This window comes from Pseudomonas triclosanedens (assembly GCF_026686735.1).
In the GTDB taxonomy this organism is placed as follows: domain Bacteria; phylum Pseudomonadota; class Gammaproteobacteria; order Pseudomonadales; family Pseudomonadaceae; genus Pseudomonas; species Pseudomonas triclosanedens.
This window is the reverse complement of the sequence record NZ_CP113432.1, coordinates 2,572,300-2,686,120: the sequence shown is the minus strand read 5'-3', so window position 1 is coordinate 2,686,120 and position 113,821 is coordinate 2,572,300. Positions and strand designations below refer to the sequence as shown.

Annotated in this window: 106 protein-coding genes (2 of these 106 running past the window's edge); 50 read left to right on the top strand and 56 right to left on the bottom strand. The window is 65.3% G+C overall.

Going from position 1 to position 113,821, the window contains the following annotated elements; genetic code table 11:
• The 4 genes from OU419_RS12640 to OU419_RS12625 form a co-directional block, all read right to left on the bottom strand.
• Positions 1-820 carry the 5' portion of a CoA transferase subunit A gene (locus OU419_RS12640; protein ID WP_254472779.1) on the bottom strand. The gene continues 29 nt to the left of window position 1, outside the view, so only the first 820 of its 849 coding nucleotides appear in the window; the start codon lies at positions 818-820; its stop codon lies beyond the left edge, outside the window.
• A gap of 490 nt (positions 821-1,310) precedes the next feature.
• Complete coding sequence (catA, locus tag OU419_RS12635; RefSeq protein WP_254472781.1) at positions 1,311-2,243, bottom strand: catechol 1,2-dioxygenase; 933 nt, start codon at positions 2,241-2,243, stop codon at positions 1,311-1,313.
• Positions 2,244-2,302: 59 nt separating this feature from the next.
• Entirely contained in the window at positions 2,303-2,593 is a 291-nt protein-coding gene (catC, locus tag OU419_RS12630; RefSeq protein ID WP_254472783.1) for a muconolactone Delta-isomerase, read from the bottom strand.
• A 41-nt stretch (positions 2,594-2,634) separates the two neighbouring features.
• The gene (locus tag OU419_RS12625; protein WP_254472785.1) at positions 2,635-3,756 is read right to left on the bottom strand and encodes a muconate cycloisomerase family protein; all 1,122 of its coding nucleotides are present in this window, start codon (positions 3,754-3,756) and stop codon (positions 2,635-2,637) included.
• Positions 3,757-3,896: 140 nt separating this feature from the next.
• Between OU419_RS12625 and OU419_RS12620 the strand changes: the two genes are divergently transcribed.
• Positions 3,897-4,769 carry a LysR family transcriptional regulator gene (locus OU419_RS12620; RefSeq protein ID WP_254472787.1) on the top strand — a complete coding sequence of 291 codons (873 nt, stop codon included), beginning with the start codon at positions 3,897-3,899 and terminating at the stop codon, positions 4,767-4,769.
• 18 nt (positions 4,770-4,787) lie between these two features.
• On the opposite strand, the gene OU419_RS12615 is transcribed toward OU419_RS12620, so the two are convergent.
• From OU419_RS12615 to OU419_RS12555, 13 genes are all read right to left on the bottom strand, one after another.
• The gene (locus OU419_RS12615) at positions 4,788-5,561 is read right to left on the bottom strand and encodes a 1,6-dihydroxycyclohexa-2,4-diene-1-carboxylate dehydrogenase (protein WP_254472789.1); all 774 of its coding nucleotides are present in this window, start codon (positions 5,559-5,561) and stop codon (positions 4,788-4,790) included.
• A 20-nt stretch (positions 5,562-5,581) separates the two neighbouring features.
• The gene (benC, locus tag OU419_RS12610) at positions 5,582-6,595 is read right to left on the bottom strand and encodes a benzoate 1,2-dioxygenase electron transfer component BenC (RefSeq protein WP_254472791.1); all 1,014 of its coding nucleotides are present in this window, start codon (positions 6,593-6,595) and stop codon (positions 5,582-5,584) included.
• Positions 6,596-6,672: 77 nt separating this feature from the next.
• A complete protein-coding gene (benB, locus tag OU419_RS12605) occupies positions 6,673-7,158 on the bottom strand; it encodes a benzoate 1,2-dioxygenase small subunit (RefSeq protein ID WP_302329006.1) in 486 nt (161 codons plus the stop codon).
• Positions 7,158-8,525: a benzoate 1,2-dioxygenase large subunit gene (gene benA, locus OU419_RS12600; protein ID WP_254472801.1), complete on the bottom strand. Its 1,368-nt coding sequence runs from the start codon at positions 8,523-8,525 to the stop codon at positions 7,158-7,160. Before benA ends, benB begins: the two co-directional genes overlap by 1 nt.
• A gap of 373 nt (positions 8,526-8,898) precedes the next feature.
• A complete protein-coding gene (locus tag OU419_RS12595; RefSeq protein ID WP_254472803.1) occupies positions 8,899-9,852 on the bottom strand; it encodes an AraC family transcriptional regulator in 954 nt (317 codons plus the stop codon).
• Between the two features lie 348 nt (positions 9,853-10,200).
• Positions 10,201-11,550 (bottom strand): MFS transporter, encoded by a 1,350-nt coding sequence (locus OU419_RS12590; RefSeq protein WP_254472805.1) that lies wholly within the window; start codon positions 11,548-11,550, stop codon positions 10,201-10,203.
• Positions 11,551-11,817: 267 nt separating this feature from the next.
• Positions 11,818-12,936, bottom strand: coding sequence for a sigma-54 interaction domain-containing protein (locus OU419_RS12585; protein WP_254472807.1), 1,119 nt, complete (start codon positions 12,934-12,936; stop codon positions 11,818-11,820).
• Positions 12,933-14,117 carry an acyl-CoA dehydrogenase family protein gene (locus OU419_RS12580; protein ID WP_254472809.1) on the bottom strand — a complete coding sequence of 395 codons (1,185 nt, stop codon included), beginning with the start codon at positions 14,115-14,117 and terminating at the stop codon, positions 12,933-12,935. The genes OU419_RS12585 and OU419_RS12580 overlap by 4 nt, the downstream gene beginning before the upstream one ends.
• Positions 14,118-14,189: 72 nt before the next feature.
• Positions 14,190-15,335 (bottom strand): FMNH2-dependent alkanesulfonate monooxygenase, encoded by a 1,146-nt coding sequence (gene ssuD, locus OU419_RS12575; protein ID WP_254472811.1) that lies wholly within the window; start codon positions 15,333-15,335, stop codon positions 14,190-14,192.
• A gap of 10 nt (positions 15,336-15,345) precedes the next feature.
• Positions 15,346-15,906, bottom strand: coding sequence for an FMN reductase (msuE, locus tag OU419_RS12570; RefSeq protein WP_254472813.1), 561 nt, complete (start codon positions 15,904-15,906; stop codon positions 15,346-15,348).
• Between the two features lie 166 nt (positions 15,907-16,072).
• Positions 16,073-17,200 (bottom strand): saccharopine dehydrogenase family protein, encoded by a 1,128-nt coding sequence (locus tag OU419_RS12565; RefSeq protein ID WP_254472815.1) that lies wholly within the window; start codon positions 17,198-17,200, stop codon positions 16,073-16,075.
• Between the two features lie 39 nt (positions 17,201-17,239).
• Positions 17,240-17,641 carry a GFA family protein gene (locus OU419_RS12560; protein ID WP_254472816.1) on the bottom strand — a complete coding sequence of 134 codons (402 nt, stop codon included), beginning with the start codon at positions 17,639-17,641 and terminating at the stop codon, positions 17,240-17,242.
• A gap of 84 nt (positions 17,642-17,725) precedes the next feature.
• Complete coding sequence (locus OU419_RS12555; RefSeq protein WP_254472818.1) at positions 17,726-18,853, bottom strand: ATP-NAD kinase family protein; 1,128 nt, start codon at positions 18,851-18,853, stop codon at positions 17,726-17,728.
• A 225-nt stretch (positions 18,854-19,078) separates the two neighbouring features.
• Between OU419_RS12555 and OU419_RS12550 the strand changes: the two genes are divergently transcribed.
• Entirely contained in the window at positions 19,079-19,252 is a 174-nt protein-coding gene (locus tag OU419_RS12550; RefSeq protein WP_254472820.1) for a PA1571 family protein, read from the top strand.
• 10 nt (positions 19,253-19,262) lie between these two features.
• Here OU419_RS12550 and pdxB read toward each other — a convergent pair whose 3' ends face one another.
• Positions 19,263-20,411, bottom strand: coding sequence for a 4-phosphoerythronate dehydrogenase PdxB (pdxB, locus tag OU419_RS12545; protein ID WP_254472822.1), 1,149 nt, complete (start codon positions 20,409-20,411; stop codon positions 19,263-19,265).
• Positions 20,412-20,579: 168 nt separating this feature from the next.
• Between pdxB and OU419_RS12540 the strand changes: the two genes are divergently transcribed.
• On the top strand, positions 20,580-21,998 hold the full coding sequence (locus tag OU419_RS12540; protein ID WP_254472824.1) for an MATE family efflux transporter: 1,419 nt from the start codon (positions 20,580-20,582) through the stop codon (positions 21,996-21,998).
• Between the two features lie 3 nt (positions 21,999-22,001).
• On the opposite strand, the gene rhtA is transcribed toward OU419_RS12540, so the two are convergent.
• A complete protein-coding gene (rhtA, locus tag OU419_RS12535; RefSeq protein WP_254472826.1) occupies positions 22,002-22,886 on the bottom strand; it encodes a threonine/homoserine exporter RhtA in 885 nt (294 codons plus the stop codon).
• Between the two features lie 52 nt (positions 22,887-22,938).
• Here rhtA and OU419_RS12530 point away from each other — a divergent pair, with 52 nt between their 5' ends.
• Positions 22,939-23,541 carry a helix-turn-helix domain-containing protein gene (locus OU419_RS12530; RefSeq protein ID WP_254472828.1) on the top strand — a complete coding sequence of 201 codons (603 nt, stop codon included), beginning with the start codon at positions 22,939-22,941 and terminating at the stop codon, positions 23,539-23,541.
• A 105-nt stretch (positions 23,542-23,646) separates the two neighbouring features.
• Here the strand turns inward: OU419_RS12530 and phnX are convergent, their stop codons facing one another.
• A complete protein-coding gene (phnX, locus tag OU419_RS12525) occupies positions 23,647-24,474 on the bottom strand; it encodes a phosphonoacetaldehyde hydrolase (protein WP_254472830.1) in 828 nt (275 codons plus the stop codon).
• Positions 24,475-24,504: 30 nt separating this feature from the next.
• Positions 24,505-25,620, bottom strand: a complete 1,116-nt coding sequence (locus OU419_RS12520) for a 2-aminoethylphosphonate--pyruvate transaminase (protein ID WP_254472838.1) — start codon at positions 25,618-25,620, stop codon at positions 24,505-24,507.
• A 148-nt stretch (positions 25,621-25,768) separates the two neighbouring features.
• Here OU419_RS12520 and OU419_RS12515 point away from each other — a divergent pair, with 148 nt between their 5' ends.
• Entirely contained in the window at positions 25,769-26,629 is an 861-nt protein-coding gene (locus OU419_RS12515) for a LysR substrate-binding domain-containing protein (protein WP_254472841.1), read from the top strand.
• 14 nt (positions 26,630-26,643) lie between these two features.
• Here the strand turns inward: OU419_RS12515 and OU419_RS12510 are convergent, their stop codons facing one another.
• Complete coding sequence (locus OU419_RS12510; protein WP_254472843.1) at positions 26,644-27,543, bottom strand: LysR substrate-binding domain-containing protein; 900 nt, start codon at positions 27,541-27,543, stop codon at positions 26,644-26,646.
• Positions 27,544-27,865: 322 nt separating this feature from the next.
• Here OU419_RS12510 and OU419_RS12505 point away from each other — a divergent pair, with 322 nt between their 5' ends.
• The 7 genes from OU419_RS12505 (at position 27,866) to OU419_RS12475 (ending at position 35,300) form a co-directional block, all read left to right on the top strand.
• A complete protein-coding gene (locus OU419_RS12505; RefSeq protein WP_254472845.1) occupies positions 27,866-29,230 on the top strand; it encodes an MFS transporter in 1,365 nt (454 codons plus the stop codon).
• 167 nt (positions 29,231-29,397) lie between these two features.
• A complete protein-coding gene (locus OU419_RS12500) occupies positions 29,398-29,919 on the top strand; it encodes an RNA polymerase sigma factor (protein ID WP_254472847.1) in 522 nt (173 codons plus the stop codon).
• A complete protein-coding gene (locus OU419_RS12495; protein WP_254472849.1) occupies positions 29,916-30,932 on the top strand; it encodes a FecR family protein in 1,017 nt (338 codons plus the stop codon). Before OU419_RS12500 ends, OU419_RS12495 begins: the two co-directional genes overlap by 4 nt.
• A 108-nt stretch (positions 30,933-31,040) precedes the next feature.
• Positions 31,041-33,635 carry a TonB-dependent receptor gene (locus OU419_RS12490; protein ID WP_254472851.1) on the top strand — a complete coding sequence of 865 codons (2,595 nt, stop codon included), beginning with the start codon at positions 31,041-31,043 and terminating at the stop codon, positions 33,633-33,635.
• A 208-nt stretch (positions 33,636-33,843) separates the two neighbouring features.
• A complete protein-coding gene (locus OU419_RS12485; RefSeq protein ID WP_254472853.1) occupies positions 33,844-34,443 on the top strand; it encodes a biliverdin-producing heme oxygenase in 600 nt (199 codons plus the stop codon).
• Positions 34,418-34,873 (top strand): YbaN family protein, encoded by a 456-nt coding sequence (locus tag OU419_RS12480; protein ID WP_302329007.1) that lies wholly within the window; start codon positions 34,418-34,420, stop codon positions 34,871-34,873. The genes OU419_RS12485 and OU419_RS12480 overlap by 26 nt, the downstream gene beginning before the upstream one ends.
• Before the next feature lie 58 nt (positions 34,874-34,931).
• Complete coding sequence (locus tag OU419_RS12475) at positions 34,932-35,300, top strand: YajD family HNH nuclease (protein WP_254472855.1); 369 nt, start codon at positions 34,932-34,934, stop codon at positions 35,298-35,300.
• A gap of 206 nt (positions 35,301-35,506) precedes the next feature.
• Here OU419_RS12475 and OU419_RS12470 read toward each other — a convergent pair whose 3' ends face one another.
• The 3 genes from OU419_RS12470 to OU419_RS12460 form a co-directional block, all read right to left on the bottom strand.
• Positions 35,507-36,502 carry an LLM class flavin-dependent oxidoreductase gene (locus tag OU419_RS12470; protein WP_254472857.1) on the bottom strand — a complete coding sequence of 332 codons (996 nt, stop codon included), beginning with the start codon at positions 36,500-36,502 and terminating at the stop codon, positions 35,507-35,509.
• 279 nt (positions 36,503-36,781) lie between these two features.
• Positions 36,782-37,195, bottom strand: a complete 414-nt coding sequence (locus OU419_RS12465) for an arsenate reductase ArsC (RefSeq protein WP_254472859.1) — start codon at positions 37,193-37,195, stop codon at positions 36,782-36,784.
• 84 nt (positions 37,196-37,279) lie between these two features.
• Positions 37,280-37,774 (bottom strand): DUF1543 domain-containing protein, encoded by a 495-nt coding sequence (locus tag OU419_RS12460; RefSeq protein WP_254472861.1) that lies wholly within the window; start codon positions 37,772-37,774, stop codon positions 37,280-37,282.
• A 138-nt stretch (positions 37,775-37,912) separates the two neighbouring features.
• Between OU419_RS12460 and OU419_RS12455 the strand changes: the two genes are divergently transcribed.
• Together OU419_RS12455 and OU419_RS12450 are read left to right on the top strand one after the other, a co-directional pair.
• Positions 37,913-38,611, top strand: coding sequence for a TetR/AcrR family transcriptional regulator (locus OU419_RS12455; protein ID WP_254472863.1), 699 nt, complete (start codon positions 37,913-37,915; stop codon positions 38,609-38,611).
• 89 nt (positions 38,612-38,700) lie between these two features.
• On the top strand, positions 38,701-39,003 hold the full coding sequence (locus tag OU419_RS12450) for a hypothetical protein (RefSeq protein WP_254472865.1): 303 nt from the start codon (positions 38,701-38,703) through the stop codon (positions 39,001-39,003).
• A 13-nt stretch (positions 39,004-39,016) separates the two neighbouring features.
• Here OU419_RS12450 and OU419_RS12445 read toward each other — a convergent pair whose 3' ends face one another.
• Together OU419_RS12445 and OU419_RS12440 are read right to left on the bottom strand one after the other, a co-directional pair.
• Positions 39,017-40,162 (bottom strand): DUF1615 domain-containing protein, encoded by a 1,146-nt coding sequence (locus OU419_RS12445; protein ID WP_408004939.1) that lies wholly within the window; start codon positions 40,160-40,162, stop codon positions 39,017-39,019.
• An 83-nt stretch (positions 40,163-40,245) separates the two neighbouring features.
• On the bottom strand, positions 40,246-41,139 hold the full coding sequence (locus tag OU419_RS12440) for a DMT family transporter (RefSeq protein ID WP_254472867.1): 894 nt from the start codon (positions 41,137-41,139) through the stop codon (positions 40,246-40,248).
• Positions 41,140-41,269: 130 nt separating this feature from the next.
• Here OU419_RS12440 and OU419_RS12435 point away from each other — a divergent pair, with 130 nt between their 5' ends.
• Complete coding sequence (locus tag OU419_RS12435) at positions 41,270-41,707, top strand: Lrp/AsnC family transcriptional regulator (protein WP_254472869.1); 438 nt, start codon at positions 41,270-41,272, stop codon at positions 41,705-41,707.
• Between the two features lie 414 nt (positions 41,708-42,121).
• Here OU419_RS12435 and OU419_RS12430 read toward each other — a convergent pair whose 3' ends face one another.
• Positions 42,122-44,482 (bottom strand): DNA polymerase II, encoded by a 2,361-nt coding sequence (locus tag OU419_RS12430; RefSeq protein ID WP_254472871.1) that lies wholly within the window; start codon positions 44,480-44,482, stop codon positions 42,122-42,124.
• 204 nt (positions 44,483-44,686) lie between these two features.
• Between OU419_RS12430 and mltA the strand changes: the two genes are divergently transcribed.
• Complete coding sequence (gene mltA / locus OU419_RS12425; RefSeq protein ID WP_254472873.1) at positions 44,687-45,841, top strand: murein transglycosylase A; 1,155 nt, start codon at positions 44,687-44,689, stop codon at positions 45,839-45,841.
• 7 nt (positions 45,842-45,848) lie between these two features.
• On the opposite strand, the gene OU419_RS12420 is transcribed toward mltA, so the two are convergent.
• Positions 45,849-46,814, bottom strand: coding sequence for an AraC family transcriptional regulator (locus tag OU419_RS12420; protein ID WP_254472875.1), 966 nt, complete (start codon positions 46,812-46,814; stop codon positions 45,849-45,851).
• Positions 46,815-47,121: 307 nt separating this feature from the next.
• Here OU419_RS12420 and OU419_RS12415 point away from each other — a divergent pair, with 307 nt between their 5' ends.
• The 5 genes from OU419_RS12415 to OU419_RS12395 all read left to right on the top strand — a co-directional run bounded on the left by OU419_RS12415 (position 47,122) and on the right by OU419_RS12395 (position 52,251).
• Positions 47,122-48,048: a bile acid:sodium symporter family protein gene (locus tag OU419_RS12415; RefSeq protein ID WP_254472877.1), complete on the top strand. Its 927-nt coding sequence runs from the start codon at positions 47,122-47,124 to the stop codon at positions 48,046-48,048.
• On the top strand, positions 48,045-48,788 hold the full coding sequence (locus tag OU419_RS12410) for a sulfite exporter TauE/SafE family protein (RefSeq protein WP_254472879.1): 744 nt from the start codon (positions 48,045-48,047) through the stop codon (positions 48,786-48,788). The genes OU419_RS12415 and OU419_RS12410 overlap by 4 nt, the downstream gene beginning before the upstream one ends.
• Complete coding sequence (locus OU419_RS12405) at positions 48,785-50,578, top strand: N-acyl-D-amino-acid deacylase family protein (protein ID WP_254472881.1); 1,794 nt, start codon at positions 48,785-48,787, stop codon at positions 50,576-50,578. The genes OU419_RS12410 and OU419_RS12405 overlap by 4 nt, the downstream gene beginning before the upstream one ends.
• A 240-nt stretch (positions 50,579-50,818) precedes the next feature.
• Positions 50,819-50,959 (top strand): hypothetical protein, encoded by a 141-nt coding sequence (locus OU419_RS12400; protein ID WP_254472883.1) that lies wholly within the window; start codon positions 50,819-50,821, stop codon positions 50,957-50,959.
• A gap of 140 nt (positions 50,960-51,099) precedes the next feature.
• Entirely contained in the window at positions 51,100-52,251 is a 1,152-nt protein-coding gene (locus OU419_RS12395; RefSeq protein WP_254473494.1) for an MFS transporter, read from the top strand.
• 457 nt (positions 52,252-52,708) lie between these two features.
• Here the strand turns inward: OU419_RS12395 and putA are convergent, their stop codons facing one another.
• Together putA and OU419_RS12385 are read right to left on the bottom strand one after the other, a co-directional pair.
• Positions 52,709-56,647: a trifunctional transcriptional regulator/proline dehydrogenase/L-glutamate gamma-semialdehyde dehydrogenase gene (gene putA / locus OU419_RS12390; protein WP_254472885.1), complete on the bottom strand. Its 3,939-nt coding sequence runs from the start codon at positions 56,645-56,647 to the stop codon at positions 52,709-52,711.
• 389 nt (positions 56,648-57,036) lie between these two features.
• A complete protein-coding gene (locus OU419_RS12385; protein WP_254472886.1) occupies positions 57,037-57,357 on the bottom strand; it encodes a DUF2025 family protein in 321 nt (106 codons plus the stop codon).
• A gap of 297 nt (positions 57,358-57,654) precedes the next feature.
• On the opposite strand from OU419_RS12385, the gene sfnG reads away from it, so the two are divergent.
• Complete coding sequence (gene sfnG, locus OU419_RS12380) at positions 57,655-58,749, top strand: dimethylsulfone monooxygenase SfnG (protein ID WP_254472889.1); 1,095 nt, start codon at positions 57,655-57,657, stop codon at positions 58,747-58,749.
• A gap of 121 nt (positions 58,750-58,870) precedes the next feature.
• Here sfnG and ubiM read toward each other — a convergent pair whose 3' ends face one another.
• Positions 58,871-60,043: a 5-demethoxyubiquinol-8 5-hydroxylase UbiM gene (gene ubiM / locus OU419_RS12375; RefSeq protein ID WP_254472892.1), complete on the bottom strand. Its 1,173-nt coding sequence runs from the start codon at positions 60,041-60,043 to the stop codon at positions 58,871-58,873.
• 69 nt (positions 60,044-60,112) lie between these two features.
• Between ubiM and OU419_RS12370 the strand changes: the two genes are divergently transcribed.
• Positions 60,113-60,631, top strand: coding sequence for an RNA 2'-phosphotransferase (locus OU419_RS12370; protein ID WP_254472902.1), 519 nt, complete (start codon positions 60,113-60,115; stop codon positions 60,629-60,631).
• Between the two features lie 136 nt (positions 60,632-60,767).
• Here the strand turns inward: OU419_RS12370 and OU419_RS12365 are convergent, their stop codons facing one another.
• The 6 genes from OU419_RS12365 to OU419_RS12340 form a co-directional block, all read right to left on the bottom strand.
• A complete protein-coding gene (locus tag OU419_RS12365) occupies positions 60,768-61,610 on the bottom strand; it encodes an IclR family transcriptional regulator (RefSeq protein WP_254472904.1) in 843 nt (280 codons plus the stop codon).
• Between the two features lie 96 nt (positions 61,611-61,706).
• Positions 61,707-62,786 carry a cell division protein ZapE gene (gene zapE / locus OU419_RS12360; RefSeq protein ID WP_254472906.1) on the bottom strand — a complete coding sequence of 360 codons (1,080 nt, stop codon included), beginning with the start codon at positions 62,784-62,786 and terminating at the stop codon, positions 61,707-61,709.
• Positions 62,776-63,381 (bottom strand): protocatechuate 3,4-dioxygenase subunit alpha, encoded by a 606-nt coding sequence (gene pcaG / locus OU419_RS12355; RefSeq protein WP_254472908.1) that lies wholly within the window; start codon positions 63,379-63,381, stop codon positions 62,776-62,778. Before pcaG ends, zapE begins: the two co-directional genes overlap by 11 nt.
• Positions 63,382-63,393: 12 nt before the next feature.
• Complete coding sequence (gene pcaH, locus OU419_RS12350) at positions 63,394-64,113, bottom strand: protocatechuate 3,4-dioxygenase subunit beta (protein WP_254472910.1); 720 nt, start codon at positions 64,111-64,113, stop codon at positions 63,394-63,396.
• 117 nt (positions 64,114-64,230) lie between these two features.
• A complete protein-coding gene (pcaQ, locus tag OU419_RS12345; RefSeq protein WP_254472913.1) occupies positions 64,231-65,160 on the bottom strand; it encodes a pca operon transcription factor PcaQ in 930 nt (309 codons plus the stop codon).
• A 6-nt stretch (positions 65,161-65,166) separates the two neighbouring features.
• The gene (locus tag OU419_RS12340) at positions 65,167-66,048 is read right to left on the bottom strand and encodes a helix-turn-helix domain-containing protein (RefSeq protein ID WP_254472914.1); all 882 of its coding nucleotides are present in this window, start codon (positions 66,046-66,048) and stop codon (positions 65,167-65,169) included.
• Positions 66,049-66,167: 119 nt separating this feature from the next.
• Between OU419_RS12340 and pobA the strand changes: the two genes are divergently transcribed.
• From pobA to OU419_RS12310, 6 genes are all read left to right on the top strand, one after another.
• The gene (gene pobA, locus OU419_RS12335; RefSeq protein WP_254472916.1) at positions 66,168-67,352 is read left to right on the top strand and encodes a 4-hydroxybenzoate 3-monooxygenase; all 1,185 of its coding nucleotides are present in this window, start codon (positions 66,168-66,170) and stop codon (positions 67,350-67,352) included.
• A 257-nt stretch (positions 67,353-67,609) separates the two neighbouring features.
• The gene (locus OU419_RS12330) at positions 67,610-67,918 is read left to right on the top strand and encodes a hypothetical protein (protein ID WP_254472918.1); all 309 of its coding nucleotides are present in this window, start codon (positions 67,610-67,612) and stop codon (positions 67,916-67,918) included.
• A gap of 227 nt (positions 67,919-68,145) precedes the next feature.
• Complete coding sequence (locus tag OU419_RS12325; protein ID WP_254472920.1) at positions 68,146-70,053, top strand: di-heme-cytochrome C peroxidase; 1,908 nt, start codon at positions 68,146-68,148, stop codon at positions 70,051-70,053.
• 160 nt (positions 70,054-70,213) lie between these two features.
• Entirely contained in the window at positions 70,214-71,368 is a 1,155-nt protein-coding gene (locus tag OU419_RS12320) for a catalase family protein (RefSeq protein ID WP_254472922.1), read from the top strand.
• A gap of 525 nt (positions 71,369-71,893) precedes the next feature.
• The gene (locus tag OU419_RS12315; protein WP_254472931.1) at positions 71,894-72,409 is read left to right on the top strand and encodes a BRO-N domain-containing protein; all 516 of its coding nucleotides are present in this window, start codon (positions 71,894-71,896) and stop codon (positions 72,407-72,409) included.
• A 178-nt stretch (positions 72,410-72,587) separates the two neighbouring features.
• Positions 72,588-73,049, top strand: a complete 462-nt coding sequence (locus OU419_RS12310) for a hypothetical protein (protein WP_254472933.1) — start codon at positions 72,588-72,590, stop codon at positions 73,047-73,049.
• A gap of 96 nt (positions 73,050-73,145) precedes the next feature.
• On the opposite strand, the gene ppk2 is transcribed toward OU419_RS12310, so the two are convergent.
• From ppk2 to OU419_RS12285, 5 genes are all read right to left on the bottom strand, one after another.
• Positions 73,146-74,063, bottom strand: a complete 918-nt coding sequence (gene ppk2 / locus OU419_RS12305) for a polyphosphate kinase 2 (RefSeq protein ID WP_254472935.1) — start codon at positions 74,061-74,063, stop codon at positions 73,146-73,148.
• Positions 74,064-74,317: 254 nt separating this feature from the next.
• Positions 74,318-74,770, bottom strand: a complete 453-nt coding sequence (locus tag OU419_RS12300; protein WP_254472938.1) for a PaaI family thioesterase — start codon at positions 74,768-74,770, stop codon at positions 74,318-74,320.
• A 113-nt stretch (positions 74,771-74,883) separates the two neighbouring features.
• The gene (locus OU419_RS12295; RefSeq protein WP_254472940.1) at positions 74,884-75,273 is read right to left on the bottom strand and encodes a hypothetical protein; all 390 of its coding nucleotides are present in this window, start codon (positions 75,271-75,273) and stop codon (positions 74,884-74,886) included.
• A 379-nt stretch (positions 75,274-75,652) separates the two neighbouring features.
• A complete protein-coding gene (locus OU419_RS12290) occupies positions 75,653-75,808 on the bottom strand; it encodes a hypothetical protein (RefSeq protein ID WP_254472942.1) in 156 nt (51 codons plus the stop codon).
• Between the two features lie 180 nt (positions 75,809-75,988).
• Positions 75,989-77,110, bottom strand: coding sequence for a M14 family metallopeptidase (locus OU419_RS12285; RefSeq protein WP_254473496.1), 1,122 nt, complete (start codon positions 77,108-77,110; stop codon positions 75,989-75,991).
• Positions 77,111-77,329: 219 nt separating this feature from the next.
• On the opposite strand from OU419_RS12285, the gene lpdA reads away from it, so the two are divergent.
• From lpdA to OU419_RS12265, 4 genes are all read left to right on the top strand, one after another.
• The gene (gene lpdA, locus OU419_RS12280) at positions 77,330-78,730 is read left to right on the top strand and encodes a dihydrolipoyl dehydrogenase (protein ID WP_254472944.1); all 1,401 of its coding nucleotides are present in this window, start codon (positions 77,330-77,332) and stop codon (positions 78,728-78,730) included.
• A gap of 244 nt (positions 78,731-78,974) precedes the next feature.
• Positions 78,975-79,244, top strand: coding sequence for a hypothetical protein (locus OU419_RS12275; protein ID WP_254472946.1), 270 nt, complete (start codon positions 78,975-78,977; stop codon positions 79,242-79,244).
• Between the two features lie 169 nt (positions 79,245-79,413).
• The gene (locus OU419_RS12270) at positions 79,414-80,418 is read left to right on the top strand and encodes a GlxA family transcriptional regulator (RefSeq protein ID WP_254472948.1); all 1,005 of its coding nucleotides are present in this window, start codon (positions 79,414-79,416) and stop codon (positions 80,416-80,418) included.
• Positions 80,419-80,439: 21 nt separating this feature from the next.
• Positions 80,440-80,682, top strand: a complete 243-nt coding sequence (locus tag OU419_RS12265; RefSeq protein ID WP_254472950.1) for a DUF1272 domain-containing protein — start codon at positions 80,440-80,442, stop codon at positions 80,680-80,682.
• A gap of 274 nt (positions 80,683-80,956) precedes the next feature.
• Here OU419_RS12265 and nfuA read toward each other — a convergent pair whose 3' ends face one another.
• From nfuA to OU419_RS12250, 3 genes are all read right to left on the bottom strand, one after another.
• The gene (nfuA, locus tag OU419_RS12260) at positions 80,957-81,541 is read right to left on the bottom strand and encodes a Fe-S biogenesis protein NfuA (RefSeq protein WP_254472959.1); all 585 of its coding nucleotides are present in this window, start codon (positions 81,539-81,541) and stop codon (positions 80,957-80,959) included.
• 144 nt (positions 81,542-81,685) lie between these two features.
• Positions 81,686-83,968 carry a fatty acid cis/trans isomerase gene (locus OU419_RS12255; RefSeq protein WP_254472961.1) on the bottom strand — a complete coding sequence of 761 codons (2,283 nt, stop codon included), beginning with the start codon at positions 83,966-83,968 and terminating at the stop codon, positions 81,686-81,688.
• A 304-nt stretch (positions 83,969-84,272) separates the two neighbouring features.
• The gene (locus OU419_RS12250; RefSeq protein ID WP_268173357.1) at positions 84,273-84,401 is read right to left on the bottom strand and encodes a hypothetical protein; all 129 of its coding nucleotides are present in this window, start codon (positions 84,399-84,401) and stop codon (positions 84,273-84,275) included.
• 372 nt (positions 84,402-84,773) lie between these two features.
• Between OU419_RS12250 and metH the strand changes: the two genes are divergently transcribed.
• From metH to OU419_RS12200, 10 genes are all read left to right on the top strand, one after another.
• Positions 84,774-88,466 (top strand): methionine synthase, encoded by a 3,693-nt coding sequence (gene metH / locus OU419_RS12245; protein ID WP_254472963.1) that lies wholly within the window; start codon positions 84,774-84,776, stop codon positions 88,464-88,466.
• 315 nt (positions 88,467-88,781) lie between these two features.
• Complete coding sequence (locus OU419_RS12240) at positions 88,782-88,976, top strand: hypothetical protein (protein WP_254472965.1); 195 nt, start codon at positions 88,782-88,784, stop codon at positions 88,974-88,976.
• A 41-nt stretch (positions 88,977-89,017) separates the two neighbouring features.
• The gene (locus tag OU419_RS12235; protein ID WP_254472968.1) at positions 89,018-89,368 is read left to right on the top strand and encodes a YggL 50S ribosome-binding family protein; all 351 of its coding nucleotides are present in this window, start codon (positions 89,018-89,020) and stop codon (positions 89,366-89,368) included.
• A gap of 17 nt (positions 89,369-89,385) precedes the next feature.
• Positions 89,386-89,805 (top strand): hypothetical protein, encoded by a 420-nt coding sequence (locus OU419_RS12230; RefSeq protein ID WP_254472970.1) that lies wholly within the window; start codon positions 89,386-89,388, stop codon positions 89,803-89,805.
• Positions 89,806-89,913: 108 nt separating this feature from the next.
• The gene (locus OU419_RS12225) at positions 89,914-91,275 is read left to right on the top strand and encodes an FAD/NAD(P)-binding protein (protein WP_254472972.1); all 1,362 of its coding nucleotides are present in this window, start codon (positions 89,914-89,916) and stop codon (positions 91,273-91,275) included.
• Positions 91,276-91,548: 273 nt separating this feature from the next.
• Positions 91,549-92,871, top strand: a complete 1,323-nt coding sequence (locus tag OU419_RS12220; protein WP_254472981.1) for an MATE family efflux transporter — start codon at positions 91,549-91,551, stop codon at positions 92,869-92,871.
• Between the two features lie 30 nt (positions 92,872-92,901).
• Positions 92,902-93,120 carry a DUF2970 domain-containing protein gene (locus OU419_RS12215; RefSeq protein WP_254472983.1) on the top strand — a complete coding sequence of 73 codons (219 nt, stop codon included), beginning with the start codon at positions 92,902-92,904 and terminating at the stop codon, positions 93,118-93,120.
• A gap of 290 nt (positions 93,121-93,410) precedes the next feature.
• The gene (locus tag OU419_RS12210) at positions 93,411-93,905 is read left to right on the top strand and encodes a PaaI family thioesterase (protein WP_254472985.1); all 495 of its coding nucleotides are present in this window, start codon (positions 93,411-93,413) and stop codon (positions 93,903-93,905) included.
• 249 nt (positions 93,906-94,154) lie between these two features.
• Entirely contained in the window at positions 94,155-95,813 is a 1,659-nt protein-coding gene (locus OU419_RS12205; RefSeq protein ID WP_254472986.1) for a nitrite/sulfite reductase, read from the top strand.
• On the top strand, positions 95,797-96,300 hold the full coding sequence (locus tag OU419_RS12200; RefSeq protein ID WP_254472989.1) for a DUF934 domain-containing protein: 504 nt from the start codon (positions 95,797-95,799) through the stop codon (positions 96,298-96,300). The genes OU419_RS12205 and OU419_RS12200 overlap by 17 nt, the downstream gene beginning before the upstream one ends.
• A 90-nt stretch (positions 96,301-96,390) precedes the next feature.
• Here OU419_RS12200 and OU419_RS12195 read toward each other — a convergent pair whose 3' ends face one another.
• Positions 96,391-96,969: a TetR/AcrR family transcriptional regulator gene (locus tag OU419_RS12195; protein WP_254472991.1), complete on the bottom strand. Its 579-nt coding sequence runs from the start codon at positions 96,967-96,969 to the stop codon at positions 96,391-96,393.
• A gap of 123 nt (positions 96,970-97,092) precedes the next feature.
• Here OU419_RS12195 and OU419_RS12190 point away from each other — a divergent pair, with 123 nt between their 5' ends.
• Positions 97,093-97,530, top strand: a complete 438-nt coding sequence (locus OU419_RS12190; RefSeq protein ID WP_254472999.1) for a hotdog fold domain-containing protein — start codon at positions 97,093-97,095, stop codon at positions 97,528-97,530.
• A 22-nt stretch (positions 97,531-97,552) separates the two neighbouring features.
• A complete protein-coding gene (locus OU419_RS12185) occupies positions 97,553-98,407 on the top strand; it encodes an alpha/beta hydrolase family protein (RefSeq protein ID WP_254473001.1) in 855 nt (284 codons plus the stop codon).
• A 20-nt stretch (positions 98,408-98,427) separates the two neighbouring features.
• On the opposite strand, the gene OU419_RS12180 is transcribed toward OU419_RS12185, so the two are convergent.
• On the bottom strand, positions 98,428-99,420 hold the full coding sequence (locus tag OU419_RS12180; protein WP_254473003.1) for a YhdH/YhfP family quinone oxidoreductase: 993 nt from the start codon (positions 99,418-99,420) through the stop codon (positions 98,428-98,430).
• A 52-nt stretch (positions 99,421-99,472) separates the two neighbouring features.
• Entirely contained in the window at positions 99,473-100,507 is a 1,035-nt protein-coding gene (gene sohB, locus OU419_RS12175) for a protease SohB (protein ID WP_254473005.1), read from the bottom strand.
• A 209-nt stretch (positions 100,508-100,716) separates the two neighbouring features.
• On the opposite strand from sohB, the gene OU419_RS12170 reads away from it, so the two are divergent.
• The 4 genes from OU419_RS12170 (at position 100,717) to OU419_RS12155 (ending at position 103,953) form a co-directional block, all read left to right on the top strand.
• Positions 100,717-101,427, top strand: coding sequence for a histidine phosphatase family protein (locus OU419_RS12170; protein WP_254473007.1), 711 nt, complete (start codon positions 100,717-100,719; stop codon positions 101,425-101,427).
• Between the two features lie 59 nt (positions 101,428-101,486).
• Positions 101,487-101,798, top strand: coding sequence for an SCP2 sterol-binding domain-containing protein (locus OU419_RS12165; protein ID WP_254473009.1), 312 nt, complete (start codon positions 101,487-101,489; stop codon positions 101,796-101,798).
• A 291-nt stretch (positions 101,799-102,089) separates the two neighbouring features.
• Positions 102,090-103,157, top strand: coding sequence for a phosphotransferase family protein (locus tag OU419_RS12160; RefSeq protein WP_254473011.1), 1,068 nt, complete (start codon positions 102,090-102,092; stop codon positions 103,155-103,157).
• A 28-nt stretch (positions 103,158-103,185) separates the two neighbouring features.
• A complete protein-coding gene (locus OU419_RS12155) occupies positions 103,186-103,953 on the top strand; it encodes an SDR family oxidoreductase (RefSeq protein WP_254473013.1) in 768 nt (255 codons plus the stop codon).
• A 62-nt stretch (positions 103,954-104,015) separates the two neighbouring features.
• Here the strand turns inward: OU419_RS12155 and OU419_RS12150 are convergent, their stop codons facing one another.
• Positions 104,016-104,660, bottom strand: coding sequence for a hypothetical protein (locus OU419_RS12150; RefSeq protein WP_254473015.1), 645 nt, complete (start codon positions 104,658-104,660; stop codon positions 104,016-104,018).
• A gap of 157 nt (positions 104,661-104,817) precedes the next feature.
• On the opposite strand from OU419_RS12150, the gene OU419_RS12145 reads away from it, so the two are divergent.
• Positions 104,818-105,597: a TSUP family transporter gene (locus OU419_RS12145; RefSeq protein ID WP_254473024.1), complete on the top strand. Its 780-nt coding sequence runs from the start codon at positions 104,818-104,820 to the stop codon at positions 105,595-105,597.
• Positions 105,598-105,604: 7 nt separating this feature from the next.
• On the opposite strand, the gene nudC is transcribed toward OU419_RS12145, so the two are convergent.
• From nudC to OU419_RS12115, 6 genes are all read right to left on the bottom strand, one after another.
• Entirely contained in the window at positions 105,605-106,444 is an 840-nt protein-coding gene (gene nudC, locus OU419_RS12140) for an NAD(+) diphosphatase (RefSeq protein WP_254473026.1), read from the bottom strand.
• Complete coding sequence (locus tag OU419_RS12135; protein ID WP_254473028.1) at positions 106,444-108,117, bottom strand: ferrous iron transporter B; 1,674 nt, start codon at positions 108,115-108,117, stop codon at positions 106,444-106,446. The genes nudC and OU419_RS12135 overlap by 1 nt, the downstream gene beginning before the upstream one ends.
• A gap of 42 nt (positions 108,118-108,159) precedes the next feature.
• Positions 108,160-108,972 (bottom strand): crotonase/enoyl-CoA hydratase family protein, encoded by an 813-nt coding sequence (locus tag OU419_RS12130; RefSeq protein ID WP_254473030.1) that lies wholly within the window; start codon positions 108,970-108,972, stop codon positions 108,160-108,162.
• A 228-nt stretch (positions 108,973-109,200) separates the two neighbouring features.
• The gene (locus OU419_RS12125; RefSeq protein ID WP_254473032.1) at positions 109,201-110,544 is read right to left on the bottom strand and encodes an amino acid permease; all 1,344 of its coding nucleotides are present in this window, start codon (positions 110,542-110,544) and stop codon (positions 109,201-109,203) included.
• A gap of 228 nt (positions 110,545-110,772) precedes the next feature.
• Positions 110,773-112,959 carry a putative bifunctional diguanylate cyclase/phosphodiesterase gene (locus OU419_RS12120; RefSeq protein ID WP_254473034.1) on the bottom strand — a complete coding sequence of 729 codons (2,187 nt, stop codon included), beginning with the start codon at positions 112,957-112,959 and terminating at the stop codon, positions 110,773-110,775.
• Between the two features lie 94 nt (positions 112,960-113,053).
• Positions 113,054-113,821, bottom strand: partial view of an arginine/lysine/ornithine decarboxylase gene (locus tag OU419_RS12115; RefSeq protein ID WP_254473036.1) — the end only. It continues 1,485 nt past the right edge of the window; only the last 768 of its 2,253 coding nucleotides appear in the window; the start codon falls outside the window, past its right edge; it ends in the stop codon at positions 113,054-113,056.

Sequence of the window (113,821 nt, the reverse complement as noted above, 5' to 3'; positions counted from 1 at the left end):
ACTCGGAAAAATCCTTGGTGCCGCGGATGTAGGTGTCGATCCAGGCGTTGAAGGTGTCACGGTCGCGGGCGATCGGGTCCCAGGCCTGGTAGAAGCGGTTGTCGCGCTCGGAGTAGCCGTGGGCGTAGGACGGGTGCGCACCACCAGGCACATGGCAGACAGCGGTGAGCGCCCAGCTCGGCAGCACGCAGGAGTTCATCGGGGCGTTCAGGTCGTCGACGATCTCCTCGACCGTGACGATGCAGCGCTTGGCGGCCAGGGCGGCTTCCTTCTGCACGCCGAGGATGCCCCACAGCAGCACGTTGCCCTTGCGGTCGGCCTTCTGCGCGTGGATCACAGTGACATCGGGGCGCACCGACGGCACGGCGGCCAGTTGCTCGCCAGTGAACGGGCACTCGATGAACTTGATGTTCGGGTTGACCTTCGGCAGGTCGGAACCGGCATAAGCGCGCAGCACGGCGAACGGCAACCCGGAGGCACCGGCGACGTAGGCGTTGGCGAGGTCGGCGTGGCTGTGTTCGTCGATCTCCAGGGCGCGCGGCCAGCCCTTCTCCACGGCATCGCGCAGACGGTGCAGCGAACCGACACCGGGGTTGCCGCCCCAGGAGAAGGTCAGCTTGCGCACGCAACCGGCGCCGATCAGCAGGTCGTAGACCAGGTCCGGAGTCATGCGCACCAGGTGCAGGTCTTTCTTGCCCTGGCGGATCAGCTCATGGGAGGCGGCGGTCGGGATCAGGTGGGTGAAGCCTTCGAGAGCGACGGTGTCGCCATCGTGGACAAAGCGTTCGACCGCTTCGCGGAGAGAGAGGATTTCAGCCATTTTCAGTCTCGTTCGCAGGGTGTGTGGCGATGGGAAAACAGTACCGTCGGGGGCATGGGCGAACAATGCGATAATCGACCTTTGGTGCGATTATCGAACGCTCTCTTAGGAGACTAACGGCTGGATTCCTGGCATTGATGGGCACGGCGAGCGCGAGAAAGTCCGAGCGCAGGTTTCAGCGCGCCCCGGGCAGGATGGGTGGAGCTCAGCGATACCCATGCGGATGGTGCACGGGATCGATGGGTATCGCTGCGCTCCACGCCATCCTACGTCGAGGTCAATGGCAGGCTCTGGTGCTTGCCCTGGCCATGTCTGTGAAAAACCGAGCGCAGGAACAGCAGAACGCTCTGAGTAGGATGGGTGGAGCGCAGCGGTACCCATGCGGATGGTGCACGGATCGAGGGGTATCGCTGCGCTCCACACCATCCTGCGTCGGGGCCAATGGCAGACTCTGGATGCTTGTCCTGGTCATGCGCGTGCCGTGTAGCGATCAGGCTTCCTGCAAGGCACGGGGACGGTTGCTGCGGTCCTCGGCATCGGCGTTCACCGCCTGCTGCAACTGGAAGTCGAACTCGATCTCGGCGAAGCGCCCTTCCACACCGCGGGCCTTGGCGGCTGCGGCGTCTTCGACGAAACGTACCTCGCCGATCAGCCCGTCGCGGGTGGCGTAGGCGAAGTCGTCCCACAGGTACTGGTCGCCCGCCAGGTTGATCTGCGTGGTCAGGTGGCGATGGCCCGGCGCGGAGATGAAGAAGTGGATATGCGCCGGGCGCTGGCCGTGGCGGCCGAGCTGATTGAGCAGTTCCTGGGTCGGGCCGTCCGGCGGGCAGCCGTAGCCGCTGGGTACGATGCTGCGGGCTTTGTAGCGGCCTTCGGCGTCGGTGACGATGCGCCGGCGCAGGTTGAACTCGGACTGGGTGCTGTCGAAGTACGAGTACGTGCCCTGGGTGTTGGCGTGCCAGAGGTCGACCACGGCGCCGGCCAGGGGCTTGCCCTGCGGGTCGAACACGCGGCCGGAAAGGAACATCACGGTACCCGGGTCCTTGCCGTCGTCCATCCGCGCTTCGCCTTCGGACAGCGGGGCGCCGGCCACGTACAGCGGGCCCTCGATAGTGCGCGGGGTGCCGCCGCCGATGCCGGCCGCCGCGTCCTGGGCGTCCAGCAGCAGGTCGAGGTAGTGCTCGATGCCCAGGCCGGCGACCACCAGCCCGGCCTCCTGGCGCGCGCCGAGGCGGTTCAGGTAGTCCACCGCCTTCCAGAACTCATCGGGGGTGACGCTCATGTCTTCGATCAGCCGCGCGGTGTCCTGCAGGATCCGCAGGATCAATTGCTTCACGCGCGGGTTGCCCGCATCGTTGAGCGCGCCGCTGGCTTCTTCGAAGAACTTCTGGATGTCGGCAGTCTGGGAAATCTTCACGGTCATGGTGCGATCCTCAAGTCTTGTTCTTGTTCAGCGTTGTTGTGAGTGAGCGGGACGGGAAATCAGCGGTCGTCGGCATGGATCGAGGACGGATGGCGGCAAAGCCCGTCGATCTCGATGTCCATGTAGGGGAACAGCGGCAACTGCATCAGGGTGTCGTGCAGTTCCTCGACGCTGGCGAGGTCGAACACGCTGTAGTTGGCGTAGTGCCCGGCGATGCGCCACAGATGGCGCCACTTGCCCTCGCGCTGCAGGCGCTGGGCCAGTTCCTTTTCGTCGGCCTTGAGCTGGGCGGCTTTCGCCGGATCCATGTCGACCGGAAGCTTCACGGTCATCTTCACGTGGAACAGCATCGGGTTTTCTCCTCTATCGGGCAGTCGGGCAAGGGGTCAAGTCAGGTGCGGCGGAAGCGCGCCAGGCGCTCTTCGTCGAGCGTCAGGCCCAGGCCGGGCGTGCGCGGCACATGCAATTGGAAATCGCGGTATACCGGCGGCTCGGTGACGATTTCCTCGGTGAGCAGCAGCGGGCCGAACAGCTCGGTGGCCCAGGTCAGCTTCTCCAGGGTGATGAAAGCGTGGGCCGAAGCCAGGGTGCCGACGGCGCCTTCGAGCATGGTCCCGCCATACAGCGCGATGCCGGCTGCCTCGGCGATCTGCGCGGTGCGCAGCACGGCGCGCGGGCCGCCGTTCTTGGCGATCTTCAGGGCGAAGATGCTGGCCGCGCCGTCGGAGGCGAGGCTGAAGGCGTCGGCCACGCTCTCGATGGATTCGTCAGCCATGATCGGCGCCGGGCTGCGCTGGTTCAGGCGCACCTGGCCGCTGCGGTTGATGCGCGAGATGGGCTGTTCGATGAGGTCGATGCCGTTCTCGCCGAGCACCTGGCAACCGCGGATGGCCTGAGATTCGTCCCAGCCCTGGTTGACGTCCACGCGCACGCTGGCGCGCTCGCCCAGGGCCTGCTTGATCGCCACCACGTGCCTGAGGTCCTGCTCCAGCGGGTTGGCGCCGATCTTCAGCTTGAAGATGCGGTGCCGGCGGATTTCCAGCATCTGCTCGGCTTCGGCGATATCACGGGCGGTGTCGCCGGAGGCGAGTGTCCAGGCCACTTCCAGGCTGTCGCGCACACGGCCGCCGAGCAGCTCGCTGACCGGCAGGCCGAGGCGCTTGCCCTGGGCGTCCAGCAGCGCGCTTTCGATGCCGGAGCGGGCGAAGGTGTTGCCCTTGATCGCCTTGTCCAGGCGCTGCATGCAGGCGTTGATGTTGCTGGCGTCCTGGCCCTTGAGCAGCGGCGCGAAGTGCGCGTCGAGGTTGGCCTTGATGCTTTCCGGGCTCTCGTTGCCATAAGCCAGGCCACCGATGGTGGTCGCTTCGCCAATGCCTTCGATGCCGTCGGCGCAGCGCAGGCGGATGATCACCAGCGTCTGCTGCTGCATGGTGTGCATGGCCAGCTTGTGCGGGCGGATGGTCGGCAGGTCGACGATGATCGACTCGATGCGTTCGATGACGGGGCTACTCATGGACGGCGTTCCGGTCTGGGATTCATGGGGCGGGTTTCTTTCGATACCCGGCAGGTCTTTTCACGGTTGAAGAAGGATTGCGCTGCGGCCTGCGGGCAGTCCAATATCGATGCCGTCTTGTTGCATACCCTGGAGGTATCATGGAGCTGAGACACTTGCGCTACTTCCGCGAAGTGGCCGGCACCCTCAACTTCACCCGCGCCGCCGAGCGCCTGCACATCGCCCAGCCGCCATTGAGCCGGCAGATCCAGCAACTGGAGGAGCTGATCGGCGTGCCCTTGCTGGAGCGTGGCCGGCCACTGCGCCTGACCGACGCCGGGCGCTACTTCCACGAGCAGACCGGCACCCTGCTGGCGCAACTGGAAAGCATCTGCCAGAGCACCCGGCGCATTGGCCTGGGCGAGCGCCAGTGGTTCGGCATCGGCTTCGCTCCCTCGACGCTGTATGACGGCCTGCCCGAGTTGATCCGCGAGCTGCGCGGCGACACCGGGCTGGAACTGGGCCTGCAGGAAATGACCACGGTGCAGCAGGTGGAGGCGTTGAAAAGCGGGCGTATCGACATCGGCTTCGGGCGCATCCGCATCGACGATCCGGCCATTACCCAGCAGGTATTGCGCGAGGAGCCGATGGTCGCCGTACTGCCCGCCGGCCACCGTCTGCTCGGCGCGCCGGTGAGCCTGGAACAGTTGGCCGCCGAGGACTTCGTGCTCTACCCCGCCAATCCGCGCCCCAGTTACGCCGACCATGTGCTGGCTTTGTTCGCCAATCACGGCCTGGGCATTCGCGTGGCGCAGTGGACCAACGAGTTGCAGACCGCCATCGGCCTGGTCGCCGCCGGGCTGGGTGTGGCGCTGGTGCCCGCTTCGGTGCAACAGCAGCACCGTGCCGACATCGGCTATGTCACCCTGAGCGACGCCGAGGCGGTCTCGCCGATCATCCTCAGCCAGCGCCGCGGCGATGTCAGCGCGCCTCTGCAACGCTGCCTTCAACTGATCGGCGCGAGCCTGCCGTAAGCGCATCATCGCGGCGCCTCAGCCCTGGTCGCCGCCACCCACCGGCAGGGTCACACCGGTGATGTAGCTGGCCTCGTCGGAGGCGAGGAAGAGGATCGCGCCAACCTGCTCGTCGATGCTGCCGTAGCGCTTCATCAGGCTGCTGTCGATGGTCTGGTCGACGATCTGCTGGTACCAGACCTTCTCCTGCTCGCTCTGCTGCGCCGCGTTGCGCGGAATGCGCCGGGGCGGCGCCTCGGTGCCGCCCGGCGCGGTGGCGTTGACCCGCACACCGCGCTCGGCGGTCTCGAAGGCCAGGCAGGCAGTGAGCGCGTTCACTCCGCCCTTCGCAGCGCCGTAGGGCACACGGTTCACCCCGCGGGTGGCGATGGACGAGACATTGACGATGGCTCCCGCCCCCTGCTCCAGCATCGGCACCAGCGCGGCGCGGCAACACCACAGCGTAGGGAACAGCGAGCGGCGAACCTCGGCCTCGATCTCCTCCTCGGCATAGTGCTCGAAGGGCTTCGCCCAGATGGTGCCGCCGACGTTGTTGACCAGGATGTCGAGGCGGCCGAAGCGCGCGAGCGCCTGGACGACCACGCGCTGGCACTCGGCGAAGCGCTCCAGGTCGGCGGTCAGGGTGAGCACCTCGCCGCGCTGGCCGAGGTCGTCCTGCAACTCGTGGACGATCTCGGAGCGATCCACGGCGATGACCGCTGCGCCCTCCTCCACCAGCCGCTCGGCGACGCGCCGGCCGATACCCTGGGCGGCGCCGGTGACGAGGGCGATCTTTTCGTTGAATCGGTTCATGGTGACCTCGTGGAGTCCGATCAAGCCGCGCTGGCGGCGAACTTCTCGTAATAGAAATTCGCCGGGGTGATGCCCTGCTCGCGGATGTACTGGCTCACCGCCTCGACCATCGGCGGCGGGCCGCACAGGTAGATGTCCACCTCGCCATCGTTGAGATGCGCGGGCTCGATGTGCTGGGTGACGTAGCCCTTGCGCGGGTAGCTGCTGTCCGGGCTGGCCACGCAGGCGCTCCAGGTAAAGTTGGGAATGCGCGCGGCGAAGGCTTCCAGGCGGTCCACTTCCACCAGGTCGAAGTCGTGGGTGACGCCGTAGATCAGGTGCAGCGGATGCTCGCAGCCGTGCTCGGCGATCTGTTCGAGCATCGCCGTGAACGGTGCCAACCCGGTGCCGCCGGCCAGCAACAGCAGCGGCCGCCGGATCTCGCGCAGGTAGAAGCTGCCCAGCGGGCCGGCCAGGCTCATGGCGTCGCCGGCTTTCGCCAGGCCGGTGAGGAAGCTGCTCATCAACCCACCTGGCACGTTGCGAATCAGGAAACTCACCTCACCGCCCTTCTGCAGCGAGCTGAATGAATAGGCGCGGCTCTGCTCGCTGCCCGGCACCCGCAGGTTGACGTACTGGCCGGGCAGGAAGGCCAGGGCGTTCAGAGCCTCGCCCTTGAGCGACAGAGAGATGGTGCTGTCGGAAAGCTGCCGCACCGCGCTGATGCTGGCCTCGAAACTGGCCCGGGCGGTCTTGCACACTTGCGAAGAGGCCGGCACCCGTACCACACAGTCGCTCTGCGCACGCATCTGGCAGGTGAGCACATAGCCCTGCGCTGCCTCATCCTCGCTCAGGGCGTCCTCAATGTAGTCCTGGCCCAGGTCGTAGCGACCGGCTTCGGCGAAGCACTTGCAGGTGCCGCAGGCGCCGTCGCGGCAGTCCAGCGGGATGTTGATGCCCTGGCGGTAGGCCGCGTCGGCCACGGTCTCGCTGGGGCTGGCGTCGATGAAACGGGTAACGCCGTCTTCGAAATTGAGGGCGATCTTGTGGTTCATGGCGTGCACCTCGGCGCCGCGCAGGCAGCGTCGCACGCGGCGGATTCACGCGCGCGACGCACAGCCCTGACGGCGAATCAGATGTGGTAGATGTCGATGACCTGGCGGACGTAGTCGTTCTTCAGGACCACCTTCTTCGCCTTGACCAGCGGCTGGTCGCCGCGCACGTCCAGGGTGTAGAAGCTGGTGCCGAAGTAACTGTCGACGGTCTTGTAGCGGAAGCTCAGGGTGTGCCAGTTGAAGCGCACCTGGCACAGGCCGCCGGCTTCGCCGAGCACCTCGATGTTGCTGAGGTTGTGCGAGGTGCGGGTGTCCGGCAGAGTCGCGCTTGAGCGCTCGGTCTTGATGCGGAACACGCGGTCTTCCAGGCCGCCACGGTTGCCGTACCAGATCAGCGAAATCTCCCGCTGCGGGTCTTCGGTGAGCTGGTCGCGGTCGTCCCAGGAGGGCATCCAGAAGGTGGCGTCGGCGGCGTAGAGTTCCAGCCAGGCGTCCCATTCCTTGTCGTCGAGGTAGCGCGCTTCGCGGTAGAGGAAGTCGCGCACGGTCTCGTAGCGGCTCATCACACGGCCTCCTCTTTCAGCGCGATGCGGTTGGCCTCTTCGGCGGCCAGTGCGTCGATCATCGTCTTCTGCCAGTACTGGTGCTGCAGCACGAACAGGCCCTCATCCTCGGTGCGCACGCCGGACAGCAACGGCGCCAGATCGATTTCCCGCGCCGCGTCATCGGCGCCTTCGACCCAGTGCTTCGCCCCGCGCGACATATCGTTCCAGCCGCCGGCGCTGCCCTGGTAGGCCTGCTGGCACGAGCGGAACTCCTCCAGGTCGTCCGGGGTGGCCATGCCGCTGACGTTGAAGAAGTCTTCGTACTGGCGAATGCGCTGGGCGCGCGCCTCGCTGCTTTCACCCTTGGGCGCGATGCAGTAGATGGTGATCTCGGTGCGGTTGACGTCGATGGGCCGGGCGATGCGGATCTGCGAGCTGAACTGGTCCATGAGGTAGACGTTGGGGTACAGGCACAGGTTGCGCGAGTTCTCGATCATCCAGTCGGCGCGGGCCGAGCCGAAATCGCGGGCCAGCTCGTCGCGGCGCTCGAAGGCCGGGCGCGCCTCGGGGTTGGCCCAGCGGGTCCAGAGCAGCAGGTGGCCGTGGTCGAAGGAATAGAAGCCACCGCCCTGCTTGGCCCAGCCGCCGGCACTCATGGTCTTCACCTCGCCACCGGCCTCGCGCTGCTGGCGCTGGCTCTGGGTGGCGGCATAGTTCCAGTGCACGGAACTGACGTGGTAGCCGTCAGCTCCATTCTCGGCGGTAAGCTTCCAGTTGCCTTCGTAGATGTAACTGCTCGATCCGCGCAGCACTTCCAACCCTTCGGGGGACTGGTCGACGATCATGTCGATGATCTTCGCCGACTCGCCCAGGTGTTCCACCAGCGGCTTGACGTCGGCCTTCAGGCTGCCGAACAGGAAGCCGCGATAGGACTCGAAACGCGCCACTTTCGTCAGGTCATGGGAGCCTTCGCAGTTGAAGCCCTCCGGGTAGCCTGCCTCGGCCGGATCCTTGACCTTGAGCAGCTTGCCGGAGTTGTTGAAGGTCCAGCCGTGGAACGGGCAGGTGTAGCTCGCGCGGTTGCCGGACTTGTGCCGGCAGAGCATGGCGCCCTTGTGGCTGCAGGCGTTGAGGAAGGCGTTGAGCACGCCGTCCTTGTTGCGCGCGATGAAGATCGACTGGCGACCGATCATGGTCGTCAGGAAGTCGTTCTTCTCGGGAATCTGGCTTTCGTGGGCGAGGTAGACCCAGTTGCCTTCGAAGATGTGCTTCATCTCCAGGTCGAACAGGCGTGGGTCGGTGAACATCTCCCGACGGCAGCGGTAGACGCCTTTGGCGGGGTCTTCTTCAAGCAGCGAACGCAAGTAGTCGATACCCAGGGACATGGCCGGGGCCTCCGTTGTTTTTGTTCAGGCAGGCTCAGGTTATGGCTGGGGGTGCGCAGGCAATATCCGCTTTGTGCAGAGTGCTATCCGTTTTCTGCACGGTTGCCGTGAAGTCGGAGTGGGGCCTGCGCGGGCGGGCCGTCCAGACCGTAGGGTGCATAACCCGGAACGGGTTATCCGCCGATGCCACAACGGCGGATAAAGCTGGCGCGCTATCCGCCGTACGAATCAGCTTTCGCAGCTTTGGCCTGGCGTCGACCGGTTCGCGCTCGCCGGCGAACGCTTGAGCAGGATGGCGTGCTTCGCCGTGGTTTCGATGTGGATGGGAACTCCGGTCGCGGGCATCGCCCGCTCCTACAGGGGAGCGCGGAGCCTAGCTCCGGCGCCTGAGCGTCTCCGACGGCAGCTCGCCGAACTGCTGCCGGTAGCTTTCGGCAAAGCGCCCAAGGTGCAGGAATCCATAGTCCAGCGCCAGTTCGGTGACGCTGCGCACAGGCCGCGCCGGGTCGCTCAGGCAGGCGTGGATGCGTGCCAGCTTGAGACGGCGGATGTACTGGCGCGGTGTGGTGCCGGCGTAGCGTTCGAACAGCGCGTAGAGCGAGCGCAAACTCATCGCCGACTGGCGCGCCAGCATTTCGATGTCGATGTCCTCGCGCAGGTGCCCTTCGATATACGCCTCGATCCGTTCGAAGGAAGCGCTCGCACCAACCACCACCTCACGGCTGACGTTGGTTTTCAGCAGCGTCAGCAGCTTGCTGGCAACGATCTGCTGGTAGTGTTCGTCGATCCGCGGCAGGCGTTCGCCGGCCTCGGACTCCTGGCAAACCATCGACAGCAGGTTGACGAAGCCTTCCAGCTCGCCAAGCCGATATCGGTTCTCGGTGAAGCGCACGCCCTGGCGCGGGTGGCTCCAGCGCTGCTCGGCACAGATCGCTTCGAGCAGGTTCACCGGTACCTTCAGGATGAATTTCTCGCAGTCATCCGAGTAGGTGAGGTCCACCGGATCGTCGGGGTTGATCAGCAGCAGCTCGCCGGGGGTCAGGTAGTGCTCCTGGCGATGGCCGCGCCACAGGCAATGGCCGCTGAGCAGGATCTGCAGATGAAAGATGCTTTCCAGCGCCGGGGTGGTGACTCGTACTGCGCCGCCGTAGCTGATGCGGCACAGGTCGAGGCTGGCGAAGCGGCGATGGTTGAGGCTCGCCTGCGGGTGCCCGTGGGCCGGCAGACGCAGATCGTGGGTGCCGACGTGCTGGTTGACATAGCCGGACACCGCGTAGGGGTCGGCGCGGTCGAAAATGCGGCTACGGTCGCTCAGCAGGCTTTGCATACGAGGCACTCACGGTTGTTGTCAAAGGCCGCGATCTGCGCCGCGGTCCGCTCAGTCTATGCGAGCGGCGACCGAACGGTACGCGGCAGAGATGAATGGCAACACAATCGCCCTGCCCTGCGCGCCCTCAGAACCTGCAAGGGCTGGAGCAGAACAAGGCGCAGCGACCGGCAGGCTGGTCCGAAGACCGAGCGCCAGCGAATCGAACAGGAGAGGACGCGCAGGTAGATGGGCAGTGCTCGCTACGTCCGTCCCATCTGGCCGCCCTGAAGGGCGTTGGCCGCAAGCGGCTTCCAAGCCTGTTTTTAACGCAGATATGCCCACGCGCAGCAGATCGTGGAGAGGTTCTCAGGTTGCGTCGGCGTGGCTGACCATGCCCTTGATCACCACGGCGGCGGTGGCGATGGCCGCCGGGACGATCAAGGCGGTCAGTACCTGCTCGAAGTTCCAGCCCAGCCCCAGCAGCGTCGCACCGATCCAGGCGCCGAGAATCGCACCGAAGCGGCCGATGCCGAGCATCCACGACACGCCGGTGGCGCGCCCCTGAGTCGGGTAGAAGCGTGCCGCCAGCGACGGCATGGCCGACTGCGCACCGTTCACACACATGCCGGCGGCCAGTACCAGGGTCGCCAGCAGGGTCACGGTTCCCAGGCTCTGGCCCACGCAGTAGGCAAACACACCGGCGAGGCAATAGAAGATGCCGATGACCTTGTGTGGATTGAAGCGGTCCATCGCCCAGCCCACGGCCACCGAACTGAGCACCCCGCCGAGCTGGAACAGCGCGCCGATGAACGCAGCCTGTTCCATGCTCGCACCCGCATCGCGCATCAGCGTCGGCAGCCAACTGGTGAGCAGGTAGACGATCACCAGCCCCATGAAGTAGGTCAGCCACAGCAGCAGGGTACCGGCGCTGTAGGTGCCGGAGAATATGACCCGGAACACGTTGCGGCTCTGTACCGTCTTCAGCTCGGGCACGCTGAAGGCGCGAGCCGTGACTACCTGCGCGGGGGCGATGGGCGCGAGCACCCGCTTGACCTTCTCCGCCCCACGGTTGCGTACCACCAGGAAGCGCGCCGACTCCGGCAGCCACACCAGCAGTACCGCCGCCAGCGCCAGCGGCAGCAAGCCGCCCAACAACAGCAGGCTGTGCCAGCCGTAGGCCGGGATCAGCTTGGCGGAGACGAAGCCGCCCGAGGCCATGCCCAGGTTGAAGCCACAGAACATGCTGGTCACCAGCAGCGACTTGAGGCGCTCGGGGGTGTATTCGGAGAGCAGCGTGGTGGCGTTGGGCATTGCCGCGCCAAGACCCAGGCCAGTGAGCAAGCGCAGCGCCAGCAACTGGTCGAGGCTGGTGCTGTAGGCTGAGAGCAGGCTGAACAGGCCGAACAGGAACACCGCCACCACCAGCACGCCCTTGCGCCCGAAGCGGTCGGCCAGCGGGCCGGAACCGAGGGCGCCGAACACCATGCCGATCAGCGCGGCGCTCATCACCGGGCCGAGGCTGGCGCGGTCGATACCCCAGTCCTGGGTCAGCGCCGGGGCGATGAAGCCCATCGCGGCGGTATCGAGGCCATCGAGGAAGACGATGAGGAAGCACAGCAGCACGATACGGCACTGGTACAGCGACAGCGGCTGGGAGTTGATGAACGACTGGACATCGAACGTGCCGGCAGCAGGCACATGGGCGGAACTGGTCATGCAGAGGCTTCCTGCGAAGGATTCGTCGCAGGAGCGCAGACCGCCTCGAAACCGTCGGCCAACGCCCCGTAGGACTGGACAGGAATGAGCCGCGAGCCGGAGCACGCATGGACCGGCGATAAGGCGGACGATGAACGGCCCGGGCTGACGCTCATTGTTGTTATTGCCCCTCCGGCTTGGCGGGGTTGGGCAAACAGTACGGAGAGTCGGCGGGCGGTTCAATTCGATAACCGCCTAAGCGTTCGGTTAACGAACGGCTTCGGCGGATCAGATCGACAGGCGCACCGGCCGCTGCGGATCGATCTCCGCGCCGCCGCGCCGCTTGTTCACCACCAGCTCGCCGATGTCGATCAGGCGGGTGCGGGTAACGTTGCGACTTAGGCCCAGCAGGTTCGCGGTGTGCACCTGGTTGCAATGGCAGAAGCGGTAGGCCGCGCGCAGCAGAGCGTCTTCCACGCGCGCGTGCAGGTTGCCGCCCTGCTCTTCGAACAGACGCTGGAACGCCTGCTGGAGAATCTGCTCGGCGCCCAGCGATTCCAGCCGTGGCTCGTCGCTGCGGTCGATGCGCAGGTTGGACAGGTGCAGGTCTTCCGCGCGCACCACTCCATCGCGGCAGATGAGCAGGGTGTGGTGGATGACGTTTTCCAACTCGCGGATGTTGCCCGGCCAGGAGTAGCTGCGCAGCTTCTGCGCGGCCTCGGCGCTCAACTGGCTCTGGCCGTAACCCAGGCGCCGGCTGTACTCAGCGATGAAATGGCGGGTCAGCGGCAGGATATCGCCCGGTCGCTCGCGCAGCGGCGAAAGCTCCAGGCTGACCACGTTGAGCCGGTAGTACAGGTCCTCGCGGAAGTGCCCGGCGTTGATCGCCTTCTCCAGTTGTACGTTGGTGGCAGCGAGTACGCGGACGTTGATCGGGATGCTCTTGCGCGAGCCCAGGCGCACCACTTCGCGCTCCTGCAGCACGCGCAGCAGCTTGACCTGGATGGGCATCGGCAGGTCGCCGATCTCGTCGAGGAACAGCGTGCCGCCGTCGGCCTCTTCGAACCACCCGGCCTTCGCCGCCAGCGCGCCGGTGAAGGCGCCCTTCTCGTGGCCGAACAGTTCCGCCTCCACCAATGATTCGGAGAAGGCGCCGCAGTTGACCGCGACGAAGGGCCCCCCACGGCGCGCGCTGAGGTTGTGGATGTGCCGCGCCACCAGCTCCTTGCCGGTACCGGTTTCACCGATGATCAGCACGCTCGCCTCGCTGGGCGCGACCTGCTGCAGATGGTCGAGCAGCGCCTGGGATTTCGGATCCTCGAACACCTGGGCGGTAGCGCGGATGGAGGTGGCCAGGGCTGGCGACTGGGGCAGCGTCAGCAGGCCGTCGGGTGTGGTCGCGTTCATGAGTAGAAGGTCGGCTGCGGCAGTTGCTGGTTGAGTGCCCACTCGCCCAGTTCGCGGACCTTGTAGTCCACCGGGTCGTGCAGGGTCTGAGTGCGCAGGTTGCGCCAGTAGCGGTCCATGCGCAGCGCGGCGTGGGTGGAGCGCGCGCCGGTCACTTCGAATATCCGGCTGCACAACGCCAGCCCGTTGCGCGTGGCGGCGACCTTGGCCGTGGCGATGGCCACCGCCAGCCGGCCGCGTTCCTCGGCGTCGAGGGTGGCGCCCTTGCTCCAGGCTTCGTCCAGCATCTGGGCGGCGCGGCGCACCAGCAACCGGGTGCTTTCCAGGCCGACCCAGAACTCGCCATAGTGGGCCAGCACGTAGGGGTCTTCTCCGACCTCCGGTGCCGGGGAGCGGAACCACGGCCGGCTTTCCTTGCGGGTGTACTGGCGGGCCTCCTCGAACGCACCTTCGGCGATGCCGAGGAACACGTGGGTGAAGATCAGTTGCGCAATCAGCGGGCGCAGGCAGGCGAACGGTGTGCTCAGCGGGCCGGGGTCGAGCAGCAGCTCACTCTCCTCCACCCGCACCCGCTCAAAGGTGGCGCTGCCGCTGTCGGTCTGGCGCTGGCCCATATTGTCCCAGTCGTGGGCCAGGCTGATGCCGCTGCGCGCGGTGGGAATGGCGGCGATCAGCAGCTTGCCGCCCTCGCCGTCGAGGGCCGAGGCGATGAGCATTTCCGAATCCAGCGCACCGGAACAGAAGCTCTTGCGCCCGGAGAATTCGCGCCAGCTATCGAAGGTGCGCGAGATGGTGCGGGTGTCCAGCGGGTTCAGCGCATTGCCCCAGAACCAGCGGTTGCGCGCGGTGAGTTCGAACCACGGCTGCCATTGTTCGGGCCGGGAGAACAGCCGCACGGTAGCCAGCATCAGGTGCTGGAAGCCGAACACATGGGCGATGGAGCTGTCCGCCACGGCGAACTGGCGCACGATGTCCAGCGTCTCGCTCCAACTGGCGCCGAGCCCGCCGTATTCGGTGGGAATGATCAGCGACAGCAGGCCGCTCTGGCGCAATGCGTCGCGCTCGGCCTTCGGAGTGCCGCCACGGATGTCGCGCTCGGCGGCGGTTTCGGCGAAACCGGCGGCCAGGCGTTGGGCTATCTGCCCGGGAGTCTGTGCGTCGAGACGCGTAGTGGCGTTCACGCTCGCTACCTCTTCATGAATGGGAATGCGCGCCGGGCGACGACCCGGCGCGACGGTTCGCACGGTGCCGGTTCAGCCGGCCTTGCGCCCGGGCAGCACGTCGTTGGCGATCATTTCGCCGAACGGCCCGGTAAGATTGGTGACACCGTGCCCGGCCAGGCTGGCGTAGGGCTCGGGCAGCAACGGGAAGACCAGCTCGGCGAAGCGATAGGCCTCTTCCAGGTGCGGGTAGCCGGAAAAGATGAAGCTGTCGATCCCCAGGTCCGCATACTCCCTGATGCGCTCGGCGACCTGCTGCGGATCGCCGACCAGCGCGGTGCCGGCACCGCCTCGCACCAGGCCGACACCGGCCCACAGGTTCGGGTAGATCTCCAACTGGTCACGACGCCCGCCATGCAGAGCAGCCATGCGCCGCTGGCCTTCGGAGTCGAAGCGGGCGAAGGATTTCTGCGCGTTGGCGATGGTCTCGTCGGAGATGTTGGCGATCAGTCTGTCGGCGGCCTGCCAGGCTTGCTCGGCGGTCTCGCGGACGATCACGTGCAGGCGGATGCCGAACTTGACGGTACGCCCCTGCCTGGCCGCCTTCTCGCGCACGTCGGCGATCTTCTGCGCAACCGCGTGTGGCGGCTCGCCCCAGGTCAGGTAGACGTCCACCTGTTCGGCGGCAAGGTCGTGGGCCTCGGCCGAGGAGCCGCCGAAATACAGTGGCGGATAGGGTTTCTGGATCGGCGGATAGAGCGCCTTGGCGTTCTCCACCTGCAGGTGCTTGCCGGCGAAATCCACTGCCTCGCCCTGCAGCACGCGGCGCCAGATGCGCAGGAATTCGTCGGTGACTTCATAGCGTTCGGCATGACTGAGGTGAATGCCATCGCCACGATTCTCGTCCGGGTCGCCACCGGTGACCACATTGATCAGCAGGCGCCCGCCGGACAGTCGGTCCAGGGTCGCGGCCATGCGTGCGGACACGGTCGGCGAGATGATCCCCGGCCGGATCGCCACCAGGTAACGCAGACGCTCGGTGAGCGGCGCCAGGGCCGAGGCGACCACCCAGGAGTCCTCGCAGGAACGGCCGGTGGGAATCAGCACGCCGTAGTAGCCGAGGGAGTCGGCGGCCTGGGCGATCTGCCGGAGGTAAGGCAGCGAGACCGGGCGCGCGCCTTCGCTGGTACCGAGGAAATGGCCGTCGCCGTGGGTGGGGAGGAACCAGAACACGTTCATCGATGAGTCCTTACGCGGTTTTCAGCAATTGCGGATGGGCGGCGAACAGCGGCGCAGCACGTTCGGCGGCCAACTGGATTCGCGCACGCAGCGTCTCGCTGGAAATCTGGTAGTTGGCGAAGTCGGCCTCGCTGGCGTAAACGCCGATGGGCAGGGTGATCGACTGGAAGAAGCTGAACAGCGGCCGCAACTGGTGATCGAGGACCAGCGCATGGCGCTCGCTGCCGCCGGTGGCGGCGAGCAGTACCGGGGTATCGATCAGGGCGTTCATGTCCACCAGGTCGAACAGGTGCTTTAGCAGCCCCGGATAGGAACCACGGTAGACCGGCGAAGCGACGACCAGCAGGTCGGCGCTCTCGATCTCCTGGAGGGTCTGCTCCAGTTCGGCGGGCAATTCCTGGCGCGACAGCGCAGCGCCAAGCGGCCGGGCGATATCGGCGAGTTCGATCAGGCGTGTCTGTACCGGCAGGCGCTCTCCGAGTTCGGCGAGCACGGCCTGGGTGAGCACGAGGGTGCGCGAGGGGCGATAGGTGCCGCCGGATACGGCGACCACTTTGATGGAGCTGGTCATGGGGCTTTCCCTGTTGGCTGTTGCGCTGGATACAGTCCTCCTGAGCAAGGCCCGTACCAACAGGGAAATGTATGATTTCAGGGCAGTTCAGCCGGGCTGCGGGGGCATTTCCTGTCAGCCTGGCAACAGTGCTGCTGATCCACTGTTGCCAGGGAAACACCCCGCACTAGTGCCCGGCGACGTCCCGCACGCCGTGGGACACCTTCAGGCCATCGAGCTCGGCGAGGTAGTCATCGACGCTGACCAGGCCGACGCAAGGCATCGCGCCGCGCTGGCGAAGCTGCCCCGAAGCCAGCTTGCGAGCGAGGGCCACCGCCGCCATGCAGGGGATGTTCGGGCCGTGATCGTCAAGGGCGATCAGCTCCCAGCACAATGCCAGCGATCTGCCCGTCTCATCCACGCCCCGCAGTTGCACGAACATGCCGCTGCGCCCATCGCCAAACGGCTGCAGCGCCACACCCAGGCGATGCAGGCCGTTGCTCAGCAACGCGGCATTCTTCAGCAGGCGACCGCGAACCAGCCATGACAGCCCCCAGGTGCCAAGCTGGGTAAGACGCAAGCCCAGGCCGGCAGAGAACCGTACCTCGCGCACGCCGGGATAGCGCTGTGCGAACAGCTCCAGGTCCGGCACGTCGCAGTGGGCAACCCAGCGCCGGCCCAGCGGCCTGGGAAAGTCGTGCACGCTCAGGCCCTGCCAGCCATGGACGACCTGCCACTGGCCATCGCGCCACTGCCGCACGGGCTTGCCGCAATAGCCCAGCACTGCCGCGAGCGTCGCTACGCCAGGAATCTTCGCCGACGAGCTGATGCCGTGGTGGATGCTGTCCAGCCGCTGGAAACGCGGCAGCAACTGGTCGATCACCGCCGCACTGAGCGCCGGTACCGAACTCGCGCCACTGCACACCAGCACGCCGGCGCTGCGCGCCGCGCGATCGAGCTCGGTGACGCCGCAGACGAACGCACGGGCGTCGGCCAGATCGATGTAGTGCGCACGGGCTCCGATGGCGGCGCGGGCGACGCGGTAGTCCTGGCCCTGGAACGGCCCCGCGGTGGAGATGACCAGGTTGACCTTCAACTCAACGAGACGGCCGGAGAGCGTTGGCTGGTTCATGTCCAGGCACACCGCTTCGCCACCTACCTCACGCGCCAGTTCGCTGGCGCGCTTCTGGTCGCGGCCGCCGACCAGTACGCGAATCCCGTCGATCCCACTCAGTCGGCGAACGATCAGACTGCCAAAGTTCCCATATCCGCCCAACACCAGAACGCGAAACGTCGGTTCAACAGACACAGACATCGATACTCCCTAACTTCCGCCGGCCTCATGCCAGCTCCCTCATCCCGGCTTCGCGCCGATGTGTCTCGGCAATGCGTCGTCCAGTGGCCACCATCCGGCTCTGGACTCAATGTAGTAGTGCCCTTCGGGCTTTGTCCGCAATGGCTCGTCCAGGGTTCCCGCACGCAAGCGCAAAACCTCCGGGCGCGAGTCACGCGCACTGTAGATCGGCGAACCGCAGCGCCCGCAGAACACGCGGCGCTTATCTTGCGAAGAACGGAAATGCACCAGCGCATCCGCGCCGGACAGCAACCTGAAATCAGCGGCGGCGACAGGAATGTTGGTGGCGAAGGGGCCGCCCTGCGCCTTGCGGCACTGGCTGCAGTGGCAGACCTGGATCGGCGCCAGCTCGCCGCTGACCTCGTAGCGCACCGCGCCGCACAGACAACCACCAGCATTCATCGCCCCACTCCTTTGCCGCGTTCGCGAAGTTGCTGGAGTCTAGAACAACGCAATGACGTTCCACCACCCAACCCCGGAGTGGTGTCAGCTCTCCGCTCCCCAGCCCAGCGGATAGAGCAGTTCTTCCTTGTAGCCTGCCCACACCCGCACCGCCGCCGGGAAGCTGGCGTCCAGCGCGGCGTCGCCACTGTCCACCAGCAGCGGACGCCCCTCCAGCGTACCCAGCTTGCGCTTGGTGGCGATCACCCGCAGGCGGTCGATACCGATGGCGCGCAGTACGCGCGGGCTGATCTGCTGGTTGCCACGCCCGAGGATATGGCCCTGGCCACCGATGGCGGTGACCAGCAGGAAGGCCGGATGGCCGTGTACCAGGGCGAACAGCTCCGCCTCGGTGACGTCGCGGGCGATCACTTCGCCGTTCTCGATCACGTCCACGCCCAGCAGGGTGGTCTGCAGGCTCAGGTCGGCAGCCAGGCCGTGCAGCGTGGAGCCAGGGCCGAAGACGTAGCGCACGCCCTGCTCCCAACTGTCTTCCAGCCAGGCGGCGAGGTCGGCCAGCACCAGTTCCTCGGTTTCCATGCCCGCTTGTTTGACGTGCTGCATGAAGTGCCCCTCTTCGGGCACCGTCAGCTCGGCGTACCAGCGCGCCGCGACGCGACCGTCACGCAGGGCAGCCTCGTCGAGATCGCGCACCTCGCCCTGGGTCAGGCGCACCAGGCCGCCGTCCACCAGACGCCGCGCCAGCGCTCCAGCGGCGCGCGGGCTGATGGCGTAGACGCCGGAGTGGATCTTCACCCCGGCCGGAATACCCAGCACGGGCTGGCCTTCGCGTGCCACCTCGGCGACATCCCGCGCGGTGCCGTCGCCGCCGGCGAAGAGGATCAGCGCGACACCGGCTTCCTGCAGCGCCTGCACCGCGTGACGGGTATCCGTCGCGGAGCTGCGCTCGCCTTCCAGCGCGCCAACCAGGCGATGGCTGAAGCCCATCTCGGCCAGCAGGTCGGCACCCATCGGGCCGGGAAACGTCAGGAACTCCAGGCGCTCGCGCACCGGCAACAACTGTTCCAGAGCCACCCGTGTGCGCTCCGCCGCGCGAGGCTGCGCACCGCGCGCCAGGGCCAGGTCGGCGACGCCGTCGCTACCCTTGAGCGCCGTCGGCCCGCCGATACCGGCGAGCGGATTGATGATCAGACCTACTCGAAAGCCGTCCATACTCACCTCGAAGGGCATCCTGATCGAACTACCGGCGCAACGCCGGGTCGACCTTCACTATAACGACAAGCGGACCAGGGGCCTCGCGGTTGGCATGCAACCTGCGAGAGCGAACTCGTCTGCCGCTGTTGGTGACGATTCACCGGCGCCGTCGCGACGGCCCTTGTCACCGAGGCTTCATGTGATCTGCCTAGACTGCACTCAACGTTGTAGAGGAGACTGGCCATGAGCTTGCAACACCATCGCGAACCCGACCGCAGCCCCCTTCCCCGTGATCCGCAGCAGCCAGTGGGCGGCTCGATCATCGATGCCCAGGGCCGTGAAATCCCCATCACTGAAGATATGATCCAGCGCGCCTGCCGTGAACTGGACAAGAGCTGCGAGCCGCTGCGCCGCTGAAGCGTCGGCGTCACTCGCCGACGCGGTTCGCCCCCAGTGCTCCGAGCAGACGCTCCAGGGCCAGCGCATCGCCCTGGATGTCCACCCACAACCCAGTAATCTCGCGGCGCGGCGGATAGTGCTTGCGCAGCACGTCGAACGCCTTGCGCCGCGCCTGCTCGTCGCCCACCAGGCTCCGCCGGAATGCCGCATCGTCGCTGCGCGGGTCGTATACCGCGCGGCACAGCATGGCCAGCGCCCACTGCGGGTCGCACTCTTCGGTAAGGCTCAGCTCGGCGAGCCATTGCGCAGGTAGCAGGTCGTCCAGCACCACCTCCGGCCGGCAGCCACGCCAGGCGCAGAAGGCGTCATAGATCTGCGCCGTTCCGCGCAGCTTGCCATCCAGGCTGTAGCCGGCGATGTGCGGCGTGGCGATGCGGCAGCGTGCGGCCAGGTCGACGTCCACCTGTGGCTCTCCCTCCCAGACATCCAGTGCTACGTCCAGCTCGGCGCCGCTCGCCAGATGCTCACGTAGCGCGGTGTTGTCGACCACGCCGCCACGGCTGGCGTTGAGCAGCCAAGTGCCAGGGCGCAGTGCCGCAAGACGCCCGGCATCGAGCAGATGACGGGTCGGATGCGTGCCGTCGCGGGTCAGCGGCGTGTGCAGGCTGATCACGTCGCACTCACGCAGGATCTCGTCCAGCTCGCAGAAATCGCCACCTTCGGCACGCTGGCGCGGCGGGTCGCAAACTCGTACGTCCCAGCCCAGGCCACGCAATACATCCACCAGGCGACCACCCACCTGCCCCGCGCCGACCACCCCGTAGCGACGTTCGGCCAGGTTCGCTCCGTGCACTTCGGCCAGCGCCAGCAGGCTGCCCAGCACCCAGTCCACAACGCCACGAGCGTTACAGCCCGGCGCGCTGGACCAGGCGATGCCAGCCTCGGCGAAATAGGCCAGGTCCAGGTGATCGGTACCGATGGTGCAAGTGCCGACGAACTTCACCTGGCTGCCCTGCAGCAGCTCGCGGCTGACATCGGTAACCGAACGCACCAGCAGTACTTCGGCATCGCCAAGGGCGGCGCGATCGATACCGCGCCCCGGCAGGCGGCGGATGTCGCCGTGGCTGCCGAAGAAGGCTTCGACCAGGGGAATGTTCTCATCGGCAAGGATACGCATGGGCTGACTCCAGAAATCGGCACCGGCTACTGTACCAGCGTGCCCGCGCGCGGTCCCGCCCGGCGCACAAGGGGCAACCCGGGCTTTCCTGACTGAGCCGACAGCCCTTAAACTGGCCGGCTTCCCGAAATCTTCTCGCCGCTACTCTGGCAAAGGAAAAGGATCGCCGTGACCAGCATCACCCAGCCCGTCTCCCGTGGACGGCGCACCAGCCTCGAACTCAAGGAACTGTTGACCCTCGCCGCGCCGATCATGGTCGGCCAGTTGGCGACCGCCGCAATGGGCTTCGTCGATGCGGTGATGGCCGGCAGTGTCAGTCCGCGAGACCTCGCGGCAGTGGCGCTGGGCAACTCGATCTGGATTCCGGTGTTCCTGCTGATGACTGGCACCCTCCTCGCCACCACCGCCAAGGTGGCACAGCGCTTCGGCGCGGGCGACCAGCCCTCCACCGGCCCGCTGGTACGCCAGGCGCTGTGGCTGGCGCTGTTGGTCGGCCCGCTGGCGGCGGCAACCCTGTGGCTGCTCTCCGAACCGATGCTGCGCGCGATGAAGGTCGAGGAGGCGCTGATCGAACCGAGCCGTTTCTACCTGCGCGGCATCGCCTGCGGCATGCCCGCAGTGGCGCTGTATCACGTGCTGCGCTGCTACAGCGACGGCCTCGGCCGCACCCGGCCGAGCATGGTGCTGGGCATCTGCGGTCTGCTGCTGAACATCCCGATCAACTACGTTCTGATCTACGGCCACCTCGGCTTCCCAGCCCTGGGCGGCCCTGGCTGCGGCTGGGCCACTGGCGCGGTGATGTGGTTCATGCTGCTGGGCATGCTGTTCTGGGTGAACTGGGCGAAGGCGTACAAGCCCAGCCAGTTGTTCGCCCACTGGGAGTTGCCCAGCGCCAAGGTCATCGGCAGCCTGCTGGCGGTCGGTCTGCCCATCGGCATCGCGGTATTTGCCGAGTCGAGCATTTTTTCGGTGATCGCCCTGCTGATCGGCGAACTGGGTGAGAAGGTCGTCGCAGGTCACCAGATCGCGCTGAACTTCAGCGCTCTGGTGTTCATGATTCCCTACTCGCTGGCGATGGCGGTCACGGTGCGCGTCGGCCAGTCCCTCGGTGCCGGCGCCCCGCGCGATGCGCGCTTCGCAGCCGGAGTGGGCATGGGCGCGGCGCTCGCCTACGCCTGTCTTTCCGCCGGCGGCATGCTGCTGATGCGCGACCATATCGCTGCGCTCTACACCCAGGACCCGGAGGTACTGGCACTGGCCGCCACGCTGCTGGTGTTCTCCGCGCTATTCCAGTTCTCCGACGCCGTGCAGGTCACCGCCGCCGGCGCGCTGCGCGGCTACCAGGACACCCGCGCGACCATGATCATGACCCTGTTCGCCTACTGGGGTATCGGCCTGCCGGTGGGCTACATCCTCGGCCTGACCCACTGGGTACAGGATCCGACCGGCCCGCGCGGCCTGTGGGAAGGGCTGATCGTCGGCCTGACCTGCGCCGCAGTGATGCTCTGCATCCGCCTTGCGCGCAGTGCGAAGCGCCAGATCGTGCTGAACGAGAAACGGCTGGGCGACGCGCGCCAGCCCGGTTGATCGTCAGTCGGCCGCCGGCGCTGCCAGCGGCGCCTTGGGCCGGCTGCTGAGCGTGGTGCCCACCGAGGCGGCGATGATCGCGCCGATGGCCAGCCACTGGTGCGTCGTCAGTTGCTCGCCCAGGAACACCAGCCCGGAGATCGCACCGAACGCTGGCTCGATGCTCATCAGCGTGCCGAAGGTGCGCGCCGGCAGGCGCGTCAGGGCGATCATTTCCAGCGTGTACGGCAGCGCGCTGGAAAGCACCGCCACGCCCAGCAGGGCCGGAAGGATGCCGATATCCAGCAGCGAGCTGCCGGCATGGGCGATACCGATGGGCGCCACGCAGATCGCCGCGATCGTCACCCCCAGCGCCGCGCCCTGGGCGCCCAGGTCGTTGCCGGCACGCTGACCGAAGATGATGTACAGCCCCCAGCAGACGCCGGCCGCCAGCGCCAGCGCGGCACCTTTCGGGTCCACACCGTGCCCCAGATCGCCGATCGGCAGCAGCAGCCAGAGGCCGAACACCGCCAGCCCGATCCACAGGAAATCGATCGGCTTGCGCGAGAAATACAGCGCCACCGCCAGCGGCCCGGTGAACTCCAGCGCCACCGCGATCCCCAGCGGCACGGTCTGCAGAGCCATGTAGAACATCAGGTTCATCCCGCCCAGCGTCACGCCGTAGGCAATCAGCGGCGCCAGCGACTTGCCCTTCAGCGAGGAGCGCCAGGGACGCAGGATGGCCAACAGTATGATGGCGGCAAAGATCAGGCGCATGGCCGTCACGCCTTCGGCGCCGACCAGCGGGAACAGGCTCTTGGCCAACGAGGCGCCGGACTGGATGGAGGCCATCGAGACGATCAGCAGGAGAACCGGCAGGACGGTGGAAATGAAACGGGAGCGAGGCATGATGCGGACCTGAACAGGCGTTGCAACGGTTGGAAATTCTTGGTTGACTGTTATGCGCAACATAATGCGCAAAAAGGCCAAAATGAGCAATATATTGCCCAACACCGCTGAGCGTCCCAGCGTCCTGGTGCATGTCGCCGACAACGTAAAGGCCCTGCGGCGCAACGCCGGTTTCAGCCAGGACGCACTGGCCAAGGCCTCGGGGGTCAGCCGGCGAATGCTGGTGGGCATAGAGGGCGGCGACAACAACGTCAGCCTGGCGACACTGGACCGTATCGCCGCCGCGCTCGGCGTGACCTTCGCCGACCTGGTGCGCCCGCCCTCCACCGGCGACCTGTCCCGCGTGGATGCCGTGGCCTGGGGCGGCCAGCAAGCCGACAGCCGCGGCACCCTCCTTGCCAGCACCCCCGCCACGCGCCAGGCCGAGCTCTGGCACTGGTCACTGGCTCCCGGCGACCGCTACAACGCCGAACCCGACTCCGAGGGCTGGTACGACATGGTCTACGTAATCGAAGGGCAGCTCACCATTGTCCTCGCCGAAGAAACCATCGAAGTCGTCGCCGGGGGCTTCCATGTGTTCAAGAGCAACCAGCCGTTTTCCTACCAGAATCATGGGGATGTGCTGGTGCGGTTCGTGCGCAACGTGGTGAACTGAGCCGTGAAAGGGGCCGTCCGGAGCAAGCGGACGTCTCTCTGGAAATCCTCGAGAGCCAAAGAAAAAGGCCCGCATCAAGCGGGCCTTCATCATTGACACCGAGGATCAGTTGCCCTGCGGCATCTCCCCGCGCGCCAGGCGGGCATTGATGTCGGCAATCACCGCCGGCAGCTCCGCAATGGTGTCGATCAGGTAGTGCGGCCGCGAGCCTTCGAACATCTGGCCGATACGGCGGCGCTCCTGATCCAGCTTCTCCTGCGGCAGCGCCTTGTACTGCTCGTAGGTCAGGCCCAGGGCGTTGCCCGAGCAGGTCAGCGCCACGGTCCACATGCCGGCGCTGCGGCCTTCGAGAATGCCCGGCCAGGTGTCGTCGACCTTCACGCAGGCCGCCACGTCGCTGATGCCCAAGGCGATCACGTTGGCCAGCGCCTGGGCCGGGTGCGGGCGGCCATTGGGCACTTCGTCGGTGGCGACCACATGGTCGGCGACGTAGCCGTTGGTCCTGGCCAGGGCCACCACTTTCTCCATTACCACCGCCGGGTAACCGGAGCAGGAACCGATCTTCAGCCCGCCCTTGCGCAGAGTGGCAATCGCATCCAGCGCGCCGGGGATCAGCGCCGAATGTTCGGCGATCTTCTCGATCTGCAGCGGCATGAAGCGCTCGTAGATGGCGGTGACGTCGTCATCGCTGGGCATGCGGCCGAACCTGGCCTTGTAGCGCTCGGCGATGGCGGGGATGTCGCACAGAGTGCGGATGTGATCCCACTTGCCCATGCCCATCGGGCCGCGGGCTTCTTCCAGGCTGACCTGCACGCCGAACTCGGCGAAGGCTTCGACGAAGATCTGGGTCGGCGCGAAGGAGCCGAAATCGACCACGGTGCCAGCCCAGTCGAGGATGGCGGCTTGCAGTTGCTTGGGTTGTTCGTAGTTCATGAGATTCGATCCTGTGGCAATCGGCAGGGGTCAGATTTCGAAGACTTCCATCTCTTTCAGGGTCTCGGCGATGGCCGCTACCGCTGCGCGCATGCCGCTGGCATCGACCTGGCCGATGCAGCCGACACGGAAGGTTTCCACCTGGGTCAGCTTGCCCGGGTAGAGGATGTAGCCCTTCTCGCGTACGCGGCCATAGAACTCGGCGAAGGAGTAACGGGCGTCACGCGGCGCATGGAAGGTGACGATGATCGGCGCCTGGATTTCCGCCGGCAGGAAGCTGCGCAAACCCAGCTTTGCCATCTCGCTCAGCAGAGTCTGACAGTTGTTTGCGTAACGCTGATGACGGGCCGCGAGACCACCCTCTTCTTCGTACTGGGTCAGCGCTTCATGCAGCGCGGCTACCACGTGGGTCGGCGGAGTGAAGCGCCACTGGCCGGTCTTGGCCATGTACGCCTGCTGGTCCTGCAGGTCCATCGACAGCGAGTGGCAGTTGCCCGCACTGGCGCTCAGAGCGGCGCTGCGGGCAAACACGAAGCCCATCCCCGGCACGCCCTCCAGGCACTTGCCGGACGCGGCGATCAGCGCGTCGAACGGCACCTTGCGGGCATCGATGTCGAGGGCGCCGAAAGAGCTCATGGCATCGATGATGAGGCGCTTGCCGTGGGCTTCGACGACCTTGGCGATGGCCTCCAGCGGGTTGAGGATGCCGGTGCTGGTCTCGCAGTGGATCAGCGCGACGTGGGTGACATCGCGGTTTTCGCTGAGCAGGCGGTCGACGTCGGCGGCGGTGGTCGGTACGTCCTCCTCGGTTTCGAAGGTCGTGTACTCGCGGCCAATCACCTGGCAGATCTTCGCCAGGCGCTTGCCGTAGGCGCCATTGATCAGCACCAGAACCTTGCCATCACGCGGTACCAGGGTGCCCACTGCCGCTTCCACGGAAAAGGTGCCGCTGCCCTGCAGCGGCACGCAGGTGTGGCTCGCCTCGCCGTGAATGATCGCCAGCAGGCGCTTGCAGACATCAGCGGTCAGCTCGTTGAAGTCGCTATCCCAGGAGCCCCAGTCGACCATCATGGCGCGGCGGGTACGGGGAGATGTGGTCAGCGGACCGGGAGTCAGCAGAATGGGGGCTCGCTCGGCAGTGCTCATGCTCGATTCCTCTTTTTTGGGAACGTCGTCAGGGCTGAATTCGGTTGGGCCAGGCGGGAGCGCCGTGGCCTGGGCATAACTTGCCGGCCAGGCTGATATCGTTCAAATTGTTTATCACGATGCACCACATAAGCCGGACATATACCTCATGAACCTCTTCCAGCTTCGAGCCTTCGACGCGGTCGCCCGCGAACGCAGCTTCACCCGCGCCGCCGAGCGCCTGTTCATCAGCCAGCCGGCCGTCACCGGGCACGTAAAGGCGCTGGAAGAGCACTATCAGGTCAACCTGTTCCGCCGTACCGCGCGCGGCGTGGAACTGACCGAGGACGGCATGCGCCTGTCGGCCATCAGCCGCACGCTGTTCGCTCTGGAAGAAGAAGCCGAGGCCATGCTCGACGCCAGCCGCGAGTTGGTGACCGGCCGCATTGAGGTGGCCGCCGACGGGCCGCATCTGGTGATGCCGATGCTCGCTCGTCTGCGCGCACGCTATCCCGGCATCACCGTCAATCTGCGCCTGGGCAACGCTCAGGAAACCCTCGCCGCGCTGCTCGACGAACACGTGGACATCGCTGTGCTGACCGAAGTGGAGCCGCGCCCCGGGTTGTTCCTGCGCGACCTGGTGGAGTCACGTATCTGCGCCCTGGTGCCTGCCAGCCATGCCTGGAATTCGCGCGCCGGAGATCTGCCGCTGGGTGAGCTGGACCAGCAGATCATGGTGTTGCGCGAACCCGACTCGATCACCCGCCGCACCTTCGACTCGGCCTGTTCGCTTCAGTCGGTCAAGCCACGCGTGCTGCTGGAGCTGGATAGCCGCGAAGCCGTCACCGAGGCGGTGGCAGCGGAGCTGGGAGTCGGTATCGTGTCATCGCTGGAGGTCAGCCCGGACCCGCGGGTGAAGGCGATCCCGCTGGTGGGCGACGCGCTGGTCAACCGGCACGCCATCGGCTGCCTGGAACGGCGCCGGGGGTTGCGGGTGGTGAGCGCATTCATGGAGCTGGCCGAAGGCTGAGCCGCGCTCCCCGGCTACGGAGCCGGGACTTCGCCCTGCTCCACCGGCAAGTCCTCGCGCACCAGGTCGAGGAATGTCGCCACAATCCGCCGTGTGCTCTGCTCCCGCAGGCACACCAATGTCTCGCTCATGCGCCAGTGGCAATCGAGGATCGGCAGCGCGTGTACCCGTGCATCCGCACCCAGTTCGGCGGCGGACACCACGCCTACACCGATCCCTACCGCCACCGCCTCCAGCGATGCCTCGCGGCCTTCGACCTCGATAGCGGGACGGATGCGCAGGCCGGCGCGGGCCATTTCCTGCTCCAGCATCTGCCGGGTGACCGAGCCCTGCTCGCGCAGCACCAATGGCATGTCGTCCAGATCGGCCAGACAGATCGACTCGCGCCCGGCCCACGGATGGCCACGACCGACAAAGGCAACGATGGGGTCGCTGCGCAGGGTGAAGGTCTGCAGCCGCTCGTCCTGCACCTCACGGCCCAGCAACGCCAGGTCTGCCTGGTAGTCGAACAGGCGCTGCAGGGATTCGTCGGTGTTGCCCGTTTCCAGCTTTACGCGGATACCCGGATGGCGCTGGCAGAAACGCGCGATCTGCGGCAGCACGTGGACCGGCGCGTCCACCGCGAGGGTCAGGCTGCCGGTCTGCAGCGCGCTGGACTCCTGCAGCAGTTCCTGCGCCTCCGCCTCGATCACGAAGAGCCGCTGGGTCACCGCCAGCAGGCGCTCGCCGAGTTCGGTCAGGCGCACCGAGCGCTTGTTGCGGTGGAACAGCAACACACCGTAGCGCTCCTCCAGCTTGCGCACCTGGTCGGAGACCGCCGGCTGGGTGAGGAACAGGCGCTCGGCGGCGCGGGTGAAACTGCCGTGTACGGCGACGGCATGGAAAGCCTTGAGCTGGGCATGAGAAACGGACATGGACGAGCCTCTGGCACGGGGTTCCGACCGCTTTTCCGGCGACGGGCGGAAAGCGACCGCAAGGTCAGTAGCGAAAAACACTAGCGTCATGGCCCCTTGTCATACAAGCCAAACTTATTTTTGAAATCTGATAAATCGATTTCAGTTATTTATTCGAAATTGTTTCCATCCCTCCACCGCCGCTCCCCGGCGACGGTACCAAGACAGCCACAGCGCTTCTGACCCGCATCGCGAAGACGATGCGACGTGCTCTCAAAACAAGAACAAGAAAGGCGTTACCCCACTGACTGCCGGCACAGCACAACAACAACGAGGTCAGACCATGCTCAACCCTCACGGCACTGCTACGCCGCGCTCGTCCCTTGCATCGATGCAACGCTGGCGATGGCAGATCTTCGCCATCACCTGGCTGGCCTACGCGGCCTTCTACTTCACCCGCAAAGCGTTTTCGGTCGCCAAACTCGGCATCGCCGAAGATCCCACCTTCCCCCTCGACAAGGTCGCGATGGCCAACCTCGACGCCATCTACCTTGCGGCATACGCGGTCGGCCAGTTCACCTGGGGCATCTTCGCCGACCGCTTCGGCCCGCGTGTGGTCGTCTTCGGCGGCCTGGCGATTTCCGCGCTTGCCGCGCTGGTCATGGGTTCGTTTGCCACGCTGCCGATCTTCGCCACCTGCATGGTCGTGCAGGGTCTGGCGCAGTCCACCGGCTGGTCGGGCCTGTGCAAGAACATCGGCAGCTTCTTTGCCACCCACGAGCGTGGCCGGGTGCTAGGCCTGTGGAGCACCTGCTACGCCTTTGGCGGCCTGGTGGCCTCGCCGTTCGCCGGCTGGTGGGCCTATGAGGTATTCGGCACCTGGCACGCGGCGTTCTACTCCAGCGCGGCCGTGGTCGGCGGCGTGGCGATACTGTTCCTGCTGCTGCAGCGCAACCGCCCCCAGGATGTCGGCCTGCAGCCAGTGGAGCCGGAAATCCAGCAGCCCGAAGCGGTGCGCTACGCCGGCTTCAAGCCCGAAGGCCAGAATGGCAAGACCCTGCGCATCCTCGGCAAGGTACTGCGCAACCGCACCGTGTTGACGCTAGGGCTCGCCTACTTCCTGCTCAAACCGGCGCGCTACGCGATACTGCTGTGGGGGCCGGTGATCGTCTATGAACGCATGCCGGCGCTGGGCAAGGTCGGCGCGGCAATCCTGCCGTCGGCCTTCGAAGTCGCCGGTCTGCTCGGTCCGATCCTGATCGGCTACGCCTCCGACCGTCTGTTCGGTGCGCGCCGGATGCCCGCCTGCGTCATCAGCCTGATCGGCCTTACCGCCTGCCTGGCACTGTTCGTCCCGGCGATGCACACCGGCAGCAGCATGCTGGTGCTCGGCCTGCTGTTCATGATGGGCCTGACGCTGTACGGCCCGGACTCGATGATCAGCGGCGCCGCCGCGGTGGACTTCGGCACCGGCGAAGCGGCCGGCACGGCAGCCGGTTTCGTCAACGGCTGCAGCTCGATCGGCGCGATTCTCGGCGGCCTGCTGCCGGGCTATTTCGACACCTACACCGTGTTCATCGGCTTCACCGTCGCCGCGCTGGTCGCTTCGGCCGTACTGCTTCCACACTGGAACAGCCGACCGGAACACATCCGCCACAATGAGGTTCAGCCCGACCCGCAACTGAGCGCGCGCCCCGCGCGTTCCTGATGTCCCTGCTTGCCCCTCACAAGCCGGCTGAGGGGGCGGGCGAGGCCGCGTGGCGCGTGCCTCGCCCTTTTTTCTGCGATACGCGCGGCAAGGGATGGTCTTGTGCCATTGGCTTTCCACGAATAATACTAATTATCATTTGAAAATTATTCCTGCTGGACGCCTTTGTGAGCACTTCCAACCTCGACTCGGTCTTCCTGGCCCAGCGCTTGCCCTTGCTGCGCACCCTGGTCCGGATGGTGAAGAACCCGAGCATCGCCGAAGACCTGGTACAGGAGACCTACCTTCGCGTCGCCCGCACCCTGCTGGAGCGGCGTATCGATCACCTGGAGCCGTTCCTCTTCCAGACCGGCCGCAACCTCGCGCTCGACCACCTGCGCCACCTGCGCATGCAGTCGCGGACCATGCTCGACGACGTGCCGGTGGAAGTCGTGCAGGCAGTACCGGCCCCCGGTTCGAGCGCCGAAGACAGCCTGCACGCGGAAAAACTTCTGGAACGCCTGGGCACCACGCTCAGCCAGCTCAGCGAGCGCCAGCAGCGCATCTTCATCCTCAGCCGCCTGCACGGCTGCGGCTACGCAGAAATCGCCGAGCAGCTCGGCGTCTCGCTGAGCACGGTGCAGAAGGAGCTGAAGCTGATCATGGCGATCTGCATCGGACTGGTCAGTCGGCTGGAGGAATCGCCATGACGGACTACCGCTGGCCGCCCGCATCGACAAAAATACCCGGCCCCAACGCCGAGGACCGCCCCGTGACCGATTCCGCGCCGCCCGAAGACCAGCAGATGGCCGAAGCCCTCGACTGGCTGATGCACGAGGACGACATGGACGCCGCTGCCCGCGAGCGCTTCGACGCCTGGCTCAACGCCAGCGAGGGCAATGCCCGAGCCTATCGGCGCGTGCGCAGCGCATGGCAGTCGCCGCTGCTGACCAGTGCGGCGGCGCGCCTGGAGCGGGAACTGATCCAGAAGACTGCGCCGCGGCGCTCGCGGCATCCGTGGCGGCCGGCAGTGGCTGCGGCCGCCATCGTCCTCGCGGTCGGTGTCGTGGTACAGAGCGACCTGCTGCTGCGTCTGCGCGCCGACCATCTCACCGCCGTGGGCGAACGGCAGAGCCTGAACCTGGCTGATGGCTCGAAAGTCCTGCTCAACACCGACACCGCCCTCTCCAGCAGCATCAACGACCAGCAGCGCGTCGCCCGCCTCTACCGCGGCGAAGCGTACTTCGACGTCGCTCACGACCGCAGCCGCCCATTCGAAGTGGAAGCCGGGCCGGTGCAGGTCACTGTGCGCGGCACGGCGTTCGCGGTGCGCTATCTGGGCAACGAAGCGGAAGTCAGCGTGCAGCGCGGCGAAGTGGACCTGCGCACACGGCTGGACGACGCTCGTGTCAGCCTCGGCGCCGGCGACAGCATCCGCGTCGGCCCGCAGGGCTTCGGTGAGCGCCAGCACGGCGGCGACAGCCAGTCGCAACTGGCCTGGGTGCAGGGGCGGATGGTGTTCGAGAACTGCCCGGTGAGCCAGGTGCTGGCCGAACTGCGTCGCTACTACCCCGGCTGGATCGTCAACACCAACGAACGCCTGGACAACGTCAGCGTGACCGGTAACTGGCGCCTCGACGACCCTCTGGGCGTGGCACGTTCGCTGGCACAGATCACCTCCGCGCAGCTCCGCGAGTACCCGAAACTGCTGATTCTCAACTGATCGAAAGATTTTTTACGCGATCGCGACGGCTCATTCGTTTAGTCAGAAGCCAATGCAATAGATTCGCATTTACGAATGCGAACTAAAACTGACTAAGAGAGCCCCACGATGACCACCGCTTCTTCGCGTGCCCCTCTGCGCCACCCCGCCCGCATCTCCCTGCTGGCCTTGTCCATCGGGCTGGCCAGCCTGCCGGCAACCTCCGCCCTCGCCGAGCAGGCCAGCCAGACCCAGGCCGGCTACCACTTCGACATCCCGCGCCAGCCGCTGGCCAGGGCGTTGAACGACTTCAGCGCAGTCACCGGCTGGCAGGTCGGCGTTGCCGGCGAACTGGCCGATGGCATCGAGTCGCCCGGCGTCAGCGGTCGCCTGCCGGCAGAACGGGCGCTCAAGACCCTGCTCGGCGGCACCGGCCTGAGCGTGCGCCAGCTCGGCCCGCGCAACGTCGTACTGGAACGCAACCTGTCCCAGGTCGCCGAGATGCAGCCGGTCACCATCACCGCGACACGCCAGGCGCAGAGCGTGACCCTTGTACCGAGCACAGTGAATGTGGTCGACCGCGCACAACTGGACCGCCAGAACGTCAACACCATCAAGGAACTGGTGCGCGACATGCCCGGCGTCTCCGTCGGCGGCACCGGCAACCGTGCCGGCATCACCGGCTACAACATCCGCGGCATCGACGGCGACCGTGTGCTGACGCAGATCGATGGTGTCGAGATTCCCAACAGCTTCTTCAACGGTCCCTACGCGCAAACCGAGCGCAACTACGTCGACCCGGAAATCATCAAGCGCGTGGAAGTCCTGCGCGGCCCGGCATCGGCGCTCTATGGCAGCAACGCCATCGGCGGCGCGGTGAGCTACTTCACCCTCGACCCGGACGACATCATCAAGGAAGGCCGTGACGTCGGTGCGCGCCTGAAGACCGGCTACAGCTCCGCCGACGATAGCTGGCTGACCTCCGCCACTGTCGCCGGCCGCCTCGACGCCTTCGACGGCCTGCTGCACCTGAGCCAGCGCAACGGCCACGAGACCGAGTCCTACGGCAGCACCGGCGGCACCGGTCTGTCGCGCACCGAAGCCAACCCGCAGGACGTGCGCACCACCAACGTCCTGGCCAAGCTCGGCTGGAACTACGCCGAAGGCGAACGCTTCGGGCTGGTCTACGAGAAGTACAAGGACGACCGCGACAGCGACCAGAAGAGCGCCTACGGCGGTCCGTACTTCGGCGGCAAGCCAACCATCCCGGACAGCATGCTGCCAGGCGGCATGTACCAGTGGCGTACCGGCAACGACACCATCACCCGCGAACGCTTCGGCCTGGAACACCAGTTACTGCTCGACAGCACGATTGCCGACCACGCCAGGTGGACCTTCAACTACCAGATCGCCAAGACCGACCAGAGCACCGACGAGTTCTACTACCCGATGACACGCAAGGTGCTGCGCACCCGCGACACCCTGTACAAGGAACGCCAGTGGATGTTCGACCTGCAGTTGGACAAGGCCTTCGCCATCGGCGAGACCGACCACCTGCTGACCTACGGCACCACCCTGAAACGCCAGAAGGTCACTGGCTACCGCGAAGGCGGCGCCACCTGCCTGGCGATCAGCCGGACCTGCCCCACCATCGGCGGCCCCAGCACAGTGGCCAGCGACAGCCTCGCACGCAGCAGTGATTTCCCCGACCCGACCATCGATACCTACGGCCTGTTCGCCCAGGACGAAATCCGCTGGAACGCCTGGACCTTCCTGCCCGGCCTGCGCTATGACCACACCCGCCTCAAGCCCCATGTCACTGAAGAATTCCTCAACACCGTGGACCAGAGCGGCGAAGGCGAAATCAGCAGCGAGGACAAATCCTGGCACCAGCTCTCGCCCAAGCTCGGCGTGACCTACGCCTTCAACGACAACTACCTGTGGTACGGCCAGTACGCTCAGGGCTTCCGCACCCCGACCGCAAAGGCGCTGTATGGCCGTTTCGACAACCCGGGCGCCGGCTACCGCGTCGAACCCAACCCGGACCTCGACCCGGAACGCAGCCAGGGCATCGAGACCGGCCTGCGCGGCACCTTCGAACAGGGCTCGTTCGATGTCTCGGTGTTCTACAACAAGTACCGCGACTTCATTAACGAAGACGCCATCGTCGCCGGTTACGACGAGCCGACCTTCCAGAGCAACAACATCGAGAAAGCCATCATCAAGGGTGTGGAAGTGAAGGGCCGCCTGGAACTTGGCGCCTTCGGCGCGCCGCAGGGCCTGTACACCAAGGGTTCGGTGGCCTACGCCTATGGCCGCAACAAGGACACCGGCGAGCCGCTCAACAGCGTCAACCCGCTGACCGGCGTATTCGGCCTGGGCTACGACGAACAGGCCGGCCGCTATGGCGCCCTGCTCGACTGGACGCTGGTCAAGCGCAAGGACCGCGTCGACGACACCAGCTTCAACGCCCCCGACGGCACCAGCAGCCAGTTCAAGACCCCGGGCTTCGGCATTCTCGACCTGACCGGCTACTACAAGCTGACCGACGACCTGACCGTCAACGCCGGCATCTACAACCTCACCGACAAGAAATACTGGCTGTGGGACGACGTGCGCGGCTACGACAGCGTCGGCGAAGCCTCGGTGCTGGCACCCGCCAACCTCGACCGCCTGACCCAGCCGGGCCGCAACTTCTCGGTCAACCTGGTGTGGGATATCTGATGCGCAAGTGCCGCGGCTAACCGCAGGGCGGATGACGCCGATACGTTATGCGCCCTGCAGAGCCGAGAGGACGCGGGGCTCATGGTGAATCCCGTGCTCGCGAACCCGCTTCGCTCCGGCATTCCCCATCGAACACCCGACAATCTTTACGCTTTCCTCAAGCTCGTTCGTCTCGTCTGTAAAGATCTGCAATTTCAAGGAATTGGACATGACCACCCTGGAACTCCCCGCCCTGCGCTCGCAGCGCCTGAATGCGCTGACCCACGCCCCCCACGAGCGTCTCGATCATGCCGTGAAGGCCCGCGAGCCCTTCTCCAGCCGCGAGCGTTTCGCCCGCTTCGTCGCTGCCCAGTACCTGTTCCAGTCCGAACTGCAGGCCCTGTACCAGGACGCCGAGCTGGGCCGGATCTTCCCCGACCTGCCGCAGCGCTGCCGCGCCGAACAGGCGCGCCTGGACCTGGCCGACCTCGACACCGACGTGCCCGCCCCGGTCGCGGGCGCCATCGCCAACCCGAGCCTGGCCCACGCCCTGGGCTGGCTGTTCGTTTCCGAAGGTTCCAAGCTCGGCGCCGCCTTCCTGATCAAGCGCGTCGCCGCCCTGGGCCTGGACGAGTACACCGGCGCCCGCCACCTGGGCGAGCCCGAGGGCGGCCGCGCCGAAGGCTGGAAGCGCTTCACCCGTACACTCGACGGCCTGGAACTGAGCGAAGCCGAGGAACGCGAAGCCGAAGCCGGTGCCTTGGCGGCTTTCGAACGCTTCGCCCACCTGCTGCAACACAGTTATGACAGTGCTCCCGCCGCCGTCTGAGACGATCGAGCGCGCACCTGCCATCGCTGCGCGCGCCACCCCCCTTGGCCCTGCCCGCTCGCGGCTGGCACGCCTGGCGTTCGCGTTGCTCGCGTATGCCAGCCTTGGCGTGGGTATGGTGGGACTGGTGGTGCCGGGGTTGCCGACCACCGAGTTCGTTCTGCTCGCCGCCTGGGCCGCGTCGAAGAGTTCGCCGCGCCTGGCCGCCTGGCTGGAAAACCATCGACTGTTCGGCCCGATCCTGCACAACTGGCGCAACGGCCGCGCCGTCGCCCGCCGCGCCAAGATCAGCGCCAGCCTGGCGATGCTCGCGGCGCTGGCGATCATGTTGATCACGCTGCCCCACGGCCTATGGCTATATGCGGTGATCCTGGGCATGGCCGTTGGCAATCTGTGGATCTGGTCGCGCCCGGACACGCCCAGGCCGTAGTCAGCACGCGGGGGCGGACTTATGCTGGAGGTCCGATTCCGAACCTCTGTCACGAGCCATGAACCAGCCCACCAGTAAAGTCGACGCCGTCCTCGCCGAGGCCCAGCGCCGCCGCGAAAGCAGCTATCGCGAAAAAGCCCTGAAGATGTACCCGTGGATCTGCGGCCGCTGTGGCCGCGAATTCAGCGGCGTACGCCTGCGCGAACTGACCGTCCACCATCGCGACCACAACCACGACAACAACCCCGAAGATGGCTCCAACTGGGAGCTGCTGTGCCTGTATTGCCACGACAACGAGCACCAGCGGCAGGTGGACCTGCACTATCAGAACAGCAACGACACGGGTAGAACGGGGCCGAAGGTGACCCACAAGGGCCTGGCTGGCCTGGCCGAGCTGCTGAAGAAGAAGGAAGACGGGCAGGCATGACGTCCCGCCCTCAGCGCTGTCGCCGCGCGGCGAGCAGCCGCCTCGCAGGATGCTCAATACGCCCGCGCGCACTGCTCGTCGGTAGCTCCGGAGAGTGACGTGGGGCGACATCACCCCAGGCACGCATAGAGTCCCCTGGGGATCGACTATCGCCTCGCCGCAATACCGCCGGGACGATGGCTATCGCCCCGGCGGCGAAGTCGCCCTCAGCGCAGCCCCGCCACGATCTCCAGCGAGCGCAGGCGCAGTTCGTGGTCATAGATATCGCTGGTGAAGATGATCTCGTCCACCCCGGTCTGCTCCAGCAGAATTTCCAGGCGGCTGCGCACCTTCTCCGGCCCGCCGATAACCGCCAGGCCGAAGAAATTGCCCACGGCTTCCTGCTCATGGGGCAGCCACAGGCCGGCCATGCTCTTCACTGGCGGCTTCTGCTTCAGGCTGTCGCCGCGAATCAGCGCCAGCACGCGCTGGAACGCAGTGGTCGCCAGGTATTCGGCTTCCTCGTCGCTGGGTGCCGCAATCAGCGGCACGCCGATCATGGCGTAGGGTTTGTCGAGCACCGACGAGGGCTGGAAGTTTTCGCGATAGATGCGCAGCGCATCATGCAGGTAACGCGGCGCGAAGTGCGAAGCGAAGGCATACGGCAAACCCTTCTGCGCCGCCAGGTGGGCGCTGAACAGACTGGAACCGAGCAACCAGATCGGCACATTGGTGCCCTCGCCGGGAATCGCCAGCAAGGACTGCTGCGAGCGGCGCGGGCCGAGCAGCATTTCCAGTTCGGCAACCTGCTCGGGGAAGTCGGCGCCATCACCCAGGCGGTCGCGGCGCAGGGCACGCATCGTGGCCTGGTCGGCGCCCGGCGCACGGCCAAGGCCAAGGTCGATACGGCCCGGATAGAGAGTCTCCAGGGTGCCGAAGTTCTCCGCCACCACCAGTGGCGGATGGTTGGGCAGCATCACGCCGCCGGAACCCACGCGAATGCGCTCGGTCTTGCCGGCGATGTGGCCGATCAGCACGGCGGTAGCCGAGCTGGCGATGCCATCCATGTTGTGGTGCTCGGCCAGCCAGTAGCGGGTAAAGCCCAACCGCTCCACGTGGCGCGCGACATCGACGGCGTTGCTCAACGCCTCGGCAGCGCTGCCGTGGTCGCGCACCGGCACCAGGTCGAGCATGGAAAAGGCGATTTCGGACAGGGACTTCATAAGCTCTCCGGTTCGGGTCCGTGGCGCCGACGACAGTGGCGCGCGGACATGACTTTGAGCGTGACTCTAGCGATGCCCTTCCCGCCTGACCACTCGTCGGGATCGATAGTACTCATGAAGATCAGTGATACTGCCGATGGCGTCTTGCCATTGGAGTTTCACGCAGCCGTCACACCACTGTCATCCGCTACCCGGAGAATTCGCCGGAGCTGAAGGACCAGCGCCCATCAAACAGAAAGCCCGCAGCAGCGGGCTTTTTGCTTTGGCCGGCGCGAGAGCTCAGACGCGGTTCTTCACCATCTCGAACAGTTTCAGGCGGTCGCTCAATTCCTGCAGCACATGACGGAATGGATCGTGCTGCTCACTGCTGGCCGGGTCGGCGAAATTCCATACGATCACCTCGCTGGAGCTCGGTAGCTCATCGCCTTCGTGGCCGGATTTGTCGCACAGGTCGATCAGGTAATCGAAGTGCTGCCCGGCGAACTCGTCGATGGACTTGCTGCGCAGGCCCTCGCTGGAAATGCCCGCATGCTCCAGAGCTTCCCGCGCGCGCGGATCGATTGCCGTGGGCCGGACTCCGGCGCTGAAGGCTTCGAAATGCTCACCATCGCTATGCCGCAGCAAGGCTTCCGCCATCGGCGAGCGTGCATCGTTGGCAACGCAGACGAACAGGACTCGGCGTTTCTCGGTCATCACTACCTCGGCGCGGGATACGGGCTCGGCCCCTTATACGACAGGCTTTGTGACAGTGCCGTGTCGGAACGATGAAGCGAAGCCTCAGCCCAGCACGATGTAGTCGCTGCGTTGCCGCAGAGGACGATGCTCGCCGGCCTGCAGGTACACATAGCGGCCGCCGACCTGGTCGAGCGCAATGCAATCGTCCACATCAAGCAGCGCATCGGTATGCGGCTTGTTCCAGTCGGCCGACATACGCCGCTTACCCAGTTCCCTGGCATGTGCCGCATCGCGGGCAACCACCAGCAGATACTGGTGCGCCTCGCCGAACTGCCCCGGCTCGTAGCCACCCAGGTTGATGAAGAACAGGCGCGGCTCGCCGGGCGCCGGCTGCAGGTCGCTGAAGGTCACGCGATAGCCATCGACTCCATCCACCTCCAGCCAGGAGTCGATGTGCAGACCCTTCTGGCTGCCGAACCAGCCCTGGCGCAATTGCGGATAGCACGCCTCCAGGCTGTCCGCGATAACGAAGGCCACGTCGTGAACTTCGATCTTCGCGCCACTATGGCGCCCGCCCAGCATGACCACGAACAGCATCCGTCCCTCCCCAATTCAACCCGCAGCCTCTCTGGCACGGCCATTTTACGTCGATGACCGGCATCCTATGAAAAAAACGACCCTACCGCTATATAGATATGTATATTTTGAATCTCCCGTCTCCGGCCTGTCCGATCCATGAGCACATCACCAACCGATTCGCGCCTTGCTGCCAGCAAGCGCTCTCGCCGTTCCGTACCGGGCATCCGGGAGCGCAACCGCCAGCGCATCCTCCTGGCCGCCTGCGAAGAGTTCGCCGACAAGGGCTTCGCCGCAGCCAGGACCCTGGATATCGCCATCCGCGCCCAGGTGTCGAAGTCCAACGTCTATTACTACTTCCAGACCAAGGAAAACCTCTACCTCCACCTGCTGGAGAATGTTATCAACGCGGTGCTGGAAGCCTCCTCGCTGCTGCGCGAATGCGACGACCCGGCCTGGGCCCTGCCGGCCTACATCCGCGCCCGCCTGCACATCGTCCGCCAGTGGCCTCAAGCCTACAAAATGTTCGCCAGCGAGATGCTCCACGGCGCGCCACACCTGCCGCCGGATTGGCCGCAGCGCCTGCGCGATGATTCCACGCGCAGCGTCGAGTGCATCGCCGTCTGGATCGAGCGCGGGCTGCTGGCGCCGATCGATCCGCAGCACCTGCTGCTGGCCATCGCCGCCGCCACCCGCACCTACGTCGACTTCGACTGGCAGATCGCGATGATCACCGGCAAGCTCCAGCCGGACACCGATGAATTCGAGGCCATCGCCACCACTCTCACCCGCCTGGTGCTGCTCGGCACCGCGCCGGAATCCACGCATCCCTCGCGACTGCGCCCGCTGCCGCTATAGATGCGGCGGCTGGGCTAAGCTTGCAGTGCTCATGCGGCCACGCCGGAACAAGGCGTGGCGTTGCCGCCCAATCACTCCAGGGACATGCCATGAAACCGCAACTGCTCGCCGCTTCGCTGCTGATCCTCGCCCCATCCGCCTTCGCCGCCCTGCCGATGCTCAACTACGACTGCCCGAACGATATCCAGGTCCACGCTGATGAAGGGGGCCCCGTCTACATCAACGGCAAGGAAGCCAAGCTGAAGAAGAGCAACGACAACTACTTCGAAGCCAAGGACAAGGAATCCGGCGTGACCGTCTCCATCAGCATAGCCGAAGACGGCACCCCGTCGGTGAGCTACACCGGCGCCAAGGGCGCCAATGGCATCTGCCAGGCGGCCGAAGGCGACTGAGCCGACCCCTGGGTTACTTCGGCGCGCGCGCCAGGCAGCGGCGATAACGTTCGTCCACGCGCTGGGCGAACCATGCCGTGGTCAGTTGGCGGGTAATCTTCGGGCTGTGCAGCGTGATGCCCGGCAGGATCGCCCGAGGCAGTGGTTTGCCGGCGGCGCGCTCGCCCAGCTCGAACACCTTGGCGTACAGCTTCGTCTCGGCGAACTCAGGCGTATCGCCCTTCTCCAGCGCGCGGCGGATATCCCGCTCACTCATACCCAGGCGCGGCGCCAGGCTGCGTACCGCCTTCTCGGTGCTACCGGCGTCGTAGCTGCCGTAGAGAATCAGGTCGCCATCCAGCGCCAGGGTAATCCCGCTGGCCTCGCTCACCGCACGCTGGAACGCCGCGTTGCGGCTGGCGTACCAGCCGGCGTTGAAATCGGCGAAGCGGTACAGCGGCTGCGGGTAGTCCGCCGGATAGCCGAGCAGGTGCGCGATGCCGAAATACATCCCGCCGCGCCGGCTGAACAGCTCGCGACGGATGCTGCCGTCCACCGTGTACGGATAACCTTCGGCATGGGCCTCGGCGAAAGCGATGCTGACCTGCATCGGCCCGCCGGTATGCACCGGGTTGAAGCGGCCGAACAACTGCTGGCCGAGCGGTACCCCACCGATGAAGTCATCGAAGATCGCACTCAGCTCCTTCTCTGTGCGCACAGAGTTCAGACGCTGGCTATAGGTACGGCCATCCGGCGACTTCAGCCCCAGCGCGGCATCGATCAGGAAGGCGGGCACATGCAGCTTGCCGGCGCGCCGGTCGATTTCGCCGCGGGCTATCCTGCCCAGCCCCGGCACGGCCGGGTCGGCAGTGTAGGTGGACTCCTGCTCCGTGACCGCCAGCACCGAACAGAGATTCTCGGTGGTCGCCGCGATGCGCTGCGTGGTGAAAGCAACCTGGATATCGCGAGCCCAGCCGGCACGATCCGCGACGCTCGAAGGCATCAGCTTCACTACCGTGGCGCGCACCTGCTCGGGCGTCGCCTCCGGCACGCTCGGCGCGCGGCTGCCGCAACCAGCCAGCGCCAGCAGCGCGGCCAGGCCCAGCAGGCGGGAGAGTTTCAATCGGGATAGCGGCCTGTCCAGGCCGATGGAATCTGCCGTCAGGGCAGCCGCGTTCATAGTCCGGTCCTTGCTTCGAGTCCGCCTGAAGGACCCGCGCCCCACGGCGCAGGTTCCCCGGCATTGTCAGCGAAGCAGGAAACTCAGCGCCAGGCCAGTCGCCGCAGGTCCAGGCTCCAGCCACGCTGCATGCCGGCGGCAGCCAGCAGGATGGCCGCCACGCCCAGCCACTGCAGCAGGCTCAGGCGATGGTCGAAGACCACCCAATCGACCAGGATCGCCGCGATCGGATAGATGAACGACAGCGCGCCGGTCAGCGCCGTCGGCAGTTTCTGGATTGCACCGTAGAGCAGCACATACATCAGCCCCGTGTGCACGATGCCCAACGTGGCCAGGCTCGCCCAGGCACTGGCGGCCTGCGGCAACGGCGACAGGTTCGCCCAGGGTGCCAGCAACAGCACGCCAGTCACCGCCTGAATCAGCGCGATCAGGTGCGGCGGTACGCCATCCAGGCGCTTGATGATCAGCGCCGCGACCGCATAGAGAGCCGCCGCGCCCAGCGCCAGGGCAATGCCGCCCAGGTAGTCGCTGCCAACCTGCCCGTCCGCCCCGTGGGCGCTGACGATGGCCAGCATGCCGAGGAAGGACACCCCCAGCCAGCCCAGCTTGCGCGCCGTCACCCGCTCGCCGAGGAACAGCGCGCCCAGCAGCACCAGCAGGAATGGCTGCACGTTGTAAACCGCCGTGCCGATGGCGATGGACGCTCGCGAGTACGAACCGAACAGCAGCAGCCAATTGCCGACGATGGCCACGCCACTGAGCAACGCCAGGCCGAAGGTGGCGCGGGAGAGGATGCCCCGGCGCAGGAAACCCATCACGCCACAGACCAGCAACAGCGTCGCGGCGCCGAACAGGCAGCGCCAGAACACCACGTCCAGCACCGGTTGCCCGGAAATCACCACCAGCCAGCCGATGGTTCCGCAAATCAGCATCGCGCTGATCATCTCCAGGGTTCCGCGTTTGATCCGCTCGTTCATGGCCCACCTCCATACAGTGGCGGCCAGTATGAATGGCAGGCTCGGCGCAATCCATCGCTCAACAGAGGCAAAAGCTACCCCTGGCCTTTACTATCAAGGTAATTTCCCCTCTTCACCTTTCGAGGCCAGCATGACCGACGAAATCGACCAGTTGCTGATAACCGCGCTGATGGGCGACTCTCGCCTGTCCCTCAAGGCCCTGGCCCAGGTCAGCGGCCTCAGCGCCCCCAGCGTCGCAGAGCGCCTGCGCAAGCTGGAAGAGCGCGGCGTGATCACGGGCTACACGGTGAACGTCGACCCACGCGCCTTCGGCTACCAGTTGCAGGCCATAGTCCGCGTGCGCCCGTTGCCGGGGCGTTTGCAAGAAGTGGAAAGGCAGATCCTCGCTCTCCCTGAATTCACCGAGTGCGACAAGGTCACCGGCGACGACTGCTTCATCGCCCGCCTTTGCGTGCGCTCGATGGAACAACTGGACGAACTGCTCGACCACCTCAACGGCTTCGCCGAAACCAACACCGCCATCGTCAAGAAGACCCCGGTGAAGCGACGATTGCCGCCAATGGCGTGACGGGCTGCGGCAGCGTGAAAGGGTGTTGCCCGCCCTGTCGAACCACGGAAAGCCAGAGCACCGCCTGCCAGCATTGAGGCCAGCGGTAGAATGGGGTGGAGCCTGCGATACCCGTCGGCACCGGCACACACCACTCGATGGGTATCGCTGCGCTCCACCCATCCTACAAACCTGCCAAGGCGGTGCTCCCGCGTATCGGGCTCGCACCGGCCCGACGAAAGCCCCCAAGCGCCAGAGTCAGAGCCAGCCACAGCCGTAGGATGGGTGGAGCCTGCGATACCCATCAACACCGGCACATGGCACTCGATGGGTATCGCTGCGCTCCACCCATCCTGCATTCAGCAGGCCTGGTCGGGCCGTAGGGCGCATGAAGCAGAACAGGTTATCCGCCGGCGGATAACCCACCAATAGGCCTCAGAACAACCCCATCTGCCGATCGATCAAGGCCGAGAAGTCATCCCCCACGAACGGCAGGATGGCATCGGCCACCGGCTGCAATTGGCGGCTCACGTAATGGTCGTAGTCAATGGGCGAACGCCGCGTTTCCAGCGGTTCGGGGCCGGCCACGGTCATCACGTAGCTGATCCAGCCGCCATTCTGGTACTGCCGTGGCCGCCCCTGGCGCTCGTTGTACTCGTCGGCGATGCGCGCCGCGCGCACATGGGGCGGGACGTTGCGTTCGTAGTCGCCGAGCCGGCGGCGCAGGCGCTTGCGGAAGATCAGCAGTTCGTCCTGCTCACCCGCCAGGGTGCGGTTCACGTAGTCGCGGACGAAATCGCGATACGGCTGGCGCTGGAAGATGCGCAGGTAAAGCTCCTGCTGGAACTGCTGGGCCAGCGGCGACCAGTCGGTGCGCACCGTCTCCAGGCCCTTGAAGACCATCTCGTCGCTGCCGTCGGCGCCTCGCACCAGGCCGGCGTAGCGCTTCTTGCTGCCCTCCTCCGCGCCGCGCACGGTGGGCATCAGGAAGCGCCGGAAGTGCCGTTCGAACTGCAGCTCCAGCGCACTTTCCAGGCCGTACTCCTCGCGCAGGTGCTCGCACCACCACTGGTTGACGTGGCGCACCAGTGCGCGGCCGATCTCCGCCGCTTCCTCTTCGCCGTGGGCGCGGCCGAGCCAGACGAAGGTGGAATCGGTGTCGCCGTAGATCACCGTCTGGCCCTGGGCTTCGATCAGCTCACGGGTGCGGCGCATGATCTCGTGTCCGCGCATGGTGATGGATGACGCCAGGCGCGGGTCGAAGAAGCGGCAGCCACTGGAGCCAAGTACGCCGTAGAAGGCGTTCATGATGATCTTCAGCGCCTGGGACAACGGCGCGTTGCCATCACGCTTGGCTGCGTCGCGGCCCTGCCAGACGCGTTCGACGATGGCCGGCAGGCAATGCTTGCTGCGGGAGAAGCGTGCGCCGCGAAAACCGCCGACCGACGCCTCGTCGGACGGATCGCTCAGGCCCTCGACCAGCCCCACCGGATCGATCAGGAAGGTGCGGATGATCGATGGGTACAGGCTCTTGTAGTCGAGCACCAGCACCGACTCGTACAGCCCCGGCCGCGAATCCATGACGAAGCCACCGGGGCTGGCTTCCGGTGCCTTGCCGCCGAGGTTGGGCGCAACGTAACCCAGGCGGTGCATGGGTGGCAGGTAGAGATGAGTGAAGGCCGCCACCGAGCCGCCGCTGCGGTCCGCTGGCAGGCCGGTGACGCTGGCGCGTTCGAGCAGGAAGTCGAGAATCCGGGTCTTCTCGAAGATCCGCGTAACCAGCTCGCAGTCCTTTAGGTTGTATTTCGCCAGCGCCGGTTTGTCCTCGGCGAAGCGGCGGTCGATCTCGGCCATGCGGTCGTAGGGGTTGTCGATGGACTTACCCTCGCCCAGCAGGTGCTGCGACACGCTCTCCAGGCTGAACGACGGGAAGCTCCAGAACGCCGAGCGCAGCGCTTCGATGCCGTCGATGATCAGCCGCCCTGCCGCCGCGGCGAAGTAGTGATTGGAAGTCGCATGCTGACGCCAACCCATTTCGTCGCCGCCGCGTCCGAGGCGCAGTGGCACGTCCAGGCGCCTGGCGTGGTCCTGCAGCACGCGCAGGTCGAACTGCACCAGGTTCCAGCCGATGATCGCGTCGGGATCGTGGGTGGCCAGCCACTGGTTGAGGCGCTCCAGCAGCTCGGCGCGGCTGTCACAGTACTCCAGTTCGAAATCGCGCTCGCCATCCACTCCGTTTGCCGGACCGAGCATGTAAACCTGGCGTTGGCCGCAGCCTTCCAGGGCAATGGAGTACAGGTCGCCGCGAATGTTGGTTTCGATGTCAAGCGACGCCAGTTTCAGTTTCGGCCGATAGTCCGGTGCCGGGCGTAGCTGGGTGCTGATCAGGCTCGCGCTGGCGGACGGAGTGCCGGTGAAGGCCACCGGAGCGGTGATGAAGCGCTCCATCAGATAGCGCTCGGGCGGGCGGATGTCGGCCTCGAAGACTTCCACTCCGGCGTCGCGCAGGCGCTTGTCGAGGTTGATCAGTTGGCGATGCTGGCGACAGTAGAGGCCAAGCACCGGGCGTTGCTGGAAGTCGCGCAGGCCGAGCGGGCGCAATTCCACATCGCGTTCGCCGGCCAGCAGGGCTTCGGCACGCTGGCGCTGCTCCTGGGGAATGAATGCCACCGAGGGTTGCGGCGGCAGCAGGACGTGCCGGGGACCGTCATCGGTCGCCAGCCAAAAGCCAACCTCGGTACCGGCCTCGGTATCCCGCCAGTGCCGGGTCAGCACGAACCCCTGCCTTGCATCCACGCCTGCCGCCTCGAACTATTGCATGAGCCACCATTCTAACGGTCCGGCGGCGAACCCGGCGGCAGGACGGCAATTTTCCCGCCGCCCTGCCGGTACGCTCGGTGCCGCGTCGCCTCCCGATTCGTTGCAAGGCATGTAATCGTTTGACGCAGACCTTGTCTCTCCTCACTCTTACGCGTTTCGTACGCTTGCCAGGATTTGCCCGTGACTGTCGCCCCCCGCCACTGGACCCGCCCCCTTTTCGCCTCGCTGTGCATCGCCACCCTGCTCTCCGGCTGCGGCCTGTTCGGCAAGAAGCCGGAGGAAGTCCGGGCACCGACCTACGCCGAAGCCGACTGGTCGGACCTGCCCGGCACCGCCGACAGCGATGTGCTCCACGGCTTCAACGCCTGGCGCTCTGCCTGCGCCGTGCGGCTGAAGAACGACCCGGTCTGGGCCGATACCTGCCGCGAAGCGCTGGGCGTCCCCGCTTCCGCCGCATCGATCCGCAGCTTCATGCAGACCCACCTGCAACCCTATCGCCTGCGCTCGGGCTCCGGCAGCGACACCGGCCTGATCACCGGCTACTACGAACCAATCTACCGCGGCAGCCTGGAGCGCAACGCGCAGCATGGCGTTCCGGTCTACGGCGTGCCGTCGGACCTGGTGGTGGTGGCGCTCGACAGCGTCTACCCCGAACTCAAGGGCAAGCGCCTGCGCGGCAAGCTCGAAGGCAACACCCTGAAGCCCTATGCCGACGCCGCCGGCATCCGCCGCGACGGTGTCAACGCGCCGGTGCTGGCCTGGCTGAAAGATCCGATGGACCTGCAGTTCCTGCAGATCCAGGGCTCGGGCCGCGTGCAGCTCGACTCCGGCCGCCAACTACGCGTGGGCTACGCCGACCAGAACGGCCGCCCGTACAAGCCGGTCGGCCGCTGGCTGGTGGAACAGGGTGAGCTGAGCAAGGAAGAAGTGAGCATGGCGCGCATCCGCGACTGGGCGAACGCCCATCCGCAGCGGGTCGACGAGTTGCTGGCGAGCAACCCCAGCTACGTGTTCTTCAGCCAGCGCCCGGACAGCAACGAAGGTCCGCGAGGCTCGCTGAACGTGCCGCTGACCGCCGGCTACAGCGTGGCCATCGACCGCAAGGTGATCCCGCTGGGCAGCCTGATGTGGCTATCCACCACGCGCCCGGACGGCACGCCGGTGGTTCGCCCGGTGGCAGCACAGGACACCGGTGGCGCCATCGTCGGCGAAGTGCGCGCGGACCTGTTCTGGGGTACTGGCGATGCTGCCGGCGAACTGGCCGGGCACATGAAGCAGGAAGGCCAACTGTGGCTGCTGTGGCCCAAGGGCGCGAAGCTGCCGAACGCGAGCTGACCGGCTTCTATGGCGTTCCGCCGGAAGCCTGGCGGAACTGCCCCGGCGTCATCCCGCTCCAGCGGCGGAACGCCTTGGCGAAAGCGCTCTCGTCGGAGAAGCCCAGGCGCTCGGCCACTTCGGCCAGACGCAGCGACTCGCGCAGCAGTTGCTCGGCCATCGCGTGCAGTGCCTGGTCGCGCAACAGCTTGAAGCTGGTGCCTTCATCGGCCAGCTTGCGGTTGAGGTGACGACCGCTGAGTTCCAGTTGTTCGGCCACCCGCTCCTTGCCCCAACGCGGGTGCTGACGCAACAGTTGCTGCACGCGGACCGCCAGGCTTTGCGCCCCCAGGCGCTCCAACTGGGCATCGGCCAGCGCACGCAGATGCTCACGCATCAGGGCATTGGCCTGGATCAGCGGCACCTCGCAGGCGCTCTCGGCGAAGCATAGGGCGTTCTCGGCGGTTTCGAAGCTCACCGGACAACCCAGCACGTTTTCATAACACGCCCGCTCGCCACGCGCTCCGTGGCCGAAGCTCAGGCGCAACGGCCTGACCTGTCCGCCGGTAATCCAGCCAGTGAGGTGCGCCAGGCTGGCCAGCGCAGCTTCGACGCGCTCCTCTCGCCGCACGCCATAGCTTGGCCGATAGACCAGGCAGACCCGGGTGGCATCGCGCTCCAGCTCGAACTCGCTGCCTTCGGCGATGATCGGGTAGTACTCCAGCAACGCCTCAAGCGCCTCGCCGAAATGCTCGCAGCTCATCAGCAGCGCGCCAACCATGTCCAGGTGGCCGACCTGCAACGCACTGCCCAGGCGCAGCCCCACCAGCGGATCGGCGGAGGCAACGCAAATGCCATCCCAGAACGCATCCTGCCGGGCCAACGGAATCCGCGTCTGCGGCGGCAACTCGGCGGGTACCGGCAGGCCCAGGCGCTGAGCGGCCTGGAGAATGCCCTGGGCATAATGAACGGTGATCGAAGGCGTGTGGGGCATGGTCCCGAATTAACCGCGTAAAGTCTCGATTGAGCCGTTACCGGATGGCGACGGTTCCTTATGCTTGCCAATTACAACGATAAAGACAAACAAGAGTTGCCTTGCATGCACGATAACTATCGAGCCGCGCCCCGAGCGTCGGCCAATGCGTCACCCGCTCCCGTCCTCGCCGGGAACCGCGCAGAAAAGTCATTCGCAGGATCGCAGGTGCCCGCGCGCCCCATCGGCACCGGCTGCCGGGTGATCGGCGGATATCGTTCTGCAAATGCGCCGGAACCCCTCGCTCCCGTTCGCCAGGAGGCCGGCGATGCCTAACGTCAGCCTCGAGTTTTCCAGCGGCTCGATGCTCGCGCTCAATGCGATCATCGCGCTGATGATGTTCGGCGTGTCACTGGAGCTGCGCCGCGACGACTTCATCCGCATCCTGCGGCAGCCCAAGGCACCGGCGATCGGCATGCTGATACAGTTCCTGCTGCTGCCGGCCTTGACCTGCCTGCTGACCATCGTACTGCCGATAGACCCGGAGCTGGCGCTGGGCATGATCCTGGTGGCTACCTGCCCCAGCGGCACCTTCTCCAACATCATGACCTGGATGGCGCGCGGCAACGTCGCGGTGTCAGCCAGCGTCACCGCCGTCTCCGGCCTGAGCGCGGGCATCTTCACGCCGCTCAACTTCGCGCTCTACGCCGGGCTCAACCCGGCGACCCGCGAGCGCCTCACGCAGATACACATCGAACCGCTGGAACTGATCGGCATGGTCGTGCTGGTGCTGATCCTGCCAATGCTGGCCGGCATGCTCCTGGGCCGCGCCCGGCCACGGCTCGCGCAACGCCTGGAGAAACCGCTGCGCAAGCTGTCGCTGCTGGTCATGCTGGGCTTCGTCGGCATGGCCTTCGCCAAGAACTTCCAGCAGTTCATCGCCTGGTTCCATCTGTTCTTCTGGCTGGTGGTGCTGCTCAACGGCACCGCGCTGCTGCTGGGTTACACCTGTGCGCGCCTGTGGCGCCTGCAGGATGCCGACGTGCGCGCGGTAACGCTGGAAAGCGGCATTCACAACTCCGCGCTGGGCATGGCGCTGATCCTGACGTTCTTCCCGCAGGCCGGCGGCATGCTGCTGATCGCCGCGTTCTGGGGCTGCTGGCAACTGTTCTCCGGCCTGCTGCTGGCGCAATGGTGGGCGCGCCGCGAACCGCGCGGCGCGGCACTCGTCGTCGCCGAAGGGAGTGGCCGGTGAACGCCCCGGCCGTTGCCCTGGGCGGCTTCATCCTGCTGGCCTACACGCTGGAAGCGGTGACCGGCTTCGGTAGCGTAGTAGTCGCGCTGTCCCTCGGCGCGCTGCTGATGCCGATCGATGTGCTGCTGCCAATCCTGGTGCCGCTGAACATCGCCATGACCGGCTACCTGGTCGGTCGCCACTGGCGCCTGATCGACGGAGTGCTGCTGCTGCGCACCGTTCTGCCGGGCATGCTGATCGGCATGGGCATCGGCTACCTGCTGCTGCCGCACCTGGACCCGCTGCCGCTCAAGCGCGGGCTCGGCGTGCTGATCCTCTGGTTCGCCGCCCGCGAGCTGTGGCGACTGCGCGCCAATGCGCCGGCGCCCGGCCATACGCCGAACTGGGTGGTGCGCCTGGCCACTGCTGCGGCCGGCATCTGCCACGGCCTGTTCGCCTCCGGCGGGCCGCTGCTGGTCTACGCCCTGGCTACCCGCCCGCTGGACAAGGCGCGGCTGCGCGCCACGCTGGTGTGCGTCTGGTTCACCCTGAACGGCCTGTTGACCCTGGCCTTCCTCATCGACGGCCGCCTGCGCCCCGCATTGCCGCAAATACTGGCCTATGCGCCACTGTTGCTGCTCGGCGTATGGCTGGGCGAGCGCCTGCACCACCGCTTCGAGGAACGCCATTTCCGTCTCGCCATCCACTGCCTGCTGCTGGTCAGCGGCACCCTGCTGCTGTCGCCCTGGAGTCTCCTGTGAGCTACGACATCATCATCAAGAACGGCCTGTACTTCGACGGCAGCGATGCCCCCGGCAGCCTGCGCCATGTCGGCATCAAGGATGGCCGTATCGACACCCTGAGCATCAGCGCTCTGGATGAACACGGCTGCCCGGAAGTGATCGACGCCGCCGGCAAGTGGGTGACGCCCGGCTTCCTGGAAATCCACTCGCACTACGACGCAGAGGTCATCGCCGCGCCAGCGCTGAAGGAATCGGTGCGCCACGGCGTGACCACGGTGGCACTGGGCTCCTGCTCGATCAGCATGGTGCTGGGCGCGGCGGAAGACTGCTCTGACCTGTTCACCCGCGTCGAGGCCGTACCGCGCGAGCAGGTACTGCCGATCCTGCGCGACCGCCGCACCTGGAACGACGCCCGGGGCTATCGCGCCTTCTACGAACAACAGCCGCTGGGTCCGAACCTGTGCTCGTTCCTCGGCCATTCGGAACTGCGCGTGGCGGTGATGGGCCTTGAGCGCGCAGTGAGTGGCGCCAAGCCCACCGAAGCGGAACTGGCGCGCATGGAGGAATTGCTGGAGCAGGCGCTGGACGCCGGCTGCTTCGGGCTTTCGGTGATGACCACGCGGCTGGACAAGATGGACGGCGACCGCGCCTGGTCCAGCCCGCTGCCTTCGACCTTCGCCAACTGGAAGGAATTCTCACGCCTGTTCGCCGTATTGCGGCGCCGCAACGCACTGTTGCAGGGCGCACCCAATGCGGTCACCAAGATCAACGTGTTTGCCTTCCTGTACCAGGCCCACGGCTGGTTCCGCCGGCCATTGAAGTGCTCGATGCTCACCGCGCTGGACCTGAAGTCCCAGCCCTTCATGCACCGCGTCACCCGTGCCTCGGGCTGGCTGGCCAACCGCGTGCTGCGGGGCCGCTACCGTTGGCAGACGCTGCCGGCGCCGTTCAACGTGCGCATCGAAGGACTGAACATGAACGGCTTCGAGGAGTTCGGTGCCGGCGAGATCCTGCGCGACATCAAGGACCCGGACGAGCTCTACGCGCGCATCCAGGACCCGCTCTTCCGCCAGCGCTTCAAAAAGGACATCAAGGCAACCCTGAGCATCGGCCTGTGGCACCGCAACCTGTCCGACTGCTGGGTGCGCGAATGCCCGGACGCCGCCCTGGTCGGCCGCAACTTCGAAGACATCGGCCGCGAGCGCGGACTCGATGCGGTGGATGCCTTCTTCGAACTGGCCGGCCAATACCGCAACGCGCTGAAGTGGACCACCTGCTACGGCAACCATCGCCCGCAGATCATGCGCAAACTGCTGGCCAGCCCCTGGACGCAACCGGGCTTCGCCGACTCAGGCGCGCACATCGCCTCCCATGCGCAGTACAACTTCCCGCTGCGCATGCTCAAGTACGTGCGCGACGCGGAGCTCGAAGGCGAAGCATTCATGGACACGGGCCGCGCTGTGCATCGACTGACCGGTGAGCTGGCGGACTTCGCCGGGCTGGACGCCGGCTACATCCGCGTTGGCGACCGCGCCGACGTGGTGGTGGTCAACCCCGCCGGGCTGACCGACGAGCTGGACGAAGTCAGCGAAGCACCAATGGAAGTCATCGGCCTGACCCGCCTGGTGAAGCGCAACGACGATGCGGTGGACGCCACCCTGATCAATGGCCGCGTGGCCTATCGACGCGACGGCGGCTTCGCCGATGCGTTGGGCAAGGAGCGCGTGTTCGGCCGCTTCCTGCCCGGCCGCGACGTGCTGAGCCGGCCACAGGAGGCTGCAGCGGGAGCACCGGCCTATGGCCGCTGATCGCGGGGGGAGCCCTCTCCTGCAAAGGCGTTGAACGCAGACTGAAGCTCGCCGCAGGGCGGGTCGAACCTGCGATACCCATCCAAACAGGCGCCTGCCGCCCTATGGGTATCGCTGCGCCCCGGCCAAGGCAGGCACCCCACATCGGTCTGCATACAACCGCTCGACCCGACGAGATTGACGGCTTCGCGCGCACTCACTAGAGTGCGCGCTCTTCAATCACCCCGCTGTACCCGTACCATGTTCTCGACTCACCGCTGCGCCGATCCGTCCCTCGCCCTGCTGCGAGAACCACCGCGCGTATGCAAGATCGACTCTGTGCTGCGCCGTCGCCGCAGCGTGCTGTTCGCCTTCACCTTCTCCCCGCCCACCGGCCACTGAGCCGGGCACCGGTCGCTCGCGCCGGTAATCCCGCACTCCGCATCCGCTCACCGGCATTCGCCGGCGGGCTCGTTCGCATGAGTTGGCCCCGCGCAAGCGTGCCGGGGTTGGAGAAGTTTTCCATGAATACGTCGTCCCCCATGAACAAGCCGCTGCTGGCAGTGCTGCTGTTCGCTGTTTCCATCGTCGGCCTGAGTCTGGGCGCCACACTGCCGCTGGTGGCCCTGCGGCTGCTGGAGAACGGCGCCAGTGCGCTGCAGATCGGTATCCTCTCGGCAGTACCGGCAGCAGGCATGATCCTCGCCGCCACTCTGGTCGACCGCCTCTGCCAGCGATTCAGCCGGCGCCACCTGTACCTGCTGTGCTTCGTGCTGTGCACGGCGAGCACCGTCGCCATAGAGTTCACCGTCGGCTCCCTGTGGCAGTTGGCCCTCGCGCGGCTGGCGCTGGGCGTTGGCATGGGCGTGGCGATCATCCTCGGAGAAGCCTGGGTCAACCAACTGTGCGGCGAGAACAATCGCGGCACCATTGTCGCGCTATACGCCACCAGCTTCACTGCCTTCCAACTGCTCGGCCCGACCCTTGTGGCAATACTCGGAGCCCAGACGCCGTGGGTTGTCGCGCTGGTCAGCGGCGGGCACCTCATTGCCCTGGCCATCGTGGCGCTGGCGATGCCCGAAGAAGGCATCCACGAGCATGTCGAAGAACCTCGCAGCTTCTCCCTGGCCGGATTCCTGCGGGTGGCGCCGGCGTTGTGCATGGGCGTGCTGTTCTTCTCCTTCTTCGACAGCGTGGTGCTGTCGCTCTTCCCGGTATACGCCTCCAGCCACGGTTACGCAGTGGGCATCGCCGCCTTCATGGCCACGGTGATCCTGCTGGGCGACATGATCTGCCAACTGCCGCTGGGCTGGCTTTCCGACCGTATCGACCGTCCCTGCCTGCATCTGGGATGCGGCGTGGCGGCCACGCTGATCGGCCTCGCCCTGCCCTGGCTGATCGGCCAGCCGACGCTGCTGTGGCCGGCGTTGATGCTGCTCGGTGCGGTGGCGGGCGGTGTGTACACCCTGGCGCTGGTGCTGATCGGCCAACGCTTCCGTGGCCGCGACCTGGTCACAGCCAACGCCGCCGCCGGCATGCTCTGGGGAGTTGGCAGCCTGCTCGGTCCACTGCTCAGCGGCAGCCTGATGGATCTCGGTCCGCAAGGCGTACCGGTGGCATTGTCGCTGGCGGCTGGGCTGTTCGTGGCGACAGCATCGGCATCGTTGCGCCGCTCGGTAGTCCGCCACGTCTGACCTCACTTCGCGGGCTCACAGGGCGGCGTTGAGCGGGGCCTATCGAGCATGGCGCGGCGGGTGATGGGCGTCGCTTCGCACCCTCATCCCCGACAGAGCTTCAACTCCGGCCTTTGCAGGAGCGGGGCTCGTCCGCGACTGGTTCTGCCGCAGCATTGACCGAGGACGAAATCCCCGCCCAGGCAAAGACAGGCACAAGTCCGACCCGCCAGCACACCTGCCTTGCAGGCCCGCAGGCTGGCTTCGACTCCGGCATGCACTGGTTTTCAAAGGAAGTCGGCGGAACGGGTAGTTCCGCCGTTGTGCCGGGCGCATGGCCCGGTACGGAGTGCGCGACTGCGCGGGGAAACGCGGCGCCGGGAGCGGGTAGCTCCGCCCGGGGGCTGGTGCCGCGGAGGCCGCAGGGGCGGCCGGAAAGCTTGCCGGGAGCGCCTTGCGGCCACTCCCGGCATGAACGTCAACCGATGGTCATCAGGCTGGCGTTGCCGCCGGCGGCAGCGGTGTTGACGCTCAGGGCGCGCTCGATCAGCAGGCGCTCCAGCGGGATGTCGGTTTCCCCGCGGTTGAGCCCGGTGACACCGACGATGGCACCCTTGCGCCTGGACGCCTGCTCGCAGACAGCGCGCAATTGATCGGAGTCGCCGTGGTGCAGTACTGCGTCGAAGGCGCTGTCGGTGGCAGCCCAATCGGCGATCAGGTCGATGCGCTTCTGGACTTCCTTCGGCAGGCTGGTGACCAGCTCGCTCTGCGCCTGCGGTACCAGCGCGCGGCTACCCACTACCAGCACGGCAGCCAGTTGCGCCAGCAGGTCGGCGCGCTCTTCGGCCAGACACAGCACATGTTCGCGCGGCAGCAGGCTGTAGGTATTGCGCTCACCGGTCGGGCCGGTCAGCACCTGCACGGTGTAGCTCTGCGACAGCTCGGCATAACCTGCGATCAGCGCGGCCAGCGCCGGCTCGTTCTGGCTGGCCCACTGGGTCAGCGCTTCCACGGCCTTGCTCACCTCGCTCGGACGGCCCACCGATTGCGCGCCGTCGCCCTGTAGTTGCCTGGCCACCGCGTCCTGCGGACGGGTCGAAAGCAGGCGGTACAGGTAAAGCGGGCCGCCAGCCTTCGGCCCGGTGCCGGACAGGCCCTCGCCGCCGAACGGCTGCACGCCGACCACCGCTCCGACTACGTTGCGGTTGACGTAGAGGTTGCCGACATGGGCGCTCTCCACCACCTGGGCGATGGTTTCGTCGATCCGGGTGTGCACACCGAGGGTCAGGCCGTAGCCGGAGGCGTTGATCTGCGCCAGCAACTGGTCCAGCTCGGCACGCTCGTAACGCACGACGTGCAACACCGGGCCGAAGATTTCGCGCTTGAGTTCGCTGAAGCTGTCCAGCTCGATCAGGGTCGGCACCACGAAGGTTCCGCGCTTGATCTCCTCGGCGTCCACGCGGGCGCTCTGGAATACCTTGCGACCTTTGTCGCGCATGGTCTGGATGTGCTTGTCGATGTTGGCCTTGGCCTCGTCATCGATCACCGGGCCGATGTCGGTATGCAGGCGCTCGGGCGAGCCGACGCGGTATTCGGCCATCGCGCCCTTGAGCATGGCGATCACGCGCTCGGCCACGTCGGCCTGCACGCACAGGACGCGCAGGGCCGAGCAGCGCTGGCCGGCGCTGTCGAAGGCGGAATTGACCACGTCCACCACCACCTGCTCGGCCAGCGCCGAGGAGTCGACGATCATCGCGTTGAGGCCGCCGGTCTCGGCGATCAGCGGGATAGTGCGGCCCTGAGCGTCCAGACGGCCAGCGATGTTGCGCTGGAGGATGCCGGCCACTTCGGTGGAGCCGGTGAACATCACGCCACGCACACGCTCGTCGCCGACCAGACGCGCACCGACGGTCTCGCCACGGCCCGGCAGCAGTTGCACAGCACCGGCTGGCACGCCGGCTTCGAGCAGGATGCGCACCGCTTGCGCGGCGATCAGCGGAGTCTGCTCGGCCGGCTTGGCCAGCACGGTATTGCCGGCGGCCAGGGCGGCGGCGACCTGGCCGCTGAAGATCGCCAGCGGGAAGTTCCACGGGCTGATGCACACCACCGGGCCCAACGGGCGGTGGCTGTCATTGGCGAAGTGAGTGCTGGCCTGGGCGCCGTAGTAACGCAGGAAGTCCACCGCCTCGCGCACTTCGGCGATGGCATTAGCGAAAGTCTTGCCCGACTCGCGCACCAGCAGGCCCATCAGTTGCTGGATTTCCGCTTCCATCAGGTCGGCGGCGCGCTGCAGGATGGCACCGCGCTCGGCCGGCTGGGTGGATTGCCAGATCTGAGCGCTGGACAGCGCGCCGAGGATGGCATTGTTCACGTCGGCTTCGCTGGCTTCATGCACGTGACCCACCACGTCGCGCAGGTCGGCCGGGTTGCGTACCGGTGCGGCCTCGCCGGGAGCAGCGTCCGCCAACCCCAGGATCGGCGCGGCAACGTAGACCTGGTTGGTGCTCGACAGTAACGCCGAGGACAGCGAACCCAGGCGATGTTCGTTGGCCAGATCGATGCCGGCGGAGTTCAGCCGGGCGTCGCCATAGAGATCGCGTGGCAGCGGGATGCGCGGGTGCGGCAAGCCCAGCGTGCCTTCCTGCGCGGCCATCTGCTCGACCTGCAGCACCGGGTCCAGCACGAGGTCGTTGAGCGAAATGCTATGGTCGGCGATGCGGTTGACGAAGGAGGTGTTGGCGCCGTTTTCCAGCAGGCGGCGCACCAGGTAAGCCAGCAGCGTTTCGTGGCTGCCCACCGGCGCGTAGATGCGGCACGGACGGTTGAACTTGCCGTCGGCGACCTTGCCCACCACCTGCTCGTAGAGCGGCTCGCCCATGCCGTGCAGGCACTGGAACTCGTACTGGCCGGGGTAGTAGTTCTGCCCGGCGAGGTTGTAGATGGCCGACAGCGAATGGGCGTTGTGGGTAGCGAACTGAGGATAGATGGCTTCCGGCACGGCCAGCAGCTTGCGGGCGCAAGCCAGGTAGGAAACGTCGGTGTACGGCTTGCGGGTATAGACCGGGTAGCCCTCCAGGCCGTTGACCTGGGCCAGCTTGATCTCGCTGTCCCAGTACGCGCCCTTCACCAGGCGGATCATCAGGCGGTGACGGCTGCGCTTGGCCAGATCGATGACGTAGTCGATCACGTATGGGCAGCGCTTCTGATACGCCTGAATGACGAAGCCGATTCCGTTCCAGCCGGCAAGGCTCGGCTCGAAACACAGGCGCTCCAGCAGGTCGAGGGAGATTTCCAGGCGGTCCGCTTCCTCGGCGTCGATATTGATACCGATATCGTAGTCACGGGCCATTTTCACCAGGCCGAGGACGGTCGGGTACAACTCGTCCATGACACGGTCGTACTGGGCGCGGCTGTAACGCGGGTGCAGCGCCGAGAGCTTGATGGAAATGCCCGGACCTTCGTAAATGCCGCGGCCGTGGGAAGCCTTGCCGATGGCATGGATGGCCTGCTCGTAGGAGGCCAGGTAGCGCTTGGCGTCTTCGTCGGTCAGCGCGGCTTCGCCGAGCATATCGTAGGAATAGCGGAAGCCCTTGGATTCCATGGTGGCGGCATTGGCCAGCGCCTCGGCGATGGTCTCGCCGGTGACGAACTGCTCGCCCATCAGGCGCATGGCCATGTCCACGCCCTTGCGGATCAGCGGCTCCCCGGATTTGCCGATGATGCGATTGAGCGCCGAGGACATGCCGGCTTCGGTGTGAGTCGACACCAGCTTGCCGGTGATCAGCAGGCCCCAGGAGGCGGCGTTGACGAACATCGACGGGCTCTGGCCCAGGTGCTGGCTCCAGTTGCCGTTGCTGATCTTGTCGCGGATCAGTGCATCGCGGGTGGCCTTGTCCGGGATGCGCAGCAGCGCCTCGGCCAGGCACATCAGCGCCACGCCTTCCTGGGACGAGAGGGAGAACTCCTGCAGCAGACCCTGCACCAGGCCCTGGCGGCCACCGGCATTTTTCTGATTGCGCAGCTTCTCGGCGATGCCCAGGGCCATCTTGCTGGCGGCGTCGGCCTGCGCCTTGGGCAGGCGGGCCAGGTCCAGCAGCATCGGCAGCGCCTCGGTTTCCGGGCGGCGGTAGGCAGCGGTGATAGCGGCGCGCAGCACCGACTGCGGCAGGATGCTTTCGGCGAAGTCGAGGAAAACCTGCAGACCCTGCTCGGTCAGCGCATCCACCGACTCTTCGCCTGCGGCAGCGGCCAGACCGGAATGCTCCGCGGGAGTCAGCCCACCTTCGACCTGTTCCAGGTACGTGAAGATCGCTTGCTTGATCAGCCAGTGCGGAGTGCGGTCGAGCTGCTGGGCGGCCTGCTTCAGACGTTCGCGGGTGGCGTCGTCGAGCTTCACGCCGAGGGTGGTGGTGGCCATGTGTCGTCCTATTGTTAAAAAAGTGGAGCGTGGCAAAGCGGCGCAAGGTTAAACCGCCGCCCACAAAGGTGCAACCAGGTGCAACCTTGTTTTCGGAAGCGCTCACTCGCCCTGAATTGCACGCACCTGCGCGGTGCGCCGGCACCTGGCCCGGGCGTGGAAACAGTGCACGCCGACGGGCGGATCAGACCAAGGTATTACCCGCAGGAAACAAGGTTGCACCTCGACCAGAGGTTGCTCCGGACAGCATAGGCCAGCGCGTAGAGGTTGCGCTTGCATGAGCGATGCCGAACACGCAACGGGAATCGCTGCGCAGAGAAGACGTGAACGCCGCCATCCAGGGCGGCGTTCCAGACAATGTCGATAGCCAGTGCTACGCGCGGCCCCGGTTACTTGAGGCGGCGCTGGGCTGTGATTTCCGGCAGGTCGGTGCGGCGCAGATAGGTCAGCAGCGCCTCGTTCAGGTTGAGGCGGTCGTTGATGTTCTGCGCGGCGAGTATCTGCAGGCACTCGCGGCTAAGGATCATGACCTCGCCGGACTTTGGCGCCCAGACGAACTCACAGGCCGGGTGAATGCTGTCTTCGGCGACATCCATGCCGAAGGAATCCTCGCTGAAGCGCACGATGTACTTGCCGGTCTTGCGGTTGAAGCCGACGAAACCGCAGAGGTCGTCGGCGGCGCTGCAGATGTCGCTGGAAGTGATGGCCATTGGTGCCCCCTGGATTTTTCCTGTTATGGATTGCGCACGCAGGAGGTGCCGCTCTGCCGGCGGCTGAATCAATCATTTTGCCCCGTCGCTCGTCGCTCCGGTGCGGGTTCGAATGTCGCACACCATGCTGCTGCCAACGCAACAGCTCGGCAACAAACCTGTGGCGGGAGAAACAACCCCGCTCACGCACAAGAATCCCAACCGATTGATAAACAAGCAATCTCATCGATGGCACAGGTTCTGCTCCCAAGCTTGTACGGCGCTATTGCCGCACCACAGACCCGAGGAATCCGAGCCATGAGCCAACATCCGATCCGCTTCGCCTACTGGGTACCGAACGTCAGTGGCGGCCTGGTGGTCAGCAAGATCGAGCAGCGCACCCACTGGGACATCGACTACAACCGCCAGCTCGCGCGCATCGCCGAAGATGCCGGATTCGACTACGCGCTGACGCAGATCCGCTTTACCGCTGGCTATGGCGCCGAGTACCAGCACGAGTCGGTTGCCTTCAGCCACGCCCTGCTCGCCTCCACCGAGAGACTCAAGGTGATCGCCGCCATTCTTCCCGGCCCCTGGACGCCCGCGCTGGCAGCCAAGCAACTGGCGACCATCGACCAGCTCACCGGTGGGCGCATTGCGGTGAATATCGTCAGCGGCTGGTTCAAGGGCGAGTTCCAGGCCATCGGCGAGCCGTGGCTGGAGCACGATGAACGCTACCGCCGCTCCGAAGAGTTCATCCGCGCCCTCAAGGGCATCTGGACCGAAGACGCCTTCACCTTCACCGGTGATTTCTACCGCTTCCACGACTACAACCTCAAACCCAAACCACTGCAGCGCCCGCACCCGGAGATTTTCCAGGGCGGCAGCTCGCGGGCCGCGCGAGACATGGCGGCGCGGGTATCGGATTGGTACTTCACCAACGGCAACAGTGTGGAAGGCATCCAGGCGCAGGTGGACGATATCCGCGCCAAGGCGCAGGCCAACGGGCACTCGGTGAAGATCGGCGTGAACGCCTTTGTCATCGCCCGCGACAGCGAGGAAGAGGCCCGCGCGGTGCTCGCCGAGATCATCGCCAAGGCCGACCCGGAAGCGGTAAGCGCCTTCGGCAATGCGGCAAGGCAAGCGGGCGCCGCATCGCCGGAAGGCGAAGGCAACTGGGCGCGGTCGAGTTTCGAGGACCTGGTGCAGTACAACGATGGTTTCAAGACAAACCTGATCGGCACACCGCAACAGATCGCCGAACGCATCGTCGCCCTCAAGGCCGTGGGCGTAGACCTGGTGCTGACGGGCTTCCTGCACTTCCAGGAAGAAGTTCGCTACTTCGGTGAGCGCGTGCTGCCGCTGGTACGCGAACTGGAGAAGCAGCGCGCCCGGCAAACCGTGGCGGCGTGAGGTAGCGGCGGAACCACGGGAGCGCTCCCCGACACGCTGCAAGTGGTCGCGAACGAGCCCGCGCCGACGCAAACCCCACTGGGGCAAGGCTCCCGACGGCACGGGCCCATTCGCGAATACGCTACGCACCCTGCGTCAGATGACGTGCGATGACCTGGCGCAGCGGCGACACGCCCTGGGCCAGACGCAGACCGGCATTGCGCAACAGGCGCACCGGCGGGCGATGGTCGTTGTACAGGCCGACGATCAGCCGCGTGGCCTGGTACAGCGGCCAGGTCGCCAGGCGATGGCTGGCGGCGTAGCGGCGCAACGGCCAGACACCCCCAATATCACCGCCACGCCGATGGGTGGCCAGCAGCTCGGTCGCCAGGCGACGCTGGCTCTGCAGGCCGAAATTGAAGCCGTGAGCGGTAACCGGGTGCATGCCCACCGCCGCATCGCCGATCAGCGCGCTGCGCGGGCCTGCGAAGCGATCGGCGAACACGCCGACCAACGGATAGGTATGCCGTGGGCCGAGCAATTGCATCGTGCCCAGGCGGCGATCGAAGCGACGTTCGATCTCGCGGGCGAAAGCCGACTCATCCATCTCCAGCAACGGCGCCATTTCGCGCTGCGGCAGCGTCAACACCACCGACGAACGATCACCATTGAGCGGCAGCAGTGCCAGGGTCTGGCCGTAGCCGAACCATTCCCATGCCACCTGCTGGTGCGCGCGCTCGTGAGCCATGCGGCAGACCATCATGGTCTTGCCGAAATCCTCCATGCTCGCGCCGATGCCGAGCATCCGACGCGTTTCGGAAAAGCGGCTGTCGGCAGCGACCAGCAGGCGCGCGCGCACCTCGCCGCCGTCGTCCAGTGTCAGCACCACGCCATCGCGCTCAACCCGTGTCGAGCGCAACGCCCGCCCGCATACCAGCGAAACGTCCGGGCATTCATGCACCGCATCGAAAGCTGCACGACGGATCGCCTGGTTCGGCACCAGGTAGCCGAGCTGCTCGGCGCCCGCCTGCCCCGCCTCGATACGCAGGGCAAACAGCGACGGCCCGTTGAGCACCTGGGCATCGCGCAGCGGCGCCACCTCTTCCTCGGCGATCCGCCCCCACAAGCCGAGCCGGTGCAGTTCGGCGCGGGAAGCATGGGTCAGGGCGATCTCACGGCCATCCTCGGGCGGCTCGGCAAGGCTGGCCAGCGGCTGTCGTTCGATCAACTGGATCGACAGGCCGTGACCCGACAGCGAGCGTGCGAGGCACAGCCCGGCGGGGCCGGCGCCAACGATGGCGATATCCACGTGCATGGGTGACTCCTTTCGCGAGGATGAGGGCGGTCCCGAAGTCTAGGTTGGCCGCCCGTCGGTTTCGTTGCCGTGGGTCAGTGGGCGGTGGCGTTGACCTGCGGCGTGATACCACCCGGAGACAGGATCACGGCTCGCCTCGCGGCAAGTAGAATCCACCCACCGCCAAGGAAAGATAGGAACGAGCACGAACGGAAATCCATCGGCAAGTGGCTGTCGCGGATCCTGCGCCACAGCCCGGAAAGCGCCGGCCTGCCCCTCGACGCCAATGGCTGGGCGGGCGTCGACGAACTACTCGCGCAGTCAACTCGCAAGGGCCACCGCTTCGACCACGCCATGCTCGACGAAGTGGTCGCGCCCAACGACAAGCAACGCTTTGCACTCAGCGAGGACGGCCTGCGCATCCGCGCCAACCAGGGGCACTCGGTCAGCATCGATCTGCAACTGGAGTCGTGCGAGCCACCCGAAGCGCTCTATCACAGTACGCCCCTACCGCGATGGCGGGATCCTTCAGATTGCCTAAAGCCCATGAAGCGCCAGCACGTGCACCTGAGCGCGGACCGTGATACCGCCGACCGGGTCGGCTCGTGACGCGGCAAGCCGATCATCCTGGTCGTGCGCAGCGGTCAGATGTAGCGCGCCGGCCACCGGTTCTACCGCTCGGCCAACGGCGTCTGGCTGGTCGACGCCGTCCCCCCCGGCCTACCTGGAACAGCGCTGAGCGCGATCAGTGGAACAGTCGCGTGCCCAGCTCGCGGCTGGCCTCCAGCAGTACCGGCAGGAAGCGCGTTTCCAGCTCATGGCGGGAGACCCGGCCTGCGTGGGTGCCAACGTTCAGCGCGGCGAGCACCTGGCCGGCAGAATCCTTCAGCGGCACGGCGATGGAGCGCAGGCCGACCTCCAGCTCCTGGTCGATGATCACCCAGCCCTGCTGGCGGATCTCCGCGATGCTGGCCCGCAGCATTTCCGGGGTGTGTACGGTACGACTGGTCTTCACCTGCAGGTCCGCGTGGGCCAGGTAGTCCTCCAGGGCTTCGTCGTCCATCCCCGCGAGCAGGATGCGCCCCATCGACGTGCAATAGGCCGGTAGCCGGCTACCCACGCTCAGGTCCACGGAGATCAGCCGCTGCGGCGTTGCGGAGCGGGCGATGTAAAGAATTTCGTCACCCTCCAGGGTCGCCATCGAGCAGGCTTCGTGCAGTTGCTCGCTCAGGCGATCGAGGATCGGCTGCGCGGTGACCGCCAGCGGCGTGGACGACAGATAGGCGTGACCAAGGGTGAGCACCTTCGGCAGCAGCGAATAGGTGCGGCCGTCCGAGGTGACGTAACCCAGCTTCATCAGCGTATGCAGGCAACGGCGCACGGCGGCGCGGGGAATCTCGGTACGGTGGCTGATCTGCGCGATGGTCAGATGGCGCTTGCGCTCCTGGAACGCATGGATGACCGCCAGGCCACGGGCCAGCGAGGTCATGAAGTTCGGATCGCCGGTGAAGGCTTCGATCCGCTTGGCCGGCGATGCGACGATCGGCGGCGCTAGGGGCGGCAGGCTGGCACGGGGAGCGTCGGTCATTATTGTTGTCCTGGCAGGCGGATGCCGGGCGATTATCGACACGGGCGGGCGATTATCGCAACACGAATGGCCGATTATCGAACATAGCTTACTGCCTCACTTCAACTGCAGCGGCTCCGCCTTCAATTGCCGCATGCGACTCAGCGTGCGCGCGAAATCCACCGCCGCACCGCCCGCCGCAAGCTCCTCCAGCGACACGCTGGCGAACAGTTGCAGCTTCAACTGGCGGTCGTAGGCGATGTCGATGAAGTTCAGGAAACGCATGCTCACGTCCGGCGGATAGTCCGCCAGCGGGCCGAGCCCGCTGACAGCCATGCGCGGGTAGCGCTCGATCAGCCACAGGTAGTCGCTGGCCGAGCGTGGGCGCTCGAACATCTCGCTGAAGTCCATCCAGGCACAATGATCGTCATGGGCATGCACCCTCAGCGGATGGTGATTGACGCTCAACACCTCATCGAAACGCGCATCCTGCGCCAGCCCCAGGCGCGAGCCGATCAGCTCGAGGTCGTCGGCGCGGGCCGGCCACAGGTAGCTGCCCCACTCCTCCAGCGAAGTGCTGTGTTCGCGGTAATCCTCGCCGGCATCGACCGAGACCACATCGAAGCGTTTTTCGATCAACTCGATGGCCGGGCGGAAGCGCTCGCGGTACAACGGGTTCGGGCAGAGGTTTTCCGGCTGGTAGTTGGAGGTGCAGACCAGCCCCACGCCCTCATCCACCAGCACCTTGAGCATGCGCCCCAGGAGCATGGCGTCGCCGATATCGTGGACGTGGAATTCGTCGAAGCACAGCAACCGGGTCTCTTCGGCGATCACGCGGGCCACCCGCACCAGCGGGTCGGACTGCCCGGTGAAGGCCAGCATGCGCCCCTGCAACTCCTGCAGGAAGGCATGGAAGTGCACGCGGCGCTTGGCCTGGATCGGCGCGGCGGCAAAGAAGTTGTCCATGACGAAGCTCTTGCCGCGCCCGACACCACCCCACAGGTAAACGCCCGCCACCGGCTTGCGCAGGAAGCCATGACGGCCTGCGAGGAAGTCGTCGAGCCATATGGCGAGGTGCTCGACCGCCGCCTGCTGGGCATCGTCGGCACGGTAGCCGCGTTCGTCGAGCGCGGCCGCGAAGCGCCGCCGAATACGGTCGGCGACCGTTTCGGCGGATGTTTCAGTATCAAAAATCAAAGAACACCGTTTCAGCATCACCCTGGACGCGGATATCAAAGCGGTAAGCGAGCTTTCCGTCCACCTCGCAACGCTTCGCGATCAGCGTCTGCCGACGTTCGGGCTGTTCGATCAGGTTCAGCACCGGGTCCTGCGCGTTGGCCTGGGCCTCGTCGTCGAAGTACAGACGCGTCTGCAAGTGGATGTTGATACCGCGGGCGAACAGCGACACGTTGATATGCGGCGCCATCGGCACGCCGGCGGCGTTCTTCACCACGCCGGGCTTGATGGTACGCACCTGCCACTCGCCGGCGTCGAAGGTGGTCGCCGTGCGGCCGAAGCCGTTGAATGGCTTTTCCAGGTCGAAGGCACTGTCGTACACGCCCCGGTGATCGGCCTGCCACAACTCCAGGAAGGAATCGCGGATCAGGTGGCCATTACCGTCGTAGACGCTGCCGACCAGCAGAATGTGCTCGCCCGGCGCGCCAGGCTTGGCCATCTCGCTCCAGATTTCCTGGTCGCGGGCCGGGTTGCCAGCGGCGGCCAGCGCAAGGCCGATGTGTACATAGGGGCCAGCCGTCTGCGAGGGAGTTTCCGGCAGTAGTTCGATAGGCATGGTCGGTCCTCCTCAGCGATTCTCGAAGTGGGTCTGGCGCTGGCCGCGCAACACGATGTCGAAGCGATAGGCCAGGCAATCCATCGGGTTGGCGTTGCTCAAGTCGAGACGGGCGATCAGCGTCTGGACAGCGTCCGGGTTGGCGATCGACTTGACGATGGGGCACTTCGGAATCAGCGGATCGCCCTCGAAATACAACTGGGTGATCAGCCGGGTGGAGATCGACGGCCCGCTGATGGAGAAATGGATATGCGCCGGGCGCCAGTCGTTGGGGCCGTTGCGCCACGGGTACGGGCCGGGCTTCACGGTGCGGAAGCAATAGCGCCCCTCGCTGTCGGTCAGCGCACGTCCAACGCCACCGAAGTTAGGGTCCAGCGGCGCCAGATAGCGGTCGTTCTTGTGACGGTAGCGGCCGCCGGCGTTGGCCTGCCACATTTCCACCAGGGTATGCGGCACGGGCTTGCCATACTGGTCCATGACCCGGCCGCAGACGAGGATCCGCTCGCCGATGGGCAAGCCGCCGTGGTTGAAGTTCAGTAGCAGGTCGTTGTCGTGCTCGCCCATTTTCAGGTGCGAGAAGTCCGGGCCGCTGGTTTCGGAGATCGACTGGGGAATGCTCACCAACGCCTGGCGCGGCGAGCGTGTAATGGAAGTCTTGTAGTCGGGCGTAAGCCCCTTGGGGTGCCAGTTTCGGTCGCGAATGACGAAGCGGCTGTTTTCCGCGTCGGACATGTCGGTCTCCTCTTGTTGGATTTATAGGAGCCTGTTGCATCAGGCAGTGCGACGCAGTGTCGCCAGCAAAGCCAACGCGGAAAACTGAAAAGATGCCCGCCATCCATAACCAGAAGGTTATGGATAAGTACCCTCGCGATACGCCTCGCCCACCTCGCGCAGCACCTCCAGACACCAATGCGCGCCCAGCGACAGCGGCAGCGTCGAGTTGCTGCACACGCCTACCGAACCGCCCGGTTCCTGCACGTCCAGCGGCAGCTCGACCATCTCGCCGCTGCGCAGGTCCAGGCGCACCGAATCCAGTGGCGCGATCCACAGCGCATCGCTGCTCAACACGTAACGCCGGGCGAGCACGGTGGAGAGCGTTTCCAGGCGCCGCCGAGGCTGGCCCAGGTCGCTCTGCACCAGCAGGCTGTCGGCGGACTTGCGAATGGTGGTACCCGCCGAAGGAAGCACCAGCGGCCAGTCCTCCAGCGCCGAAGGCGATAGCGGACGTTCGGCCAGTGGGTGACCGGCGCGGGCCACCAGCGTCATCGACTCGCTATAGAGGTGCTCGAAAGCCAGCCCCTGGATCTGCGGACTCTCGGTCATGCGGCCGATGACCAGGTCCAGGTCGCCAACCCGCAACTGCGACAGCAGATGCGCACTCGGCCCGCCCGTCACGCTCACCACCAGCGCCGGATGCCGCTCGTGCAGACGTCGCACCACCTCCGGCATCAGCAGGCTTTCCACGGTGGAAAGCGCCCCAAGACGCACCGTACTGGACGCATATTCACCGCCGCGCAGGCTGTTCACACCGTCTCGCAGCGCCTGCACGCACGGCCCGGCGTAGCGCAGGAAGGCAACGCCCGCCTCGGTCAGGCTGGCGCCGCTCTTGCCGCGCTCGAACAGGCTGGCAGCGAGCAAGTCTTCCAGCTCCTTGAGCGTCTTCGAGATTGCCGGCTGGCTCACCGCCAGGCGGTCCGCCGCGCGGGCCAGGCTGCCCTGCCGCGCGACTTCCAGGAAACACACCAGGTGGCGGAACTTGATACGCGAATCGATATTCATGGCAACTCAACGTGGTTCACGGAAAGCACGGGGCGACATCCCGGCGAAGCGCTTGAAGAAGCGGGAAAAATACGCCGGCTCGGAAAAGCCCAGGTCATCGGACACCTGCTGGATAGTCTGCGTGGTGTACACCAGTTGCCGCTTGGCCTCCAGCAGCAGGCGCTGGTGGATCATCTGCAACGCCGACTGCCCGGCCAGCCGCCGGCACAGCGCGTTCAGGTGCGCGGCGCTGATACCCAGCGCCGCCGCGTAGTGCTCGATGGGGCGGTGTAAACGGAAGTCGCGCTCCAGCAGCCGGGCGAATGCCTGCACATGCTCGACGCCACGATCCTGCTGGCTGGTTTCCGCGCGAGACTGCGCAAGCGCCTGACGGCTGAGCCACACCAACAGCACATTGAGCAGCGACTGCAGCATCAGGTCGCGTCCCGGCGATTGCTGCGCGTACTCGCTATCGATCGACTCGAACAGCGAATCCAGGTGCCGCCGCCCCTCACCCACCACGAAGCAGCCCGGCTGCTCCAGCACCGAACTCTCCAGCAGCCGGCCAAGTTGCTCGGCCAGCGGCAGGCCCATGCTCAACACCCAGCCCTGCACATCCTCGGCGAAGCGAAAGCCATGCACGGCGAGCGCCGGCGTCACCTGCAGCGACGCCTCGCGGATCGACGTCACCCGCCCCTCCACCTCCAGCTCCGCCGCACCGGACTGCACATAAAGCAACTGCACCAGATCGCCGTGGCGATGGGGACGGATTTCCCAGTCGTGCAAACGGCTGCGCGAGGCGATGGACTCACAGTGGATCAGGTCCGGCGTTGGCCACACGGATGTCTCGCCGTACAGCCGGAACACCGGGACTGGTTTGTCGCGCAGTTGTTCGATCACCGCCCACATCCATGAAATGTCCAAGAAGACTGTTGGAAATTACCTTCTAAGCCCAATCCAATCCACAAAAAATGCAGGACAGAAGAAAAACAGCCCCGAATGGGGCGCCCCAGAAGAGGACAACAACAATGAAAACCCAGGTCGCCATCATCGGCGCCGGCCCGTCCGGGCTCCTGCTTGGCCAACTGCTGCAAAAGGCCGGTATCGACACCGTCATACTCGAACGCCAGACCCCCGACTACGTACTCGGCCGCATCCGCGCCGGGGTGCTCGAACAGACCACCGCCGACCTGCTGCGCGAAGCCGGGGCCGGCGCGCGCATGGACGCAGAAGGGCTGCTGCATGACGGTTTCGAACTCGTCCTCAATGGCCGCCGCGAGCGCATCGACCTCAAGGGCCTCACCGGCGGCAAGCAGGTGATGGTCTACGGCCAGACCGAAGTCACCCGCGACCTCATGCAGGCCCGCGCACAGAGCGGCGCGCTCAGCGTGTACGAAGCAGCCGATGTGGAACTGCACGACGTCACCGGCGACAAGCCCTACGTCACCTTCACCCACCAGGGCGAGCAGGTGCGCCTGGAGTGCGACTACATCGCTGGCTGCGACGGCTTCCACGGCGTCGCACGGCGCAGCATTCCTGCCGAGCGCCTGCAAACCTTCGAGCGCGTCTATCCGTTCGGCTGGCTCGGCCTGCTCAGCGACACGCCGCCGGTCAACCACGAACTGATCTATGCCAGCAGCGAACGCGGCTTCAGCCTTTGCAGCCAGCGCTCCGCCACCCGCAGCCGCTACTACCTGCAGGTTGGGCTGGACGAGAAAGTGGAAGACTGGTCCGACGCGCGCTTCTGGGAAGAACTCAAGCGCCGCATCCCCGAAGACGTCGCCCGGCAACTGGTCACCGGCCCCTCGCTGGAAAAGAGCATCGCACCGCTGCGCAGCTTCGTGGTCGAGCCATTGCAATACGGCCGCCTGTTCCTGGTCGGCGACGCCGGCCACATCGTCCCGCCCACCGGCGCCAAGGGGCTCAACCTCGCCGCCAGCGATGTCAACACCCTGTACCGCATCCTGGTGAAGGTCTACGGCGAAGGCCGCACCGACCTGCTGGAGCGCTACTCTCCCATCGCCCTGCGGCGCATCTGGAAAGCCGAGCGCTTCTCCTGGTGGATGACCTCGATGCTCCACCACTTCCCCGACAACGACGCCTTCACCAGCAAAATGCTGGAGACCGAACTGGACTACATGGTCGGTTCCGAAGCCGGACGCACCACCATCGCGGAAAACTACGTGGGCCTGCCGTTCGAGGCAGTAGACTGAAACTCCGCCGCAAGGATTTCCCCGGCGCATACCGGGGAAATCCGCGCCATCTATCCTTACCTTCGCGCCCCTCGCTCGCCGCGACACAGCCGGAGGCCACCATCGAAGACAACGAAGGCTTCCTCAGCCATCTGCTGGCCGAGAGCGGAGACGGCGATGCGCGCGCCTTCGCCACGCTCTACCGCTGTACCGCATCGCGCCTGTATCCGCTGGCGCTGCGCCTGTGCGCCGATCAGGACACGGCCGATGCCCTGCTGGTGGATACATTCCTGCACGTCTGGACCGATGCCGAGCGCTACCACCCCACGCGCAGCGCCGCCCTCGACTGGATGGTCGCCCTGCTCTACCAGCGCGCCGGCCACCCACCACCACCGCCCTGTGACGAACCCTTGCCCGAACTGCCGCCACCGGACCCGCTCTGGCCCGCCATCCGCGCGCACCTGCCCGACGACGAAGACGACAGCCGCAGCCTGCGCTGGCCGCTGATCATCGCCAGCCTGGTTGGCGTGCTGGTCGGCATCGTCATCTGCCTGAGCCTGCTGCTGGAACTGCGTTCCGCATCCTGAGCGGTCGCCAGACATCGGTACGCGCCCCCACCGTACAGCGCGTCCCGAGGTTGGCAGGATGCAGGTCCGCAGGCTGAATGGAGCATGCTGATCCCCCGTCCCAACGCCAGGAGTCTGCGTAACCCACCATAAAAACCCTGGGCTCAGTGCGGCATCACCTTGCCAATGAGCCGCGCAGTTGGCATAAACGTCCGAATATTTTTCGTACACATGACAAGGAAGTTTCGATGCGCATTCTCGGACGCGTCCTGCTTGCAGTCCTTTTGCTGGCTCTTTTGATCGGTGCACTCATTGCGTGGTACACCGCATACCCCAACCTGCCGCAGTACACCCCGCCGGAAAAGATGCTCCACCTCGACCAATGGAGCCCGGAGGACCGCCAGACCTACTACTACACGCCCCAGGGCACCCAGGTAAAAGGCCTGCACTACGACTGGTTCACCCACCTCGAACAGCCCTTCTCGAAGGACAAGTTCGCCAGCCCCGAAAACCTCGCCCGCTTCGGCTTCCTCATCGAACCCGAGCAGATAGGCCGCGACGTCGACGATACCAAGGCCGCCAGCCCGAACAACCCCGGTAACCTGCCCGTCGGCTTCGCCCGCCACCAGGACGGCGAGACCGGCGCCTGGTACCTCGACATCACCTGCTCCGCCTGCCACACCGGCGAGCTGCGCTACAAAGGCACCGCCGTGCGTATCGACGGCGGCGCCGCCATGCACTCCATCGCCTCCACCGTGCCCACCCTGCGCGGCGGCGCCTTCGGCCAGGCGCTGGGCGCCAGCCTCGCCGCCACCTACTACGTCCCGTGGAAGTTCGACCGCTTCGCCAAAGGCGTGCTGGGCGAGCGCTATCCCAAGGGCAAGGCTGCGCTCAAGCGCGACGTGCGCAACGTTCTCGGCACCCTGCTCTCCACCGCCTGGAATGACACCCACCGCGGCCTCTACCCTACTCTCGAAGGCCCTGGCCGCGCCGACGCCTTCGGGCGCATCGCCAACGGCGTGTTCGGCGACGGCATCGACCCCGCCAACTACCGCGTCGCCAACGCCCCGGTGAACTACCCGCAAGTGTGGGACATCTGGAAATTCGACTGGGTACAGTGGAATGGCTCGGCCATGCAGCCGATGGCCCGCAACATCGGCGAAGCCCTCGGCGTAGGCGCCACCCTGCGCATGTTCGAAACCGATGGCACCCCCGTACAGGGCGACGAGCGCTACGCCTCCAGCGTGCGCCTGCGTGACCTCTACACCCTCGAAGAAACCCTCAAGCACCTGCAGCCGCCGGCCTGGCCGAAAGACGTCTTCGGCGAAATCGACCTGAAGAAAGCCTCCCAGGGCCGCGCCCTGTTCCAGGCCAACTGCGTCTACTGCCACGGCCCCCACGTCAAGGAGCCCGGCGCCCAGGACTACATCGCCCCGGCGCGCGTGCCCGAGTGGCGCATGAAGATGGTCCCCACCAGCGAAATCGGCACCGACCCCACCACCGCCGACAACATCGCCGACAACACCTACGACGTCCGCGCGCTCAAGCTCAAGGCCGACGAACTCAAGGGCATGAACGTCCACCTCTACCCGCAGAGCGACGTGCCGCTGGACCTGTCGAAAATCTCCGCCGCCAAGGGCCTGGCCTACGTCACCGCCTTCGTCGAGCAGCGTGCCTACCGCGACGCCCACATCGGCCCCGAACAACAGCAGCAGATGAACGGCTACGGCCTGCCCATTGGCGTACAGGAACTGCGCGCCTACAAGGCCCGCCCGCTGGACGGCATCTGGGCCACCCCGCCGTTCCTCCACAACGGCTCGGTGCCCAACCTGTTCCAGCTGCTCTCTCCGGTGGCCGAGCGCGACAGCCAGTTCTGGGTCGGCACCTTCGAGTACGACCCCAAGTACGCCGGCTACCGCACCGAGAAGTTCCCCGGCGGCTTCCTCTACAAAACCAGCGTTACCGGCAACGCCAACCGCGGCCACGAGTTCCGCGACGGCTGCCGCAAGGACGGCGTCATCGGCCGCGCCCTCTCCCCCGAAGAGCGCTGGGCGCTGGTGGAATACCTGAAGGTGCTGGGCAACGCCGAGTACGAAGCCAGGCTCGACCAGAACGTGCCCACCCCGCCGTGGACACCCGGACCGAAGTGCGAATAAGGCCGCACCCTCTCCTACCGGGAGAGCGCCGGAGCCAGGGCCACCGCCCTGCTCCGGCAAGCCGCCGCGCCAGCGCAGCAATCCCCTAGCCCACAAGGGAAAGGGTCAGGGAGAGGGGAAACCCCTCCACAAGAAAAAGAACACGAAAGGACCCCGTGCCATGCAGTCCCTGCTCATCCGTATCTGGCTCTTTTTCGGCAAATGGCTTGGCCGTCTGCTCGTTGCCATCATCGCCATCGGCCTGCTCGGCTGGGGCATCGGCAGCCTCTACTACGCCTGGAAATTCTCCGGCCCCGTCTCCGCCCAGGAAGAAATCCCGCCGGGCGAAGCCCAGCTCACCCAGGCCATCATCGAAGACGCCGTGCGCATCGTCGAACAGCACCGCGACAACACCCGCGTGCTGCGTGACGCCCACGCCAAGGCTCACGGCTGCGTGAAGGCCGACGTCACCGTCAGCAGCGACCTCGCCCCCGGCCTGCGCCAGGGTGTGTTCGCCGAGCCAGGCAAGCACTGGCAGGCGATGGTGCGTTTCTCCAACGGCAACGCCTATCCACAATTCGACGCCACCCGCGACGCCCGCGGCATGGCCATCAAACTGCTCGACGTACCCGGCACCAAACTGATGCCCGGCAAAGGCCACGACACCGAGCAGGATTTCGTCATGTTCAACCACCCGGTGTTCTTCGTGCGCGACGTCGCCGAATACCGACAGAACTTCGCCGCCCAGGCCAGCGGCCAGAAGGCCGGCGCCTTCTTCCCCAGCTGGAAGCCCAGCACCTGGGAAATCCGCCACCTCATCATCGCCCTGCAAACCCTCGCCCCCGCGCCCGACAGCCCGTTCCAGACCGGCTACAACGGCATCGCTCCCTACAAGCTGGGCGAGGAGAACAACATCAAGTACCGCGTCATCCCGCAGGCCGAAGGCTGCCCGGCCTATCAGCTACCCAAACTCAACGAAAAGCTCCCCAACTTCCTGCGCACCGCCATGTACCAGCAACTCTCGGTAGACCGCGTGCCCGCCTGCTTCGCCCTGCAAGTACAAAAGCAGGACCCGAGCAAATACATGCCCATCGAAGACACCAGCGTCGAATGGAGCGAAAAGGACGCCCCCTTCCAGACCGTCGCCACCGTCACCATCCCGCCCCAGGACTTCGACAGCCGCGAGCAGAACCTCGCCTGCGACAACCTCTCCTTCAACCCTTGGCACGCACTGCCGGAACACCGGCCGATTGGTGGCATCAACCGTTTGAGGAAGGCGGTTTATGAGGCGGTGAGTGTTTATCGGCATCAGAGGAATGGGGTGGGCGGGGAATAGTCGCGCCCAACTCATAGCAAAGCAGCGACTGAAATTCAGCGACAAGAGAACTAGCGGTAATGAAGTTTCTGGATTGGCTAACTGCCAAGGGAAAAAGCCCAAGACCATCAGCCGAACGATGGCGCCAATCGAGTGGCTAAAAGGCCAAAGGTAGCGAGTCGTGCAACAACGAATTACTTAGAGCAAAGCTGAACGAAAAAAATCTGAGCAAGCTCCACGACATTTGCGGACTGAACAAATGAGGCACCAAGCCCAGTGTCTGGGACAGAAAACACAGTTCTGCACCGAAGCGGGTTGGATACCTTGCTGTACTTGCGCGCGGTAGTTTGGCTCTTCTACTTTCCCCCGGCCCCGTGAAATCGACGGGGCCGGGATTAGCAGCCCGAAACACTCAGAGACAATCGCCGATCTGTATCGGCGGCTCAACCATTTGGGCCGTCCACCAGAACGTGGCGCGTTGGTTCGTGTGGCTGCTGATCCAACATCGTCCGCTGGTGGTCTGCTCGTAGTAGAGATGTGACTGAAATGGACGACTCTTCCCTCCCAACCCCACTCCCCTTCATCCGCAACCGCCGCCAACTGCGCTCTCTGCTGATCGACGATCAGGTCTGGTTCATCCTCTCCGACTTCTGCCGCCTGGCGGGCTACCCGCATGTGGAGCGCATGGCCATGCGCATGGCGGATGATCAGGTACGCTGCGAGCGGCTGCTGGCCGACAACGGATTGGAGTTCGACTACCTGCTGTTGAGCGAGTCCGGCGTGTACCAGGCGCTGGTGCTGTTCAACGTGCCGGACTATGGCTCGCTGCGACGCTGGATCAGCGGCACGGTGGTGCCGCAGGTGCGCAGCCAGTCTGCCGCCAACGGCCCGCGCCATGTGCAGTTGCAGTTCGAGCGCCAGCGCCTGGGTGTGCTGGACTGGCAGGGCCAGCTCTGGGTGAGCTTCGGCGACCTGCCGCGCGTGCTCGGCGGGCACTCGCCTATTGCCGGGCGCACGGGTTGGCGGGGCTGGGCGAAGCGCTTGCGGACGCAGGGAACGTAACGCGGCAGGCGCTATGGCAGTGCTCGCGGCTCATTGCAGGCTCGCACCATCTGGGGCTCGCTTTCTTAGCGGGCCGCCTTTGGCCCGCTAAGAAGGCCTGGGTTACCATTGGCGCCGCGTCTGATAGGACGACGCGCCGCCCTGCGCGGCAACGTTTATTTCAATGGATGGAATTCCCATGCTTCGTGTCACTCCCATGCTGTTCGCCGCGACCTCCCTGCTGACCCTTAGTGCCTGCAACACTGCCCCCAGCGCCAAGCCGACTGGCATCAACATTCATTCCAGGGCTGTCGAAGCCTTTGCCGACATCTGCCTGAAAACCGCGCCGTCTTTCACCGGCGATGCGGATGCGGCCAAGCGCTTCGGGATTGTCGAGACGCAGGACATGGGCTTCACCCGCATTGGCTTCAACGCAGACAAGAGCCTGGCGGTGCAGCTATCGGAGAAGGAATGCGTAGTCACCACGCCGAGCCAGCGCGATGACAGCCTGACTCAGCAACTACTCGCCGCCGCCGGACAAGTCTCCCAGACACCAGTTGCCCAAGGTGTACCGACGAAGGTGACTATCGGCGGCTCGATTTTCATCCTGCACCACGACCGCCGCGACGGTGAGGCCTACGTGCTTCTGCGGCAGCCATAAGCGGGATAGGTGAGGCGCAGCGGTGCCTTTGCAGCCGGTGCGCACAATCGATGGGTATCGCTGCGCTCCACTCTCCTGCAAGCAGTGCGGAATCGGTCAGTAAACGTCCGGCACCAGTAGCGCCTGCGGCGTGGGGTTGCGGTGGTAGCCGGTGTGGCGCTGGCGTTCGGGGAGTTCGACGCTGGGTTGCTGGACTTCTTCGTAGGGGATCTGGCTCAGCAGGTGCTGGATGCAGTTGAGCCGGGCTCTTTTCTTGTCGTCGGCGTGCACGACCCACCAGGGTGCTTCAGGGATGTGGGTGCGTTCGAGCATGATTTCCTTGGCCTTGGTGTAACCCTCCCAGCGGCGGCGGGACTCCAGGTCCATCGGGCTGAGCTTCCACTGCTTGAGCGGGTCGTGGATGCGGCTGCGGAAGCGGTAGTGCTGTTCTTCATCGGAGATGGAGAACCAGTATTTGATGAGCTGGATGCCCGAGCGCACGAGCATGCGCTCGAACTCGGGCACGCTGCGGAAGAACTCCTCGTACTGCGCGTCGGTGCAGAAGCCCATGACGCGCTCGACGCCGGCGCGGTTGTACCAACTGCGGTCGAACAGCACGATCTCCCCCGCCGCCGGCAGGTGCGAGACGTAGCGCTGGAAGTACCACTGGGTGCGCTCACGGTCATTCGGCGCGGGCAGCGCGGCCACCCGGCAGACGCGCGGGTTGAGGCGCTGGGTGATGCGCTTGATGACACCACCCTTGCCGGCGGCGTCACGGCCTTCGAAGAGGATCACCACTTTGTGGCCGGTTTTCACTACCCAGTTCTGCAGTTGCACCAATTCGGCCTGGAGGCTGAACAGGGTGTGGAAGTAGCGCTGGCGCACGAGGCGCGCTTCGTGGGTTTCCAGGCTGCCCTTGCGCAGGCCGTCGAGGTCGTAGAGTTCGTCGAACAGTTCTAGCTCCAGCTCTTCGTCGCGGTCGTCGAGCAGGTCGCGCTGGACACGTCTGGGGAGGTTCTTGTCATCGAGCAGCATGATGGTTGCCTTGTGCCTTCACTGGCTCAGTCACCCATTGGTGACACTTTCATGACAGAAAAATGTAGTTACGATCCATGACGAATTCATTACAACCGAGCGAAGAATTTGCCGTCAGCCCCGGTTTAGAGCGATCTCAGGTCTGACACGCGAAGATTGAGAAGCCCTTAAGAGATGTCACACACCGCCGAACGGCAGGCTGTTGCAAGCCTTGCCGCCGTGGCGGAGTGCAGTGCTGCGGCGGTTGCTCTGGATCAGGCATCCGCCAGCGGGCGCGGCCGGTTGAGGTACTTGAAGGTGCCGGACGCGGTGGCTACGACTTCGCCGCTGCCATTGCGCAGTTCGGCTTCGCAGAAGGCGATGGAACGGGTGTGGTGGCGCACGCTGCCGTGTGCTTCGAGCACTTCACCCACCTCGCCGCCGGGGCGCAGGAAGTTGGTCTTCATTTCGACGGTCACGACGCCGCGCTGCTGCTCGTCGTGCCAGGTGGCGTTCACTGCCATTGCGACGTCGAGCAGGGTCATGATCACGCCGCCATGGGCGTTGGCCCAGCCGTTGAGGTGATGCGGTTCGACACGCAGGACGATGTAGCCAGGCCCCTGTTCGGCGGGAGTCGGAGAATGGCGGAACTGCAGGAGGTCCAGCAGCGGAATGGAGATGCCGCGATGGGCGGTATAGAGCTTGAGCTGGTCGACGTCGAGGGGCATGGATAGTTCCTGGCGCATGGGAAGTGCCAGCGATATTCCCTGCTGCGGCGGGCGCGCCGCAAGCCCGTTTGCTCGGAATGCGTGATGGGAATGCCCGCCAATCGGGCCCGGCGTCAGCGGGTCTTGCGGGTGTCGCTCTTCGCGCTCTGCCGCTCGACGGCCTGGACGAAGAGCTCTTCGATCAGCATCGACTGAATGGGTTCCTGGGTTTCCACCGAAAGGCTCATGGCTTCCAGCTTCTGGTTCACACCCAGGCGGGCGATACCGCACAGCAGGATGCGCTGGCCACCGATGACCTTGCCCTTGTCGACCCGGACTTCGCGGGTCTTCTCGCCGTCCATGTAGGTGACTTTCAGGATGATGGGCGTTTCATCGCGCACGCTGAGGTTGAGCCAGGTGGCGATATTGAATTCGACTACCCAACCCAGGCCGGTTTTCTTGGCCACGGCTTCGCGTACCAGATGCGCGGGTACCGGCCCGATGGGGGTGTTATGGGTTTCCATGAGCGACGTCTGACTGCCGGGCTAGAACGGGGTGGCTGAGCGGAAGACCGATTCTATGTGATGCAGTTCAAGTTTTCAGGTGCTTTTTTGTATTTTGGCCGGTACTGAGTACGCAGATCGATACAGATTGCAACCGCTCTGAAATGGGCTTTTCGAGGTATTTCTCGGAAGTTTCGCGCTACTGGGCGCTTACCCGGCACTTGCGGACCGACAAAGAGTATGTGCGCCTGCGGCAAGATGCCGCCCGGAAACGCGCCGGCAGCAGCAAGGCGCCAACCGATGCTGGGTAACGGCCACGGAGGCCGGTCCGGCGCCGTGCGCCGAATCGGCTCTGCCGTATTGGTTCGCGCCACTGAGGCGGGCGCCGGGGCCCGGCTGGTCAGGCTGCGCCAGCGCAAATGCGCGACCTGTGTTCGCCCGAACGGTTCTTGCGCACTTCGCGGCGCTCTCTGAAGTCCAGTTCCTCCATCGCGTCCATGCGCTCCTGCAGGTCCTCGATCTCCTGCGGAGTCAACAGCTTCCGATGACGAGTCATATGCACCTCCTCCGTGCGAATGCCTCATTCTTTGGACTAGCACGCCGAGGGGAAGATTCAACGCAAATGCGCGGTGCATTGACCGAACGGTCAGCCGTCGCGGCGCTCAGCTAGCGGGTCCCGATGGCACGTCACCTCTTGCGCGTGGCCCGGAGCAACCATGCTGGCGCCGGACTGGCCTCAGCGCAGTTCGTCGAGCAGGCTGTCGATCGTGACCAGCACCGCACCCGCCAGAGCCTTGGAGCGCGGGCCGTTCCAGCCGGTGAGCTTGTTGGGCGCGAGGTTGTGGTCCTTGAACGGCATTTCCAGGGTCAGCGAGAGGCAGTCGTAGGTCTGGCCGACGTGATTGCAGGCCAGGGTGAGATTGGCCTTGCCGGGCTCGTCCTTCGGGTAGCCGTGCACGCTCTGGAACTCGCCATTGGCCTCCAGACGCTGGCGGAACAGGGTCTCCAGGAGATCAAGCCGTGGGGTGAAGCCGGGGTTGCCTTCGCAGCCGGCAGCGAATACGAAGGGGATTTCCTCGTCGCCGTGGATGTCGAGGAACAGGTCCACGCCGTACTTCGCCATCTGCTCCTGCACGAACAGCACTTCCGGGCTTTCCTCGGCGCTGGGCGCGGCCCAGGCACGGTTGAGATCCTTGCCGGCAGCGTTGGTGCGCAGGTGGCCGTGAAAGGCGCCATCGGGGTTCATATTCGGCACCAGGTAGAAGTCAGCGCGCTCCAGCAGCCGCTGAATGCCGGCATCGCCGGATTGCAGGCGGTCAATCAGCCCCTCCATGAACCACTCGGCCATATGCTCGCCTGGATGCTGCTGGGCGATCAGCCAGATGCGGCGCGCACCGGGTGCTCCGCTACCGATGCGCAGCAGCGGCAATTCGCGGCCTTCGAGGCTGTGGCCGCTGGACAGCAGCTCGGCGCCGTTGGCGATGGCGCGCTGCACCAGTTGGGCGTGGCGCTCGCGGCTGTAGGGTTCGAAATAGGCGAACCACACCTGGGGGTGCTGGGCATCGAGGGTGAAGTGCAGGCCCTGGGCATCATATCGGCTCGGCACGCGGAACCAGTTGCGCTGATCGTAAGAGGCCACGGCGTTGTAACCGGGCCAGCCACCAACATAGCTGGAGCCAGGTGCGTTGGTCAGGCTGAACTGGTAGCTCTCGCCACGTTGCAGACCCTCGGCCTTGAAGTGGAACCACTGGAAATGCGGGCTTCTGGTATCCGGGCGCAGGGCCAGGCGCACATGGCGTGGGTCGCTGGCGTCGACGACCTGGATGTTGCCGCTGTCGAAATCGCTATCGATCTTCATGATCTCTCCCTGGCGCTGGAAAATGAAGGCGCCAAAGCTCCACATTCTCGCCCTCCTCGCCGCACCTGTCATGTCTGCCCGGCTTGCCGGTGGACGCGCGGTGCACTTATATTACGTTCATAATATAAATCAGGTAACGACATTCCCAGCCCCTCGCCTGGTCATTGCCTGGGTACGGGCTAACCTCGATTCACCTCTTTCCACCCCAGGAGAAAACTCATGAGCACCTACGACGTGATCGTCATCGGCGGCGGCCCCGGCGGCTACAACGCAGCCATCCGCGCCGGCCAACTGGGCATGAAGGTGGCGTGCGTGGAAGGCCGCGAAACCCTCGGCGGCACCTGCCTGAATGTCGGCTGCATGCCCTCCAAGGCGCTATTGCACGCCTCGGAGCTGTATGAAGCGGCAGCCGGCGGCGAGTTCGCCAACCTCGGCATACAGGTCAAGCCCAGGCTCGATCTGGCGCAGATGATGAAGCAGAAGGCCGAGAGCGTGGCGGCGCTGACCAAGGGCATTGAATTCCTGTTCCGCAAGAACAAGGTGGAGTGGGTGAAAGGCTGGGGCCGTATCGATGGGCCGGGCAAGGTCGAAGTGACCGCCGCCGACGGCAGCAAGAGCACACTGACTGCCAAGGACATCATCATCGCCACCGGCTCGGAGCCCTCCCCGCTGCCAGGCGTGGAAGTCGACAACAAGCGCATCCTCGACTCCACCGGTGCCCTGTCGATTCCCGAGGTGCCCAAACATCTGGTGGTGATCGGTGCGGGCGTGATCGGCCTGGAGTTGGGCTCGGTATGGCGCCGCCTGGGAGCACAAGTCACGGTGATCGAATATCTGGACCGCATCTGTCCGGGCATGGACCTGGAAACCGCCAAGACCTTCCAGCGCACGCTGAGCAAACAGGGCATGAGCTTCAAGCTGGGCTCAAAAGTCACCCAGGCCAAAACCAGCGGCAGGCAGGTGACCCTGAGCGTGGAGCCGGCCGCCGGCGGCGCGGAGGAAACCATCCAGGCCGACTACGTGCTGCTGGCCATCGGCCGTCGCCCCTATACCGCCGGGCTGGGGCTGGAAAGCGTGGGCCTTGCGACCGACAAGCGCGGCATGCTCGAAAACCACGAGCACCGCAGCAGCGTGCCGGGCATCTGGGTGATCGGCGACGTCACCTCCGGCCCGATGCTGGCGCACAAGGCCGAGGACGAGGCCATCGCCTGCGTCGAGCTGATCGCCGGCAAGGCCGGGGAGGTCAACTACGAGGTGATCCCCAGCGTCATCTACACCCACCCGGAAGTCGCCACCGTGGGCAAGACAGAAGAACAGCTCAAGGCGGAAGGCCGCGCCTACAAGATCGGCAAGTTCCCCTTCACCGCCAACAGCCGGGCGAAGATCAACCATGAAACAGAGGGCTTCGTGAAGGTGCTGGCGGACGAGCGCAGCGACGAGATTCTTGGCGTGCACATGATCGGCCCGAATGTCGGCGACATGATCGCCGAATACTGCGTGGCGATGGAGTTCCGCGGCGCCGCCGAGGACATCGCGCGCACCTGCCACCCGCACCCGACCCGCTCCGAAGCACTGCGCCAGGCGGCGATGAACGTCGATGGCTGGGCCATGCAGGCCTGACCGCTCATCGGCGAACGAAACTGCCGATGCGGCGCGACGGCACATTCACGGAATCGCTACAGGCCACGGCTGACGGGGTCTGTAGCGATTCGCTCGGTTCGATTTGCGACTACTTTGTGTACAAACGCGACATGCACTGTGACTTTCTTCGGTACTGAAAACATCAATTGCGTGAACGAACACGATGGTGGATGGACCGCCATCGCCATCTTCGCAATGGATTACCGCGCAGAGAGATCACACCATGAATGCGACCCTTCGTTTCAACGAGGCTCTGCTGATCACCGGACGAGCCTTCCAACCTTTCCAGTGCGTTACCTGGATTGACCAAGGGGGCGACGGCAGCCTCGACCTGTCCGTCATCGACCGGACCGGCACCCGCCTGCTGGGCCTCACCAGAATCCCATGCTCCGCCTACTCCGACCCGGAACAGCTCGAAGACCTGCTGGTCCAGGCTCGCGATGAGCTGAACCGTGAAGGTTATCGCCTGCAAGAGTGGCACATGCCCGCTTGAGCCACAGGCGTAGCCTGAGAAGCCCGGCCAGAGCCGGGCTTTTTCATGCCCGCGAGTTGACGACGCCCTCCGCGCCGACAGCCAGACTGGCAATATCCGTGGGGTTAATGACATTGCCGCCAGCGGCACCACGCCCCACACTCGCTCCATCGCCCGAACGAGGTTTGCCATGAGCACGCAGCGCCGGATCGCTTGCCTGATCTACCCCGAGGTCATGAGCCTGGATGTCACCGGGCCGTTGCAGGTGTTCGCCTCGGCCAACGTCGAGCGGCAACGCCAGGGCCTCGCTCCGGCCTACGAATTGCTGGTGCTGGGCGAGCGCGCCGAACCAGTGGCCACTTCGGCCGGGCTGCGCATCTGCGCCGAGGCCGCCTGGGGCGATATCGACCCGGCCAGCCTGGACACCCTGCTGGTGCCCGGGGGGCCTGGCATCGAGGCGCAGTGCGCCAACGCCGAGCTACTGCGCTGGCTGGCCGGTGCCGAGCCGCAAGTCCGCCGGCTTGGCTCGGTATGCTCCGGCGCCCTGATTCTTGCCGCCGCCGGCGTGCTCGACGGGCGCCCGGCCACCACCCACTGGGCCGATGTCGACGCGCTGTGCGCCGGCTACCCGCAAGTGCTCGTCCAGGGCGACCGCCTGCATACTTACGACCCGCAGCGGCGCGACGGCGACGATCACGTCTTCACCTCCGCCGGCGTCACCGCCGGCATCGACCTCACCCTGGCGCTGGTGGAAGCCGACCTTGGCCGCGCCCTGGCGCTGGCCGTGGCGCGGCGGTTGGTGATGTTCCTCAAGCGCCCTGGCGGACAAGCGCAGTTCAGCCACTGGCTCACCCCGGAGCCCAGCCGCACGCCCCGCCTGGCGGCGCTGCTGGAATGGATTCCGGCCAACCTCGGTGGCGACCTGTCGCTGGAAGCCCTGGCCGACCGCGCCTGCATGAGCCCGCGCACGCTCTCACGGGTATTCATCAGCGAGCTGGGTATGGGGCCGGGGCGCTATGTGGAGCGGGTCCGCCTGGAAGCCGCGCGCGCACTGCTGCAGGACGCCCAGGCATCGATTGGCACCGTGTCACGCCTATGCGGCTTCGGCCACCCGGAAAACCTGCGGCGCACCTTCCACAAACACCTGGCGATCAGCCCCCAGGAATACGCCGAGCGCTTCGGCCAACTGCACTGACCACCTCGCAAGGACATCGCCATGCTCGAACTGCGCCCCAACTGCGAATGCTGCGACCGCGACCTGCCCGGCGACAGCGCCGACGCCCGCATCTGCTCCTTTGAGTGCACCTACTGCGCCGACTGTGCCGCGCAGGTGCTGCAAGGGCGCTGCCCGAACTGCAACGGCGAACTGGTACCGCGCCCGCGCTGGCCGCTGGAGAAGCTCGCGGCCAACCCCGCCTCGACCCGGCGCGTACTCAAGCCCGCCGGCTGCCAGGGCTGAGCGCGCGCCCTGCGGCGAGATGCGGGGTTTCGAGCGCAAGGCGCCAGGAGGTAGCGGTTACCGTCGCCTCCTTGGAAGAGACAGTGAGCCGAGCAGAAACAAGCAGAGAAATCAGCCGATCAGAGAGGGTTCTATCGACTGGCATTCTGACCGGGAAAACGCAGCCAACTAGTGGAATGGAAGGCATGCGGACAGGCGTGGAGACTCCTGCCGCTTTGCGGCCAAACGAAAAAGGCGACCCGAAGGTCGCCTTTTCGCTGCCCGCTCGCCCGACTCAGTAATAGGCGTTCTCGCGGTTGCTGTGGTCGGTGACGTCGCGCACGCCCTTCAGCTCGGGGATGCGCTCGATCAGCGTCTTTTCGACGCCGTCCTTGAGCGTCAGCTCGACCGCGCCGCAACCCTGGCAACCACCGCCGAAACGCAGCACGGCGATGTTGTCCTCGACCACGTCCACCAGGCTCACCTGGCCGCCGTGGCTGGCCAGACCGGGGTTGATCTCGGTCTGCAGGTAGTAGTTGATGCGCTCGGTGATCGGGCTGTCTTCGTTGACCATCGGCACCTTGGCGTTCGGCGCCTTGATGGTGAGCTGGCCACCCATACGGTCGGTGGCGTAGTCGACCACGGCATCTTCCAGGAACGGCTCGCTGATGGCGTCGATGTAGGCAGTGAAATCCTTCAGCCCGACCGGGGTGTCTTCCGGCTTCTGCTCGCCCGGCTTGCAGTAGGCGATGCAGGTCTCGGCGTACTGGGTACCCGGCTGGGTGATGAAGATGCGAATGCCGATTCCCGGGGTATCCTGCTTCGATAGCAGTTCGGCCAGGTAATCCTGTGCGGCTTCGGTAATGGTGATGGCGCTCATGGCAACTCCTCGCAAACGTGACGTCAGTTTACGCCATTAGCCCCTGCGGGATAAAGCCATAGTGTTTTAGTAGGAATAATTCGCAGATGGGCGAACCCGCTCCAGCGGAAGAAATTGCCTACTGGAGCGGCTCCCGATGGGGCGTCAGAGATTCTCGTAGCGGTTCATGTCCAGGACCCCCGCCTCCACCGGCTCGGTCTCGCGCATGTAGGCGTCGAGGTCATGGAAATAGAACCAGAACTGCGGATGGCTACGGCGGATGCCCCAGCGCTCCACCACTTTGTCGAAGCCAGCCTGATCCTTCACTTGCAACAGCGCATCGACGAAGCTGTCCGCCTCGCCGGCCTTCAGGTCGAACATGAAGTTCGGGTAGCTCGACAGCACGCCAGGGTAGATGGTCAGCGTGTCCAGCCCCGGCTGATAGCGCAGCGACTCCCCCATCATGAAAGCCACGTTGCTGTGCGCGCGGTTGCGCAACACGGTGTAGATCTCGCGCTGGCCATCCGGCAGTTCGACCCGCAGCATGGTCGCCTCGGGGAACTGATCGATCACCGGCAACCCCGCCGCCGGGCGGCTGACCAGGCGGCTGAAGGCCTGCTCGGCGTCCTGCAGCGGCGCGGCGACGCTGTTGCGGTAGCAGGCGCCGTTCTCGCACAGGTTGATCGGGTCGGGCCTGGCGTTGAGCGCCACGTAGTGCTTGAGCAATTGCTGGGCGAAGGCGTTCCTGGCGCCCTTCTCCGGCAGGAAAAGCCCGGTCGGCGCGTCGCTGTCGTTGTTGTAGTAATCGGCCCACATCTTCAATTTGCCACTGTTCTGGTACCAGTCGTCCAGCAGCTTCTTGCGCGCGCCAACCGGCATCAGGCGCAGGAAATTCTGTTCAGCGCCGTTGCGGATCAGGTCGAAGTAGAGGCGGGTCTGCGCCTGGTGGGCGACGTTGCCGTAGACGTCGAAGTTCACCACCAGGCCGTAGTAGGTGCGCTCCAGCAGCGGATAGTCCAGCCACCAGATGGTCTGCGGAACGCCACCGATCAGGCCCTTGCGCACCGACGCGCTGTCGTACTGGCGGAAAATGCTCAGCACCGCATTGTCGTTGCCAGCCCAGATGTCGGCCCAGGTCGGCGCCGGCGCGTCGTCGTAGACGTCCTGCCGCAGTTTTTCGTAGTCGTTGCGTTTGTCACGGTAGGAGCGCCACTGCGACAGCATGGCGCCCATGTCGTCGATCTGCCCCGGCAGCGCCAGAAGCGGCGAAGCCTTGGCGCGGAACTTCGCGTCGGTGATGTAAAGGTCGTGCTGCGGGTCCTGAAACACCGCCCAGAAGTTGTCGCGGATAACGTCGGTGGCGATCTGCCCACGGCACACCGGGCCACGGATGAAGGTGCGGACAAAGTACTCGGCATTGTCCAGCATGAACTGGTAGCGCGCCTGTGCCGGAATCGCGGCGAAAGTCTCGAACGGGTTGGCACGGTGCTGCAGGCCGTAGCCGGGCACCTTGTCGGTGCTCCAGGCGGTGCCGTAGAACAGCTCGCGGGTGCGCGACAGCTTGGCCCGGTTGAGCGGATAGGTGATGTGCGTCTTGTGCACTATCACCCCCTGGATCGGCCAAAGGCGGTAGTAGAAGGTGTTGCCCGGATCGTCGTTGGGCCGGCGGGTGGCGATCGGGTCGATCGGCTGGCCGCTGGGCGTGCGCGAGCGCACCAGTTGGAAGAAGTGCCCGTCCTGACCGTTCTCGGTGAAGTACAGGTGGGCCAGGAACAGGTGCTCGTAGATCCAGCGCGACACCAGGCTCTGCCTCGCGCCAGGCTGGTTGAGGAAGCTTTCCCAGTCGGCGATCTGCCCGCTCTCGGCCGCGCTCGGCTGCCAGGCCTGCTCATCGACCGGTGCACCCTGCGCCAACCACGTCTTGATGGTGGCAAGCTGCCTGCCGGTCAGCCCGGTGACCGCGAAGGGCATGCCGCTGCGGGGGTTCTTCTGCACGAAGTCGTCGATGCTGTCGGGCGTCGGGCACTGGTTGGCGCGGTTGATCGACAAGTCCAGCCCCTCGGGAATCTTCGCGTTAGGCAGCAGCGGATGCTCATGCCCCAGGTCGATCATTCGCGCCATCAGCGCCGCCTGGCTGCCACGGCCATCGAGCACCGACCAGAAGTCCTTGCGTCGCCAGGCATCCGCGCCGTGGGCATCGAGGAACAGCCGGGTGGTCTCCTGCGCCTTGGTCCGCGCGCCGTCATACACCGGCAACTTGTTCGCACCCCGTTGCGCGCCCTCGGCCGCCGTCAGGTTGAGCTGGCAGGGCGAGTCATAGCAGGCATGGCAGGCCACGCACTTCTCGGTGAAGATCGGCTGGATATCGCGCGTATAGGAAATGGATTCGGCACGCAGGCCCTGGCTGGCCAACAGCAGTGCCAGCAGCAGGAGAGTCCGGGTGAGCATGGGGGCGTTCCTTGAACAGTAACGCCGCTCAGTCTACCAACTCAGGCTGGATTCGGCTGGCCCGCTTTCCGCAGGCGACCTTCGCTTCAGCAACTGATAGCGCTGGTTGAGCACGCCCTGCTTCGCCACCAGGGGGCAGCGCCCGGTCATCTGTGTCGTCGCTACAGCACGCAACGCGCTGGCGGGTATTCCGCGTCGCGCAGGCGAACCAGCCGCAACGGCAGCTCCCCGCCTCCGAAGCCGGCTTCCCGGCACGGCGCAGCGCCCGATCAGCGCAGCGCGGCCAGGCTCGCCAGCTCCGAGCCTAGGTACGCCTTGTGACTGCGGGCATTTCCATGTCTTCGCGCATCTGCTTCACCAGGGCGAGAACGCGCAGCTCGTGCGGCCTCTGTTCGTGGAAGAACAACAGCAGGGTATTGGCGTTCTTCGACATGAGTATCTCCTTGAGGGGTATTCCGAGTGACGACGGAGATAGTTCCCTTTCCGGCGACCGGCCGGCGCTCCACGCGAATCTTCTTCATCGGCCCTGCCTTGCAATGCTGCCGCCCTCCATGCCGCGGTCCGGAAGTGCCGCCGAGGTCATAGCGTTTCGGGCGAAGGCCATAGACCGCCAATTCTTTCAGGAGTGCACCGCGCCGGCAGTTCAGGGCCTGCCAGATACGAGCCATGCAGACTTGGCGCATCGTCAAGCCAGAACCGGCCGCAACATGAGTAAAATTCATGAGAAACCGCGAACCACCGGAATCCTGTGCAGCTTTGGTATTATCAGCGGCTCTTTGTCACGCCCCTTTCCAGGTATTTCCCCATGTCCGATCGTGCCGCCCGCCAGCAAGCCCTCCAGCAAGCCCTCAAGGAGCGCATCCTGATCCTCGACGGCGGCATGGGCACCATGATCCAGAGCTACAAGCTCCAGGAGGAGGACTACCGCGGCGCGCGCTTCGCCGACTGGCCGAGCGACGTGAAGGGCAACAACGACCTGCTGCTGCTCAGCCGCCCGGATGTCATCCAGGCCATCGAGAAGGCCTACCTGGACGCCGGCGCCGACATCCTCGAGACCAACACCTTCAACGCCACCCGCGTGTCCCAGGCCGACTACGGCATGGAAGAGCTGGCCTACGAGATGAACGTCGAGGGCGCGCGCCTGGCCCGTGAAGTGGCCGATGCGAAGACCGCCGAGAACCCGGCCAAGCCGCGCTTCGTCGCCGGCGTGCTCGGCCCGACCAGCCGCACCTGCTCAATCTCCCCGGACGTCAACGATCCCGGCTTTCGCAACGTCACCTTCGACGAACTGGTGGAAAACTACAGCGAAGCCACCCGCGGCCTGATCGAGGGCGGCGCGGACCTGATCCTGATCGAGACCATCTTCGACACCCTGAACGCCAAGGCCGCGATCTTCGCCGTGCAGGGCGTCTATGAAGAACTGGGCGTCGAGCTGCCGATCATGATCTCCGGCACCATCACCGACGCCTCCGGCCGCACCCTCTCCGGCCAGACCACCGAGGCCTTCTGGAACTCGGTACGCCACGCCAACCCGATCTCGGTCGGGCTGAACTGCGCCCTCGGCGCGAAAGAGCTGCGTCCGTACCTGGAAGAGCTGGCGACCAAGGCCGGCACCCACGTTTCCGCCCACCCCAACGCCGGCCTGCCCAACGCCTTCGGCGAATACGACGAGACCCCGGCGCAGATGGCCGAGGTAGTCGAGGAATTCGCGGCCTCTGGCTTCCTCAACATCATCGGCGGCTGCTGCGGCACCACCCCGCCGCACATCGAAGCCATCGCCAAGGCCGTGGCCAAGTACGCCCCGCGCGCGATCCCCGAGATTCCGCGCGCCTGCCGCCTATCGGGCCTCGAGCCGTTCACCATCGACCGCAACTCGTTGTTCGTGAACGTCGGCGAGCGCACCAACATCACCGGCTCGGCCAAGTTCGCCCGCCTGATCCGCGAGGAAAACTACGCCGAAGCACTGGAAGTGGCGCAGCAGCAGGTGGAAGCCGGCGCCCAGGTGATCGACATCAACATGGACGAGGGCATGCTGGATTCGAAGGCGGCCATGGTCACCTTCCTCAACCTGATCGCCTCCGAGCCGGACATTTCCCGCGTGCCGATCATGATCGACTCCTCCAAGTGGGAAGTGATCGAGGCGGGCCTCAAGTGCATCCAGGGCAAGGGCATCGTCAACTCGATCTCCATGAAGGAAGGCGTCGAGCAGTTCAAGCACCACGCCCGCCTGTGCAAGCGCTACGGCGCCGCCGTGGTGGTGATGGCCTTCGACGAAGCCGGCCAGGCCGACACCCAGGCGCGCAAGGAAGAAATCTGCCAGCGCTCCTACGACATCCTGGTCAACGAAGTGGGCTTCCCGCCGGAAGACATCATCTTCGACCCGAACATCTTCGCGGTCGCCACTGGCATCGAGGAACACAACAACTACGCAGTCGACTTCATCAACGCCTGCGCCTACATCCGCGACAACCTCCCCTACGCGCTGAGCTCGGGCGGGGTGTCCAACGTGTCGTTCTCGTTCCGCGGCAACAACCCGGTGCGCGAAGCGATCCACTCGGTGTTCCTCTACTACGCCATCCAGAACGGCCTGACGATGGGCATCGTCAACGCCGGCCAGCTGGAGATCTACGACGAGATCCCGCAGGAGCTGCGCGACAAGGTCGAGGACGTGGTGCTCAACCGCAGCCCGGACGCCACCGAGGCACTGCTGGCCATCGCCGACAACTACAAGGGCGGCGGCGCCACCAAGGAAGTGGAGGACGAGGAATGGCGCAGCCATAGCGTCGAGAAGCGCCTGGAGCACGCGCTGGTCAAGGGCATCACCACCTGGATCGTCGAGGACACCGAGGAGTGCCGGCAGAAATGCGCGCGCCCCATCGAGGTCATCGAAGGCCCGCTGATGTCCGGCATGAACGTGGTCGGCGACCTGTTCGGCGCCGGCAAGATGTTCCTCCCGCAGGTGGTGAAGTCCGCCCGCGTGATGAAACAGGCCGTGGCCCACCTGATCCCCTTCATCGAGGCGGAAAAAGGCGACAAGCCCGAGGCCAAGGGCAAGATCCTCATGGCCACGGTGAAGGGCGACGTCCATGACATCGGCAAGAACATCGTCGGCGTGGTGCTGGGCTGCAACGGCTACGACATCGTCGACCTGGGCGTGATGGTCCCGGCGGAGAAGATCCTGCAGACCGCCATCGCCGAGAAGTGCGACATCATCGGCCTGTCCGGCCTGATCACTCCATCGCTGGACGAGATGGTCCACGTCGCCAAGGAAATGCAGCGGCAGAACTTCCATCTGCCCTTGATGATCGGCGGCGCCACCACGTCCAAGGCGCACACCGCGGTGAAGATCGACCCGCAGTACAGCAACGACGCGGTGGTCTACGTCACCGACGCCTCCCGCGCAGTGGGCGTAGCGACCACCCTGCTGTCGAAGGAAATGAAGCCCGAGTACACCCGCAAGTTGCGCGAGGAGTACGCCGAGGTTCGCGAACGTACCGCCAGCCGCAGCGCGCGCACCGAGCGCCTGAGCTACGAGCAGGCCATCGCCGCCAAGCCGCAGTTCGACTGGGCCGGCTACCAGCCGCCGGTGCCGAGCTTCACCGGCGTGAAGGTGCTGGATGACATCGACCTGAACGTGCTGGCCGAGTACATCGACTGGACCCCCTTCTTCATCTCCTGGGACCTGGCCGGCAAGTACCCGCGCATCCTCACCGACGAAGTCGTGGGCGAGGCGGCCACCAGCCTGTTCAACGACGCCCAGGCGATGCTGAAGAAGCTGATCGGCGAGAAGCTCATTCGCGCCAAGGCGGTCTTCGGCTTCTGGCCGGCCAACCAGGTGCACCACGACGACCTGGAAGTCTACGGCGACGACGGCCACAAGCTGGCCACCCTGCACCACCTGCGCCAGCAGACCATCAAGCCCGACGGCAAGCCGAACTTCAGCCTGGCCGACTTCGTCGCGCCGAAAGACAGCGGTGTGAAGGACTACATTGGCGGCTTCATCACTACCGCCGGCATCGGCGCCGAGGAAGTCGCCAAGGCCTACGAGGCCAAAGGCGACGACTACAGCGCGATCATGGTCAAGGCCCTCGCCGACCGCCTCGCCGAAGCCTGCGCCGAGTGGCTGCACGAGCGTGTGCGCAAGGAGTACTGGGGCTACCAGCCCGAGGAGCGTCTGAACAATGAAGCGCTGATCAAGGAGCAGTACGTCGGCATCCGCCCGGCGCCCGGCTACCCGGCCTGCCCGGACCACACCGAGAAAGGCACGCTGTTCAAGCTGCTCGACCCGAAGGGCCTGTCCGGCGTGACCCTGACCGAGCACTACGCCATGTTCCCCGCCGCCGCCGTCAGCGGCTGGTACTTCGCCCACCCGCAGGCGCAGTACTTCGCCGTGGGCAAGGTCGACAAGGACCAGATCGAAAGTTACAGCGCGCGCAAGGACCAGGAAATCACCACCAGCGAGCGCTGGCTGTCGCCGAACCTGGGCTACGACGCCTGATCCCCTCCCGCCGCCGCGACCGGGCTTGCCCGGCGCGGCAAGCTCCGGGCAGTCGCCAGTGGAGCCATCGCCAATGAACTATCCGCTTGAGGGAGGCTGCCATTGCGGCAACCTCCGCATTAACGCCGAACTCAGCCGCGCGCCCGCCGGGATCAACCCGCGTGCCTGCGACTGCGGGTTCTGCCGCAAGCACGGCGCCGCCTACATCTCCGACGCCCGGGCAAGCTCGCGATCCACGTTCTATCCAGCGACCATACCCTGCACTATCGCCAGGGCAGCGGTACCGTCGACTTCCTTCTCTGCCGCCGCTGCGGCGTGCTTGCTTGTACGCTGTGGCAGGACGAGGGCAAAACCTTCGCTGCACTCAACGCGCAGATACTGGATAATCCCGCCACCCTGGGCGCTTCCCAACCGGCATCGCCACGCCAGTTGCCGCTCGACGAACGCAAGGCGCGCTGGCGCCGGCTCTGGTTCGCCGACGTGAGCATCCCCCGGGAAACCACGGATTGAAGCCCGGCCCTGCCGGGCTTCCCCTCAAGAGAGAAAGACGAATGAAATACCTCACCCCCGAACAGATGGCCAAACCGCGCAAGCGCCGCCTGCAGAAGAAACTGCGTCTGGGCGAGTTCCAGGAGTTTGGCTTCAGCCTCGAAGTGAACTACACCGGCGAGCTGGACGACGTGCTCGACCAGTGGATCGCCTTCGTCGAGTCCGAGGGCTGGGTCTTCGTCGGCGGCGCCACCGAAGACGGCGAGTTCACCGGCTACCTGTGCCTGAACGCCGTCGGCAGCCTCACCGAAGCCGATCGCGAAACCACTCGCCTGTGGCTGGAAAAGCAGTCCTGGTGCAAGTCCTTCGAACTGGGCGAGCTGAGCGACTGCTGGCACGGCCTGTTCGAATAACGCGACGCAGCCCGAACGTGTTTCACGTCAGGGTGAACGGTGAACGCCCGGATTTCCGGGTGTTCATCGACCTGCTGTTCGGTGCCGGCTGCAACGTCGACAGTGATGGAGATGCCCGCAGCCCCAGCGCCCGCGACTGGGCATGGCTGTATCTGCGCGAGCGGGAAGAACGGTCGGCTGCCGTGGAAATCCAGGCCTGCGCCGACGACCCTGGGCTTTTTGGCATCCACTCGGAAAATCCCGAGCTTGCGACCCTCGCCGCGCTCTACCTGCTCCACCGATGCGGCAGCATCCTGACCCACCACGGTGCACCGCTCGATGGCGCCACGCTCGAATCGATGCACCAGCGCTTCGGCGCGCAACTGGCGAGGGCGGACGCCTCGCACTGGCATCGCTCCACTACCCGTACCCCATACCCCACCGCCACCGACCGCTGACCCGGGATTTTCTGGAAACCGGCGCTTGATCCCACCCCGCCCGCAGGGCGCTTGTCACCCGCCGCCCGCTCTGCGAACCTGCCCCCGTCCGAATCAGGAGCGGGTTGCATGGAACACATCGCCATCATTGGTAGCGGATTCTGCGGCACGGCACTGGCCATCCAGTTGCTGCGCAACGCCAAGGGGCCGTTCAGGCTCAGCCTGATCAACCGCTCCGGCCGCCTCGCCCGCGGGCTAGCCTATGGCACCCGCTCCGCCAGCCACATCCTCAATGTGCCGGCCGAGCGCATGAGCCTGTTCCCAGAGCAACCCTCCGACTTCCTCGACTTCGCCCGCCAGCAGATGCCCCAGGCACGACCGGGCGACTTCCTGCCGCGCCGCATCTACGGCGACTACCTGCAGGACCGTCTTGGCCACGCCATTGCCGAAGCCGCGCCGGGCGTGCGCTTCAGCAGCATCTGCCAGCAGGCCCTGGAGCTCATCGAGCAAGGCGACCAACTGCGCCTGATGCTCGATGACGGCCAGCCGCTGGACAGCCGCAAGGTCATCATCGCCACCGGCAACTTCGCCCCGGCCACGCCAGGCCCGCTGCGCGCCCTGGAGCATGATCCGCGCTATCTGCGCGACCCGTGGACACCCGGCGCCCTGGAGTCGATCCCCGCCGACGCCAGCGTATTGCTGCTGGGCACGGGCCTGACCATGTACGACATGGCGCTCGCCCTGCAGGACCAGGGACACCGGGGTTTGCTGCTGGCGTTGTCTCGGCGCGCGCTGCTGCCCCAGGCGCACCGCGACAATGCCAGCCATCCGGCCCTGCCGGAGCTGCCGCAGGCGTTCTTTCACAACATGAGCCTGAACAGCCGGCTGCGCGGCCTGCGCACGCTGATCCGCCAGGCCGCGGTGGACGGCCACGACTGGCGTGACGTGATCGCCGCCTTGCGACCGGCCACGCCAACCCTCTGGCAAGCGCTGGACGATAACGAGCGCAGCCGCTTCCTGCGCCATCTGCAACCTTACTGGGACGTGCACCGGCACCGAGCCGCGCCGCCAGTGGCGCAACGCATCGAAGCGCTGCGCGACAGCGGGCAACTGCGTATACAGGCGGGCAGGATCATGGCGGCCCGGACAACGCCGGACGCACTGCAACTGACCATGCGCCAGCGTGGTGAAACCCTGGCCCAGGAGCAACGCTTCGACTTCCTGATCAACTGCACCGGCCCCTGCACCGACCTGCGGGTGGCAAACGAGCCGTTGCTGGGTGGCCTGCTCGCTCGCGGAGCCATCCGCCAGGACCGCCAGGGGCTGGGGCTCGATACCGACGCCCAGTACCGCCTGCTGGATGCTCACGGCAACGCCCATCCGCACCTACACCTGCTCAGCCCGATGCTCCGCGCCAGCCACTGGGAAGCGACGGCGGTGCCGGAGCTGCGCACACACGCCGCGCGCCTGGCCGAACTGCTGCTGGACTGAAATGAAACTGGCCCGTTGCGGGCCAGCTTCGTGTCGACGAACCGGACGGACCTCCCCACCCGATCCGGTCAGATTGCTACCTGCGCCTCGACTTCCTGAAGTTTGCGGCGCGCCAGCGCCAGGTTGGCCTTCACCTTGTCCAGCACCGCCTTGAGCGAACGGCCAGGAGGCACCGGAACCCGCCTTGCGCTAGGCTTGCAGTCAGCGTCGCCCGACCGGCATGGGCACGCCGGATTTCCAAACAGGCCGGAAGATTATTTGCCCAGAGACGCCATGCTAGAGCGCCAGCGGTTCCTCAACATTCTTACCCTGGGGCTGCCCATCATCGGCGGCATGGTCAGCCAGAGCCTGCTCAACCTGGTGGATGCCGCAATGGTCGGCCACCTGGGCGAGAAATCGCTGGCCGGGGTCGGCATCGGCAGCTACGCCAATTTCGTCGCCATTTCCCTCGTAATGGGCCTCGGCGCCGGCGTACAGGCGCTGGTGGCACGGCGACGCGGCGAAGGCCGAGACGACGTCGCCGCTCCGCTCAACTGCGGCCTGCTGGTGGCGCTGGGGCTGTCGTTGCCGATCACGCTGATTTGCCTGCTGTTCGCCGAGCCCATTGTCCGGGCGCTGTCCAACGACCCCGACGTACTGGCCATCGGCACCCCCTACTTCGAATGGCGCGCGCTATCGGTACTGGCCGTGGGCCTGAATTTCTCCTTCCGCGGATACTGGAACGGCACGCGGCGCTCGGGCATGTACATGCGCACGCTGGTGGTGATGCACCTGGCGAATGCAGCGATCAGCTACAGCCTGATTCACGGCCTGTTCGGCCTGCCGCGCATGGGCGCGGTCGGCAGCGGGCTGGGCACAACGCTGGCGCTTTACCTGGGTTCGCTGATCTACGCCTGGATCACCTGGCGCGACGCCCGTGCCCAGGGTCTGCAGGCCCACCTTCCGAGCGAGCGGGATATCCGCGTGATGCTGCGCCTCTCGCTGCCCAACTCGCTGCAGCAGTTCTTCTTCGCCGCCGGAATCACCTTGCTGTTCTGGATCATCGCCCAGGTCGGCACCCGTGAGCTGGCGGTGGCCCATGTGCTGATCAACCTGGCACTGTTCCTGATCCTGCCCGGTGTCGGACTGGGCATGGCGGCAACCACACTGGTAAGCCAGAGCATGGGCGAACGCGATTTCGACAGCGCGCACCGCTGGGGCTGGGACGTGGTGAAGGTGGCGGCCTGCGGCCTGGCGCTGCTGGGGGCGCCGTTCTGGCTGTTCCCCGAGGCGATATTGCGGCTGTTCGTCAGCGATCCGACGCTGATCGAGCTAGGCCGCCTGCCGCTGACGCTGACCGGGCTTGGCATGGTGATCGATGCCACGGCACTGGTGCTCACCCAGGCCCTGCTCGGTGCTGGTGCCACGCGCACGGTGATGGCCGTCAGCCTGGGCAACCAGTGGCTGTTCTTCCTGCCTTTGGCGTACCTGGTCGGCCCGGTGCTCGGCGGCGGGTTGCTGGCGATCTGGAGCATGCAGATCCTGCAGCGCGGCCTGGCATCGGCAATATTCGCAATGATGTGGCAGAAGCGTCAGTGGACACAGATCGAACTCTGAGAGCTAGGCTTCAGGCAAAGGAGGTGCATCATGACCGACGATCCGCAGAACAGGCCGCCAACCTTCTGGCAGATGCTGCACAGCGTGCTGGCCGCCGCCTTCGGCGTGCAGAGCGGCAAGAACCGCGCACGCGACTTCAGCCAGGGCAAGGCCAGCCACTTCATCGCCCTGGGCATACTGTTCACGCTGGTGTTCGTACTGCTGCTGTACGGGCTGGTGCAACTGGTTCTGCACCTGGCGGGTGTCTGAACGCAGGAAACCGGGCGGGCCGCCATGCGACCCGCCACGGCATTCGCATCACTGGTGGCTGACCCAGAACACCGCGGTGGCGACCACCAGCAGGATCAGGACGAACGCTGCGCGCGCATCGACGATGCTGTCGCGATCATTGCTCGACTCTTCGCTCATGCTTCCCCCTTCTTCTAGTTGTTTTGCGCAGGACTGCACGGAGAGTTAAGACCAGCTCCGCCCGCCCCGCTACTCCCGTCACGCGGCAAAAATCGTTAGGCTGCGTGTTCGACAGGTACAAGGAACGAACGATGGATGTGGTATCCCTGCAAGACACCGTCGCGCCGGAAGGCGTCTGCTATGGCTGCGGCGGCAGTAACCCGCACGGCCTGCACATAAAGAGCCGCTGGCACGAAGACGGTATTCACGTGGTTGCCGAACACCTTCCCGAGGCCAAGTACTGCGGCTGGCCGGAGCTGGTCTACGGCGGGCTGATCGCCATGCTGGTCGACTGCCATTCGAACTGGACGGCGATGGCCTACCACTACCGTGCCGAAGGCCGCGAGCCGGGTAGCCTGCCGCGCATCGACTGCGTCACCGGCAACCTGGGCATCAAATACATCAAGCCGACCCCGATGGGCGTCCCACTGACGCTCAAGGCCCATGTCGAAGGCGAGGTCGGGCGCAAGAGCCGGATCATATGCGAGGTCTATGCCGGCGACGTGCTCACCTGTGTGGGCGACTCGATCTTCGTGCGCGTCGACACCTCCCAGTTGCGCGATGCAGCCCACGGCCGCGACGCCTGACTCATGGCAGCGCGCCGACCAATTGCGCCGGCGCGCGAGCGAACGACAAGCGCAGCGCAACCTCCCGGCCTGCCTGCGTTTCAGCGGCAGCGCCACATAGATCGAAAAGTTCTCGCCATATACTCAAACATCACTTTTACGCATATTCCCTAACTGGTATCGTGCGCCCCACTCCGCGTGGAGCGCGTTGCCGTGCGCGCTGGGATACGCAGTACGCCTGAGCGCTATAGCCTGACAGCAGGATGATTCATGTACGTATATGACGAATACGATCAGAGGATCGTAGAAGATCGCGTCAAGCAGTTCCGCGATCAGACCCGCCGCTACCTGGCGGGCGAACTGACCGGCGAGGAATTCCGCCCGCTGCGTCTGCAGAATGGCCTGTACATCCAGCGCTATGCGCCCATGCTGCGCGTCGCCGTGCCCTATGGCCTGCTGTCGTCCCGGCAGGTGCGCAAGCTGGCGCAGATCGCCCGCGACTATGACAAGGGCTACGCGCATATCAGTACCCGCCAGAACGTCCAGTACAACTGGCCGGAACTGGAAGACGTGCCGGAAATCCTCGCCGAACTGGCCACCGTGCAGATGCACGCGATCCAGACCAGCGGCAACTGCATCCGCAACACCACCACCGATCAGTTCGCCGGCGTTGCCCGCGACGAGCTCGTCGACCCTCGCCCCTGGTGCGAGATCATCCGCCAGTGGTCGACCTTCCATCCCGAATTCGCCCACCTGCCGCGCAAGTTCAAGATCGCTGTCAACGGCGCAGTAAGCGACCGCGCCGCCATCGAGGTGCACGATATCGGCCTGGAAGCGGTGAAGAACGAAGCCGGCGAGCTGGGCTTCCGTGTCTCCGTCGGCGGCGGCCTGGGCCGTACCCCGATCGTCGGCAGCTTCATCAATGAATTCCTGCCGTGGCAGCACCTGCTGTCTTACCTCGACGCCATCCTGCGCGTGTACAACCGCTATGGCCGTCGGGACAATAAGTACAAGGCGCGCATCAAGATTCTGGTCAAGGCACTGACTCCGGAAGTCTTCGCCCAGAAGGTCGACGCCGAGTGGGCACACCTGAAGGACGGCCCGAGCACCCTGACCGAAGCCGAACTGCAGCGCGTGGCCGCACACTTCGTCGACCCGGCCTACCAAACCCTGGAAGATCAGGACACTGCCCTGGCCCAGCTCGACGCCGAGCATCCCGGCTTCGCCCGCTGGCGTGCCCGCAATACCTTCGCCCACAAGAAACCCGGCTATGTTGCCGTGACGCTGTCGCTCAAGCCCACAGGCATGGCACCCGGCGACATCACCGACAAGCAGTTGGACGCCGTCGCCGACCTGGCCGATCGCTACAGCTTCGGCGAAGTACGCAACAGCCATAACCAGAACATCATCCTCGCCGACGTCGAGCAGTCGCAGTTGTTCGCGCTCTGGGGCGAACTGCGCGAGAACGGCTTCGCCACCCCCAACGTGGGCCTGCTGACCGACATCATCTGCTGCCCGGGCGGCGACTTCTGCTCCCTGGCCAACGCCAAGTCGATCCCGGTGGCCGAAGCCATCCAGCGCCGCTTCGACGACCTGGACTACCTGTTCGACATCGGAGACCTCGACCTGAATATCTCCGGCTGCATGAACGCCTGCGGCCATCACCACGTCGGCCACATCGGCATCCTTGGCGTAGACAAGAAGGGTGAGGAGTTCTACCAGGTGTCTCTCGGCGGCAGCGCCGGCCGAGACGCCAGCCTGGCACAGATTCTCGGCCCCTCGTTCGCCCAGGAGCAGATGGCCGACGTAATCGAGAAGATCATCAACGTCTACGTGGAACAGCGCACCGAAGAGGAACGCTTCCTCGATACCTACCGTCGCATCGGCATCGATCTCTTCAAGGAGCGCGTATATGCAGCGAATCATTAAAAACCGCGAGGTGGTCGACGACCGCTGGCACCTGCTGCCCAAGGACGCGACCCTGGAAAGCGTGCCCAACAGCGACGACGTGATCATCCCGCTGGCACTATGGCTGGAGCATGGCCCCGCACTGCGTGGTCGTGACGGCGGCATCGGCGTCTGGCTGGACGCCGATGAAGAACCTGAAGCCATTGCCGACGACCTGGACGAGCTCAAGGTAATCGCCGTGAACTTCCCGGCCTTTACAGATGGCCGTGGTTTCAGCACTGCCCGCCTGCTGCGCGAGCGCTTCGGCTATAAGGGCGAAGTGCGCGCCATCGGCGACGTGCTTCGCGACCAGTTGTTCTTCATGCAGAGCTGCGGCTTCGATGCCTACGCGATCCGAGCGGACCGCGATCCTCACGACGCGCTGGCCAGCCTGAACGACTTCTCCGAGGTCTATCAGACCTCGGTTACCCAGCCCCTGCCGTTGTTCCGCCGCCGCCAGCTCGCCTGATCCGACCGACATGAAAGAGCCCCGCATATGCGGGGCTCTTTCATTTGCGCCACTGATTCATCGGGCAGACGGAGATTTCTCACGAGTCCTTCAGGCACGCACGCTGTCCCAGGCGATCTGCGCCAATTGCTCCCGGCAATCGATCAGATCGACTCGCGTGCGTCCCGCCAGCCAGTTGCGCGCGTAATCCTGCGCAGGGCCGATTACGACCGAATTGAACAACTCGGGCGCCAGATTCTTGAAGGCACCCGCCTTGCGATATTCGGCCAGCAACTCGGCAATCCGTCGGCCCTGCTGCCGATTGGCCTCGCGCAACGCTTCACCGACCTCACCTGCCTCGACCCGCCCACGGCTGTGCAGAATGAACCGAGCCCAATCCGGGTTGGCCGATACCCAGTCGATGTAGCAAGTGACGAACAGCTTCACCACGGTCTCGGCTCCCTGCGCCTGCTGCAGGCCTTCGTCAAGCAGGGCGGCATACTGCCCGACACCTTCGAGATAGAGAGCACCGATGATGCGCTCCTTGTTGCCGTAGTGGTGGTAGAGGCTGCCGATGCTGGCGCCGGAGCGGTCGCGAATCATCTCGATGGTGGTGGCATCCACCCCCGATTCGCTGAAGCAGGCCAGCGCGGCCTGAAGGATGTCGTCTTTGCGTGAAGGTCGAGCCATAGAGTTCCTGTCGGGGGAAACCTGATCGAAGAGAATTCTAGAATATTCTTCTAGAATAAAATTCTAGTATTTGTATACTGCCTGGGCGCGCATCCATCTTCAATCTTCCGCCACGGAGTCACCATGAGTCAGATGATGCAGATGTACCAGCAGGTAGGCCCGGCGCAGTTCAGCGCCATGATCGGCCAGATCGCTCCTTATTTCTCCAGTATCGCTCCGCAGTTCATCGAACTGCGCCCGGGCTATGCGGAAGTCACCTTCCCCAAGCGTCGCGAAGTGCTCAATCATATCGGCACCGTACATGCCATCGCCCTGTGCAATGCCGCCGAACTGGCCGCCGGTACCGTGACCGACGTATCCATTCCCGCTGGCCGACGCTGGATTCCGCGCGGCATGACGGTGGAATACCTGGCCAAGGCAACCGGCGACGTCCGCGCCGTCGCCGATGGCAGCTCGGTGGACTGGAATGCCGAAGGCGACATCAAGGTTCCGGTGGTCGCCTATGTCGACGACAAGCCGGTGTTCCGTGCGGAAATCACCATGTACGTCAGCCAGGCCTGATGCGGTTTCTATGGAGTCAGCCATGACCACCCCGCTCCCTCGCCCGCTCCACAACGGCAACGGGCACACCCTTTCCAGCCATTGGTACTACCCGCAGGGAGCCGCCCGCGGTGTCGTCCTGGTCGTCCCGGCCATGGGCGTCGAGCAGCGCTTCTACGCCGCCTTCGCCCGCTGGCTCGCCGAGCGCGGCTACCTGACCGTGACGTTCGACTACGTTGGCATGGGCTTGTCGCGCAGCGGTCCGCTTCGCGATCTCGATGTGGACATCATCAGTTGGGGCCGCCATGACTGCAGTGCCATGCTCGACGCAGCGGTGGAAACCGCCGGAGAACTCCCGGTGTACTGGATCGGCCATAGCCTGGGCGGCCAGATCCTGCCCTTCGTCCGTGGCAGCGAACGCATCCATCGCGCCTTCACCATCGCTACCGGCAGTGGCTACTGGCGCGAAAACACCAAGTCGCTGCGGCACAAGGCATGGCTGCTCTGGTATTGCCTGGCACCAACGCTTACGCCACTGACCGGTTACTTCCCCGGCGGCAGAATCGGCGTCGTGGGCGACCTGCCACGCGGCGTGATCCAGCAATGGCGTCGCTGGTGCCTACACCCGGAATACTCGGTGGGCGTGGAAGGGGCCGAGGTGCGCGAAGCTTACTCGGCCATACGTACCCCGATCACGTCGATCTCGTTCACTGACGATGAAATGATGTCGGGCCGCAATACCGAATCGCTTCACGGTTTCTACCGTGGCGCGACGAAGACCGTGAAACGGATCGCTCCACAGGATATCGGCGTGAAGCGCATCGGCCACTTCGGGTTTTTCCGCAGCCAGTTCGCCGATTCGCTATGGGCGGACTACCTGTTGCCGGACCTGGGCTGATCCCAGGTCCGGCAGGAGGGTCAGTCCAGCTTCACCAGTACCCGGCCGACCAGCTTGCCGGCGAGAATCTGGTGGATGGCGGCCGGGAGATCGTCGAGGGAGACTTCGCGGACTGCCGCTTCGAGGTTGTCGAGCTTCCACTGCAAGGACAGCTTGTCCCACATGGATGCCTTGACCACCAGCGGCAGCTCCACCGAGTCCACGCCCAGCAGGTTCACGCCACGCAGGATGAACGGCAGCACCGTAGCCTTGAACGCCGCACCGGCGGTCAGGCCGCAGCAGGCGACACTGCCGCCGTACTGCAGCGACTTGACCACGTTGAACAGGATATCGCCGCCCACGGTGTCTACCGCGCCGGCCCACTGCTCGCGCAGCAGCGGCTTGTCGACGCCATCGGAAACGGTGGCGCGGTCGAGAATCTGCCGTGCGCCGAGACGATTGAGCAGCTCCGCCTGTTCCAGCTTGCCGGTGGCGGCCGCCACGGTATAGCCCAGTTGCGCCAGCAGCATCACCGCAATGCTACCCACGCCGCCAGTGGCACCAGTGACCAGGATAGGGCCGGCGGACGGCGTCAGGCCGGCACGTTCGAGCTTATCGACGCACAGCGCGGCAGTCAGGCCGGCAGTACCGAGAATCATCGATTCACGCAGCGAAAGCCCCTGTGGGCGTTTGATCAGCCAGGCCGCCGGAACGCGGATGTACTGGCCGAAACCACCCGGGGTGTTCATGCCCAGGTCGTAACCGGTGACGATCACTTCATCGCCCGGCGCGAACTCCGACGCGGAGGACTCTTCCACCACGCCAGCGGCGTCGATGCCGGGAGTGTGCGGGTACTTGCGAGTCACCCCGCGGTTACCGCTGGCGGACAGCGCATCCTTGTAGTTCAGCGAGGAATACTTCACTCGCACCAGCACTTCGCCCGCAGGCAGATCGGCGACCTGCCGCTCGGTCACCTGCAGGTCGTACACGCCATGCGCGCTTTCCGTGACCCACAACGCCTTGAATGCACTCATCTCGCCCTCCTCGTTCGATAGTCTGACGGGCGCACTCCCGCGCCCGCTGGATTCATTGCCAGAAACGGCTGCGCCCCAGGCGCTCCCACCATGTCACCAGCACGCGATCGATCACGCTGCTGACACCCACGCCGAAGCGCTCCTGGATGGATTTCTTCTGTACATAGCTGAGCTGGTAGACATCCGCTTCGCGGGCGCGTTCGGCCAGGTATTCGTCGCTGGTCTTGAGCTCGTCCACCAGTTTCTTGCCCAGCGCCGCCTGCCCCAGCCACACCTCACCGGTGGCGATCTCATCGATGGCCAGTTGCGGGCGGTAGTGCACGACGAAGCGCTTGAACAGCTCGTGGGTGGTTTCCAGGTCTTCCTGGAACTTCTCCCGCCCCTTGTCGGTGTTCTCGCCGAAGACGGTCAGGGTGCGCTTGTACTCGCCGGCGGTGAGCACTTCGAAATCGATATCGTGTTTCTTCAACAGGCGATGGACGTTCGGCAACTGCGCCACCACGCCGATGGAGCCGAGGATAGCGAAGGGCGCGGAGAGAATCCGCTCGCCGATGCAGGCCATCATGTAGCCGCCGCTGGCGGCGACCTTGTCGACGCACACCGTCAGCGGCACGCCCGCCTGGCGGATGCGCGCCAGTTGTGAAGCTGCCAGGCCGTAGCCGTGCACCATGCCGCCACCGCTCTCCAGACGCAGCACCACTTCGTCGCGCGGGGTGGCGAGGCTGAGCAGCGCGGTTACCTCATGGCGCAGTTGCTCGGTGGCCGAGGCTTTAATGTCACCGTCGAAGTCCAGCACATAGACACGGTTCTTCTGCTCGCCGCCCTTCTTGGCCTTCTTCGCATTCTTTGCGGCCTTCGCCTCGGACTTGCGCAGGGACTTCAGTTTGTCCTTCTCCAGCACGCTGTGCTGCAGGCGCTCGCGTAGTTCCTTGTAGAAATCGTTGAGCTTGTGTACCTCCAGGTGCCCACTGCCACCGCGACGACCGCGACCGCGCAGCGCAGCGATCACGACCAGGATCACCACCACCGCCACCAGGACGGTGAAGGTCCTCGCCAGAAAACCCGCGTAATCCGCTAGAAACTCCACATACTTCCCCTTTTGCAACACTGTCCCGCCCAGGCACCGGGCGCACCGAATCCCGCAAGCATACCCACGCCGCCGGCCAGCCACCAGCGCCGGCAAAGCCCTGTATCAGTCAAACGAATGGCATTCAAACAAGCGTATGTTTTTTCGTTGACAGCCCCAGGTGATCCTCATAACCTCGCCGGAACTTTCAGCCCTGCCGAGAACCGCGCGTGGGAAGCATCTATCTGATTCGACATGGCCAGGCTTCGTTCGGCGCCGACGACTACGACGTGCTCTCGCCCACCGGCGTGCGCCAAGCCGAAGTCCTCGGCGATCACCTCGCCGGGCTGGGCCTGCGCTTCGACCGCTGCGTCAGCGGCGATCTGCGTCGCCAGCGCCATACCGCCGAATCGGTGCTGGGCCGGCTGAACGAAGCAGGCATCGAGACTCCCTCGCTGGAAATCGATTCCGCCTTCAATGAATTCGAAGCCGACGCAGTGATCCGCGCACACCTGCCCGACCTGCTGGAAATCGAGCCGCAGGCACTGCACATCATGCGCAACGCCGCCGACCATCGCGCCGAGTTCCAGCGCCTGTTCTCCACGGTGATCGCCCGCTGGGTTTCCGGCGACCATGCGAAGGACGGGCTGATCAGTTGGGCAGAATTCCTCGACACCGTACACGCTGGCCTGCAGCGCCTGCTGCAAGAGGCCAGCGGCAAGGACAGCATCGGCGTATTCACCTCTGGCGGCACCATCACCGCATTGCTGCAACTGGTGACTGGCATCCCGCCGCTGAACGCCTTCGAACTCAACTGGCAGATCGTCAACACTTCGCTGAACCGCCTGAAGTTCCGCGGTAGCGAAGTAGCCCTGGCTTCCTTCAACAGCCACGTGCACCTGGAGCTGTTGAAGGCGCCGGAACTCATCACCTATCGCTGAGTACCGGCCTACTGCGACCTTGAGCGTCGCGCGAGAAAACCTAGAAAAGGAATAGAACCATGAGCGTTGCTGACATCGTTTCCACCATGAAGAGCAAGTTCAACGCCAGCGCCGCCGCCGGCCTGGACCTGGTGTTCCAGTTCAACATCGAAGACGGTGACAACCACTATCTGGTCGTCAAGGACGGCACCTGCGAAGTGGTACAGGGCGATGCCGCCAACCCGAACGTCACCCTGATCATGGACAGCGAAACCCTCAAAGGCATCACCAGCGGCGAAACCGACGGCATGCAAGCTTTCATGGCTGGCAAGCTGCGCGCCGAAGGCGACATGATGCTGGCCATGAAGCTGGGCGAACTGTTCCCGGTCTGATCCGCGGATACCTGCCTACGCAGCATGAAAAACCGGAGTCTCAGGCTCCGGTTTTTTTATGCCCGCACAAGCGCAAGCCCGCGAATCAGGCAGTTTGATCGGGGGCCAACACGCTCGCCAATAACGTCCCGGCGCGCTTGTGACAGGCAGGCTCGGACATTAGATTAGCCAATGATCACCCGGCGCCATCATTGCTCTGCCTGATCCGGAGAGAGAACGACGCCGGCCTGCGCGCCACCTCGCGCGGAGCCTTGGGCCCGCCGGGGAAGACCAGTACAAGAAGGGACCAGCATGTCGTTGACCGACCAGACCATCCGCTCCCGCGAAGGTGAAGAACTCGATGCCGCCGTGATCGACGGTTATCTCAAGGACCACATTCCCGGACTGCAAGGCACGCCGCGCATCAGCCAGTTCCCCGGCGGCGCCTCGAACCTGACCTACCTGATCCAGTACGATAACCAGGAACTGGTCCTGCGCCGCCCGCCGTTCGGCAAGAAAGCCAAGTCGGCTCACGACATGGGCCGCGAATACCGCATCCTGAACCAGCTCAAGGATGGCTTCCCCTACTGCCCCAAGGCGTACACCTATTGCACTGACGAATCGGTGATCGGCGCCGAGTTCTATGTCATGGAGCGGGTCAACGGCATCATCCTGCGCAGCGACCTGCCCAAGGAGCTGAACTTCGATGCCGGGCAGACCACAGCACTGTGCAAGAGCTTCATCGACAAGTTCGTCGATCTGCACAACGTCGACTACAACGCCTGCGGCCTGGGCGACCTGGGCAAGCCCGAGGGCTACGTCCAGCGCCAGATCGGCGGCTGGATCGACCGCTACGAGAAGTCCCTGACCCCCGACGCACCGGCCTGGGAACAAGTGAAGGTGTGGCTGCGCGAGAAAATGCCTGCCGACCACCACAAGCCAGGCATCGTCCACAACGACTACCGCTTCGACAACGTCATCCTCGACCCGAACAACCCGATGCAGATCATCGGCGTGCTCGACTGGGAAATGACGACGATCGGCGACCCGCTGATGGACCTGGGCAATACCCTCGCCTACTGGATTCAGGCCGACGATCCGCAGCCGATGCAGATGCTGCGCCGTCAGCCCAGCCACGAGCCGGGCATGCTGACCCGCCAGCAGTTCGCCGACTACTACGCCGAGCGTGCCGGCATCCAGATCGACAACCTCGATTACTACTACACCTACGGCATGTTCCGCCTGGCCGGCATCATGCAGCAGATCTACTACCGCTTCTTCCACGGCCAGACCCAGGACAAGCGCTTCGCCACCTTCATTCACGCCAACAAGCTGCTGGAACAAGTAAGCCTGCAGGTCATCGGCAAGTCCCGCCTGTAAGGCGTGCTCAATAACAAGGAGCCCTCCCATGTCCAAGACCCAACTGTTCGACCTCGACGGCAAGATCGCCTTCGTTTCCGGCGCCAGCCGCGGCATCGGCGAAGCCATCGCCAAGCTACTGGCCCAGCAGGGCGCTCACGTGATCGTGTCCAGCCGCAAGATCGACGGCTGCCAGGCAGTCGCTGACGAAATCGTCGCCGCCGGCGGCAAGGCCACCGCCATCGCCTGCCACATCGGTGAAATGGAGCAGATCCAGAGCGTCTTCGCGCAGATCCGCGAGCAGTTCGGCCGCCTCGACATCCTGGTCAACAATGCCGCCACCAACCCACAGTTCTGCAACGTGCTGGACACCGACCTGTCGGCCTTCCAGAAGACCGTCGACGTGAACATCCGCGGTTACTACTTCATGTCCATCGAAGGCGGCAAGCTGATGAAAGCCAACGGCGGCGGCAGCATCATCAACGTCGCGTCGGTCAACGGTGTCACCCCGGGCGAGTTCCAGGGCATCTACTCGGTGACCAAGGCCGCGGTGATCAGCATGACCAAGGTATTCGCCAAGGAATGCGCGCAGTTCGGCATCCGCTGCAACGCCCTGCTGCCGGGCCTGACCGACACCAAGTTCGCCTCGGCACTGGTGAGCAACGACGCCATCCGCAACGTCGCCCTGCAGCGCATTCCGCTCAAGCGCGTAGCCGATCCCAGCGAAATGGCCGGCGCCGTGCTGTACCTCGCCAGCGATGCGTCCAGCTACACGACTGGCGTGACGCTGAACGTCGATGGCGGATTCCTCGCCTGAGGCTGATCGCAGACCTAAAAAAGGGAGCCCGTCGGCTCCCTTTTTCATTGGCTCGCCTGCCCTTATTGCCAGTCTTTCAGGGCTTGCGTCGCCATCGCGTTCATCGGCTCGGCGGTCAACCCACCCGGCCCATAGCGCACCGCAAATACAGCCTGGTCGGCAGTCGGCAGGTAATTCACTCGTCCAGCCTTGGGGGCGAAGGTAAGCAGGTCGTGCTGGCCATCGCGTAGCCAGTGCCACAGATCGACGCCAAAGACATCCCCGGCCAGCGGCACCTTGCGCCCCTGCGCCTGCTGCTCCACCGCCAGGAAGCGGCCACTGAGGTCCTGCAGGCGATACCCCGGCACCAGGCCGATCAACCGGGCCAGCCCTTTCCACTCCAGCACTCGCGCATCCAGTTGCCAGAGATCGCCGGCCAGTTCCACATGGCGCTCGCGGTCCCCCTCCAGCAACGTCACCTCGAAGCTCTGCGGGCTCAATTGCTTGAAGCTGAGCGTGGCCAAGGGCCGCTCCTGGGGCAGCGGATCGTAGCTGCGCAGGTCCCAGGCCACCAGGCCGACCAGCACGGCAAGGGCGATGAAGACGATACCCGTCATGCCACGCAGCCAGCCGAGAAACCAGTGACGATCGAACAGAATGCGCGCCGCCACCAGCAGGGCCAGCAGCGCCACGAAGGCAACGACCCAGGCCAGACCGTCGTACTGCATCGAATGATTTCCTTCCACGTAGAATTGCCGGCATTATGCGCACCGCGTACCTGCACGGCCAGCCAGACCGTTGCAGCTTTCGGGTCCGTTAACGTTTTCCTTCCGCCCACGCCTTACAAGGGAGTGGCGCAACGGGCCCCCGATCAAGGCGAACACCATGCCCTTCGAACTCGTCGTAGACCCCAGCACCCTCCTCATCCTCGCGGGCGTGGCCTTCCTGGCCGGCTTCATCGACGCCATCGCCGGCGGCGGCGGCCTCCTGACCATTCCCGCCCTGCTCACGGCCGGCGTGCCGCCGCACCTGGCGCTGGGCACCAACAAGCTGAGCTCCACCTTCGGCGCCGCCGTGGCCAGCCACACCTTCTACCGGCGCAAGCTGTTCGAACCGCGCAAATGGCGCAATGGGCTGCTGGCAACCGCCATCGGTGCGGCACTGGGCGCCTGGGCGGCACACTTGATGCCGGCCGAATGGCTGAACCGCATGTTGCCGGTGGTGGTATTCGGTTGTGGCCTGTACCTGCTGCTGGGCAAGACACCCGAGGCACCGCTGGACGCCAACCCGCGCATCGCCCAGCGCCGCCAATGGCCACAGGGCCTTGGCCTGGGCTTCTATGACGGTGTCGCCGGCCCGGGAACCGGCGCATTCTGGACCGTCAGCACGCTGCTGATGTACCCACTGGACCTGGTGCGCGCCAGCGGCGTGGCTCGCAGCATGAACTTCGTCAGCAACATCGTTGCGCTGGCGGTGTTCATCGCCTCGGGACAGGTGGTCTGGCTGATGGGGCTGTGCATGGGCAGCGCGCTGATGATCGGCGCCTACTTCGGCGCACGCACAGCGATTGGCGGCGGGGCCAAATTCATCCGCCCGGTGTTCATCCTGGTTGTGCTTGCGCTAACCGTGCGCCTGGCCTGGCAGCACTGGTTCAACGCGGCCTGACGGCGACTCAGACGCTTCCAGGCAGTTGCGGATCAGGCCGTCCGGCACGGCGCGCCAGGTACAGCTCGATCAGGTAGCGAGCGATGGAGCGCTCTGCGGGCAGGCGCGGCAACTCGTCGATGTGGAACCAGCGCGCGTCTTCAATTTCGTCCGGTTGCGGGACAATCTCACCGCTGACGTACTCGGCGTGATAGCCGAACATCAGCGAGTGCGGGAACGGCCACGGTTGGCTGCCGATGTAGCGGATATTGCCAATTTCCACCCCGACCTCTTCACGTACCTCACGGGCGACGCAGTGCTCTACCGACTCGCCGGGCTCGACGAAGCCGGCCAAGGTGCTGTACATGTCCGGCACGAAGCGCGGCGAACGCGCCAGCAGCAACTCGTCGCCGCGGGTCACCAGCACGATCATGCTCGGCGACAACAGCGGGTAGCGCTGGATACCACATGCCTCGCAGTGCATCGCACGGTCGCGCGGCATGCGCTGATTGGGCTGGCCACAACTGCCGCAGAAGCGGTTCTGCCGCCACCAGATACCGATCTGGCTGGCGAAACCGAGCATGGCGAAGATGTCTTCCTCGGCCTGCATCATGAACTGGCGCAGACCGATCCAACCGGCACCATCCAGCGGATCGGGACGGTCGATTTCCAGCAGGTATACCGGTTCGCCATCGAAATGGCCGACAGCGTGCTCGGACAGCACCGAGATGTCCTGGCGCTTCAGCCAGTCCCGGGGAAACAGCACGCCGTTACTATCGGCGAGGAATTGCTGCTGGCAATGGGCGAGCGCCCAACCGCCATTGGCAGCCACCTCGAACATCGAGGATACCCAGCGACCGGTACGCATCAGGCAGCCACCGTCAGTCCGAGCGCCTTGACGCTCTCGCTGGCAACGTCCAGCACGTCGGGCTGTCCTTCAGGGCGCATCATGGCTCCGCCTTCCAGATAGTATTCCAGGCCGGTAAGAGCATCCGCCAGGGTTTCCAGCATCTGCTCGGAGGGCATCTGGGCCGTTTCGATCATCTGCTGTTGAATATAGTCGGCACAGGCGCCTACCAGCAGAGCCGCGCGCTCGAGGCCGAGGAACCAGAGGCCGCCACGCACCGCCTGCAGGCTGGTGGGTACGTTGGCCAGATGCAGCTTGTCGCCATTGGATTCGAGGTACGCGGTGATTGCCCGCTTGGCCAGGGCAAGCCCGGCCTGCGCCTCGTCGATCACCACGATGCGGGCCTCGGCCAACTGGTGCACGGCGAAGGACTCGTCCTCCCCCTGCGGCGCCGGACGCGCGTTCATGCGCTCGCCCCGCTCCAGATTGCTGACCATGCTTTCGACATAGAGCAAGGCGTCCGCCAAGGCGTTCAGCGCATTGCGGTCGTCGGCCGAGCCCTGGGCCGCCCAGCCAGCGACGACGCCATGCTGGTGCTGCAAGACATTGGAGGCGGAATTCAGGCCGACCATGCCGAGGGTCTTGGCCAGCTTGCCCAGTTGGGTATGCAGGATACCCAGTGCATCGGCCTGGGACACACCGCGCTCGATCAGGTCGAGCTGGTCCTTCACCGCGGTCAGTTCCTCGCGGATCGCCACCGACAGCGAGCGCATGACCGACTGCCCCGGGCCGGATAGCCGCTGTGACTCGTCTTCGAGCAGGTGATCGGTGAAGGGCAGCGGCGTCAGGCCGAACACCTGGCGCAGTTCACTGGCACGCGGGCCGCTGGTATCGGCCAGGGCGGTGAGGTACAGCAGTTCCTTGAGCAATTGGCGCGGAGCTTCGTACTGCGGGTTGCCGATCAGTTGCTTGAGCTCGCGGTCCAGGCGGGCGAAGACCTGCTTGCGGGTCTTGCGCGGCAGCATCTGCGCATCCACCAGAGCCTCCAGCGCGCCAGCGCCCACCCAGCACAGCCGGGTTCGCGCGGCACTGCCCAGCAGCACATCGAGCTTGCCCAGGGCGCGGCTCATCAGTTTCAGGCTGGGATAGAGATTCTGGTCGCGGATCAGCCCCAGCAGGCCGACCTGGTACATCTGCCGCAAACGGCGGACTTCGCGGGCGGGATCGTCCACCTGCGGCACCGTCACGGCACGCAGCGGGCGCGGCAGGTCCAGCCGCGCACTGAAGAAGAAGCTTTCCGGCAGTGCCGGCTGCCCGGCGGCCTGGCGTACGTCGTTGATCGCCGGCAGCAGCAATTCCGGAATTTCCTGGCGATGCGCCTCGAGGTTCTCGAGGTAGCGGCGCAACACGTAGAGTGCATTGCCCAGGGCCGCCAACTGACCATCACGGTCCTCGCTGACGCCGGCAGGAATGTCGGTAGCCAGGTCCAGGGCTTCCTGGGCCAGCAGCTCGGCGCCCGCCAGCTCGATGAGATTGAGGGTGCCGCGAATCTGGCTCAGGCACTCGACCGAATGCTGCAGCAGGCTACCGTTCTGGCGCTCAGCGATGAAGTGCTCGAGATTCTGCTCGGCCTCCTCCATCGTGGCGAACAGCTCGTCGCGAACCAGACTGAGGGACGTGGCTCCAGTAACCATCGGCCTAGTGCGCCTCCTGCGCGCAAGAAGAGTGGATGGGCATCAATCGGCGAACTCGGGGTTCTTCTTGCTCATGTGCGCCATCATGGCCGTCTGCAGATCGGCAGACTGCAGCATCGCGGCATTCCAAGTGGCAATGTATTCCAGACCGTCCTCGACGCGGTGGTCGCGGGCGAAGCGGATCATTTCCTTGGTACCGCGAATGGCGATGGGCGACTTCGAAGCGATCTGCCGGGCCAGCCCCATGACTCCGTCGAGCAGCGCGGAATGGTCGGCATAGACGTTATTGACCAGGCCGATGCGGCGGGCTTCCTCGGCATCGACATTGCGCCCGGTGTAGGCCAGCTCACGCATGATGCCATCGCCGATCAGCCGTGGCAGGCGCTGCAGGGTACCGACGTCGGCGGCCATGCCCATGTCGATTTCCTTGATGGAGAACTGCGCGTCAGCGCTGCAATAGCGCATGTCGCATGCGGAGATCAGGTCGATCCCGCCACCGATGCAGTAGCCCTGGATCGCAGCGAGTACCGGCTTGCTGCAGTTGTCCACGGCGTTGAAGGATCCCTGCAGCTCCAGGATGGTCTTGCGCAGGGCACGGGCATTGCGGCCGACATCCTTGCCCAGACGGCTGCCAGCCTGGGCCAGCAGGGCGAGATCGATGCCCGCGGAGAAGTGCTTGCCGGCGCCGCTCAGGACCACGGCGCGCACCTCGTCGGTGTCGTCGGCCCACTGGAAGATTTCAATGATCTCCTTCCAGAAGTCGGCGTTCATGGCATTGAGTTTTTCCGGACGGTTGATCTGCACATGAGCGATCTTGTCCGCCAGTTCGACGCGGAATGCTTTGTACTCGGTCACGGGGGGCATCCTCGGAAAATGCCCGGTCCATCACCACGACGGATCGCCGCGAGAACCCGGGCCAACGGTTCTTATAGTGTTGAAAAACGCGTCACTATAACAAGGCAAAGGTAAAAGTCGATGCGGCGCACTGTGACACAGCCCACGGCGCCGGGCTGGAAATGGCTCGCAGAACAGCCACCAAGTGCTTGATCTGACAAGGTCCACTGCCTGCCCAACGCGGGAAAGTCAGTCCCCGCTCGCCAGGGGGAGCCCCTGGGCACGGTTACGGTACTGCCGCCAGGTGTACATCGGGATGCCCGCCATGAACACCAGGAAGCCCCAGAAGATCGCCTGCTGGCCGGTGCCATAGAGCGCCCACAGCGAGTAGAGGAAGCCCAGGCAGCCGATTGCCAGCACCTGCGGACGCGAGCGCGGCGAGAAGGACTCCGGCTTCACTGCCAGCAGCTGCAGCAACGCGGCGGTGCAGAAGGCATAGGGCACAACGCCGGTCATGGTGCCGAGCAGGATGATGACGTTGAATACGTCGACCAGGTCGCCGTGGCCGTCGACCATCACCAGCGCGGTGACCAGCAGGCCCGAGGCGAGCAGGCCATTACCCGGCGCGCCATTCTTGTTGAGCTTGCCCAGGGACTCCGGGAACAGCCCGTCGCGCGCCGGAGCCACCGGAATCTGCCCTTGCAGCAGGACCCAGCCATTGAGGGCGCCGAGACAGGCGATCACCGCACCGGCAGCCACCAGGTAGTAGCCCCACTCGCCCAGGAGAATGCGCGCGGCATCGGCGAACGGCGACGTGGACTTGGCCAGCACTTCGGGCGGCATCAGTCCCTGCACGGCGGTGATCGAGAGGATGTACACCGCAGCCGCGGCCAGAGTGCCGAACAGCGTCGCGCGGGGAATGGTCCTCTTCGGATCGTGCACGTCATCGGCCGGCACAGTGGCCGACTCCAGGCCGATGAACGACCATAGGGTCAGTGCCGCGGTGGTGGCGATGGCCTGGGCATAGCCCATGTTCGGCAGTTCGCTCGGCGCGGGAATGCTCAGGTAGTCGGGATTGAAGTGGAACCAGCCGAGAATCCCCACCAGCAGCAATGGGATCAGCTTTAGCGCGGTGAGGCAGTTCTGCACCACGGCAAATGCGGTGATACCACGCAGGTTGATCAGGGTACACAGCCAGATGGAACCGATGGCGGTGACCACCATCAACATCGGGTCGGCGAGCGCAGGAATGAACACCCGCAGGTAGCCCACCAGCGTCACCGCTATGGCGGCGTTACCGATCCACGCGGCTTTCCAGTAGGTCCAGGCGCACAGATAGCCGGCGAAACTGCCGAAACCGTCGCGGGTATAGGCGTACGGGCCGCCAGCACCGGGGTTGAGTCGCGCCAGCCGGGCGAAGGTGAACGCCAGGATCACGGCTCCCGTGGTCGAGACCAGCCAGCCGAGCAGGCTGAGCCCACCGAATGCCGCCAGGCTCGACGGCAGCAGGAATACTCCCGAACCGATCATGTTCCCCACTACCAGCGCGGTGCAGCTCCAGAACCCCATGCTGCCCTTTTTCGCTCCCGCCATCTGCACTCCTTAAAGCCTGCGGCCTGTTCAATTGGTTCCTATCCGTGCCGATGCGCCGTGCGCCAGCCACGGTGAAGGCCTATCGGCCCGGAAGTATCGTTCCGATCTGCCCTACAGGGTAGTCAGCGCACGGCAAAGGAGGAAACAGTTTCCGCAGCGTTCGTATCGGCTTCGAACGAATTCATCGCGCAGATCAATCGGCGCGGCGAAATTTCACCGCTGGTGCTCTCAGGCTGAGCCGAACTGGCGGCCTCCGATAGCGAATGCCTGCTCGAACTGACTGGCCGGCATCGGCTTGGCGAACAGGTAGCCCTGCCCCTCCGTGCAGCGTTCTTTGCGCAGCCGGTCTCGCTGTGCGGTGGTCTCGATTCCTTCGGCGATGGTTTCCAGGTCGAAGCTGCGAGCCATGTCGAGAATGGCGCGGATCACCGACAGATCCTGCTGGGACTCCAGCATGCCCAGCACGAAGCTGCGATCGATCTTGATACGGCTCAGCGGATAGGTCTTGAGCAGACTGAGCGAGGCGTAGCCCGTGCCGAAATCGTCAAAGGCGATGCCCACACCGTGGCTGCGCAGGGTTCGCAGGGTATTGAGAACCGCGTCGTCGTGGTTGAGCACAATGTTCTCGGTGATTTCCAGCTCCAGCGCCTCGGCCGGGAGTCCGTGGCGGTCGAGCGCTTCGAGCACCTGGGAGACCAGGTTGCCCATGCGGAACTGCGCGCCGAACAGGTTCACTCCGACACGCAAATACGGCGCACCGTTGCGTCGCCAGTACGCAGCCTGGGCGCAGGCTTCGTCGAGAATCCAGGTGCCGACGATCGCCGCCAGCGGCCCGCCTTCCAGGGACGGCAGGAATGCCGCTGGCGACAGCAGGCCACGTTGCGGGTGCTGCCAGCGCAGCAGCGCTTCGGCGCCTCGCAGGGCACCGTCCTTGAGGCTGACCTGCGACTGGTAGAACAGCAGGAACTCGCCATTGGCCACTGCCCTGTGCAGCTCCATGCCGTACAGATGCCGTGCCGCCGCCTCCATTTTCAGCGCCGGCACGAAGACGAAGGCGTGGCTGCGCCCGCTGCTCTTGGCCTTGAATAGAGCCAGATCGGCATCGCCAACCAGCTCCAGGGCCTCCTGGGCGTGCAGTGGCGCCAGCGCAACCCCGCAACTGGCCGCGACCCGCACCTCGTGGGAATCGATCACGATCGGCTCGGCAATACGGCTGATAGCCGTCTGCGCCAGGCGCATCGCCTGCTCCGGAGAAATCAGGTTGGATTCGAGGATAGCGAACTCGTCGCCGCCGATCCGCGCCACCGTGGCGCCGGTACTGGCCAGCCGCTCCAGCCGGGCGGCGACTTCGCGCAGGATGCCGTCCCCCACGGCATGGCCGAGCGAATCGTTGACATCCTTGAAGCCGTCCAGGTCGATCACCAGCACCGCCGCGGGCCTCGACTGCACCAGGATATCCTCGGTAATCCGATAGAAACGCCCACGGTTCACCAGGCCGGTGAGCATGTCGACATTGACCAACTGGCGCAGCGCATGCTCCTCCTGGTGCAGCACGGTCAGGTCCTTCAGTACGGCCTCGAACTTGAGCTTGCCCTTCTCCGTCCAGCAGAACAGCGTGAGCCCCAGCGCCAGCTCGGAACCATCGCTGCGTACGCCAGTGATCTCCGCCGGGACGTCCATGCCGTCCAGCGAGGTGGCGTCGATTGCGCGGTTGATCAGGCTGCGAAACGCGGCCCGGTTGCGCTCAGGCAGCAGCGCCTCGAACGACTGCCCCGCGCCCTCTTCCAGCGAGTAGCCGTAGAGGCCGGCAGCCGCTTCATTCCAGGCAGCGATCTCCCCCCAGCAGTCGAACCACACCACAGGCGTCGGAGAGCTGCCGGCGTATTCGTCGAACAACGGCCGGGTGCGCGCCGAGGCCACCTCGATGCGGCGCAGTTCCAGGCGGTCGGCGGCCATGCGCGCCAGTTCGCGCAGACGCTCGCGGTCGTCGCCCGAGAAATCCTCATGGGGCTGCCTGTCGATGATGCACAACGCCCCCAGCGGGAGGCCGTCCACCGAGAGCAGCGGAACACCAGCATAGAAGCGCACGCCGGCCGAGCCGGTGACCAACGGGTTGTCATGGAAGCGCCCGTCACGACGGGCATCGGGCACCACCATCACCTCTGCCTGGCTGATGGCGTGGGCACAGAAGGAAACGTCGCGCCCCATGTCCACTTCTCCCACACCGGTGGCAGCGGCGAAGAACACGTGGTCGCTGCCGATCATGTTCACCGCCGCGGCCGGCATGCCGAACATGCGGACAGCGATCTGCACCACCGGGTCCAGGCTGGGCAGCAGCGCTTCGTCATCGAATCCATAGTCGGAAAGCGCTCTCAGGCGCTCGTTTTCGTTCGGCAACGTCGAGGGGCAGCGCATGGGAAACCTCCCTTTTTCCTCGTTTCTCCCTGTACCGATTCCGACAAGAATAGTTGGACTTTGCAAAACCGCCGGCAGGCCCGCCCTGCCCGGGCTACCTGCAGCACTCCACGGTGTAACGCCGCTCGCCGTCCACCTCGCGCACTTGCAGGCCGTGGACATCGGAGTCGAAGCCTGGGAAGTTGCGCTCGAAGCTCTGCGCAAAGGCCAGGTAGTCGAGGATCGAGCGGGTGGACTCGGTGAAACGTTCGCCCGGCATGATCAGCGGGATGCCCGGCGGATATGGCACCAGCATCACCGCTGCGATACGACCTTCCAACTGGTCGATCGGCACCGCTTCGACTTCGCCACGCACCAACTGTGCGTAGGCGTCCGCCGGACGCATGGCGATCTCCGGCAGCACGGTGTACATGCGCTTCATCGCCTTGGCCGTGGCGTGGTCGCGGTAGCAGCGGTGCAGTTCGTCGCACAGGTCGCGCAGCCCCATGCCGGCGTAGCGGCCGCCACCGGCCAGGGCGACGCTGGGCAGCACCTCGGCCAGCGGCTGGTTGGCGTCGTAGCTGCGCTTGAACTCCAGCAGCTCGGTGACCAGGGTGCTCCACTTGCCCTTGGTCACGCCCATCGAGAACAGCACCAGGAAGGAGTAGAGGCCGGTCTTTTCCACCACCAGTCCACGCTCCCAGAGGAAGCGGCTGACCACCGCGGCTGGAATACCGCGAGCATCCAGTCGCCCGCCAGCGGTCAGGCCCGGGGTTGCCAGGGTGACCTTGATCGGATCGAGCAGGACGTAGTCCTCGACCGCATCGCCAAAACCATGCCAGTCGGCGTTGGGCTCCAGCACCCAGTCCTGCGTGCGCACCTC

Excerpts from the sequence above, each read along its gene's own strand:
- catA (WP_254472781.1), bottom strand. The coding sequence starts at position 2,243 with ATGACCGTGAAGATTTCCCAGACTGCCGACATCCAGAAGTTCTTCGAA.
- catC (WP_254472783.1), bottom strand. The coding sequence starts at position 2,593 with ATGCTGTTCCACGTGAAGATGACCGTGAAGCTTCCGGTCGACATGGAT.
- OU419_RS12625 (WP_254472785.1), bottom strand. The coding sequence starts at position 3,756 with ATGAGTAGCCCCGTCATCGAACGCATCGAGTCGATCATCGTCGACCTG.
- OU419_RS12620 (WP_254472787.1), top strand. The coding sequence starts at position 3,897 with ATGGAGCTGAGACACTTGCGCTACTTCCGCGAAGTGGCCGGCACCCTC.
- OU419_RS12615 (WP_254472789.1), bottom strand. The coding sequence starts at position 5,561 with ATGAACCGATTCAACGAAAAGATCGCCCTCGTCACCGGCGCCGCCCAG.
- benC (WP_254472791.1), bottom strand. The coding sequence starts at position 6,595 with ATGAACCACAAGATCGCCCTCAATTTCGAAGACGGCGTTACCCGTTTC.
- benB (WP_302329006.1), bottom strand. The coding sequence starts at position 7,158 with ATGAGCCGCTACGAGACCGTGCGCGACTTCCTCTACCGCGAAGCGCGC.
- benA (WP_254472801.1), bottom strand. The coding sequence starts at position 8,525 with ATGTCCCTGGGTATCGACTACTTGCGTTCGCTGCTTGAAGAAGACCCC.
- OU419_RS12595 (WP_254472803.1), bottom strand. The coding sequence starts at position 9,852 with ATGCAAAGCCTGCTGAGCGACCGTAGCCGCATTTTCGACCGCGCCGAC.
- OU419_RS12590 (WP_254472805.1), bottom strand. The coding sequence starts at position 11,550 with ATGACCAGTTCCGCCCATGTGCCTGCTGCCGGCACGTTCGATGTCCAG.
- OU419_RS12585 (WP_254472807.1), bottom strand. The coding sequence starts at position 12,936 with ATGAACGCGACCACACCCGACGGCCTGCTGACGCTGCCCCAGTCGCCA.
- ssuD (WP_254472811.1), bottom strand. The coding sequence starts at position 15,335 with ATGAACGTGTTCTGGTTCCTCCCCACCCACGGCGACGGCCATTTCCTC.
- msuE (WP_254472813.1), bottom strand. The coding sequence starts at position 15,906 with ATGACCAGCTCCATCAAAGTGGTCGCCGTATCCGGCGGCACCTATCGC.
- OU419_RS12565 (WP_254472815.1), bottom strand. The coding sequence starts at position 17,200 with ATGTCTGTGTCTGTTGAACCGACGTTTCGCGTTCTGGTGTTGGGCGGA.
- OU419_RS12560 (WP_254472816.1), bottom strand. The coding sequence starts at position 17,641 with ATGAATGCTGGTGGTTGTCTGTGCGGCGCGGTGCGCTACGAGGTCAGC.
- OU419_RS12555 (WP_254472818.1), bottom strand. The coding sequence starts at position 18,853 with ATGGACGGCTTTCGAGTAGGTCTGATCATCAATCCGCTCGCCGGTATC.
- OU419_RS12550 (WP_254472820.1), top strand. The coding sequence starts at position 19,079 with ATGAGCTTGCAACACCATCGCGAACCCGACCGCAGCCCCCTTCCCCGT.
- pdxB (WP_254472822.1), bottom strand. The coding sequence starts at position 20,411 with ATGCGTATCCTTGCCGATGAGAACATTCCCCTGGTCGAAGCCTTCTTC.
- rhtA (WP_254472826.1), bottom strand. The coding sequence starts at position 22,886 with ATGCCTCGCTCCCGTTTCATTTCCACCGTCCTGCCGGTTCTCCTGCTG.
- OU419_RS12530 (WP_254472828.1), top strand. The coding sequence starts at position 22,939 with ATGCGCAACATAATGCGCAAAAAGGCCAAAATGAGCAATATATTGCCC.
- phnX (WP_254472830.1), bottom strand. The coding sequence starts at position 24,474 with ATGAACTACGAACAACCCAAGCAACTGCAAGCCGCCATCCTCGACTGG.
- OU419_RS12520 (WP_254472838.1), bottom strand. The coding sequence starts at position 25,620 with ATGAGCACTGCCGAGCGAGCCCCCATTCTGCTGACTCCCGGTCCGCTG.
- OU419_RS12515 (WP_254472841.1), top strand. The coding sequence starts at position 25,769 with ATGAACCTCTTCCAGCTTCGAGCCTTCGACGCGGTCGCCCGCGAACGC.
- OU419_RS12510 (WP_254472843.1), bottom strand. The coding sequence starts at position 27,543 with ATGTCCGTTTCTCATGCCCAGCTCAAGGCTTTCCATGCCGTCGCCGTA.
- OU419_RS12505 (WP_254472845.1), top strand. The coding sequence starts at position 27,866 with ATGCTCAACCCTCACGGCACTGCTACGCCGCGCTCGTCCCTTGCATCG.
- OU419_RS12495 (WP_254472849.1), top strand. The coding sequence starts at position 29,916 with ATGACGGACTACCGCTGGCCGCCCGCATCGACAAAAATACCCGGCCCC.
- OU419_RS12490 (WP_254472851.1), top strand. The coding sequence starts at position 31,041 with ATGACCACCGCTTCTTCGCGTGCCCCTCTGCGCCACCCCGCCCGCATC.
- OU419_RS12485 (WP_254472853.1), top strand. The coding sequence starts at position 33,844 with ATGACCACCCTGGAACTCCCCGCCCTGCGCTCGCAGCGCCTGAATGCG.
- OU419_RS12480 (WP_302329007.1), top strand. The coding sequence starts at position 34,418 with ATGACAGTGCTCCCGCCGCCGTCTGAGACGATCGAGCGCGCACCTGCC.
- OU419_RS12475 (WP_254472855.1), top strand. The coding sequence starts at position 34,932 with ATGAACCAGCCCACCAGTAAAGTCGACGCCGTCCTCGCCGAGGCCCAG.
- OU419_RS12470 (WP_254472857.1), bottom strand. The coding sequence starts at position 36,502 with ATGAAGTCCCTGTCCGAAATCGCCTTTTCCATGCTCGACCTGGTGCCG.
- OU419_RS12465 (WP_254472859.1), bottom strand. The coding sequence starts at position 37,195 with ATGACCGAGAAACGCCGAGTCCTGTTCGTCTGCGTTGCCAACGATGCA.
- OU419_RS12460 (WP_254472861.1), bottom strand. The coding sequence starts at position 37,774 with ATGCTGTTCGTGGTCATGCTGGGCGGGCGCCATAGTGGCGCGAAGATC.
- OU419_RS12455 (WP_254472863.1), top strand. The coding sequence starts at position 37,913 with ATGAGCACATCACCAACCGATTCGCGCCTTGCTGCCAGCAAGCGCTCT.
- OU419_RS12450 (WP_254472865.1), top strand. The coding sequence starts at position 38,701 with ATGAAACCGCAACTGCTCGCCGCTTCGCTGCTGATCCTCGCCCCATCC.
- OU419_RS12445 (WP_408004939.1), bottom strand. The coding sequence starts at position 40,162 with ATGAACGCGGCTGCCCTGACGGCAGATTCCATCGGCCTGGACAGGCCG.
- OU419_RS12440 (WP_254472867.1), bottom strand. The coding sequence starts at position 41,139 with ATGAACGAGCGGATCAAACGCGGAACCCTGGAGATGATCAGCGCGATG.
- OU419_RS12435 (WP_254472869.1), top strand. The coding sequence starts at position 41,270 with ATGACCGACGAAATCGACCAGTTGCTGATAACCGCGCTGATGGGCGAC.
- OU419_RS12420 (WP_254472875.1), bottom strand. The coding sequence starts at position 46,814 with ATGCCCCACACGCCTTCGATCACCGTTCATTATGCCCAGGGCATTCTC.
- OU419_RS12415 (WP_254472877.1), top strand. The coding sequence starts at position 47,122 with ATGCCTAACGTCAGCCTCGAGTTTTCCAGCGGCTCGATGCTCGCGCTC.
- OU419_RS12400 (WP_254472883.1), top strand. The coding sequence starts at position 50,819 with ATGTTCTCGACTCACCGCTGCGCCGATCCGTCCCTCGCCCTGCTGCGA.
- OU419_RS12395 (WP_254473494.1), top strand. The coding sequence starts at position 51,100 with ATGAACAAGCCGCTGCTGGCAGTGCTGCTGTTCGCTGTTTCCATCGTC.
- putA (WP_254472885.1), bottom strand. The coding sequence starts at position 56,647 with ATGGCCACCACCACCCTCGGCGTGAAGCTCGACGACGCCACCCGCGAA.
- OU419_RS12385 (WP_254472886.1), bottom strand. The coding sequence starts at position 57,357 with ATGGCCATCACTTCCAGCGACATCTGCAGCGCCGCCGACGACCTCTGC.
- sfnG (WP_254472889.1), top strand. The coding sequence starts at position 57,655 with ATGAGCCAACATCCGATCCGCTTCGCCTACTGGGTACCGAACGTCAGT.
- ubiM (WP_254472892.1), bottom strand. The coding sequence starts at position 60,043 with ATGCACGTGGATATCGCCATCGTTGGCGCCGGCCCCGCCGGGCTGTGC.
- OU419_RS12365 (WP_254472904.1), bottom strand. The coding sequence starts at position 61,610 with ATGACCGACGCTCCCCGTGCCAGCCTGCCGCCCCTAGCGCCGCCGATC.
- pcaG (WP_254472908.1), bottom strand. The coding sequence starts at position 63,381 with ATGCCTATCGAACTACTGCCGGAAACTCCCTCGCAGACGGCTGGCCCC.
- pcaH (WP_254472910.1), bottom strand. The coding sequence starts at position 64,113 with ATGTCCGACGCGGAAAACAGCCGCTTCGTCATTCGCGACCGAAACTGG.
- pcaQ (WP_254472913.1), bottom strand. The coding sequence starts at position 65,160 with ATGAATATCGATTCGCGTATCAAGTTCCGCCACCTGGTGTGTTTCCTG.
- OU419_RS12340 (WP_254472914.1), bottom strand. The coding sequence starts at position 66,048 with ATGTGGGCGGTGATCGAACAACTGCGCGACAAACCAGTCCCGGTGTTC.
- pobA (WP_254472916.1), top strand. The coding sequence starts at position 66,168 with ATGAAAACCCAGGTCGCCATCATCGGCGCCGGCCCGTCCGGGCTCCTG.
- OU419_RS12325 (WP_254472920.1), top strand. The coding sequence starts at position 68,146 with ATGCGCATTCTCGGACGCGTCCTGCTTGCAGTCCTTTTGCTGGCTCTT.
- OU419_RS12320 (WP_254472922.1), top strand. The coding sequence starts at position 70,214 with ATGCAGTCCCTGCTCATCCGTATCTGGCTCTTTTTCGGCAAATGGCTT.
- OU419_RS12315 (WP_254472931.1), top strand. The coding sequence starts at position 71,894 with ATGGACGACTCTTCCCTCCCAACCCCACTCCCCTTCATCCGCAACCGC.
- OU419_RS12310 (WP_254472933.1), top strand. The coding sequence starts at position 72,588 with ATGCTTCGTGTCACTCCCATGCTGTTCGCCGCGACCTCCCTGCTGACC.
- ppk2 (WP_254472935.1), bottom strand. The coding sequence starts at position 74,063 with ATGCTGCTCGATGACAAGAACCTCCCCAGACGTGTCCAGCGCGACCTG.
- OU419_RS12300 (WP_254472938.1), bottom strand. The coding sequence starts at position 74,770 with ATGCCCCTCGACGTCGACCAGCTCAAGCTCTATACCGCCCATCGCGGC.
- OU419_RS12295 (WP_254472940.1), bottom strand. The coding sequence starts at position 75,273 with ATGGAAACCCATAACACCCCCATCGGGCCGGTACCCGCGCATCTGGTA.
- OU419_RS12290 (WP_254472942.1), bottom strand. The coding sequence starts at position 75,808 with ATGACTCGTCATCGGAAGCTGTTGACTCCGCAGGAGATCGAGGACCTG.
- OU419_RS12285 (WP_254473496.1), bottom strand. The coding sequence starts at position 77,110 with ATGAAGATCGATAGCGATTTCGACAGCGGCAACATCCAGGTCGTCGAC.
- lpdA (WP_254472944.1), top strand. The coding sequence starts at position 77,330 with ATGAGCACCTACGACGTGATCGTCATCGGCGGCGGCCCCGGCGGCTAC.
- OU419_RS12275 (WP_254472946.1), top strand. The coding sequence starts at position 78,975 with ATGAATGCGACCCTTCGTTTCAACGAGGCTCTGCTGATCACCGGACGA.
- OU419_RS12270 (WP_254472948.1), top strand. The coding sequence starts at position 79,414 with ATGAGCACGCAGCGCCGGATCGCTTGCCTGATCTACCCCGAGGTCATG.
- OU419_RS12265 (WP_254472950.1), top strand. The coding sequence starts at position 80,440 with ATGCTCGAACTGCGCCCCAACTGCGAATGCTGCGACCGCGACCTGCCC.
- nfuA (WP_254472959.1), bottom strand. The coding sequence starts at position 81,541 with ATGAGCGCCATCACCATTACCGAAGCCGCACAGGATTACCTGGCCGAA.
- OU419_RS12255 (WP_254472961.1), bottom strand. The coding sequence starts at position 83,968 with ATGCTCACCCGGACTCTCCTGCTGCTGGCACTGCTGTTGGCCAGCCAG.
- OU419_RS12250 (WP_268173357.1), bottom strand. The coding sequence starts at position 84,401 with ATGTCGAAGAACGCCAATACCCTGCTGTTGTTCTTCCACGAACAGAGG.
- metH (WP_254472963.1), top strand. The coding sequence starts at position 84,774 with ATGTCCGATCGTGCCGCCCGCCAGCAAGCCCTCCAGCAAGCCCTCAAG.
- OU419_RS12235 (WP_254472968.1), top strand. The coding sequence starts at position 89,018 with ATGAAATACCTCACCCCCGAACAGATGGCCAAACCGCGCAAGCGCCGC.
- OU419_RS12225 (WP_254472972.1), top strand. The coding sequence starts at position 89,914 with ATGGAACACATCGCCATCATTGGTAGCGGATTCTGCGGCACGGCACTG.
- OU419_RS12220 (WP_254472981.1), top strand. The coding sequence starts at position 91,549 with ATGCTAGAGCGCCAGCGGTTCCTCAACATTCTTACCCTGGGGCTGCCC.
- OU419_RS12215 (WP_254472983.1), top strand. The coding sequence starts at position 92,902 with ATGACCGACGATCCGCAGAACAGGCCGCCAACCTTCTGGCAGATGCTG.
- OU419_RS12210 (WP_254472985.1), top strand. The coding sequence starts at position 93,411 with ATGGATGTGGTATCCCTGCAAGACACCGTCGCGCCGGAAGGCGTCTGC.
- OU419_RS12205 (WP_254472986.1), top strand. The coding sequence starts at position 94,155 with ATGTACGTATATGACGAATACGATCAGAGGATCGTAGAAGATCGCGTC.
- OU419_RS12200 (WP_254472989.1), top strand. The coding sequence starts at position 95,797 with ATGCAGCGAATCATTAAAAACCGCGAGGTGGTCGACGACCGCTGGCAC.
- OU419_RS12195 (WP_254472991.1), bottom strand. The coding sequence starts at position 96,969 with ATGGCTCGACCTTCACGCAAAGACGACATCCTTCAGGCCGCGCTGGCC.
- OU419_RS12190 (WP_254472999.1), top strand. The coding sequence starts at position 97,093 with ATGAGTCAGATGATGCAGATGTACCAGCAGGTAGGCCCGGCGCAGTTC.
- OU419_RS12185 (WP_254473001.1), top strand. The coding sequence starts at position 97,553 with ATGACCACCCCGCTCCCTCGCCCGCTCCACAACGGCAACGGGCACACC.
- OU419_RS12180 (WP_254473003.1), bottom strand. The coding sequence starts at position 99,420 with ATGAGTGCATTCAAGGCGTTGTGGGTCACGGAAAGCGCGCATGGCGTG.
- OU419_RS12165 (WP_254473009.1), top strand. The coding sequence starts at position 101,487 with ATGAGCGTTGCTGACATCGTTTCCACCATGAAGAGCAAGTTCAACGCC.
- OU419_RS12160 (WP_254473011.1), top strand. The coding sequence starts at position 102,090 with ATGTCGTTGACCGACCAGACCATCCGCTCCCGCGAAGGTGAAGAACTC.
- OU419_RS12155 (WP_254473013.1), top strand. The coding sequence starts at position 103,186 with ATGTCCAAGACCCAACTGTTCGACCTCGACGGCAAGATCGCCTTCGTT.
- OU419_RS12150 (WP_254473015.1), bottom strand. The coding sequence starts at position 104,660 with ATGCAGTACGACGGTCTGGCCTGGGTCGTTGCCTTCGTGGCGCTGCTG.
- OU419_RS12145 (WP_254473024.1), top strand. The coding sequence starts at position 104,818 with ATGCCCTTCGAACTCGTCGTAGACCCCAGCACCCTCCTCATCCTCGCG.
- nudC (WP_254473026.1), bottom strand. The coding sequence starts at position 106,444 with ATGCGTACCGGTCGCTGGGTATCCTCGATGTTCGAGGTGGCTGCCAAT.
- OU419_RS12135 (WP_254473028.1), bottom strand. The coding sequence starts at position 108,117 with ATGGTTACTGGAGCCACGTCCCTCAGTCTGGTTCGCGACGAGCTGTTC.
- OU419_RS12125 (WP_254473032.1), bottom strand. The coding sequence starts at position 110,544 with ATGGCGGGAGCGAAAAAGGGCAGCATGGGGTTCTGGAGCTGCACCGCG.
- OU419_RS12120 (WP_254473034.1), bottom strand. The coding sequence starts at position 112,959 with ATGCGCTGCCCCTCGACGTTGCCGAACGAAAACGAGCGCCTGAGAGCG.